Origin of the sequence: Microcoleus sp. FACHB-SPT15, from assembly GCF_014849525.1 — a bacterium.
GTDB classification, from domain to species: Bacteria; Cyanobacteriota; Cyanobacteriia; order Cyanobacteriales; family Coleofasciculaceae; genus Symplocastrum; species Symplocastrum torsivum.
The window spans coordinates 1-84,357 of the sequence record NZ_JACJNU010000004.1 but is presented as its reverse complement, the minus strand read 5'-3'; the positions used below and the strand labels follow the sequence as shown (position 1 = coordinate 84,357).

At 46.9% G+C, this 84,357-nt stretch carries 67 protein-coding genes, 2 rRNA genes and 3 pseudogenes; 38 read left to right on the top strand and 34 right to left on the bottom strand.

Annotated features, from left to right (window positions below):
- The 4 genes from H6F98_RS00885 to H6F98_RS00870 all read right to left on the bottom strand — a co-directional run.
- Nucleotides 1–112, bottom strand: a 16S ribosomal RNA gene (locus tag H6F98_RS00885); the annotation flags it as partial.
- Nucleotides 113–415: 303 nt separating this feature from the next.
- Nucleotides 416–2,092: an alpha/beta hydrolase gene (locus H6F98_RS00880; protein ID WP_192216787.1), complete on the bottom strand. Its 1,677-nt coding sequence runs from the start codon at nt 2,090–2,092 to the stop codon at nt 416–418.
- A 129-nt stretch (nt 2,093–2,221) separates the two neighbouring features.
- On the bottom strand, nt 2,222–2,614 hold the full coding sequence (locus H6F98_RS00875) for a hypothetical protein (RefSeq protein WP_192216786.1): 393 nt from the start codon (nt 2,612–2,614) through the stop codon (nt 2,222–2,224).
- Nucleotides 2,611–3,252 (bottom strand): AAA family ATPase, encoded by a 642-nt coding sequence (locus H6F98_RS00870; protein ID WP_192216785.1) that lies wholly within the window; start codon nt 3,250–3,252, stop codon nt 2,611–2,613. The genes H6F98_RS00875 and H6F98_RS00870 overlap by 4 nt, the downstream gene beginning before the upstream one ends.
- 876 nt (nt 3,253–4,128) lie before the next feature.
- Between H6F98_RS00870 and H6F98_RS00865 the strand changes: the two genes are divergently transcribed.
- Together H6F98_RS00865 and H6F98_RS00860 are read left to right on the top strand one after the other, a co-directional pair.
- Entirely contained in the window at nt 4,129–4,290 is a 162-nt protein-coding gene (locus H6F98_RS00865) for a hypothetical protein (RefSeq protein WP_192216784.1), read from the top strand.
- 270 nt (nt 4,291–4,560) lie between these two features.
- Nucleotides 4,561–4,830 (top strand): GlsB/YeaQ/YmgE family stress response membrane protein, encoded by a 270-nt coding sequence (locus H6F98_RS00860; RefSeq protein ID WP_192216783.1) that lies wholly within the window; start codon nt 4,561–4,563, stop codon nt 4,828–4,830.
- Nucleotides 4,831–5,020: 190 nt separating this feature from the next.
- Here the strand turns inward: H6F98_RS00860 and H6F98_RS00855 are convergent, their stop codons facing one another.
- Together H6F98_RS00855 and H6F98_RS34325 are read right to left on the bottom strand one after the other, a co-directional pair.
- Nucleotides 5,021–5,449 (bottom strand): Uma2 family endonuclease, encoded by a 429-nt coding sequence (locus H6F98_RS00855; protein ID WP_313929776.1) that lies wholly within the window; start codon nt 5,447–5,449, stop codon nt 5,021–5,023.
- Nucleotides 5,450–5,722: a Uma2 family endonuclease gene (locus tag H6F98_RS34325; RefSeq protein ID WP_313929775.1), complete on the bottom strand. Its 273-nt coding sequence runs from the start codon at nt 5,720–5,722 to the stop codon at nt 5,450–5,452.
- Nucleotides 5,723–6,032: 310 nt separating this feature from the next.
- Here H6F98_RS34325 and H6F98_RS00850 point away from each other — a divergent pair, with 310 nt between their 5' ends.
- A complete protein-coding gene (locus H6F98_RS00850; RefSeq protein ID WP_192216782.1) occupies nt 6,033–6,527 on the top strand; it encodes an NINE protein in 495 nt (164 codons plus the stop codon).
- 166 nt (nt 6,528–6,693) lie between these two features.
- Here H6F98_RS00850 and H6F98_RS00845 read toward each other — a convergent pair whose 3' ends face one another.
- The gene (locus tag H6F98_RS00845; protein WP_192216781.1) at nt 6,694–6,861 is read right to left on the bottom strand and encodes a ribbon-helix-helix domain-containing protein; all 168 of its coding nucleotides are present in this window, start codon (nt 6,859–6,861) and stop codon (nt 6,694–6,696) included.
- Nucleotides 6,862–7,179: 318 nt separating this feature from the next.
- On the opposite strand from H6F98_RS00845, the gene H6F98_RS00840 reads away from it, so the two are divergent.
- The 12 genes from H6F98_RS00840 to H6F98_RS00790 all read left to right on the top strand — a co-directional run bounded on the left by H6F98_RS00840 (nt 7,180) and on the right by H6F98_RS00790 (nt 20,487).
- On the top strand, nt 7,180–7,497 hold the full coding sequence (locus H6F98_RS00840; RefSeq protein ID WP_192216780.1) for a hypothetical protein: 318 nt from the start codon (nt 7,180–7,182) through the stop codon (nt 7,495–7,497).
- Between the two features lie 85 nt (nt 7,498–7,582).
- Nucleotides 7,583–7,783, top strand: a complete 201-nt coding sequence (locus tag H6F98_RS00835) for a hypothetical protein (protein WP_192216779.1) — start codon at nt 7,583–7,585, stop codon at nt 7,781–7,783.
- Nucleotides 7,784–8,186: 403 nt separating this feature from the next.
- A complete protein-coding gene (locus H6F98_RS00830) occupies nt 8,187–8,429 on the top strand; it encodes a hypothetical protein (RefSeq protein WP_192216778.1) in 243 nt (80 codons plus the stop codon).
- A 352-nt stretch (nt 8,430–8,781) separates the two neighbouring features.
- Nucleotides 8,782–9,189, top strand: coding sequence for a hypothetical protein (locus tag H6F98_RS00825; RefSeq protein ID WP_192216777.1), 408 nt, complete (start codon nt 8,782–8,784; stop codon nt 9,187–9,189).
- A 1-nt stretch (nt 9,190) separates the two neighbouring features.
- On the top strand, nt 9,191–13,741 hold the full coding sequence (locus H6F98_RS00820; RefSeq protein WP_192216776.1) for a DUF3987 domain-containing protein: 4,551 nt from the start codon (nt 9,191–9,193) through the stop codon (nt 13,739–13,741).
- A 350-nt stretch (nt 13,742–14,091) separates the two neighbouring features.
- Nucleotides 14,092–14,220, top strand: coding sequence for a hypothetical protein (locus tag H6F98_RS33870; RefSeq protein ID WP_277927476.1), 129 nt, complete (start codon nt 14,092–14,094; stop codon nt 14,218–14,220).
- Between the two features lie 107 nt (nt 14,221–14,327).
- Nucleotides 14,328–15,101, top strand: a complete 774-nt coding sequence (gene rfbF / locus H6F98_RS00815; protein WP_192216775.1) for a glucose-1-phosphate cytidylyltransferase — start codon at nt 14,328–14,330, stop codon at nt 15,099–15,101.
- A 61-nt stretch (nt 15,102–15,162) separates the two neighbouring features.
- A complete protein-coding gene (gene lhgO, locus H6F98_RS00810) occupies nt 15,163–16,377 on the top strand; it encodes an L-2-hydroxyglutarate oxidase (protein WP_192216774.1) in 1,215 nt (404 codons plus the stop codon).
- Nucleotides 16,378–16,389: 12 nt separating this feature from the next.
- The gene (locus tag H6F98_RS00805) at nt 16,390–17,415 is read left to right on the top strand and encodes an NAD(P)-dependent oxidoreductase (protein WP_192216773.1); all 1,026 of its coding nucleotides are present in this window, start codon (nt 16,390–16,392) and stop codon (nt 17,413–17,415) included.
- A complete protein-coding gene (rfbC, locus tag H6F98_RS00800; RefSeq protein WP_192216772.1) occupies nt 17,415–17,966 on the top strand; it encodes a dTDP-4-dehydrorhamnose 3,5-epimerase in 552 nt (183 codons plus the stop codon). The genes H6F98_RS00805 and rfbC (H6F98_RS00800) overlap by 1 nt, the downstream gene beginning before the upstream one ends.
- Entirely contained in the window at nt 17,963–19,276 is a 1,314-nt protein-coding gene (locus H6F98_RS00795; protein WP_192216771.1) for an NAD(P)H-dependent oxidoreductase, read from the top strand. Before rfbC (H6F98_RS00800) ends, H6F98_RS00795 begins: the two co-directional genes overlap by 4 nt.
- Nucleotides 19,277–19,785: 509 nt before the next feature.
- Nucleotides 19,786–20,487 carry a WecB/TagA/CpsF family glycosyltransferase gene (locus H6F98_RS00790; RefSeq protein WP_396810094.1) on the top strand — a complete coding sequence of 234 codons (702 nt, stop codon included), beginning with the start codon at nt 19,786–19,788 and terminating at the stop codon, nt 20,485–20,487.
- Nucleotides 20,488–20,897: 410 nt separating this feature from the next.
- On the opposite strand, the gene H6F98_RS00785 is transcribed toward H6F98_RS00790, so the two are convergent.
- A complete protein-coding gene (locus H6F98_RS00785) occupies nt 20,898–23,273 on the bottom strand; it encodes a tyrosine-protein kinase domain-containing protein (RefSeq protein WP_192216769.1) in 2,376 nt (791 codons plus the stop codon).
- A 1,048-nt stretch (nt 23,274–24,321) separates the two neighbouring features.
- On the opposite strand from H6F98_RS00785, the gene H6F98_RS00780 reads away from it, so the two are divergent.
- From H6F98_RS00780 to H6F98_RS00760, 5 genes are all read left to right on the top strand, one after another.
- Nucleotides 24,322–25,602, top strand: coding sequence for a glycosyltransferase (locus H6F98_RS00780; RefSeq protein ID WP_192216768.1), 1,281 nt, complete (start codon nt 24,322–24,324; stop codon nt 25,600–25,602).
- A 57-nt stretch (nt 25,603–25,659) separates the two neighbouring features.
- Complete coding sequence (locus H6F98_RS00775) at nt 25,660–27,006, top strand: oligosaccharide flippase family protein (protein ID WP_192216767.1); 1,347 nt, start codon at nt 25,660–25,662, stop codon at nt 27,004–27,006.
- A gap of 87 nt (nt 27,007–27,093) precedes the next feature.
- Entirely contained in the window at nt 27,094–28,011 is a 918-nt protein-coding gene (locus tag H6F98_RS00770) for a glycosyltransferase family 2 protein (protein ID WP_192216766.1), read from the top strand.
- A gap of 95 nt (nt 28,012–28,106) precedes the next feature.
- A complete protein-coding gene (locus tag H6F98_RS00765; RefSeq protein ID WP_192216765.1) occupies nt 28,107–29,249 on the top strand; it encodes a glycosyltransferase family 4 protein in 1,143 nt (380 codons plus the stop codon).
- Between the two features lie 78 nt (nt 29,250–29,327).
- Nucleotides 29,328–30,719 (top strand): O-antigen ligase family protein, encoded by a 1,392-nt coding sequence (locus tag H6F98_RS00760; protein WP_192216764.1) that lies wholly within the window; start codon nt 29,328–29,330, stop codon nt 30,717–30,719.
- A 365-nt stretch (nt 30,720–31,084) separates the two neighbouring features.
- Here H6F98_RS00760 and H6F98_RS00755 read toward each other — a convergent pair whose 3' ends face one another.
- Nucleotides 31,085–32,785, bottom strand: a complete 1,701-nt coding sequence (locus H6F98_RS00755) for a GMC oxidoreductase (RefSeq protein WP_192216763.1) — start codon at nt 32,783–32,785, stop codon at nt 31,085–31,087.
- Nucleotides 32,786–33,557: 772 nt separating this feature from the next.
- On the opposite strand from H6F98_RS00755, the gene H6F98_RS00750 reads away from it, so the two are divergent.
- Together H6F98_RS00750 and H6F98_RS00745 are read left to right on the top strand one after the other, a co-directional pair.
- Nucleotides 33,558–34,565, top strand: a complete 1,008-nt coding sequence (locus H6F98_RS00750; RefSeq protein ID WP_192216762.1) for a glycosyltransferase family 2 protein — start codon at nt 33,558–33,560, stop codon at nt 34,563–34,565.
- 47 nt (nt 34,566–34,612) lie between these two features.
- Nucleotides 34,613–35,194 carry a serine O-acetyltransferase gene (locus H6F98_RS00745; RefSeq protein WP_192216761.1) on the top strand — a complete coding sequence of 194 codons (582 nt, stop codon included), beginning with the start codon at nt 34,613–34,615 and terminating at the stop codon, nt 35,192–35,194.
- A gap of 30 nt (nt 35,195–35,224) precedes the next feature.
- On the opposite strand, the pseudogene H6F98_RS00740 reads toward H6F98_RS00745, so the two are convergent.
- A pseudogene (locus H6F98_RS00740) lies at nt 35,225–35,462 on the bottom strand (zinc ribbon domain-containing protein); the annotation flags it as partial.
- Nucleotides 35,463–35,496: 34 nt separating this feature from the next.
- Nucleotides 35,497–36,426, bottom strand: coding sequence for a glycosyltransferase (locus tag H6F98_RS00735; RefSeq protein WP_192216760.1), 930 nt, complete (start codon nt 36,424–36,426; stop codon nt 35,497–35,499).
- Between the two features lie 410 nt (nt 36,427–36,836).
- On the opposite strand from H6F98_RS00735, the gene H6F98_RS00730 reads away from it, so the two are divergent.
- The 8 genes and pseudogenes from H6F98_RS00730 to H6F98_RS00695 form a co-directional block, all read left to right on the top strand.
- Nucleotides 36,837–37,157 carry a hypothetical protein gene (locus H6F98_RS00730; protein ID WP_206759628.1) on the top strand — a complete coding sequence of 107 codons (321 nt, stop codon included), beginning with the start codon at nt 36,837–36,839 and terminating at the stop codon, nt 37,155–37,157.
- The gene (gene rfbC / locus H6F98_RS00725) at nt 37,154–37,699 is read left to right on the top strand and encodes a dTDP-4-dehydrorhamnose 3,5-epimerase (RefSeq protein ID WP_192216758.1); all 546 of its coding nucleotides are present in this window, start codon (nt 37,154–37,156) and stop codon (nt 37,697–37,699) included. Before H6F98_RS00730 ends, rfbC (H6F98_RS00725) begins: the two co-directional genes overlap by 4 nt.
- Nucleotides 37,696–38,649 (top strand): dTDP-4-dehydrorhamnose reductase, encoded by a 954-nt coding sequence (gene rfbD, locus H6F98_RS00720; RefSeq protein ID WP_192216757.1) that lies wholly within the window; start codon nt 37,696–37,698, stop codon nt 38,647–38,649. Before rfbC (H6F98_RS00725) ends, rfbD begins: the two co-directional genes overlap by 4 nt.
- Nucleotides 38,646–39,719 carry a glucose-1-phosphate thymidylyltransferase gene (locus tag H6F98_RS00715; protein WP_192216756.1) on the top strand — a complete coding sequence of 358 codons (1,074 nt, stop codon included), beginning with the start codon at nt 38,646–38,648 and terminating at the stop codon, nt 39,717–39,719. The genes rfbD and H6F98_RS00715 overlap by 4 nt, the downstream gene beginning before the upstream one ends.
- A 12-nt stretch (nt 39,720–39,731) precedes the next feature.
- On the top strand, nt 39,732–40,829 hold the full coding sequence (gene rfbB, locus H6F98_RS00710) for a dTDP-glucose 4,6-dehydratase (protein ID WP_192216755.1): 1,098 nt from the start codon (nt 39,732–39,734) through the stop codon (nt 40,827–40,829).
- A 1,148-nt stretch (nt 40,830–41,977) separates the two neighbouring features.
- Nucleotides 41,978–43,036 (top strand): glycosyltransferase, encoded by a 1,059-nt coding sequence (locus tag H6F98_RS00705; protein ID WP_192216754.1) that lies wholly within the window; start codon nt 41,978–41,980, stop codon nt 43,034–43,036.
- 89 nt (nt 43,037–43,125) lie between these two features.
- Nucleotides 43,126–44,136: a glycosyltransferase family 2 protein gene (locus H6F98_RS00700; protein ID WP_192216790.1), complete on the top strand. Its 1,011-nt coding sequence runs from the start codon at nt 43,126–43,128 to the stop codon at nt 44,134–44,136.
- An 18-nt stretch (nt 44,137–44,154) separates the two neighbouring features.
- Nucleotides 44,155–44,283 (top strand): annotated as a pseudogene (locus tag H6F98_RS00695) (2-C-methyl-D-erythritol 2,4-cyclodiphosphate synthase); the annotation flags it as partial.
- 109 nt (nt 44,284–44,392) lie between these two features.
- Here the strand turns inward: H6F98_RS00695 and H6F98_RS33195 are convergent.
- Together H6F98_RS33195 and H6F98_RS00685 are read right to left on the bottom strand one after the other, a co-directional pair.
- Nucleotides 44,393–45,273: pseudogene (locus tag H6F98_RS33195) on the bottom strand (IS5 family transposase).
- Nucleotides 45,204–46,151: a Tn3 family transposase gene (locus tag H6F98_RS00685; RefSeq protein ID WP_199348232.1), complete on the bottom strand. Its 948-nt coding sequence runs from the start codon at nt 46,149–46,151 to the stop codon at nt 45,204–45,206. The pseudogene H6F98_RS33195 and the gene H6F98_RS00685 overlap by 70 nt, the downstream one beginning before the upstream one ends.
- Between H6F98_RS00685 and H6F98_RS00680 the strand changes: the two genes are divergently transcribed.
- A complete protein-coding gene (locus H6F98_RS00680; protein ID WP_192216789.1) occupies nt 46,150–46,722 on the top strand; it encodes a tyrosine-type recombinase/integrase in 573 nt (190 codons plus the stop codon). The genes H6F98_RS00685 and H6F98_RS00680 overlap by 2 nt on opposite strands.
- Nucleotides 46,723–47,001: 279 nt before the next feature.
- On the opposite strand, the gene H6F98_RS00675 is transcribed toward H6F98_RS00680, so the two are convergent.
- The 14 genes from H6F98_RS00675 to H6F98_RS00615 all read right to left on the bottom strand — a co-directional run bounded on the left by H6F98_RS00675 (nt 47,002) and on the right by H6F98_RS00615 (nt 68,452).
- Nucleotides 47,002–47,763 (bottom strand): PPC domain-containing protein, encoded by a 762-nt coding sequence (locus tag H6F98_RS00675; RefSeq protein WP_192216752.1) that lies wholly within the window; start codon nt 47,761–47,763, stop codon nt 47,002–47,004.
- Between the two features lie 496 nt (nt 47,764–48,259).
- Nucleotides 48,260–49,465, bottom strand: a complete 1,206-nt coding sequence (locus tag H6F98_RS00670; RefSeq protein ID WP_192216751.1) for a glycosyltransferase — start codon at nt 49,463–49,465, stop codon at nt 48,260–48,262.
- Between the two features lie 65 nt (nt 49,466–49,530).
- Nucleotides 49,531–49,665 (bottom strand): hypothetical protein, encoded by a 135-nt coding sequence (locus H6F98_RS33865; protein ID WP_277927474.1) that lies wholly within the window; start codon nt 49,663–49,665, stop codon nt 49,531–49,533.
- Between the two features lie 102 nt (nt 49,666–49,767).
- On the bottom strand, nt 49,768–50,733 hold the full coding sequence (locus tag H6F98_RS00665) for a tyrosine-type recombinase/integrase (RefSeq protein WP_192216750.1): 966 nt from the start codon (nt 50,731–50,733) through the stop codon (nt 49,768–49,770).
- Nucleotides 50,734–50,780: 47 nt separating this feature from the next.
- On the bottom strand, nt 50,781–51,365 hold the full coding sequence (locus H6F98_RS00660) for a chemotaxis protein CheW (protein WP_192216749.1): 585 nt from the start codon (nt 51,363–51,365) through the stop codon (nt 50,781–50,783).
- A 129-nt stretch (nt 51,366–51,494) separates the two neighbouring features.
- Nucleotides 51,495–54,878 (bottom strand): response regulator, encoded by a 3,384-nt coding sequence (locus tag H6F98_RS00655; RefSeq protein WP_192216748.1) that lies wholly within the window; start codon nt 54,876–54,878, stop codon nt 51,495–51,497.
- A gap of 99 nt (nt 54,879–54,977) precedes the next feature.
- Nucleotides 54,978–58,433 carry a methyl-accepting chemotaxis protein gene (locus H6F98_RS00650; protein WP_192216747.1) on the bottom strand — a complete coding sequence of 1,152 codons (3,456 nt, stop codon included), beginning with the start codon at nt 58,431–58,433 and terminating at the stop codon, nt 54,978–54,980.
- Nucleotides 58,434–58,572: 139 nt separating this feature from the next.
- On the bottom strand, nt 58,573–59,067 hold the full coding sequence (locus H6F98_RS00645; protein WP_192216746.1) for a chemotaxis protein CheW: 495 nt from the start codon (nt 59,065–59,067) through the stop codon (nt 58,573–58,575).
- A 4-nt stretch (nt 59,068–59,071) separates the two neighbouring features.
- Nucleotides 59,072–59,449 (bottom strand): response regulator transcription factor, encoded by a 378-nt coding sequence (locus H6F98_RS00640; RefSeq protein ID WP_192216745.1) that lies wholly within the window; start codon nt 59,447–59,449, stop codon nt 59,072–59,074.
- A 138-nt stretch (nt 59,450–59,587) separates the two neighbouring features.
- Complete coding sequence (locus H6F98_RS00635; protein ID WP_192216744.1) at nt 59,588–60,658, bottom strand: response regulator; 1,071 nt, start codon at nt 60,656–60,658, stop codon at nt 59,588–59,590.
- A 1,143-nt stretch (nt 60,659–61,801) separates the two neighbouring features.
- Nucleotides 61,802–64,435 carry a UDP-forming cellulose synthase catalytic subunit gene (gene bcsA / locus H6F98_RS00630; protein ID WP_192216743.1) on the bottom strand — a complete coding sequence of 878 codons (2,634 nt, stop codon included), beginning with the start codon at nt 64,433–64,435 and terminating at the stop codon, nt 61,802–61,804.
- Between the two features lie 132 nt (nt 64,436–64,567).
- Entirely contained in the window at nt 64,568–67,000 is a 2,433-nt protein-coding gene (locus H6F98_RS00625) for a cellulose biosynthesis cyclic di-GMP-binding regulatory protein BcsB (RefSeq protein WP_192216742.1), read from the bottom strand.
- A gap of 220 nt (nt 67,001–67,220) precedes the next feature.
- A complete protein-coding gene (locus H6F98_RS00620) occupies nt 67,221–67,931 on the bottom strand; it encodes a hypothetical protein (RefSeq protein ID WP_192216741.1) in 711 nt (236 codons plus the stop codon).
- A gap of 218 nt (nt 67,932–68,149) precedes the next feature.
- Nucleotides 68,150–68,452, bottom strand: a complete 303-nt coding sequence (locus tag H6F98_RS00615; protein WP_192216740.1) for a hypothetical protein — start codon at nt 68,450–68,452, stop codon at nt 68,150–68,152.
- A gap of 582 nt (nt 68,453–69,034) precedes the next feature.
- On the opposite strand from H6F98_RS00615, the gene H6F98_RS00610 reads away from it, so the two are divergent.
- A complete protein-coding gene (locus H6F98_RS00610) occupies nt 69,035–69,343 on the top strand; it encodes a hypothetical protein (RefSeq protein ID WP_192216739.1) in 309 nt (102 codons plus the stop codon).
- A 440-nt stretch (nt 69,344–69,783) separates the two neighbouring features.
- Entirely contained in the window at nt 69,784–70,182 is a 399-nt protein-coding gene (locus H6F98_RS33860) for a pentapeptide repeat-containing protein (protein ID WP_192216738.1), read from the top strand.
- 254 nt (nt 70,183–70,436) lie between these two features.
- On the opposite strand, the gene H6F98_RS00600 is transcribed toward H6F98_RS33860, so the two are convergent.
- On the bottom strand, nt 70,437–71,027 hold the full coding sequence (locus H6F98_RS00600; RefSeq protein ID WP_192216737.1) for a hypothetical protein: 591 nt from the start codon (nt 71,025–71,027) through the stop codon (nt 70,437–70,439).
- A gap of 362 nt (nt 71,028–71,389) precedes the next feature.
- On the opposite strand from H6F98_RS00600, the gene H6F98_RS00595 reads away from it, so the two are divergent.
- Complete coding sequence (locus H6F98_RS00595) at nt 71,390–71,701, top strand: hypothetical protein (protein WP_192216736.1); 312 nt, start codon at nt 71,390–71,392, stop codon at nt 71,699–71,701.
- Between the two features lie 231 nt (nt 71,702–71,932).
- On the opposite strand, the gene H6F98_RS00590 is transcribed toward H6F98_RS00595, so the two are convergent.
- The 3 genes from H6F98_RS00590 to H6F98_RS00580 form a co-directional block, all read right to left on the bottom strand.
- Entirely contained in the window at nt 71,933–72,136 is a 204-nt protein-coding gene (locus H6F98_RS00590) for a hypothetical protein (RefSeq protein WP_242058255.1), read from the bottom strand.
- Between the two features lie 411 nt (nt 72,137–72,547).
- A complete protein-coding gene (locus H6F98_RS00585) occupies nt 72,548–74,965 on the bottom strand; it encodes a tetratricopeptide repeat protein (protein WP_192216735.1) in 2,418 nt (805 codons plus the stop codon).
- Nucleotides 74,962–76,881, bottom strand: a complete 1,920-nt coding sequence (locus H6F98_RS00580; RefSeq protein ID WP_192216734.1) for a carbohydrate porin — start codon at nt 76,879–76,881, stop codon at nt 74,962–74,964. The genes H6F98_RS00585 and H6F98_RS00580 overlap by 4 nt, the downstream gene beginning before the upstream one ends.
- A 1,204-nt stretch (nt 76,882–78,085) precedes the next feature.
- On the opposite strand from H6F98_RS00580, the gene H6F98_RS00575 reads away from it, so the two are divergent.
- Both H6F98_RS00575 and H6F98_RS00570 read left to right on the top strand, forming a co-directional pair.
- Nucleotides 78,086–78,322, top strand: coding sequence for a hypothetical protein (locus tag H6F98_RS00575; protein WP_192216733.1), 237 nt, complete (start codon nt 78,086–78,088; stop codon nt 78,320–78,322).
- A 133-nt stretch (nt 78,323–78,455) separates the two neighbouring features.
- On the top strand, nt 78,456–79,259 hold the full coding sequence (locus H6F98_RS00570) for a hypothetical protein (protein ID WP_192216732.1): 804 nt from the start codon (nt 78,456–78,458) through the stop codon (nt 79,257–79,259).
- An 84-nt stretch (nt 79,260–79,343) separates the two neighbouring features.
- On the opposite strand, the gene H6F98_RS00565 is transcribed toward H6F98_RS00570, so the two are convergent.
- Nucleotides 79,344–79,601, bottom strand: coding sequence for a hypothetical protein (locus H6F98_RS00565; RefSeq protein ID WP_192216731.1), 258 nt, complete (start codon nt 79,599–79,601; stop codon nt 79,344–79,346).
- Nucleotides 79,602–79,849: 248 nt separating this feature from the next.
- Nucleotides 79,850–80,563 carry a pentapeptide repeat-containing protein gene (locus tag H6F98_RS00560; RefSeq protein WP_192216730.1) on the bottom strand — a complete coding sequence of 238 codons (714 nt, stop codon included), beginning with the start codon at nt 80,561–80,563 and terminating at the stop codon, nt 79,850–79,852.
- Between the two features lie 574 nt (nt 80,564–81,137).
- On the opposite strand from H6F98_RS00560, the gene H6F98_RS00555 reads away from it, so the two are divergent.
- Together H6F98_RS00555 and H6F98_RS00550 are read left to right on the top strand one after the other, a co-directional pair.
- Nucleotides 81,138–82,076, top strand: coding sequence for a TetR family transcriptional regulator (locus H6F98_RS00555; RefSeq protein ID WP_192216729.1), 939 nt, complete (start codon nt 81,138–81,140; stop codon nt 82,074–82,076).
- A 233-nt stretch (nt 82,077–82,309) separates the two neighbouring features.
- Nucleotides 82,310–84,154, top strand: a complete 1,845-nt coding sequence (locus tag H6F98_RS00550) for a pentapeptide repeat-containing protein (protein ID WP_192216728.1) — start codon at nt 82,310–82,312, stop codon at nt 84,152–84,154.
- A gap of 91 nt (nt 84,155–84,245) precedes the next feature.
- Here the strand turns inward: H6F98_RS00550 and rrf are convergent.
- Nucleotides 84,246–84,357 (bottom strand): 5S ribosomal RNA (gene rrf, locus H6F98_RS00545); the annotation flags it as partial.

Genomic DNA, 84,357 nt, shown 5'->3' with positions numbered 1-84,357 from the left:
CTCACGCGTTACTCACCCGTCCGCCACTAGCTCCCTAAAGAGCCCGTTCGACTTGCATGTGTTAAGCAGACCGCCAGCGTTCATCCTGAGCCAGGATCAAACTCTCCATTTTGCTCTTGAAGAGCTTGGCTCCGAAAATCTTTATTTCCGGAATCCTCTTGATTTTGTTTGTTTTGGGGTGAACCCCAAAACTCAGTTTCTTTTAACGAGGATTGGATATATCTAGTGCTTTCAAACTATTATTTTTTCTAGGTTCGTTGTGTCGAAGGGTTTTCCTTTGGCACTTGACTACTTTAACGAATCTTCGTCCCCCTTGAGTAGTGACAACCGTACTTTATTGGTCGGATTTCTCGACATTGACTTTTAAGAAAAGAAGCCAGCGCTCTGTTGCATAGCAACGAGTGCCTAGAGTGTGTCACAGAGAAGAATTGGGTTCTTGAGCTTGGCGTTGACGAAAATCCTGGAGAATTGCCTCAGCTTCTGGCGGAATCTCAGTAACTAGACGAATCGGAAACGCTTTTGTAGAAGCGAACTGGGCGTACTCCGGGGTGAGAAAGATGGCGTATTGGCTAGCCTCATCTATAAGTTGTGCTGCCATAGCAAGTGCGATCGCTTTCACGTAGTTACGAACATCAACGGCTTGTTCACCAACCACTTCACCACCTGTATAAAGTGTATCCAGTTGTCCTGCTTGGTCGGTCGTCGTGCTGGGGTCTTTGACACTGAGATGCGTACCACCAACAATCCCCACTAGCCATTTGGGTGAGGGCATCTTATCAAAACCAATAATCTGTTCGGTTAAAGCTGGGGTCGTTTTATCAGCGGATGCAGCAACAATTAAGGTAGGGACGGCGACTTGAGATAAGCCTGTTTCGCCAAATATCAGGGACGTGGTGGGAGAAAGAGCGATCGCTGCTTTCACTCGTGAATCTCGTAATTGATAACGGTCTTCGGGAAGCCCCTCAGCAAAACATTGGGCGGTTTCCCCAAGACTAAACGCGAGAATATCCCCAGGACAACGCTGTTTCAACTCCGTGAGTTGCAGTTCGGCACCAGCAACAGATAAAGCTGTAGACGCTCCTAAAGAATACCCAACCACCATCACGAGATCGCTTGCTAGTTTACCCTGGAGTGGAGAACTAGCATTTTGATTAAGCGTCTGAAGTTCATCAAGGACAAAGCTAATATCCTTTGGGCGATTTAAGAACTCCTCCGCTTCCAAGAGGGGAGCCTTTAACCTTAGAGCATTCCGGATGTGAGTCCCATTACTACCTGGATGTTCTAGCGCCGCGACGACATAGCCATGCGAGGCAAGATGTTCTGCCAAGTAGCGCATATCAGTACGAACAGAACCCAAACCATGCGAAAAGACAATGAGTGGTTTGGTAGGAGAAGCTTCTGTTGACCAGTAAACATCAAGGGGAATTTCGCGATCGCGTTCTGCATCATTGAGGTTTAAAGAAAGCACCTGAACTGTCGCACGTCCTGGCTGGCTAGCATCAAACGGGACATCAATCTGGGAACGCCTAGGAGCAAGTTGAGGTGTGATCGCAGCCATAAATGCCTGAGTTTGCCAAAACGCCCCATTAAAGTTTTCAACAACCTCAAAGGCTTCATCTAAATTAAGTTCAAGGCGAGGCTTCGGATACGCTTCGATAAAGCTAATTAAAGACAACCCTTCAGGCGCATTTGCTCCCAAAACTAACGCCGTTTTCATCGCTTGCACCCCAACCCTATCCGCTCTTGGGGTAGCCCTAGCAAGCACCGTGGCAAGCTCATCACCAACCTGAGTATTGAGGAAATTCCGAACATCCACAGCGTTGATGTTGAATTTTGCCTGAAGTGCATTGGTGATTTGACGGCGTTCCTTCGGAGACAAAATCCGCGCTATATCTTCGAGATTTGGTGGAGCAGCTTCAGTTTCCGCCAGGGTTTTCAAATCAGCCACACCAATTGTTTCACTCTCTTGAGAGCGTCGTAGCACTAAGGTTTCAGCCGCTTGTACAGAGGTAGTCACCCCGTTGAGGCTAAACAAGGCGCTAAGCGTCAATACCATAACTCCGGCGGAGCGAATGATTCTTCCGTCAAACATTTATGTTTATCTCGTGTTTATCTGTCGTCTTTTATCTCCTATTCAGCTTTCGGGTTGCTTCTTCAGTCAGTAGAATTACCCTTAAAGAGATATTTTTTGAGAACACTAGTCTAGCTTCTCTTCCTGGCACTACTCCCCTACATTTTTTAGGGCTTCATCCAGCAGAACCCGCACAATTTCAGCCTTTCTCTTTCCTGTCCTCGCTGCCAAAATAGACAGCTTCCGATGCATCGACGTGGATAAATCAACCGTGAAGCGTACTGTCGCTTCTCTAGGTTGCGCTTGAAACCGATTCATCAACGGCGACGGATTGACGTTTTTTTTCGTTGCACCTGATGTCACACTTGTTGGACTTTGTGCGGTAACGCTTTTGCTATCAGTGTCTGAGTCTTGTTCCGGAGACGACTCAGGTGGCGTGGCTTCCGGTGATGGCTCTTGGACTATCTGTGGCGACTTCTCACCGTAGATAAACTGCTCTGCTAAAGCATCATTCAGAGGTTTCCGACTTCTTTTAGGACTCATAACAATGCCAAAATTTCTTTGAACAATCGCTCATATTCTTGCCCTGACTCTTTAGCTGGACGACTGGGTAAATCCCAAACGGTTGCGGACTGACCACTCGTGTCTGCGATCGCTTGCTTTTGATGAATTACGGTTTTGAGCATGGTGACTTCAGGGGTTTGGCTCAAAAGTGCGATCGCTTCATCTTTGAGCTTGGTGCCTTTCACCGCTCGTGAGAGAAACACTGCTGCTGCCGGAGGACCCCCTCGAACTGACTGCGCCTGCTTGATTAATCTCACCGCTTCAGATGCCGAACGCAAGTCAACACCAGTCGGCTGTACGGGAATAATCGCCAAATCAGCACGGAACAAAATTGCCCTAGTCGCTTCTGCAAGAGAAGCAGGTCCATCAACAACCAACTGGCTGCACTGCTTCGCCAACTCTGGGATTTGCTCTAGCAAATCATCGGGTGTCTGTACCACTTTGTAGGGGATTGGCGACTCCATGCCCTCTAGCCACCCTGAGCTAGACTGCTGGGCATCAGCATCAACCAGAAGCACCTTCGTTTTCTTCTTTGTTGCTAGCCAGTAGCTGAAATGTACGGCTGTCGTCGATTTTCCGCAGCCACCCTTTTGATTAATTAGGGCAATGATGGTCATATAAGCATACTTACTGCTTTACTTACTTACTGCATTATGGCAGTACTTCAGTAATGCAGTAAATAAGTACTTAAAGCATCTTCGTAAACTGGACATCCAGGCACACCAATACAACGAGACATCGTTGAGCTTTAGCTTCACCTTTCTTGCTTAAGTACTTAACTACTGCATTACTGAGTTACTGTTTTAAGTATTTAAGTATTTAAGCCCCTTTATAAACCTGTTTTTGCCTGAATTTCTGTAGGAGCGCTGCATCTTGTGCCTTTTAAGATTTCGGTTTTGACGATAGGTTTGATAGCCACACCAGAAGCCACACCACCCAGTCCTCCTGTGGTGCAACACAAAAAAATACCCTCTCACCTGTCAGTGGAAAGGGCATCGTGAATGGTGTGAGGAGCAAGCACAAAGCTTATGTTTGCTACTTAAATAAAGTGTACTGGACGGATGTGACAACTTTATGACAACTAGATAGCAATAATGCGATCGCGCTTTTTCTCCCCCACCACTGCCTTACTCGTTCCGTTCCTTGGACATGATCTAGGAAAGATACAAGAAAACTTCCTCTCCTTCAGCATCCGGCTTGAATAGGGAATCTGACTTAATTACTTAATTACGCCTTTACTGCATTACTGAATAAATTAAAGCTAGGTTGAATTTAATCCTTATGCCTCTCACAATATCGAGAGGAAGGCAAGCCCTAATTGGCTAGTTTTTAGAAGTGTCCCTTATTTAACTTCCTGCCGTCACGAAATAATAAGCAAGGAGGCAAAAAGCTGCTGTGGCTTTTCGCAAAGTGTCAGTCCAAGCCCCATATAGCGCTGGACTCCGGTGAAACTAGATTCAATCAGATCGCAACGTCTACCGGAGAAATTAGCCATGACGACTATACCCGCTCTTATCTTTTTAGCCGCGTATTTCCTCTTGATTGCTGAGGCATTGTTTCCTAAACGAGAGACAAATAAAACATCTCAGCAAGAGTTAGGAGAAGCGATCGCAAAATATCTCTCCGAAAACAACTCAGAGAAGAAAGTCAAATAACAACCTGTTGAACGTGCTTGGCTTTTGAGTAGTGAAAGTCACGTAATGAGAGCGTAAGGGGCACCAGATAGCTTTTCTCCAGCCTCCTCCGCTACTAAGCATTGCAACTCTACCACAAGAAACTTTATAGTTTGTCTCATCCCTAGTAAATAAATCTCTTGGATTATTCCTTACGGGAACAACACTTTATTTCGTGAGGGAGATAGAAGAGGAAGATCAGAACTGATACCTTGTAATTGTCGATGAGAGATGTTTTTACAAAACAGTTTTATGAACATTCTTGCTTGGGTAGTTTTAGGTCTTATTGCTGGTGCGATCGCAAAAGCTCTTTATCCTGGTCGCCAAGGCGGTGGCATTCTTTCAACAATCTTGTTAGGAATTGTCGGGGCATTTCTCGGTGGAACTTTAGCAACAATTCTCACTACGGGGAGTTTCTCACTGGCAGCGACAAGTCTTAGTATTCCAGGAGTTATTCTGGCTGTTTTAGGCGCACTTCTGGCTGTTTTCATCTGGAATATGTTTAACCGCCGCACTGTTTAACTAATATCTTAATAAGAACTTACTAATTTCCGCTCAATAAGTTGTTGTTGAACACCCTCATAAACAAGCCGTTTCAGCTATGAATTACTGAGGGTCTTCTGACAGCAAAAGAATATAAGTCTCATACCGCCTTGGCTCAAACTACGACCCAAGGCGATATGACTCTTTTAATAGGTGTAAGTTTTATCTTTTACTTATCTTGAAATTGAGCCAGTAACCAAGCAACTACCTGAGATTGGTCGGTTTGGCGAGAGCGTTGTAAGGCTTCTTCGAGTAAGGAAATCTTTAATCCAGGTAGCACTTGAGACTCTTGCATCCGTCTACTGCCACCATCGGCAACGGCAAACGCAATCACTTGCTCACCTTGAACATCCACGACCCAATATTCAGCAATCTTTAGTTGCTCGTACATCAAGCGTTTTCGCCCCAAATCATCAGCTAAGGAACTGTCACCAATTTCTATCATTAAGTCTGGGGCTGGCGAACTATTCAAATCCACAACGGACGTTTCATCAGGAGCGAGTTGAGCGTGTTCGCCAATGTAATAAGAGACATCCGGCTGACATTCTCGAACTCCCTCTTTTCTATAGCTACAGTTAGTTAGCCCATTTAAGGGAATTCATTTAAGCCCACAGAACAAGTTGACCGCTAAGATGACAACGGTGTTATCACGAGAATGGCTAGAACCAATACTCACTTCAATTCGTAACTGTCCGTTGTCGTAGTAGCACTTGGCTTTTTCATAGGTTGGATCGGAAGCAATATGTTTAAATTGCTCCCAAGTTGTTGTAACCCATTCATCAAACTCCGTTAGCGAAAGCTTAAGAAAGTCTGACGCATCTCCAACAGTCCAGCCTGCGGCTTCTAGACGTTGACGCTTATCTTGGTTCATACCGAATCCATACTGCTTACACATCTCGGTTTAACCCCTCCCCTAAGAGGAGAGGGGAGCAAAACCTAGAGAGAGTCAAAGTCCGGCTCCCCCTTCCCTCGCAGGGAAGGGGGCTGGGGGGTTAGGTTAACTCTACCCCTCAAGAATATGACCGTATTTACACTGATCTACCAAATTTATAAAAGTTTTTTTTCGGTAATCTTGCTAATGCGTTAAAAATCCACCAATGGGAAAACTAGATTAGTAACGCAAAATTTTCACTGAGCCGAGCAATTAAGTTAACTCAATTATCAAAAAGGAATGGGGTGATATGAGAAACACAGGAATTGCATACCTTCTTTGGTGTACTGGTTTTTTTGGACTCGCTGGAATCCATCGCTTATACTCTGGAAAGTATGTAACTGGAGTGATTTGGCTGTTTACATTGGGGCTTTGTGGAGTTGGTCAATTCATAGACCTATTTCTGATACCAGGAATGGTTGAAAACAAAAACCTAAAATATCAGCTTCTTCACGCTACTCATAATAATGCCTCAGTCAGCCAACAAGTTGTCATTAATGTAGGTGAACAAGTTACTTCAGCTACTAGTCAAGCCAAAGCCATAGCTGAAAAAAAGTCTGATCTTCAGACAATTCTTCAATTAGCTAAAGATAATTATGGCAATGTATCTCTTGTAGATTGCGTTCTAGCTACTGAAAAGCCTGTTGAGCAAGTCAGAAAGACTCTTGAGAGCTTATGTGTTGATGGTTTGTTAGAAATAGATAATCATCAAGAAACAGGTGCAATCATTTACAGGATTATTTAAAAACAGTGCATTCCAAATCTAAGCATTGAATGTAAAACGGTACTTGTGCCATCGGTTTCCAGATAAATGAGTCATTGGTATTTACCAGTGGCTCATTTTTTTCAGCCAACACTTTTATAGCTAAATCAGACAAATCACGAGACAAGCCGCTACCCCACAACTATGCCTACTTCTTCTCAGGCTCTGACTTAGGCTCTGGATCAGGCAGCGACCTGATAAACTCTCGCAGGATTTCTGTCTTGCCTCTGTGAGTCTTTTTACAAAATGCTTCTAGCCGCTCATACTCCGACAGAGGCAGCTTGAATGTAACTCTCTTTATCTCGTCGCTTGTCATATTAGTGCATATAGGATACAGTCTATTTGTTGAATCAAATACATCCCAAGTACAGCCAATAGAACAAGTAAGAGAGACGTAAAATTGTCCGCACCTGGGAGAGCAAATCAGCTTTACCCAGGACAGAACCTTTGTCCATATCAAAGAACGCCAAGCCAAGGCATAGCACCAGTTATTGCAGTAATGCCCTAACTCTGACCCCAAATTAACAACTGTCCAGCCGCAAAACAATGCGTCTGGCACAGCTCATCTTAAGCATACGCCCGTGGACGCTTTTTACCCAAGCTCCCCACCAGCACTACACTACCCTCTATAAAAATGACAAATATTTATACTAACTCACCCCCCCAAGAACCCAACCCATGTCAACATAGCCAACAACGGCTTCCATCAACATTTCTACAACCCAAATACTGGTTTAACCAACTAGTAGAACGCACCTACACAGACGATGAGACAGGAAAAACCTACCATAGCATTGGTGTTGTTGTAGGACTCACCCTAAACCTTCCAGGTTGGAACCTTCCAGGCTGGGTTTACTTCATCAAATTCCTCTGGAGTGACAGCACCACTCCTCAACTTCCATTCATCGACGAAGTTGGCGAGTCAGACTTGCAGCCAGTCCTCTTTAATTGACGAACAACCTGTAGAAGCGTCTTGAAGTAAACAGCCCACATCCTTCGAGAACCTCCTGTACCCTCAAAGCACACTAATTGCCACCATGCTCAAAAGCAAAATCCACGTACTCACCAACATCCAAGGACTATTTTTACTAGTGTACGAAGACGCTCAAGGTCACAAATTTGAAGCACTTTCCCCAAACGGCGAAGTCTACCGTCACGGCGAAATCTATTACAACGCCGCAAGTGCAAAAGCAAAAGGCAGGCTGTGGATTCAGCAATTGATGACCGAGGACTTTTGAAACCCCTGCCTTCGCTCCAGCCCGCTAGAGCCTAAAGTCAAATGGCACTACGAGAAGCAAGGTGGGGAAGGTGGGGCAGAAATTACTTCCTCATCTCCCCCATCTCTCTTAACAAGTGCCATTCGGTTAAACTCCCTGGCAGACAACAGGGGCAAGAGTTAATTGAACTCCCGAAAACCCCTTCATTCAATATCACAACTTCCACAAAACTTTTTGTTCTTCTTACCTTTAAATGCAGTAACTACTGCCTTACTTAATGACTTAAGTAAATACTGCATTAAGTACTGAATGCAGTAATTGTAATCTTTGAACTATCGGTTACTCAATCACAAAGCAAACACACTATTATCTGCTATGCTGTTATCACAACGCTCGGCTAGACAACACGCATCTGGGAACTCAAATGATGGCAAATGTCCAGAAGCAACAAATGCTGGAAAGGGACGACTATCTCAGGTTTCGGTTACCTGAAGCACTTAAAGAAAGGTTCAAACTCTATTGCTACCTGAAGGGCATCACCATGTCTGACACCGTCAGGGAAATGATTGAAGACGTTCTCAGTAAGGAGAACTTGGAAGAACTGTTGCAGGAAAAGCTGTTACAGGAAAAACACAGAGACATTCCTAAAGACTTGCCCGATGAGTAACTAGCGCTCCCCGTAGCTAAAAGCTTGGTTGAGCACTCGAAAGAGAGGAACAAGAGCGTCTCGCTTGCTTTGACAATCTACCCAACGCGAGAAGCCTCTTATCATTTTCCCCGTTTATCTTGTATACCTAGTTATCACAAGCTGATATTTCTCTAGCTTTCTTTAACAAAAACTGGTAATCCAAGAAAACTTCATATACTCTCAATCCCTGCCCGCTAAGAAGCCCAATACCTAACCAAGACAACAGGAGACAAAACAATGAAAAGCCAAACCTAGAGACTAACCAATAGTTAAAGGCTGGCGCTGCCCTCAGTTTTTTTTGCCCAAACCGAGCAGCGAACCAGCCCTGTAAATGAAAGCACCCACGCAGCTAAGAACTGAACGTGGACACCTCCAAGATATGAAACTTTCTGTAGTTAATTCTACCTCAAGACAAGGCAGAGTTTCCAGCCTCCCCTTCACTTCATCGGCTGTCTCCCCCTTGTCTACCTCGAAAATTCCACCAACCTTGCACTTCAGATTCCCAAGGCTAGGTGGAATTGAGCAACATTCTCACAACCAGCACAGCGTTGAGACGTACCTGTTGGAACCGGCTACTCTTCAAGCCCTCCCAAGCAGCACGCCGAATCAACAACACAACAGCACAGCCAAACAGTACGACCAACAACAGGCGCTTGCGTTAGCTCATCAGGGATACCTCAGCAGTCCCCTCCAGCAGCCAATTGCTGACGTGTACACAGCTAGTCAGGGGGGCAAGTGAAATGGTACAGACTCCAATCAAGCCAAGTGCGCCACAAGAACGCCAAGAAGTTATTGACTGGCTAATTGCTCACAACTACCCAGTACTACCCATTGCCCCAGCCCAAAATGCCAAAAAGCATCCAAAAATCGTCAAGACTCATCCTGAACAAGGTGTTTGGGCACACTGCCCTCTCACAGAAGAGCTTCAGCCGATACAGCTCTACACTGGCAAAAATCCTTCCTACTTAGATCGTGACGGCTTTCCTCATTTAATCAATCATCGGCAGTATCAAACCCGACTCCCACGAGACGCAGATCTAGAACTTTGGTTTGCCAACCCAGAAAACGGTGTAGGAACGCTAGGCGGCTGGAACGATACAGTCTGGCTCGATTTTGACGTTAAACAGTTTCCCTCTCAAAAAGAGTGCGATGCCGCTGTTACCTCAGTTCTGGAGCGAGTAAGAGCGTCGGGTGATACACCCCAACAACAAACATTGATTGAGCGATCGCATTCAGGCGGTTGGCGAATCGCCCTCAAGCTCGAACAGAAACCCAACTTTACTAACTTCTCCCTAACACCTGGCGGCGCTCATGTTGGCGAAGCCCTCTTTACCGGACGCTTTACGGTACTCGCTCCCACAATTGGCCCTAGTGGCAATCCTTACCAATCCATCAGCCGTGCTCTACCTGTGTATATAGACTCTTTATCCGCAATTGGAATTTACCCCACTAAAAAGGGGGGAAGGAAAGGAAACCAACAATTAAATCTAGGGAATGGACAATCCCCAATCCCCAATCCCCAATCTCCAATCCCCAATCCCCAATCCCCAATCCCTGGCAGTATCCCACTCGAATTGTTGGGTCACGATACCAGTCGCGACATTTTACAGGGCAAGTGTCGAACCGATGACCGCAGTGACGCTCTAGCAACAGCAATCCAAGAATGGTACGGCTGGCAGAACTGGGGAGACAACAACGGTATTCAAATTAGTGGCAACACTATAGCCCTAACCCATCAGGCTGGCTCTCTACTAGGACTAGATAGCGATCGCATTAACCGCATCCTCAAAACCATTGACCCGACATCTTGCCAGCCAGCGGCACTCTACCGTGGTGGCGAGGAGAGTTGTTGGCTGAAAATTCAGCGACTGGATAATGCCACCTTTGGAGCGAAATGTCCCGCTCACATTAAAGATGCCATCCGTAGAAACAAAGGCAATCACATCTCTACAGAACGCACTGACGCGGATGGTTGTGGTTCCGGTGGTGGACGCAATGGCGGAGGGAGTCCGAAGTGCGGTGGCAGCGAGAGCTTTGACGGTAATGAAGACTCTCACGGCTCAGGCGGAGTTACATTACCCCAAAAAACGCCCTCTGAACTCACCGCAATCCGGAGCCAAATTAAAAACATCCTGATTCAAGATTTACCACCATCCGAACTGCAAACTGCCAAAATCCGAATCAGAAGAGCTTTCCCAGGAGTATCAGAACGAGAGGTTTCCCGACTCTTTGAAACCATTGAGCAGGAACTGGAGATTGAGGAATCAAGGGAGCATCGCCGCTCTGAAGTAGACAACCTCCTCAAACTCACCGACCAATCCCTCAACATTTCTGCATTTCTCCCAGCAGACTTAGCTATTCCGCTTGAGGGACTCGCACAAGGACTCAATATTCGCCCTGAAGTTTGTCTCACCTCACTCTTGGTTGCCGTATCCAGTCTCCACAAAACTACTACTGAGCTAGTCATCCACCGAGGTCAAGGCTTCAGCGTTCCACCTACCATCTTTGCCGGGTTAGTCTCCGAATCCGGACAGAAAAAATCTCCAATCCTCAAAGCAATCATCAAAAAACCCTTAGCTGTCCTCCAGCGGGAAAATCGCCTTGCCTTTGAAGAGGCACAAGCGAGGTATGACAAAGAAATTGCCGACTGGGATAAATGTAAATCTGAGGAGCGTTCAAAAAAATTCCCAGAAGGCAAACCGAAAAAACCGCAACAGCGACTTTATTACTTCACCAACTCTACTGGCGAGGGACTTCTGTATCAGTTCCAAGCACATCCAGATAAAGGACTTCTGGCATTGGTTGATGAACTGGTTGGATTATTTGCCTCTCAAAACAAATACAGTGGGGGACGTGGAAGCGATCGCCAAGACATCCTCTCAGCTTTCGACGGCACAGGAGCCACTATTCTTAGAGCGGCTGGAACCAAAGCCGATATCGAGGGCTTAAGTCTCTCAATCTGTGGCACCATCCAGCCAGAAGTCCTCAAGCGGCTAATGCGAGATTGCTCCGATCCAGACGGACAGTGGGCACGGTTTTTGTTTGTTAATCAACCCCTCGCGGCAGCTACCCTGAGCAATGATGACGGCTCTGGATTAGACCTAACCGGACGCCTCTTAAATTACTACCGCGCTATTGATCGACTACCAGCGAGAGAATATCGATTTTCACGAGAAGCATTTAAGCGTTATCAACCTGTCTATAACCAGCTAGAACAACTGCGTGTCTCTCACCCCTTACCGGGCATGAGAGCGGTTTATTCCAAGATGGAAGGTTATATCGGGCGACTAGCGCTTAACCTCCATGTCCTCCATGAACTTGCCAACGGCAAGACTGTCCCCGATGAAGAAATCCCACTGCAACCACTATTAAGTGCGATCACATTAGCTAAGTTCTACATCGGTCAAGTCAAGCTTATCCACGCCAACTGTTCAACCGACTTGGGGGAAATGGCACCACACTTAGCCAAAATCGTGGAACTATCCAAACGCATGGATGCCACGACTGGCAACAGTTGGATTAAAGCAAAAGTCGTCCAGAGTGGATACGATAGCCGTCACCGTCCACGTCCTGACTCGATTCGCTCCTGGTTCAGGGAGTTAGAAGCACTCTCTCTAGGTCGTACCCAAGGGAGCGGAATCCGACTGGAGTATTCCTGGAAATTACCCGATCTTCCCTTTGATGAGCCAGACCCTCCACGGAATAAAAAAGTGGAGAAAAGTGGAGAAAAGTGGATAACCTCTCCACCGACTCAAAGGACGCAGAAACAAGGTTTTCAAGAAAAAGTGGAGAAAGTGGATACCTTTCCACCTTCGGATTCGGGTTCTGATGACGTTATCGGAGGAGAAAGTGGATTAATTTCACGTTCTGAATCTTCCTCGCCCCCACTCGACTCTGGAACAAGCCTATCTCCTACAGAAGATTCAATCTTGTGCGAGGGAACGGCTCACACCTATCAAGCTGAACCAAGAAAGGCAGAGGGCAGAGGGCAGAAGGCAGAAAAGATTTATCCCGGTGCCGATGGCACGAGCATAGGAACGACGGATTGTCTGGCTTCCCTTGAAGAGACTCAGGGATTTGAAGACTCTCAACTGATGTCGAACCTCACAGCAACTTCCTCAGCCTTGGAGACTGACTTCACTCAATCTCCACTTTCTGGTTGTTCTCAATCTCTAATTACTAACCCTCACTCCACTTCTCCACTTTTTTGCTGTGATGACGCTATTGCGTCATCTGAGGTGGTGGATAACCACTCCACTTTTTCTCCACCAATGGATACCCACTCCACTTTTTGTGTTGGTGAGGAGCTAGATGTGAAAACTCCCCAGCCGGAAGCCATAGAACCAGCTACTAGTCGAGAATCATCAGAGACGATACATGCGGGACTTCATTTGAAAGTGTTCCCTCTGAATCAGTCTGCTGTCTTGATAGACTCTCACTTGCAGGAGACTGGGGTAGAAGAGGGAGGAACGGTTGTCATTAATCCCACAGCAATGTCACAAAATCCCGACCTTCGAGAGGCTTATAAACACGCCCTAGTCACCGTGGAGGAAGTTACACCACTATCGGGACTTGAAGAGAGTGAGCTACTCTCGCTTGTGACGGCGGCTGCGATTCAGGGACAGCGTTCATTTCTAGTGAAGTGGTTCTTACAGTCACCCAACACAGTAGTAGCGGCTCAAACCAAGTTGCGGTCAAACAACATACAGAGGGATAAGGAAGACAAGGGAGACTTTGGGGAACAAGGAGGACAAGGGAGCAAAAACCTCCTCTTTGGCTCTAGGGCAAAGTCCTTATTTCCTGCCTCTGTGTGTCAAGTATCAGGACTGAATGCAACTTGGTATGAACGATCTACAACTCATATTGCTGCTGCTCCACAATTTACGCTGACTTCTTACCTCAATAGTTCTACTTGCTCCGAATGGGAGGGGACGGCGTTTTCACCTCCCTGCTTAGAAGTTAAGGGTGTGCTGACCTTTGCTCCAGTGTGTCTCCCTTTTGTATACCCCTTCAACGTTGATGTATTGGCGTTGGCGTTGGTGAAGCCTGAAGAGGAAGGTAAGTGTTGCGACTCCGTTGGCGATGACCCTTTAGCGAAGCAAAAACCCGTTCAGTGTAATGAAGTTCAGAGGACTGTCCTCAAAATAGGCGATCGCGTCTATTGGTCTAAATGTCCTGCACACTGTGAACAATTTGCCCCGTTTGAAATTACTGCCATTGATGGTGATTACGCCAAGCTTGACTTATTCGAGAAGCCGGTGTTGCTGACAGAGCTACACCGCAGCTCGTGAAGAGGAGTTCTTGGTCGGTTGGGATGATAAGGAGATAGAGGCAGGAGTTACGTAGTTAATCGGTGAAAGCCTGATTCTGTCGTAAGGGCTTAGCAACACTAAGCCCTTATAGCGTGTTGAACAAGAAGAATACAGAAGTGGCGACCAAGAAACTTTGTTTTCTTGCTCTAAGTATTTATCCCTATCACTGGTTTAACACTCTCTGCATCTCTCCATTTTCTCAATACCCCATGTTCTTTCGGGTCAGGAGTTAGGGCACCCTACAAATGAACTTTATTCTTTTTCTAGAGTGACAATTAGCACTCATAAGTTGCAATGCCTTTCCTTGGCATTACAAACCCTGGCTTGCTATGATTTTGCTGTTTATTGCCCATCTGCTTGCCGCACAACCGGAATATTTACAGAAATTCTTGAAGTTTTTACATGGAGAGTCCATCATTTACCGTGTCTTTACAGTTAGCTTGTGCATTGACGATTAGGATAATTGTTTAGATAAATAATTATCAACTTTTCTCATCTGAATTTCTGTGTTCACGGTCTACCCAAGGTTACACACTAGTCGCCTTGAAAATTATGAGGTAATTACATGAAAGCAGTGATACTGGCTGGAGGTCTTGGTACTCGCATTAGTGAAGAAACTTCCGTTAGACCCAAGCCTATGGTAGAGGTTGGTGGTAAGCCAATTCTGTGGCATATCATGAAAATCTACTCCGCTCATGGAATAGATGAATTTATCATCTGCTGCGGTTACAAAGGATACGTTATTAAGGAGTATTTTGCTAACTACTTCTTACACATGTCTGATGTCACCTTTGATATGCGATTTAACCAAATGAACGTCCATTCTGGTTATGCGGAACCTTGGAAAGTTACCTTGGTTGATACGGGTGAAAATACGATGACCGGAGGACGACTAAAACGGGTAAAAGAGCATGTTGGCAAAGATACCTTCTGCTTTACGTATGGAGACGGTGTAAGTGCTGTCAATATCAAAGAACTGCTTGACTTTCATAAAGAGCAAAAGACCTTAGCAACATTGACGGCAACCCGACCCGCAGGACGTTTTGGAGCGCTAGCGTTGGGAGAAGATGACAATAAAATTGCCAGCTTCCGGGAGAAACAAGATGGAGACGGTGCTTGGATTAATGGTGGTTATTTTGTTTTAGAACCAGAAGTCATTGACTATATAGCAGATGACGAAACCGTGTGGGAAAAAGAGCCACTAGAAAAGCTTGCTGAAAGTAATCAACTTTCGGCTTACAAACACAGTGGTTTTTGGCAACCTATGGATACTTTACGAGATAAAAATTATCTTGAAGACCTCTGGAAGAGTGGCAAAGCTCCTTGGAAGGTTTGGTAAGCCAAAATTTTAAGCTTCAAGAACGATTCGTACACTAAGAGTGGCAGTAGCAAAAATACCCATGTATGACTTTGCAATCATCGGCGGTGGAATTGTCGGTCTTTCTACCGGCATGGCTTTAGGCAAACGCTATCCCAATGCACGTATTGTCGTGCTAGAGAAGGAAAGCAAGTGGGCTTTTCACCAAACTGGCAATAATAGCGGTGTAATTCACTCTGGCATTTACTACAAACCAGGAAGTTTCAAGGCGAAGTTTTGCCGCGATGGTTGCCAATCGATGGTGGAATTCTGCCGAGAGCATGGTATTGCTCATGAAGTTTGTGGCAAAGTCATTGTTGCTACTGATGAAAGTGAGCTGGCGAGACTAGAAAACCTATACCAACGTGGTTTGGAAAACGGGTTGAATGTCAAGAAAATCACTGCCGAGGAAGTCAAGGAAGTTGAACCGCATGTTGCCTGTGTGGCGGGAATTCGAGTCTACTCAACAGGAATTGCCGATTACAAACAGGTTTCTCGGAAATACGCGGAACTGATTGAGTTACAAGGTGGCGAACTTCATCTCAATACGAAAGTTGAGAAAATCCGCCAAATGCCAAATAGCCAGGTACTGGAGACAAATAAAGGTACATTCGAGGCACGCTGCGTCGTTAACTGTGCAGGACTGCATAGCGATCGCATTGCTAAACTAGGACGAGTTGACCCCAAAGCCAAAATCGTTCCATTCCGGGGAGAATACTACGAACTCACCCCAGAAAAACGCTACTTGGTCAACACCCTAATCTACCCAGTTCCCAATCCAGATTTCCCCTTCCTCGGTGTCCACTTCACCAAGATGATTGATGGCAGTGTTCACGCCGGACCGAATGCTGTCTTGAGCCTCAAACGTGAAGGCTACAAAAAAACCGACTTCGACCTCCGGGATTTCGTAGAAGTCATGACTTACCCTGGCTTCTGGAGACTTGCCGCCAAAAACGCCGACGAAGGCATCAAGGAAATCATTCGCTCCTTCAGTAAAGCCGCTTTTGTCCACAGCTTACAAAAGCTCATTCCTGAAGTGCAAGCGGACGATGTTGTTCCCACCCACGCCGGAGTTCGCGCTCAAGCCTTGATGAACGATGGAAAACTCGTGGACGACTTTTTGATTGTCAAAGGTCAAAACTCCGTCCATGTTTGTAACGCTCCTTCTCCAGCCGCCACTTCTTCTATTGAAATTGGCAAAGCGGTTGTAGAGCAGCTTCCAGCACCGCAGCATCTACAATCAGCCGTTAACGCATAGGATTTTTAACTAATGAAAGTACTGGTAACAGGAACAGAAGGCTACCTTGGCTCATTATTGCCTCCCCTCCTCATCGAACGCGGACATGACGTAATTGGGGTAGATACCGGATTTTATAAAGTGGGTTGGCTGTACAACGGTACTGAAGTTACTGCCAAAACCCTAACTAAAGATATTCGCAACATCACTCATGAAGATTTAGAAGGTGTCGAAGCGATTGTTCACATGGCTGAACTCTCAAACGACCCAACTGGACAACTGTCTCCGACAATTACCTACGATATCAACCATAAAGGTTCGGTTCGCTTAGCCACGATTGCCAAAGAAGCAGGTGTGCGCCGCTTTGTTTATATGTCTTCGTGCAGTGTGTACGGCGTTGCAACCGAAGGCGATGTTACCGAAGAATCCTCAGTAAATCCGCAAACCGCTTATGCCGAGTGCAAAACCTTGGTAGAGCGTGATGTCATGCCGATGGCAGACGATAGCTTCTCGCCCACCTTCATGCGGAATGCCACTGCTTTTGGTGCTTCTCCCCGGATGCGCTTTGATATCGTCTTGAACAACTTGGCAGGACTGGCATGGACAACCAAAGAAATCAAGATGACAAGCGATGGTACACCTTGGCGTCCCTTGGTTCATGCTCTAGATATCTGTAAAGCAATTGTCTGCGCTCTTGAAGCCCCTCGTGATGTGGTTCACGCTCAAGTCTTCAACGTGGGTGACACCTCAAATAACTATCGAGTCAAAGAAATTGCTGAAATCATTGCCGATATCTTTACAGGCTGCCAGTTGAGCTTTGGTGATAGTGGTGCCGATAACCGCAGCTATCGCGTATCCTTCGAGAAAATTAACACAACCCTCCCTGGATTCAAGTGCGATTGGGATGCTAAGCGTGGTGCCCAGCAGCTATTTGATTTGTTCACTCAAATTGACATGACGAAAGAAACCTTTGAATCGAGGGGTTTCACTCGCTTAAAGCAGTTGGAGTATCTGATTCGCACTCAGCAAATTGACAAAGATTTCTTCTGGAGCAAGTAATGCTATTTACCGAAACCAAGCTCAAAGACGCTTTTATTATTGACTTAGAGCATCGCGAAGACCCCAGAGGCTTCTTTGCACGCACGTTCTGTGCCAAAGAATTTGAAGAACACGGTTTAAAGCCCACGGTTGCCCAGTGTAACTTGTCGTTCAACCATAAAAAGGGCACGCTGCGGGGGATGCACTATCAAGTTCCTCCAGCGGCGGAAACTAAGTTGATTCGCTGCACCCAAGGGGCAATTTACGACGTAATTATTGATATGCGTCCTGATTCCCCCACCTATATGCAACACATTGGCGTGGAACTCACGGCAGAAAACCGTCGCGCTCTTTATGTCCCTGAGCTGTTTGCTCACGGTTACCTGGCACTTACGGATGGTGCTGAGGTGGGGTATCAGGTGGGTGAATTCTACACCCCTGGACATGAGCGGGGACTGCGCTATGACGACCCGGCATTTGGAATTGAGTGGCCGATCGAAATTACTGTAATTTCCGATAAAGATGCGGCTTGGCCTTTGTTTGAATCTGTTTCTGTAGGAGCAAAATCATGATTATTGTCGATAATGCGCTGAAAGCACGGGCAGAAGCAGGGAACCCAGTTAAGGTGGCGATGATTGGTGCTGGCTTTATGGGTCGAGGGATTGCTAATCAAATCCTCAACTCGGTGCCAGGGATGAAGCTGGTGGCGATTTCCAACCGAAGTCTAGATGTCGCGAAGCGGGCTTATGCTGAAGCTGGCGCTGAGGATGTCAAGGTTGTTGATACAGTCTCGGAGTTGGAAGACGCGATCGCACAAGGGCAGTATGCCGTAACTGAAGATGCGATGTTGCTGTGTAAAGCCAGTGGTATTGACGCGCTGATTGAAGTGACTGGCGCAATTGAGTTTGGCGCACATGTGGTGATGGAAGCGATCGCTAATCACAAGCACATCATCTTGATGAATGCGGAACTCGATGGCACGGTTGGTCCGATTCTTAAAGTCTATGCCGACCGCGCTGGCGTTATCCTGTCCGCTTGCGATGGCGACCAACCTGGCGTAGAAATGAACCTTTATCGGTTCGTCAAGAGCATCGGTTTGACACCACTACTGTGTGGCAACATCAAAGGCTTACAAGACCCTTACCGCAACCCCACTACCCAAGAAGGGTTTGCCAAACAGTGGGGTCAAAAAGCTCACATGGTGACCAGTTTTGCTGATGGTAGCAAGATTTCCTTCGAGCAAGCGATCGTTGCTAATGCGACTGGGATGAAGGTCGCCAAGCGCGGTATGTTGGGCTATGACTACAGGGGTCATGTCGATGAGATGACAAAAATGTATGATATCGACCAGCTCAAAGAACTGGGCGGTATTGTTGATTACGTCGTGGGTACCAAACCTGGTCCTGGCGTATTTGTCTTTGCGACTCATGACGACCCCAAGCAACGTCATTACCTGAATTTGTATAAGTTAGGGGAAGGTCCGCTTTACAGCTTCTACACTCCTTATCACCTGTGCCACTTTGAGGTACCCCTATCCGTGGCTCGTGCTGTCCTCTTTGGGGATGCTGTCATGGCACCTCTGGGTGGACCGCTTGTCGATGTTGTAACGACGGCAAAAATTGACCTCAAGGCAGGAGAAACTCTGGATGGCATCGGCTACTACATGACTTACGGTCAATGTGAAAACTCTGATGTTGTCCAAGCGCAAAACCTGCTACCTATGGGGTTAGCTGAAGGTTGCCGTCTGAAGCGGGATATTCCGAAAGACCACGTCCTCACCTATGATGACGTAGAGTTACCGGAAGGCAGGCTCTGCGACAAACTGCGGGCTGAACAGAACGCTTATTTCGCCTCCTCAAAAACTCCAGCTACTGTTGGGTAGATTGTGAATCCTGTTAACTTCTTCCGTTTGCAGCCCATGGGTGTGAACGGGAGAAGAACGGAAGCTAAGCTGCAACCCCTTGTTGCAGCGTCTCCTCCTCACCTCAAGCTATCCTGTTAATTCTTGCTTGAGAGAACTACGCGGCTGTGTATCTGGCTTACACCCCAATTTGACACACTTCTGGGGAGGAAATTCCTACGTTTTTAATTAAAGAAACCGTAAAGTTGCCGAGAGAGTAAATTGAAGAGATAGTAAAGCTACCTGCTTTTACTTGCGAGTTAAGTATCTGGCTTCGTATATTCTAGTTAACGGTTTAATAACGTAGATAGTTTCACCAACTTTAGTTAGGACGTTTCACCTATAAAAAGTTGCAAAATTACACCCAAGTAGGACTAAGCCAGATGCGCCAAGTAAAATTATTAAATGTAGCTATCGATAATTTGTCTCGGCTAGAGTTTCTCGAAAAGTGCAAGAGTGGAATTGTCTTTACGCCCAACGTAGATCATCTGATGAAGCTACAGGATGATCCTGATTTTTATCGTGCTTATAACGCAGCAACTTACAAGTTGTGTGATAGCAAAATTTTATTTTTCGTTTCTAAGTTTTTAGGATCGCCAGTTAAAGAAAAAATTTCAGGCTCTGACCTTTTCCCCGCTTTTTATGAGTACCATAAAGATAACGAAGACATCAAAATTTTTCTTTTAGGCGCTCGCGAAGGAGTAGCCAGTGCCGCTCAACAAAAGATTAATTCTAAAATTGGTAGAGATATCATAATCGGTACGCACTCTCCCTCTTTCGGGTTTGAGAAAGATGAACAAGAATGCTTGAAGATGGTTGAAATGATTAACCAGTCTGGAGCTACAGTCCTTGCGGTAGGAGTAGGTGCGCCAAAACAAGAAAACTTCATCTTGAAGTACAAAGATAAGTTGCCAAACATCAAGATTTTCTTAGCTATTGGTGCAACTATCGATTTTGAAGCTGGCAATATCAAGAGAGCGCCCAAGTGGGTCAGTGAAGTTGGGATGGAGTGGCTGTATCGCTTAGTGGCAGAGCCGAAGAGGTTGTGGAAGCGGTATTTAGTACATGGTCCTGGCTTCTTCTGGCTGGTCTTCAAACAAAAACTCAATTTTTATGCAGACCCCTTCAATACGACTTATTCTGCACATACTGGGAGCGTTCCTCGTGAACAGATGATTGAGACGATTGAGTAGTTCTCTACGGGATTCTAACAATAAAAAGGGAAAGGAAGAAATACCTCCTTTCCCTTTTTATTTTTCTATGCTTATCAACCGGGTTAATTACTTCGTTTATAAGCTATAGCAGTAGCCACGAATGTTAGGACATTAACGGGAGAAGAGCGTTCCTTAGAAGTGAGCCTATTTGACTTTCAGCTGACCGCTGAAAGCTGACTGCTGATTGCTATAACTGATGAATATGGTATTCTTGCTTCTTTTTTGCCTTGGTTTATCGTCAATAGTTTCTACGTTGTAGAGCGCTTCCTAGAATGAAGGGTTGAACTTCTATCTGGAAGCATTTACCGCACGCATTGCCACCAATCTTTGTACGGTAGTTGCTTCCGTCCATAGCTACTTTGATGAGAGTCTTACCCTTGGAGTTACGACTATTTTCTGTCCTTAGCTTTGTCAAGTTGGTAATCTGTCCATTTTCCAGCGCCTTGATGAGCGGGTAGTTCTTCCTCAACTAGCTTAAGCCCAGATGTGGATACCGTATTGGATGGACTTTTTGCGCCTTTCCTCACATGATTAGCAACTACTCCCAAAGTTGGTAAGCGGAAAGTATTGAGTTGATTGAGGACTTGCATGACAAGGGAGCGGCTCGTCTTGCCAACACCTACAACCATCAGAATTCCATCTGTATGAGCAGCCAGGAAATTGGCATCCATAAAGCCAACCAAATGAGATGTGTCATAAATAACCAAGTCAAAGGTGGCTTGAAATTCCTCCATCAAATACTGCATTTGAGCTGAGCCAAGGAGTTTGGTGGAGTTGGCTTGGGGTTGACCAGAAGTCAGGACAAACAGATTATCGGCGACTTGCGTTCGCTGGATGAAATCGTTCGGATCTAGCTTTTTAGAAAGGAGGTCGCTGAGTCCTTTTTGGTTGGGTAAGTCTAAGTGGCTGTGTAGCTGAGGCTGACGCAAATTCGCGTCTACCAATAAGACTCGCTGACCCATTGCGGCGGCTGTTTGTGCCAGGTGTAAGGCAATGGTCGTCTTTCCATCCCCACGAGAAGCTGAGCAAACCGCCAAGGAGCGAACAGGTGGATCTGAAGAGAGAAAACGGATGCTGGCGTAAAGTGAGTCGAAGGCTTCCAAAAATGGAGAAGTCGCTAACTCACTGCCTCCAAGTGCTAGTTCTGAGCCGTTCAAGGCGTTGCTCTTCGGTAATTTTCCGGCATTTTTATAGAGTGGAATCACGCCCAATAGAGGCAATGGGATGGATTCCTTAATCTCCTCAGTCGTGTAAAAGATATTGCGAGATTTCTCGATGAGCAAAGCGGCTCCTACACCCAACAGTAGCCCCAACACGGCTCCCATCATCTGAATATTTTTCGCTTTGCTGGGAACCGGGACAGGTTGACCTGTTGGGTCAAGCGGGACTTGAGGCTGGGAAAAGATTTCCCAAGGCAGACTTGTCTGAGCCGCCTCAACTCGCAGCGTTTCGCGCTGAACCAATAGCTGGTCGCGAGTCCGGGTGGCAATTTCTAATTGCTGCTGGATATCGTTATACTGGCGAATCAGTGTCGGTAGCTGCCGTAGTTGTTGCTCAAAAGAAGCTTTAGTCTGAGCTAGTGCTTGAGTGCGTAGGTCTAGCACTTGAATTTGGTTGGTGGCAGTAACCAGTTGGTTAATCAGGTCTAGGCGAACCGAATTTTGGAAAGCCAGCACTTGAGGATTGCTGGTTGACCCGACGCTGCTTTGCCCCAGAATCCGCTGCGTTTCCTGATTTTGTAGGGATACTAAGTTTTGCCGTTTCGCCTGTAGGGCTTCAACTGTGGGGCTATTCGGCAAAAAGCGAGCTGATTCGACGGCAATCTGATTATCGAGTTCCTGAACCTTTGCCTGGAGTCCTGAGTAGTTTGGATCTTCACTCAAAGCCGATGCTGCGATCGCTTCATCGGGTGTTAGCGCTAACTGGTTTTTAATGTTTGTATAGAGTGTCCTCTGCTCTTGTAGCTGACTTTGGGCTTCTCTTAATTGATTGGAAACTTCACGGATTTGCTCAAATAAGTCTGCGCTTTGCACGTTGGGATCAGTCAGCTTGTACTGCTGTTGCAGCCTTTGCCGTTGCGACTGAAGAGTATCGACTCGCTTCTGCAAGGCGGGAAGTTGGTCTTCAATAAACTTAACCCCTTCACCGATGCGAGACTTCCGCTCGTCAAGGCTGTATTTTAAATATTTGTTAGCTGTTACCTCTAAAACAAATTGGACTTGCTTTGGATCTTCCCCTTGGAAGCTCACTTCGAGCATTTTGGTTGGGTCAGTAATTTTAGGGTCTTCGCTTTGATAGCGTTCAACCACTAACCCCTGCTTGAGTTGCTCATATTCAAACTTGGGATACTTCGTGCGAATTTGCTCAAGAATCTCAGTCAGCATCTTCGGACTCTTTAAGATCTCAAGCTGAGTTGCATAGTCTAGTTCAAAATTGTCTTCCCCAGGTACGTCTCCGTTAGCACGGGTGAGTGACGAGGGGTCAACGGCTCTCGCTTCGTTGGTTACAGGTTCGACTAAGAGCCGGAAGTTCCCTTCATAGACAGAGGGGGCGCTTTTAGTTGAATACCAGGCTCCAGCAGTTACCAAACCTGCAATCCCAACAACCAGCAAGGCTTTCCGCTGGACAGTCCTCAAGAGTGGACGCAGATTCAATCCTTTTCTAGGGGGAGCGCTAAACTCTTCTTGGTCTACCGATGGCAATTCCTGCAACTGTCTGCCTCGCTTACTAATTGATAAGATTTGAGAGCCTTGTTCTGTTTCCATTTTGACCTCTGTGTAGTTTGTTGGCTTGCACCCCCCGACAAAACCCTAATTTGTAGAACTTCTTAAGGCTTGAGGCAGAAGGGGAATTTCCCTTGTGGCTTCCTCTCGGTTTGGCTAGAGAGTAAAGATAACGCTAAAGTGCTTCTCACTTTACTGGTTTCCCTTCCTCATCAAACTCCATAAGCTTGACTCGCAAGATCCTATGGCTTTACAAAATTTAATAAGTTTATTTTCTGCCAGCTCTCCTTTGGCAAGGTTTGCTCTTTTACTGACTGACTCTTTGTTGCTTATACCTTACATTTTGCCCTTTCAACTAGCTTGGCAGGGGATTTTTGATAAGAGGGATTAGTCAAACTGAAACTTGTATGAAATCAATACTTGAGGAGAGCTGCAACTCGACTCCCCAGAAGAGGAGTGGCATTGTAGGTGACAAGTTGGATGTAATTGTAACGTCTGTGGCTCAGAATCCTGATCACATCTTGGCATATGCGTGAAACTATAGCTGAGAATACAGCACGCTGCTCTTGAAAAATTTTCTCTTTTCATGGGCGTAAGAGAACCGAGACTAATTAACACGCCTTGTTTTCTCCTGTTGTCATTGATTCCACTAGAAGGCTTACTGTAACGCCAACTGAATTGGGGTGGTAGCCTGATAATGAGAGTGCTTGAAAACATCTTAAGTATTAAAGTTTAAAGGATTGAAAATTGGCGTTCGTGATTTGATAAAGCCTCTCCGGAGAATCCGTGAATAAATTCACAGAAAATTCACAAAACTAATCGGTCTAAGAAAGGCTGAACCAAGCTTACATCCATTAAATAGTAATAAAATAAACTAGGTTTTATCAAAAATCTGAAGGTATTGACTCTCATAAGCAACATGACTCCTGGAACGTCCGTCAGAAGCGCTGTAGTGATACAGGTAGAGATAGCCAAGTTGAACTCTGGAACTTCTGGATAATAGTTAAAGTATAAACGCGGCTTGAGAGTTCCAATTCCCCAAGATTCATCAAAAAATGAACCCAAAAATCCCATTTTTCCTAAGTTTACGATGACAATTGCTTATCTAGTTAACCAATACCCTAAGGTTAGCCATAGTTTCATCCGGCGAGAGATTGCTGCGATTGAGGCTTGCGGTATTCGAGTCGCACGTTTTTCCATCCGCACCTGTGGTTCGGAACTCGTTGACGAAGTAGACAAACTAGAGCAAGAATTGACTCAAGTTGTCTTAGAAATTGGGAAGGTAGGCTTGCTTCTTGCCCTACTCTATGTTGCACTAACCAGACCCGTTCGTTTTTTGAGCGCTTTATGGTTAATGCTTCAAGTTGGCTGGTCTTCGGAGCGTGGCATTTTGCGCCATTTTGCCTACTTGGCTGAAGCCTGTGTTCTGATCCGTTGGTTTTCCAAGTTTGGGATCTCGCATGTTCACGCTCACTTTGGCACGAATTCAACAACCGTTGTTATGTTGTGTCATGAACTAGGTGGACCTGCCTACAGCTTTACTGTTCATGGTCCTGAAGAGTTTGATAAAGCAAAAGCGATCGCTTTAGAAGAAAAAATCAAGCGCTCTGCTTTTGTTGTTGCCGTTAGCTCCTTCGGAAAAAGCCAACTGTATCGGTGGTGCGAGTACGACCAATGGTCAAAAATCCAGGTCGTTCATTGTGGTGTAGATGAGCTGTTTTTGAAACAGGAGTATATCCCTGTACCTGACGAACCTCGACTCGTTTGCATTGGCAGACTCAGTGAACAGAAAGGTCATTTACTTTTAATCGAAGCTGCTGGTCAATTAGCCGCCGAGGGGTTGGTGTTTAAGCTGATTTTAGTGGGCGATGGAGAACTGAGAACCCAGATTGAAGCGATGATTGCACAACTGGGTCTTCAAAACCACATTGAGATTACGGGGTGGGCGAGTAATCCTGAAGTTCAGCAACAACTCCTCGCCTCACGAGCAATGGTGCTACCTAGCTTTGCTGAAGGGTTACCTGTCGTCATCATGGAAGCGCTGGCACTCTCACGTCCCGTGATTAGTACCTATGTCGCCGGAATTCCGGAACTGGTTGAACCTTGCACCTGCGGTTGGCTTGTGCCACCAGGTTCTTTGGAAGCCTTAACGGAAGCGATGCGGGCAGCCTTGCAAGCCCCCGTGGAAAAGCTGGAACAGATGGGACGGGTAGGAGCAGAGCGTGTTGCTCAACAACATAATGCCGCGATTGAGGGCAGCAAGCTAGCCACACTATTTCGGTCTACTATCGAGAAGTCCAAAAACCAGGGGAGCAATGTCGTAAGCCCAAGTGTTCTCTCTACCAGCATCCAAACGCCTAGGAGCAACTGATGTCTAAGCATCGATTGAGACTCTACACATCCTGTTTTCCCACCCACTAAAGGAATCATGTCATCACTTAAAAAGCTTGCTATCCGTGGGACAATCTGGACAATCGCTGGTTACGGTGCAGGTCAAGCGTTACGACTCGGTGGGAACCTGATCTTAACTCGTCTGCTTGAGCCAGAGTTATTTGGCCTGATGGCTTTGGTCTACGTTTTCATCACAGGTTTACACCTGTTTTCAGATCTGGGTATTGGTACGAGCGTTGTCCAGAATAAGCGCGGGGATGACCCAGCATTTCTCAATACAGCTTGGACATTACAAGTAGTTCGTGGCATCTTTCTGTGGCTTTGTTCCCTATTGCTCGCTTGGCCAGTTGCCCAGTTCTACAATGAGCAAAAACTCCTGTGGTTAATCCCAGTCGTTGCTCTAACAGCACTGATTTCCGGATTTGAATCCACTGCCATATACACGCTCAACCGCCACATAGCCGTTGGGCAGCTAGCAATGTTTGAGTTTGGCAGGCAAGTGATCTCCTTAACGGTGACAATTATCTGGGCAAGCTTCGATCAGTCAATCCGGGCTCTCGTCATCGGGACACTTGTTTCGGAAGTCGTCGGACTGGTGTGGAGCTATCGGATGATACCCAACTCGTCGAACCGCTTCGCTTGGGATAAGGAAGCCGCCAAGGAGCTTTTTTCCTTTGGTAAGTGGATATTTCTTTCAACAGCTATGACATTTTTTGCTGAGCAAGCGGATCGGCTCATTTTCGGTAAAATCTTCACACTCGAACTGTTAGGGATTTATGGCGTTGCCCTAACATTTGCTGACTTGCCACGTAGTGTTACAAATGCGATCAGTGGCAAGGTGATTTTTCCCGCTATTTCAAAGCTGACTGACCTTCCTCGTCCAGAAATTCGTGCCAAGCTCCTGCACAACCGCAAGCCCATCCTGCTTGCTGTGACCTTTTGCTTGACAGGGCTGATCTGCTTTGGGGATATCTTAATCAAGGTATTGTATGACAGCCGATACATTGATGCCGCTTGGATGTTGCCAATCCTAGCTCTAGGAATTTGGCCGCGCATGTTGTGCAATACGAATGAGCCGTCCCTTTTTGCAATTGGGAAGCCTCAATATTCAACTGTCGGTCAGGTGACAAGGTTTCTTTGTACTTCGATTGGAATGCTGGTTGGATTTCATTTTTTTAAAGTTCCAGGGGCGATTATCGCGGTTGCACTTAATGACCTTTTCTACTATTCGGTCGTAAACTATGGTCTCTGGCGTGAAGGACTAAGTGGTTTGAGGCAGGACATTTTTGCTACCGCATTGCTTGTGGGGTTATTAGCTCTCGTACTGACAGCTCGATTCTATTTGGGGTTGGGTTTACCTATTGATGGGCTACTTTATCAATAAGAAAATTGATGCATTTGCTTAATTTCTAAATCATCGTGCAGCGAAGTCCGAAATCGCAATTTTAGATGAATGGTGAGGTATTAGATTATGGGTGAGCAACTTAGCAAGCTAGATGAAGTATCACTGGTGGTGCGGAACTTTGGGGATGGCTTGGTCTTTGAAGATGTGCTTCATGATTGGTTTCGCTTTTTGGGGGGTAAACCTGGTGAAGTCGTAGTCGTTGATAGTGGAAGTAACGCTCAGACGCAAGCCACTTACTGGAAGTTGTTTCAAGAAGGTCTGATTGATAAATTACAGATCATTCAGCCAACTCACGAAGAGAATAATCACGAGCGAGGTTATATCCAGATCTATACGGCAGGGTCGATCGCTTCTAAGCCTTACTTGTTATGGTTCAATATTGATACCTTGCCCTACAGAGAGGGCTACGACAATTGGTTGGAAGAGTCTATTGATTATCTTGAGCGTGACGACGTTTTTGCGATCGGTGGTGCGTTTAACCTTCCCTCGAAACATCATGATGCTTGGCCAGGATGGTACTTTAGCCACAAGTGCAGCCTGAATTTTGCTTTGATGAAGCGGAGTACATTCATGGCGGCGATGCATGAATATGCGGGTGACTACATTGCTTCTGGCTTCCTGGGAGAAAATCCAGCCGCCGCAACCGATCAGAGCCGATTTTTGCTGGAAGTGGCACTTGAGCAGTACATGCAGCGTCACAAGGTTTACACCTTATGCAAGGTTGAAGACCCGAACTGGACGATATTTCATACAAATACGCATGAAGAGCGCTTGAAGAAGATTCGTGAAAAATACATGGCTCGCCAAGATATTGAACGCTATATGAATGCTGGCTTTTCTGAGGCGGAGCCAATCCCGGAGCGAGCTGTTTATTATGGACAACCACCAGTAAAGATTGGACTTGTTAAAAAATTGCGGATTTCGTTCGGGGAAACACCAGTCGGTCTTTATTGGCGGCAGCTGAAACAAAAGCTAAGTTATTAGAGCGGTGGTGCGACTGTTGAACTACCAAAAACTGGGCTTCTGAATTTTATACTTTTCTTGTTAATCCCAGTAACGGCTGAGTGAACGTCCTAAACATGAAAATTACATTTGTCCTTCCTTTTGCAGGTCTAGCCGGTGGGATTCGGGTGGCGGCGATTTATGCCGAACGCCTAAAAAAGCGAGGTCATGAAGTCTTCGTTGTCTCTCTCCCTCCCGATCCAATCAGCCCACTCCAGCAGGTCAAGTCTCTCCTGAAGGGTAAGGGTTTGCTCTCTAATAAGGAGGGGTCGCACTTTGATGGTGTAGATGTTCCGCACCGAGTCCTTGATCGCTGTCGCCCTATTACAGATGCTGATGTCCCGGATGCCGACGTGGTCATTGCCACTTGGTGGGAGACAGCAGAGTGGGTAGCGAAGATGTCTGAAGCGAAAGGAGCCAAAGCTTACTTCATTCAGCATCACGAAATCTTTGAGGAGATGCCGAAAGAAAGGGTGGAAGCGACTTGGTCACTGCCTCTGCATAAAATCACGATCTCGAAGTGGTTAGTTGAGCTGTCTCAGGAGCGATACGGCGATCGCAATATTTCCTTTGTCCCGAATAGTGTAGACACAGATCAGTTTTACGCGCCGCCGCGTGGCAAACAACCTATTCCCACTGTTGGTATGTTATACGCGCCAATTGGTTGGAAAGGGTGTGAGGTTAGCCTGAAAGCCTTTTCCTTGGCAGCTCAAAAGATTCCGAATTTACGTCTAGTTGCCTTTGGCTCGTCAGCTCCTACGGCGGATTTACCTTTACCAGAAGGCACTCAATATATCCAACGACCTGCCCAAAACACCATTAAAGACATCTACGCTAGCTGTGATGTTTGGTTATGCGGGAGTTGGAGCGAAGGATTCCATTTACCACCCCTGGAAGCGATGGCTTGTCGCTGTCCGGTCGTTTCAACGCAGGTCGGTGGACCCCTGGACATTGTTAAGGAAGGAGTTAATGGTTATCTTGTGCCGCTTGGGGATTCGACTGCGCTAGCTAACCAGCTAGTTCACGTACTAAGTTTACCTGAAACCGAGTGGCAAACAATGTCGGATGCTGCCTACGCTACAGCGACTCAGTACACCTGGGATGATGCTGTCGAACTTTTCGAGGCGGCATTACACACTGCTATAGACCGCCAGCGACGTGGTGACTTCTCTAGGGTAAGCGCACCAAAGGATGTTAGCCCACAGCAAACGCCGATTTGACTCAACCTTGAGCAATGATCAGCCGCTCGGCGGTTATTGTAGGGAAAGCTCTGTTCATCTTCGTACCTAGCCAAGCTCATGTCTAGCCCTCAAGCGCTCCTTGTCACGCTCTGCTGGATTCCAGTAGTTCTGTATTTTTTCATGCGGTTTCCGCCGCAACGGGCGGTTATTGTGAGTTTCATAGTGGCATGGCTATACCTCCCCGTCGTAAACATTGCTTTGCCAGGAATCCCAGACCTCTCCAAGATGTCGGCAACTTGCTACGGCGTTTTGCTTGCTACTCTTCTGTTTGATGCTGGACGCATCACTTCATTTAAACCGGGCTGGCTTGACCTGCCAATGCTGATCTGGTGCTTCTGCCCGTTTGCTTCATCAATGGCTAATGGTCTGGGTGCGTATGATGGGTTTTCTGCAGCTCTTGATCAAACAGTGACTTGGGGAGTTCCCTATTTTCTGGGGCGGATATATCTTAATAACCTAGCAGGGGTGCGCCAGCTGGCCGTTGGCGTTTTTGTCGGCGGACTAAGCTATGTGCCTTTTTGCCTGATTGAAAGTCGTCTAAGCCCCCAGATGCACCAATGGGTTTACGGCTACCATGCAAGCGTAGACTTTACCCAGGCGTATCGCTTAGGGGGATATCGACCGACCGTGTTTATGAATCACGGGTTAGCGGTGGGTGCGTGGATGATGGCGGCAACATTGGCTGGGATCTGGCTTTGGAAAACTGGCACTATCAAGCAACTCTGGGACATTCCTATGAATTGGCTGGTGATTACATTACTGATCACCTTTGTGTTGTGCCGCTCTACGGGTGCCTATGCCTTACTGGTGATTGGACTCGTCCTTATATTTCTCTCCAATTGGCTTCGCACCGCTCTCCCCGTATTACTTGTGCTTCTGTCTATGTGTATCTATCTATACATTAATTCCATGACCGAAACCTATTTTACCGATCAGCTTGTCACTGTTATGTCCAAGGTGTTTCCTGAAGAACGTGTTGCGTCTGCGGAGTTTAGATTTAATAATGAAGAAATACTGGCAGATAAGGCACGGCAGAGCCTAGTGTTTGGCTGGGGGGGATACGGACGAAACCGTGTATATGAAAGGAACTGGGCAGGTGAGCTGGTAGATATAACGGTCACGGACAGCTTGTGGATTATCGCGTTTGGTGTCAATGGTATAGTCGGCTTGAGCAGTCTAACAGCCTCAATGTTACTGCCTGTTGCCAGCTTATTTGTGTTGCGTTATCCAGCGAGTACTTGGTCTCACCGCAAGATAGCACCTGTTGCTGTACTAGCCTTAGTCTTAGCTTTGTACATGTTGGACTGTATTTTGAACGCCATGATTAACCCAATCTTTGCCCTCACCAGCGGCGGAATATCAGGGCTTGTGCTTAGCGATACAGCAACCAACCAGGTAACACGCAAGCGCTCATCGGTTTCAAGACGTTCTCTGGCTCAACAGAGATAAGACTAACCTAAGTAGCTATAAAATTGAAAAATTAATAAATTCAGAGCTATCCGTTTCATGGACTGGATGAAAACTAATAATTCTGAACAGAAAGAATGGTCTAATAGACCTAGACCAGAAAATTCTTCATATGCTCTTAAAGGAGCGCCAATATAAATCATGGTTGCTTTGTCTAATAAAATTAAAGCTGACCCATGGTTTAATCAATCTGAAAGAAATAAATAACGATTCTTATCCCAAAAAGCAAAAACCTCCCCGTTCACCAAGCTGTTGTGCATCACCCTTGTCTGTATACAGGTAAGGGTGATGTTGCAAGTTGAAGGCGTAATCTACTTAGACTGCCATTCTTTCGTAGAGGTATAGAGTTATGAGGCTGATTCCACCTGTTGTTTCGCCGTTTTTGTTTGTGTATTCATGGTGGCTTTGACCCGCTCGGCTATCCGGATTGCCAATGCCACGATTGTCAGAGTAGGATTCCCGTAGCCTCCAGTTGGAAAAACGGCACTGCTAGCAATAAATAAATTAGAGACACCGTGAACCTTGCAGTTTTCATCCACAACACCTTGTTTGGGATCGACATCCATACGTGTTGTTCCCAGGTGATGCGATGTCCCAGCGGTTGAAATCACTGGAAGGTCGCCGTCTTGCTCAATCTCGTACCGACCTAAACCAGCACGGGCAATCTCTTCGGCGAATACAGCTTGTGCCCGTTTGACACCTTGAATATCATCCTCACGCCAGCACGTCTGCATTTTCGCTTTCCGTCTGCCGAGTTTATCCAACCCATCTCCCAGCATCACCCGATTGTCGGGATGGGGAGTTTGTTCAGTTTGATGGAGAACCTCGAATACGTTATAAATCCGCTCTTTATTGGGCAGATTTGACCAACCTCCTTGGCTCAGGTTAGGCCAAAAAGGTAGGTCTTTTTTCGTCAACTTGTCGTAGAAAGAATCGGCAATCTCGTCAAGACCCGTTACCACCTTATTCAGATGTTCAAGAGTACCCTTAGCTCCCTCCTTATAGCCACGGGATGAGAAGAGTGCCTTGAGAGAAGAAACGGCTTCTGATGACTGATATTTTATCGGTCTTGGCAAAAGCAACATTGAAACATTCAATAATTGCTCACGACGCATTGCTTCATTGGTAAAAGAGAGTCCTCCCATCACGGTTCCCTTACTCAATTGACGCAGATCGTACAAAGCCATTGAGTCAAACATCTTGGGATTGGAAGGAACAAAAAGACCACCATAGACAAGCGGGTGATCCATAAAGAACCGACCAACCAAATCGTTTTGATTACCCAAACCAGCTTTCTGAGTTTTGTTAGATAGCAACAACAAGTGGGCGCTTTCAACGCCACCTGCCGCCAGAATCACAATTTTTGCCTTAACCCAAAATTTATTGCCTTGTAAGCAAGCGACTCGTACACGGGTTACAGTTTGCGCGGTTTCTTCAGTTTCAAGTTCTACAGCATTAGCGTGGAGATAAGTCGTCACATTGCTGGAGTGATTGATTTCGTCACGGTACTCTTTATAGAAAGCTGCACCCGGCCCAAACTGAAACATTCGAGTTGTCACTCGATTCCCAATAAAGGGAAGCTGAGGGCTATTCGCATCTTCCCAATCTTCCGCCTCATAGGTAAAAGGTCCAAGCTTGCAGACCTTTTGCGCCCGTTCATAATAGGGAACGAGATGATCTTTCTCAAAAGGCCAGCCGCTGTAGGGGAACCCATCCCGTTTTTCAAAATCTACGTCGTCCAGTGGTACGTGCCTTAAACCCAATTGACCCTTGCTGATGTTGATGCCCCAGTAGCTGGAATTGCCTCCAAACCGACGATTGCGCCTGTCGGGGAACACTTGAACGAAATCTCCTTCCGTTTCAACTTCTGCCAGCGACTCCGTATCGGGGTCAGGTAAGTCAAGTCCGCCACTTTCGAGCAAGCAGACTCGGAAGTCTTGTCCGGCTAGTTCCCGTGCGAGAGAAAGTCCAGCAGGACCCGTCCCAATAATACAAACTTCTGTCTCAATTGTTTCGTCGGCGGACAAGGTGCGTGCATCGATTAGCATAAAAAGTTACCTTATTAATGATTATTTAGGTCTCTTTAAGTTAGATACGTACTTTCACTGAGGACAATAGTTCTAGAACTTGCCTAGGTTACAGGTTTCAAGTACTTCTCCTCTAAAAAGATATTTCCCAATTATCGTCACTGTTGGAACTTGATAGGCGAAATTTTAATAACTTCATCAACTCTTTTATCCGTTGACTAGAGTTTTCTGAGGAATCTTTAATTTCAGTGAACGGTGCGAGCTAATCAATTAGCGAAATGCCGGAAAAGGCATGAAATTGTTCTCTATGTATGGCTTCCTGGTGAATGCAAGTTTTGTTATAAAACTAGACAGAAATACCCAGTCAAGCAGGGAATTGTGAGGAGGTTGTGAAGTGTAGGTAGGGGAAACTGAAGAATTGGGCAATAAATTCACTCTCGTTGAGCCGAACCTTTTCCCTCAAAGGAGTAGAGATATTCCTTGAAAGCTGTCTGTCTATTCAGGTCAGTTGCGATCGCATAAACCAATGATGGACACTTTGTCGAGAGTGCCAGTAAATTTATAAAAGCAGTCGTCTAAAAATTAAGCGACGAGCCTTTTAAACCAACGCGATTTGAAGAAAGCGCGATCGCTCTTCTTCTTCAAAGCGGCAGCACTCGCTGAAATGAGACGCTAGCCAAAGAGAGCTTTACTCGTACAGGTCTGCTCTATAGCATCAAGACATAACAACATTTAAGTAATAGTCAATTTTATGCAAGCTGAGTCGGAAAGCACTAAACAGGGTATTACCCCTATGCCTAACGAGATTTCGCCCAATAACCCAACTCCTCTGCTTGTCGTAATCGTTAACTACCGAACACCTAGTCTGACAATTGATTGCCTGCACTCTTTAGTCAGTGAAGTCCAGTCCTTACCAGGTACCCGCGTTGTTGTTACCGACAACGATTCGGGCGATGGGTCAGTTGAAAAAATTGGAGCCGCTATTGAAAGCGAGGGCTGGAGTGACTGGGTGTCGCTGATGCCACTTGAGCGCAATGGTGGATTTGCCTACGGCAACAACGCGGCAATTCGTCCTGCCCTACAGTCATCATCACCCCCTCCCTATATTTTGTTGCTCAACCCTGACACGGTTGTTCGCCCCAATGCCCTCAAAGCGCTGGTGGATTTCATGAATGAACATCCCGATGTCGGAATTGCTGGTAGCCGCTTGGAAGAACCCGATGGTACACCACAGTGTTCTGCCTTTCGCTTTCATACCGTGTTCAGCGAACTGGATTTTGGCTTGAGTCTAGGTTTAGTAAGCAAGTTACTCTCCAGATGGGTCGTTGCGCCTCCTGTTTCTGACGAAATCCATCAAACCGACTGGGTCGCTGGGGCAAGCATGATTATTCGCCGTGAGGTATTTGAAGCGGCGGGCTTAATGGATGAGGAATATTTCATGTATTACGAAGAAGTAGACTTTTGCCTACAGGCGAACCGGTCTGGCTGGAGTTGCTGGTATGTCCCTCAAAGTCGGGTTGTACACTTAGTTGGGCAAAGTTCAGGAGTGACCGACACCAAACGCCCACCAAAGCGTCTACCACAGTACTTGTTTGATTCAAGGCGACGCTACTTTCTCAAGAACTATGGTTTCTTGTACGCCGCGCTAGCTGATGCCTTCAGAGCGTCGGGTTTTGCCCTATGGCGGATGCGTCGGGTGGTTCAGCGCAAGCCGGATAATGACCCCCCGCAATTCCTGACTGACTTACTTCGTAATAGTGTGTTCCTCAAGGGAGGCGTAACAAGCCCTGCCAAGTATTAAGCCACAGTTGGATTCAAAAAAATACGCTGTTCAGCAAAAGACAGATTATGGTCACACAGCCAGACCTGATATCAAGTGTCAACGAACCCGAAACCCCCGCCTTGGGGCTTTGGCAACAAATTAAAGAAGACTGGATTGCTCATGGACGTGATTGGACTAGACCAGGATTTCGGGCAGTAGCGATTCAGCGCTTTGGTGTCTGGAGGATGAAGATCGAACCGAAGATACTGCGAGCGCCTTTTAGCATTCTCTACCGTGCCTTATTTCGCAAAGTCCGGAATAGCTATGGGATCGAACTGCCTTATACAGTTCAGCTTGGTCGCCGCGTAATTATTGAACATCAAAGTTGCATTGTTATTCATGGGGATTGTGTGATCGGCGACGATAGTATCATCCGTCAAGGGGTAACACTGGGAAACCGTTACCTAGATCGTCCCTTCGATGCGCCCAAATTGGGAGCGCGTGTCAACGTCGGTGCTGGGGCGAAAATCTTTGGCAATGTCACGATTGGAGATGATGCCAATATTGGTGCCAATGCTGTCGTTTTGTGTGATGTACCCGCCGGCGCAACAGCCGTTGGCTTGCCAGCGAAAGTCATCTCTCCTAAATCTGGGGACAAGACTAGCTGAACAATGCACTCTTTGTTGACACTCTCCGGGCTAAAGCCACGGAGATTCTTCGTTCATAGACTCGGCTTGCTCTGACAGGATTGCTCCAACCAGAGTAGAGGTCGAATCTCCCGAAGCGTTCGGGTCTGTGACCCAAGTTCCCACATGACCTGTGGTACTCAAGGCTAATTTCAGGATGTTGATTGGCATTCCAGTCTCTGTTTAAAACGAATCCACACTGACAAGCATGGGTTCTCATTGAGAGGGACTTTTTAACTACCGCACTACACTAGAAGGACGGGGCTTGAATCCCATTTTTTGGGTCAAAGTCCTGGGTGTGTCAATCCCGACGAGAAACGTTTAGTCAGCTTTGACAACAACTCAAGAGCATAGTTCACCAAGCCTTGGGGATAGTGCCGTAGCAGTAAAAACATCACCCGTGCCGCAGCAAGGAATCGCCCTGCTTTGATATGAGCGCCCATCCCATAGGGGAGATAAGGTCCAAAGAGATTCGGCCAGTGTTTTTTTCCAGTTCTGTAGGCGGCTTCGTAGTCCCTATTTCCCTTAATAAATTCCCACTGAGCATCAATCACCTTTAAGGTGGTTTCTACAATTCTGGGAATATTGGACGATAAGTTGTTATCGTGTCGGCGATATTCAACAATCACCTGATTGTGGCAATAAATTGGAAAGGCTCTAGCCACTCGTAGGTAGAATTCATAGTCCTCCGCTGGGTCAAAAGAGCGATCAAACTCACCGACTGATTCAAAAACAGCACGTCGAAACATCACAGTGGCAGGTGGAGAAAGAGACCTCCCAGACAGGATTAACTGATAATTAGCCGTTTCAATCCGCTCTTCGGGTGCCTCACTCAGGAGTGAACCGTCGGCTTTAATGCTTCTAGAAAACCCAAAAACAAAGCCACAATCCGGATGCTCATTCAGGCTGTTCACTCCGACTTCAATTGCTTTGGGCAAAAGGCGGTCATCGTGGTCGAGAAAAACCAGGTAATCCCCCTGACTTTTACTTAGCCCAGTATTGCGTGCGATAGACGCGCCTTGATTCTCCTGACGGATGTACCGGACACCTTGGTAACGAGCCGCTACCTCCCCTGTATTATCAGTTGAACCATCGTCCACCACAATAATTTCAAACGGTGGATAGGTCTGCGCTAAGACACTCTTGATCGCTTCTGGCAAAAACTGTGCTCCGTTATAGCAAGGAATTATGACTGAAACGATTTTTGTATTCATGAGTTGCTTGAACCCTGGTTTCGAGAGCTAGCTTAGCTTACAGAAAGCTAACCTGAAAGCCCACTGCTCAGTTTGATAAAACCTACTGCTTCTTAATACCTAAAATTTAACGTTCCCAGGTAATTAGGAGTTGGGGAGCTTGTGTTGTTCTCGATGTTGAACGACTGCTATAAGAATCAAGGGAAAGCCGATAAATCCTGACCTCGCTAACTACCGTTTGACCCTATCGGGTACAAGCGTAGGATGCGCGACGGAATTTTGCTCAAATTGCTGATAAAGTTTCTGTGAAAGCGCTGGCGTTCTATGTAACTTTTCTGTTATCAATGTGACGTACAATTGGAGCCGCCAAAAGGGTAGAGCTTTCAAACAGAGCATTGGAGCAGACACCTAAAACCAAGTTGCCTTCAGTCATGGGACTAGATACCCTCCAGGAGAAACCACGCTTCGCGCTATCTGTACAGCGTTTGGTTATCGCTTTTGGAGTCACGGCGAAGGTGCTACTCTCAACGAGACGACAAATTTCTCGTAGTGCCTATGACCACTGGAGTCGGAAAGCTCGTGATGGTAGTGGGAAATTGTCAGGGCATTATTGTGCAAAGCCAATGTGCTGTGCATCCTCATCAAGTTTTTTATCTAAATTCCAGCGCTGTTCCGGACGAGAATTTGACAACAATCTTTATAAAATGCTCAAGAGCGGTTATGTGCTGTCTGTCACGAGGAGACTAGGATGAACATCGTACCCACGGATATTCCTGAGGTTCTAATTATCGAACCCAGAGTCTTTGAAGATGATCGCGGTTTTTTCTTTGAAAGTTTCAACGAGAAAGCCTTTGCCGAGAAGACCGGAGTCACTAGCCATTTCGTCCAAGATAACCATTCCCGTTCTTCTCAAAATGTCCTGCGCGGCTTGCACTATCAGATTCAGCAGCCTCAGGGAAAATTGGTGCGTGTCGTTGTCGGGACGGTATTTGATGTCGCTGTGGACTTAAGAAAAAGCTCTCCGACGTTTGGTCAATGGGTTAGCTGCTTACTCAGCGCGGAAAATAAGCGATTGTTCTGGGTACCTCCAGGGTTTGCTCACGGCTTTTTAGTCCTCTCGGAGGCGGCCGAATTCTTGTACAAAACGACGGATTACTATGCGCCCCAGCATGAGCGGTGTGTGCTTTGGAATGACCCGGATTTAGCGATCGCGTGGCCCAGTGAGGCAGAACCCGTGTTATCGAAGAAAGACTCTTCGGGACAGCCATTCAAAACGGCTGAGGTGTTCTCATGAGTCGTATCTTACTAGTAGGCGCGACGGGACAACTTGGTCAAGAACTGCAACGTACCCTTCCTCCTTTGGGTGAAGTTATTGGGGTGGGGCGTAAGACGATGGATTTAGCCGATGCCAGCAGCATTCGCGAGGTTATCCGGGAAGCGAAGCCCAACTTAATTGTCAATGCGGCGGCTTATACGGCGGTTGACAAAGCCGAAACCGAGAAGGAACAGGCAAATTTAATTAATGCGATCGCTCCAACAATCATGGCCGAGGAAGCTCAAGCGCTTGGGGCTGACCTAATTCACGTTTCTACGGATTACGTGTTTGATGGTCAAAAAAATACCCCTTACACTGAGCAAGATGCGACTAATCCCGTCAGTGCCTACGGTCAATCAAAGCTCAAAGGGGAAGAGGGAATTCAGCAGCAAAGCGATCGCTATATTATCCTTAGAACCGCTTGGGTCTATGGCTCTTATGGTCAAAGTAACTTCGTCAAAACGATGCTGAGGCTTTTTGCCGAGCGTGACGAGATTCGTGTTGTTGCAGATCAGGTGGGGACTCCCACTTGGGCGGGTGATATTGCACGGGCAATTACAACTCTAGGGCAACACTTGAGCCAAGAACCCGGTAAAGACACAAACGCAACTCAGGAGGCAACCGCGCCGATTAACCACGACTCCACGCTTACAGGTATCTATCACTTTACCAATAGTGGCGTTGCGAGCTGGTACGACTTTGCCGTTGCCATTTTTGAGGAGGCAAAACAACTTGGCTTCCCGTTAAAGGTGCAGCGGATTGTACCAATCACCACGTCGGACTATCCAACGCCAGCTAAACGTCCAGCTTATTCTGTCCTCTCTGGCACGAAGCTCAAAGCCCTTGTGGGAGACTATCCCCCCCATTGGCGACAAGCACTCAGGCTCATGCTTGACGAATTTTACTCCTATACTCACCAAAGCAAATGAAAGCAATCATTCTCTCCGGCGGTAAAGGGACACGTTTACGCCCTCTGACTTATACAGGGGCAAAACAACTGGTTCCTGTTGCAAATAAACCCATTTTGTGGTACGGAATCGAATCCATTGTAGCGGCGGGGATTACGGAGATTGGGATTATCATCAGCCCAGAAACCGGGGACGAGGTAAAAGCGAAGACGGGCCAGGGCGATCGCTTTGGAGCGAATATTACTTATATTCGTCAAGACCAGCCTGCGGGACTGGCTCACGCGGTTAAAATTGCTCAGCCTTTCTTGGGGGACTCTCCTTTTGTGATGTATCTAGGGGATAACCTGATTCAAAGCGACTTGAGCCTATTTTTGGATCACTTTAAAGCCCAGAAACTGGATGCTTTAACAATCCTCAAGTCCGTTGCCAATCCTAGTGCTTTTGGTGTTGCCAAAGTCGATGAGGATGGGCGAGTGTTGCAACTGGTGGAAAAGCCTAAGGTTCCTCCCTCGAATCTTGCCCTGGTTGGCATTTACTTTTTCGACCGCATTATCCACGACGCGATCGCTCAGATTCAACCCTCTGCCAGGGGAGAACTCGAAATTACTGATGCGATTCAATTTTTGATTGACGCTTCCAAAAAAGTAGAAGCGCGTCAACTCGAAGGTTGGTGGCTGGATACTGGGAAAAAAGATGATCTGCTCGAAGCCAATCGCATCATTCTCGACACCTGTCTAACTTCTTCTGTTGAAGGCGATGTTGACGAAAAGAGTCAGGTGATTGGGCGAGTGCAGATTGGTCGTGGTTCTAAAATCGTTAATTGCACGATTCGTGGTCCCGTGACGATTGGCAGCAATTGCCACCTAGAAAACTGCTTTATTGGTCCTTACAGTAGTATTGCTGACTCCGCAACGCTGATTGATGCGGACTTGGAGCATAGTGTGCTTTTACAGGGGGCCCAAGTCGTGGGCATTCACCAGCGGATTGTGGATAGTGTGATTGGACAACGCGCCCATCTTAAGGTTGCCCCACAACGCCCTAAGGCTTTGCGTTTCCTCATTGGTGACGACTGTCAAATTGAGCTTGCCTAATTGATTAAAACGATGACCTATTCTGAACAAGAACAGTCTTTATCTAGAGAACCTCGCCTAATTTTGATTACGGGCGGGGCAGGATTTATTGGCTCGAACTTTGTCCATCACTGGTGTCAGCACTACCCAGAAGATCGAGTGGTTGTGCTTGATGCTCTAACTTATGCTGGAAACCGCTCGACTCTGGCTGATTTAGAAGGAACTGCGAATTTTCGGTTTGTCCAGGGAGACATTTGCGATCGCCCTTTAGTCGAATCCCTACTCCGCGAAGAATCTATCAACACCGTCGCTCACTTTGCTGCTGAATCCCACGTTGACCGCTCAATCTTAGGGCCAGATGCGTTTATTCGCACGAATGTCGTCGGCACGTTTACCTTGTTAGAAAGCTTTCGGCATCACTGGGAAAGTCGAGGACGAAAAGAAACTGACCGCTTCCTCCATGTTTCAACGGATGAAGTCTATGGCAGCCTTGGTCCGGATGACCATCCATTTACAGAAACCACGCCTTACGCTCCCAATAGCCCCTACTCCGCGTCGAAAGCGGGCAGCGACCATCTCGCTCGCGCCTACTATCATACCTATGGTGTCCCGACCATAATCACCAATTGCTCGAATAACTATGGTCCCTACCATTTCCCGGAGAAGTTGATTCCTTTAATGTGTATCAACATCCTGCTCGGCAAATCGCTGCCTGTCTACGGGGATGGACAGAATATTCGGGATTGGCTGTATGTCGGAGACCATTGCAGTGCGCTAGATGTCGTCATCCACCGAGGTCAACCGGGCGAAACTTATAACGTTGGTGGGAATAACGAAGTCAAGAATATTGACCTCGTTAATATGTTGTGCGAACTGATGAATGAGTTAGCGCCTCACCTCCCAGTCCGTCCAGCACAAAAGCTGATTACCTATGTCAAAGACCGTCCTGGTCACGACCGTCGCTATGCGATCGACGCGACCAAGATTAAAACTGAACTGGGTTGGACTCCTGCTGAGACGGTAGAAGGCGGACTCCGGCGCACGATTGAGTGGTACCTGACGCACCAAGATTGGTGGCAGCCTTTGCTCTCCGAGGAGTATCAAGCCTACTATCGGCAAGTGTATGCCTAGAGCCTAAGAGCCTCCCGTAAGACTAGACGAGACGATATCCCTCTTCTGTCACTCTCCGAAAACTTTTGCCATTGCTGAATTCTAGAACTAACCTATGGTAGGCGATCGCAAACTTTTTCTTCATAGAAATTGCTTAGAGTAGGGCAATTGCCAAAATTAGATGGGCAAACGCTGTATTCCCTAATGTACCTCCTTTGTAGAAAATATTAATAATAGGAAAAACCGGAGAGTGACAGAAGAGGGATATAACGTTTCTCAGTTAAATGAGGTACAGTTCAAGGCTGCTTTCACAAGCGCTACTTGTCAGGAAAACAAAAAAGCTGATGGCTGATAGCTGAGGGCTAACTGCTATAGAACAAGAGAGCTTTTCTTCGTAAACGTTTCCTCTGTTCAATAATCCAAAATGTTCTTATAACGGATTGTCTTACGACTAGTAATGGGACTCGCACTTAAATAACCTACCAATCGCTAAAGAATAATATCCATAGATAAAACCCATTTAGGTGGGATATTATTTTGATGCGAGTCCCTAATCTAATATCGGTTTTGGCTAATGGCTAATCGTTAAGGAATGCAGACAATTAAGCAGGTAGTATAAACCTACAGCACTGTGGTAATAAGGTTTTCTTCCCATAGGCTGTAAGCGGCTAAAATTGCACAATCAATACAGAATGCGATCGGGTAATGATACCGAGTGGCATTCAAAGATACTAGACCTGTACGTTGGGGAGATGGGGCGAAAGAGAAAGTACTACACTTGCCGCAACTTGGTATGAGGTTCTCTTGCTGTAATGGTGTTCTCTATAGCAAGTGAGTCTAAAGCCAAAACCCAGAGACTTGTACTTCAATTTAATGCCAGCCTAGCTCAATCGAAATAGGGGCTAGGAACTAGGAAAAAGAGAGATTTTCATAGGTGCTGTTGTAGTCCGTTCATGATGACTACTTAGCAGTTAGTCATTAGTATATGTGACATTCCCCAGATCAAATGCTATAACGTGGTTTCAACCTTCATAGCGTAATACTCCCAGCCTCTTGTATCGGCTGGACTGCTATCTGCAACCTTTCACTATAACGCTTGCGTGAGTACGAAAGTCATTGCCCTGAACTCTGTGGGCTGAATTTCTATATTTCCCCATCTCCTGATAATTATGAATCTCTTTGTCTTGTCGGAACTTCAGTTTGTCAAAAATCATGTCGGGTGGTTAGCTAGTTACGATCTTGAGCAGGTTATAGCCAACACCTGCAACGCTACGTTTATCTACCCAGAATCTAATGATAAAATCCGATTTTTAAAGCGTTACAGGCATCGAATATTTAACTCGTGGTTTAAGACAAAAGATTTACCAACGTTAGGTGAAGGACCTAATATTCTTTTAGTAGTCGGAATAAATTACTATTCCTTACAGATGATGGCTTCCCTAGGTTCTCTCGTCAAAAAGTTTGACCTGCGCTTGGCGTATTTATTTGATATCTATGAACCGCGTTATCTTGACAGAAAACTTGTTCCAGAGTTTGATTACTTATTCTTTCCTGTCGCTGAGATTGCTGACCAAGTTAGAGAAGTTTTTTCTGTAAATGCGGGCTTTTTACCTCATGCCGTGAATGCGCTAGACTATGGTTCAAACCATCCCCATCGCTGTATCGATGTTATCAGCTATGGAAGAGGAAATCCGGACTTACATATCTCCTTACAAAAACATTTTAATCAAACAGAGAGTGAGCGAATTTATTTTCATTCCACTTTCTCACGTCCCCAAGTAAATAGTTACAAAGAACATAAAACATTATTGGCAAAATTATTAGGTAAATCCAAAATAAGCTTGTGCTTTGAAGCCAGCAAAGAGGAACGTTTTAAAGGGTATTCTCCTCTTCTAACTCGTTGGCTTGAGGGATTTGCTGCTGGTTGTACGATTGTCGGAAGAAAACCCTTTGGGAAGAATGTGGCTGATTTAATCAACTGGGAAAACAGCACAATCGAAATACCAGACAATCCAGTAGAATGGATTCCCTTTTTTGAAGCGTTGTTAGATGATAACGAGATGCTTCTAGCAAATTCTCAAAGGAATTATCGCGAATGTCTTTTGAGACATGATTGGCGCTATCGGATAAGGGATATGTTTCAGACGGTGGATTTACCGATTCCCGCTCATCTTGAGGATGAAATTGTACAATTGAAGCGGAAAGCTGAAGGAGGATTAACTAGCTAAACACGAAAAACTGCTAAAGTTTCCCAGGTAGAAAAACGTTGCCACACAAGCCACCTAAAATATCTCGTACATATTAGCTATCTATGTCTTTGAAACAAGTTGGATTGGTTGCTATTGGACGAAATGAAGGCAAACGCCTACACCAGTGTTTGCTTTCAGTGCTTGGAAAGGTAGCACATGTTGTCTATGTCGATTCTGGCTCGACTGATGGCAGTATTGAGTTAGCGCGATCGCTTGGCGTGGATGTGGTAGAACTAGACCTATCGACACCGTTTACTGCCGCTCGTGGTCGAAATGCTGGATTCCACCGTCTGCTGCAAGCCAATCCCCAGATTGAATTTGTTCAATTTGTTGATGGCGACTGCGAGGTGGTAGAGGGATGGCTAGAGCGTGCGTTACATGAACTCGAATCCCAGTTCAACGTAGCTGTAGTGTGTGGTCGGCGGCGCGAACGATTTCCTGAACAGTCTATTTACAACCGCTTGTGTGACATTGAGTGGGATACCCCCGTTGGTGAGGCGACGGCGTGTGGTGGGGACTCTATGATGCGCGTTGAAGCCTTCCAGCAAGTCGGGGGATTTAATCCCACGCTGATTGCTGGAGAGGAACCCGAACTGTGTGTGCGGCTGCGCCAAAAAGGTTGGAAGATTTTTCGCCTTGATGCGGAGATGACCTTGCATGACGCGCAAATGACACGGTTTGGTCAGTGGTGGAAACGTTCTCTCCGCGCTGGTCATGCCTACGCGGAGGGAGCCTGGTTACATGGACGTGAACCGGAACGCCATTGGGTTAAGGAAAGCCGCAGTATTTGGTTGTGGGGGTTGTTTATCCCGTTCTTGGCAATAGCGCTTGCCTTGCCAACAAGAGGTTTGAGTCTTTTGCTGTTGCTTGGCTTCCCACTGCTGAGCTATCGCATCTATCGTTACATGCAGCCGCGAGGTTTTGAGTCAAAGGACACCGCACTTTACGCCCTATCTTGTATGCTGGGCAAATTTCCCCAAGTACAGGGACAACTCAAGTTTCACCTCAACCGCTTGCTGAAGCGACGTAACGTCTTGGTTGAGTACAAGAGTGCTACGCCAGTAGACAGCGCTAGTTAGGAGAATCTGCCAAAACGCCTAAGCACAACTTTAGAGTTAAAACCAGACCAAATCGGCATCAAAGTAACCACAAATGAAAAGTTAGGACTAGTGGGGCGAGAAGAGGGAATCGCTGCCTATGCTGTCACCTTACTAATGAGCAACTAAACTCGCTCATGTTCCCGCCCCAGTGCTGCAAAATAGTTCAATAGACCTCTTGCAAAAGTCGTCGCTGGGGTACTATGGGGTCTGAACAAAAGCGATCGCTAGCCATCAATCATAATTTCTCCTTATCCCTACGTTCGCTGAGTCGAAGTTCGTAATTGTACAGCCCAGCTATCAGATTAAACCTTAAACCAAATCTTTTTCGGCGATTTCTATAACGGTCAGCTAAAATTCTAAATATTTTCAGTCTTCGGTTAATATGTTCTCCAATTACTCGGTTTCTAGCTAACTCCCTATTTCTCTTTTTATCTGAGGAACTTAACTCTCCTTTTCTTGGCTTCTTTTTGGGGACTTGACTGTTGGCATGAATTTTTTGAATTCCCTGATATCCTTTGTCTGCCAAACATTCAATAGTTTGGCTTAAGGGAATTTTGCTCTGCTTAAACAAGCGGAAATCATGCATTTTTCCCTTGCCATGCGCTGTACAAATAATTTCTCCAGTGACTTGATTCACTATAACTTGAGACTTAAGGGTATGATTTTTCTTCTTGCCACTATAGAATTGATTTTGTTTTTTTTAGGACGTTCAATAGGGCTTTCTGTCACATCAATGACAACGCTATTGATTAAAGAGTCTGATTGATAAAGACATTTCTTTCCTGGTAGAGTAAAAATTCTTGCCTCACTTAAAACTTTTTCAATTTTTTGAATAATCCGACAAGCAGTAGATTCTGTTACTCCCCAAGATTGACCTATATGAAAATAGGTTCGATATTCTCTCCAGTACTCTAAGGTCATCAAAACTTGGTCTTCCAGACAGATTTTCCCAGGTCGTCCAGCTTTCTTTTTTTGTTGACTATGTTGGTGAACTATTTCCACCATCTGGCTTAGTTTTAGCAACGGAAAAATTTTGGTCGTTAAGGCTAAAAACCCGGCTGGCGTAGCTCTCGGAGTTGTTGCTTCTTGCCCACATTGTCTCGATTGAAGTGATATCGTCCGTAAACATTAATGTGAGCATGGCGAGTAGGCCAGATGTGTTTGAGCTCTTCATCCCCTGGAAACTGCTCCTCCTTCTTCAGTTGCTGAACAACCTTTTCGATATAAACCGTGTTCCAGACAATCACTGCATTCGTTACCAGATTCAGACAACCAACCTGATTATGGAGTTGCTCGTCCTGCTGTTCTCGAATTTCTCCTTGGTTGGCATAACACAGGTGAGAGCGAAGACTATGAAGCGCTTCACCTTTATTGATCTGTCGATTCAGCCTCCGGCGATGGGTTTTCTCGGCGTACCAGCGCAGAATGTGAATCGTTTTAATCAACCTGCCATACTCTTGGAGTGCCCGTGTTAACGGATGTTGTCGCGGGAAGGCTTGCAATTTCTGGACAATAAGCGAAGCTGTGACCCACCCCATTTTGAGTGACCCTGCCAGTCGTAACATTTCATCCCAGTGCTTGAGAATGCGTTCAGTATTAATGACACCTGGCAAATGGCTCTTGAGATTTGGGTACTTCTCCAGATTGACTGAACTGGTGCGATAGAGCTGCTGATCCGCTAAATCGCGAATGCGAGGAGAAAACTGTAAACCGAGCAAATCGAACAGAGCAAAGATTAACTCGGTATAGCCGGCAGTGTCAGTGGTATGCTCCAGAATCGGCAGTTCCGTTTCATTGTTGAGGATTTCGTCAAGGACGTAAGTTGCGTCTCTAACAGTCGTTGGAACAGCTTTAGAACCGTATTGGGAGAATTGATCACTGGTCCAGCTATAGAAGGTAATTCCTTTTCCATAACCGAAGTAGCGCGGCAATGCCCGTCCCTGACGAACAGACCCTTTCACTGGAAATCGTTGCCCATCTGACGAAGACAGCATTCCTCCTCGCCATGTCCCCAATAGTCAAAAGCGACCTCGCGAGTACCTCACTCCGAAGGAAGTGGAAGAACTGATGAAGGTTGCCAGAACTTATGGTCGATATGGACATCGGGATGCCACGATGATTCTCCTGGCTTATCGGCACGGTTTACGGGTATCTGAACTGTGTTCATTACGATGGAATCAAGTTGATCTTGATACGGGATTGCTGCACGTCAGACGGTTGAAGCATGGTATTCCCAGTGTCCATCCCTTACACGCTCCAGAACTACGAGCTTTGCGGAAGTTGCAACGAGAGTCTGTTGCGTCCCCCTATCTATTCGTTACGGAACGGGGCAGCCCAATGACCACTGCTGGATTTCGTAAGTTGCTCAGCCGTATCGGCAGTCATTCATCTCTTACGTTCCCAGTCCATCCCCATATGCTGCGGCATGGTTGTGGGTACAAGCTGGTCAATGACGGGCACGACACGCGATCTATTCAGCATTATCTGGGGCACAAGAACATTCAGCATACGGTGCGCTACACAGAATTATCTCCAGGCTGTTTCAGCGACTTCTGGCAGGACTGAATTCCTTAACGACCAAAATTTTTCCGTTGCTAAAACTAAGCCCATCTGCTTAAAAGTTTCTAGCCGGACGCCACAAAAGCGCTTAAATTCTGCTGGCTTGAGATGTTTAGCTCGTTCGTATTTCATCAGTTTCCCTTATGAATCTGTCGTGGTGAGCGCAGAAAACGGGTGAGCGATCGCCTAATTTCAGACCTCATATTACCCCAGCGACGACTTTTGCAAGAGGTCTAATGACCTTGATGCCTTCTAGTTGTCGTTACTCCGAGTTTGAGCAGCTCCTTAAATCCAAGAAGAAGCCGCTACCTGCAACTCATAGGACGTATCACCACTATATTGATAGACCTGGACGTAAAATGTATTGCCACCATGCAGGCTAAAAGAAATATTTTCATCTGTGATACCACCACTGTTTGAAGCAAAGAGCGATTGCGATTCACCAGCATCAACAATGTCATTGTTGTTGGAGTCCTGAATTAAGCGGATGTCCGCATCATTGCTCAAACCAGTGAGGGTAATATCAACGTTGCTGTAAGAATCCAGAGTGAATTGATAGACATCAGCCGTATCCGTATCACCTACCCAGCCGTAGTACGTCAGCGCGTCCCCATGAAATAAGGTACCGCCATCAACCTCAGTAGGCAGAAGATTTGGGGGTTGTGTCTGTGTATCCAACGGAGCGTCTGTGGTGGCAGATATGTCAAGTTCGTAGTCTAAACTACCAGAACTGTAACGATGAACTTGGGCAAAATAAGTCCCTGCCTCCCCTAAGTAGTTAATTGAGTCATCGCTGTTGCTGCCGGAAGTAGAACTTTGAACCTGTTGGTCAATACCAGTATCAAACACGCCATTCCCGTTAGTGTCTTGATACAGATAAAGATCGGCATCATCACCAGCGGTAATGTTATGGAGGTTCAGATTGATGCTACTGGTTCCATCAATGTTGAAGGTGTAGACATCATCAGTGTAAAAATCATCTAGATAAGTGCTGTTGCTGTAGGGAATGTCTGTTAAATCGCCAACAGAGTAGTTATAAGTAGTCATATTTTTTGTTTCTTCAGGTGTAGAACCTGGTTTCGTTGCCTTCTACCTATAAATCAGGTCAAAAAGATAGTTTTATGCAAAATTCTAAGTATTAATTTATGTAAATAAATACATAATTACTAATTGTTTTGACAGAGTAACAATCAGATTCTGGCTCAATCTAGAGTGAGTAGGCTTGCATCTGTTGACCGCTGGCAACTGCCGGATGTGGGCGATCACATTCCTCATCTCCCTTGAGTGCTGATGTTTGATAGCTGATCTGTATGGGCTAGCGCGGAAGCGCTAGCTCCAAGCTACCCTCTTCCACATGGGCATCACCAACAATCCGCGCTGCTCTCTATCCCGGCAAAAGAGTTGAGTGTGATCGCTAGAGAGCTAACCTGTCCTAAAAGGCGATCAGAAAAGAGCAATTGTACCCTGACTTTTGCTTTGTGATTGTACAACCGGACTTGATAGAACTCCCCCTTTTTTGGCTAGCTGTTCTACGCAAGGCTCGTTAAGATTCTGGAGCCTCGACGGGGTCGCGTTCGGTTCTAATCCACTTGGTCTGAGGGCGTACTAGAAACGCGAAATAGAGGGGAACTTTCCAAAGAATATAGGCGGGTACACCCAAAAGCGCCATGAGCGGTAAGTCGGCTCTACCAAACTTAAGCCAAGCCCCAACAATCGCCGTGAACAGGAGAAGTCCCTCGATTGCGAGAACAATCGCGGGAAGCCATGAAGCTCCCAATACTCCGGCTAACGCAGCAATTGCCATGAACGCTACCCACATGAGGACTAGCAGTGAAATTGGCGGGATGCTTAAGTCTAAGGCGATCGCAAACAAATCAAAACGTCTTTGATGAATTGACTCTTTGAGTAGTTGAGGGACTTGTGTCAGCAGTGTCTGCAAATGACCATGCTCCCATCGCACTCGTTGCCCTTCTGCTGCTTGCTTCTGTTGCGGAAGACGCCCAATCACCTTCGCCTCTGAACAAAATACGGGTGCATGTCCAGCCAGCGCCAGATCGATCGCTAATTGCATATCTTCGACAATATTTCCACTCGCAAGCGGGGCCGACGCAATCACTCGCCAAGGGAAAGCCATTGCCGTACCGTATAACAAGCAGGGCAGCCCCAGTCGCTCTAATCCACTGGGACGGACTAAGTTCTTGACCATGAACGCCAGCGCTGAAACCGCATCCTTTGGTCCTGGGTTAGCGGGTTGTTCCATCAGGTAGGTTGTCTGGACAGGTCGCCCAAACGCCTTCGCGAGTCGGGCAACCTGATCGATTACGCCTTCATGAACAATACAGTCGGCATCCGCCATCACAACGACATCGGGTGGGTCGGCTTCGATGAAGCGCAAACCATAGTCTAAGGCGTACCCTTTTCCCTTTTGTTCATGATTAATTCGTTCGATTACGGTTGCGCCAGAGGTACGAGCGATCGCTGCTGTTTCATCACTGCAATTATCGGCAATAACAATAAGCCGATCTTGGCTTGTCAGCTGTGGTAGTAAGGTCTCCAGGGTTGCCCCAATCCCTGAGGCTTCATTGTGAGCTGGAACTAAAACAGCAACCCTAGGTCGGGGTTCCCCTGCCGCCTTAGTCTCGCGTCGCCCTGGCAAGAAGGCGGCACAGCTTTCAATAAAAAAAACCGAGATGGGAATGAGTAGGAGAAGCGCGATTATAAACAGGACAATATCAATAAATAGGCTCACGGGTTGCTCGTGCGAGAGAATAAATGAAAGGTGCTTGGTAGCCAGTCAATCTTGCAGATTGCCTTTCACCACGTTAGCCCTTGATTTTGGCAAACTGCAAGATTAAAGAAGTAAGCGATCGCTAAAAGAGACTCAACTTTTTCTCTTACAGAAGCGGTGGCGTGGAAGCCATCCCTTCTGGGTACATTCAGAAACGCCACGCCACAATTAGTAGTTAATAGTTAGTGGTTAGTGTTTTTTGGAAGCAAGGGCTTTAGCTCAGAAAAACGAGATGAACTCCTGACTCCTCCCCTACTTCTTTGTCAAAGCATTTCTGCTAGCAAGTCTGTTATTTCCAACTGCCACTTTTGCCGATTGTCGTCGTAAATCATTAACGTATCTAACTGGGAATGACGACTCAGTTTTTGCACCTTGCGTACATTCCCATTCGTCGCATCTAGTGCGGCGGTAATGCTAGAGTGTCTAATTCTGTGGGGACTCATGGGTTTAGTTATCCCCGCCTTTAGGCAAGTCTGTTTGACTATCCACGCGATCGCTGAACCCGTCAAACGATGCCCAAAGTTAACAGAGTCTAAGGCAATAAATAGTGGGGCTTCTTCTGAGGCTTCCCCACGATTCTCTAGCCATTCTAGTAAAGCGGCTGTCGTCGGTCGGCTCAAGTCTATAATTTCTGCTTGCGTTCCTTTCCCCTTACCATAGATTTTAAGTGTTCTGGCTTCCGGGTCAAAATTCTTGATATTGGCATTCGATACTTCACCTCGACGTAAGGCGTTATCCCACAAAAGCCGCAAGAGGGCAAAATCCCTTTTCCCCTTCAAGGTTTCTCTGTCTAGAACCGCTAGAACTTGACGGTATGCCTCGCGGCTAATTCCTGTCGTGTCTCTGTAGGGCTTAACCTTCTCGTTACGGATTGAGAGTGTCCAACCACACTGTCCGGCTTCATAAGCATAGTTAACCAGTGCCCGGATAGCGGCTAATCGTCTGTTTACAGTCGCCTCAGACAAACCCCGCTCAATCATTTTGGCTTTATAGTCCAAGACAACGCTTTTCGCTTCAAGTCTTTCCAGTCTTAGGAAAGCGGCAACCATTTCGGGAGTCGGTTCACAGCCCGTTGTCGTCCGAAAGAAATCTTTTAGATCTTTGGCATAGGCTTTTTGAGTATGAGGGCTGCGCTTATCTGCCAGCAGTCTCTCTACGAGTGATGACGTCGATGAAGGTGGGAAATCGAGTCGAGTAGCGGAGTCGGGCACTGGTGCGATCGCACTCATAAACGTTTGGGATAATCAATCTTTCCGCAAACAACTTACCACGAACTCTACCCCCTCTCTTGGGCGAATGTGGTTCCCGGTAAAGCCTGTTGAGGCTCAACAAGCTTTTCTGGGTTGAGCAAAAATAGAGGCGGTTCATCATTATTTTGAAGAATCAGCGCACTGACACATCGAATATTCCCCTCTGCCATATAGGTTGACGTTAAGGGAGTAAATGCCGACTCCGGTACACGTTGCAACGAAGGTGGTGAATCAATCGGTAACCCTACCAGTTTCCCTTGAGGGCTTTGGACAATCAGCAGGAAGCCTGCGCTCGTCATGTCCGGCTGTTCTTCTTGCCCTTTATGAGGAAGCGCTTGGTCCGTTGCGGGCAAATACGAGCTTGGTGCGCTCCGAAAAATTCGATGATAACCGTCAATAACGAGTAATTCTTGATCTTGATACAGTGTCAGTCCCACAGAGAAAGCGCCCTCTCGACCTCCATAAATATTACCCATAGGAATAACTTTATGTACGCAACGAATTGGCAGGGCAAACCCTTCATTATGAAGGCGAAAAACAATTAGTTGTTGGGTAGCTTCGGCTTTGCGATTGCTAGCTCGTCGGGAGGTAAGTGGAGAAAAAACAGCCATAATTTTACCGAAACATCACGGGTTTAAAGCCCCGTCAGCCAATGACTAATGACCAATGACCAAGAAAAAGCATTCAGCCTTCGTAGCCAGAGGAGTGCAATACGAAGCGAAGCCCTCTCTCGGTCGCCATTATGTCGGGCGTGGGGAATAGCTCACTCTGGACGTAATGAGTTGCTTCATCGTTCGTAATAACTCCCGCTCATTGTAAGGCTTAGAAAAATAGGCGGCAGCCCCCAAAGTCATTGCTAGTTGGCGATGCTTTTCCCCACTGCGACTCGTTAGCATCGCAATTGGTAATTGCTCGTATGCTGGGTCGGATTTGATTCGAGCCAAAAAGCCATAACCATCGAGACGAGGCATCTCAATGTCACAAATAACGGCTGAAACCTGCAATCCACCGAGCAGTTTTTCAACCGCATCTTGACCATCTTTAGCCTGTTCCACCAAATACCCGGCTTTTTCTAAAGCCAAGGCTAAAAATCGGCGGACATTAATCGAGTCATCAACAACGAGAATGCTGTCTTTTTGCGAGTGCGGCAGAGGAGTTGCGGGTGGGTTATCTGCTCCATCTCGTGACTCCTTGAGCGCCAAAGGATTTGGCGACGACGACACACGAGCTGACTCGTCAATCACGAGCGTACTCGTGGACGCAGCCTCTTGAGCAACCCAGCGCAGCAGCGCATTGGCATCAACAAGTGGAACAACTTTACCATCGCCAAGAATTGTACAACTGGCGAAGCCAGGAGGCATTGTCAGTGTGCCTTCAACTTTGCGGATAGCCACCTCCCGTTCACCCCAACAGCGTTCGCAGACGAGCGCGTGCAAGCAGTCTCCTTGACTCACCATTAGCACCGTTGGCACACTAATCGTGGGCACGCCTTCTGGTGTTGCAACACCTTTGCGTGGGCAGTAAAATGTTAGCCACGAGCTAAGCCTTGTCAAAGGAACCATCTCCCCTTCCCAGTTGAGAACTTCGTTCCCAGGAGTGGTCAACACCTGGTCGGGATTTAGTAAGAGCATCTCCTCGATCGCATCCGTGGGAAAGGCAAGCAGCATTCCATTACTTTCCACAAGCAAGACTCTCGCCACTGAAAGCGTGTATGGCACCGTGAGCGTAAAGGTTGTTCCTCGCCCAGGCTGAGTATCCACACGGATGTCACCACGGATAGATTTAAGGTTGTTGCGAACCACATCCATCCCCACGCCTCGACCCGAAAGGGCAGTGACTTGGTCGGCGGTGCTAAAACCGGGTTCAAAAATCAGTGAGAGCAATTCATCCTCACTTGCAGCAGCGAGTAACCCCGCATCCAAGCCCATCGCTTCCGCTCTCGCCCGGATTTTGTTGAGATTGATACCATTCCCATCATCACTGACCGTAATAATCGTTTGGTTACCCCGGTGCGCCGCTTTAATTTCAATTACCCCTTGAGCGGGTTTTCCTTGAGATGAGCGAGTGGCAGGGTCTTCAATCCCGTGGTCGAAGGCATTACGCACCAGATGCATCAAGGGGTCACTAAGCGCCTCCAAGATGCTGCGATCAATCAGAGTCCCCTTCCCTAAAACTTTGAGTTCGGCTTGTTTTCCGTACTCCAACGAAAGATCTCGCAAGGCTCTGGAAAATCGCCCCACTAACTCAGACAAGGGGCGCATCCGTAGCCGTGTGAGGTTGGTTTGTAGCTGCTTGGCGGTTTGGTTTAATTCCCGCGCCGTTTGATCGGTTTCCTCAAGACTCAGTCCAATATCACTCGTGACTTCTTGAACCTGGACGATGGTTTCCATCACTTCCATCGACAGCAGATGTAGATCGTTGTACCGATCCATTTCTAAGGCATCAAAGCCGCTGTTAAGATGCAGCGCACTCTCGCCAAGTCCAGGACGACCAGCCGTGCTGTCACCAGCATCGAAGGCATCAAAGTAACTGCTATAACGAACCTTGGGTGGTGACCCCCCTCCGCTCAACGGGGCGCTTGTCGTCACCAGCGACGGCTGACGGACAGTGGGGATAGCGCTATGAGTCGTAACGGTATCGTAAGCCGTTCGGATGCGACTATTCGACTGCTCCAGGTTGCTAACGCGACGGCTAAGGTTTTCCATCAAATTCCGTAACCGTGCCAGGTGCAAGCTGAGTCCGTTACGTTCGATGGTGAGTTCCCCAAATAGATCGTTGAGTCGATCGAGTTGCCGGACGGGAATACGAACCGTGTTTTCCTGAGTTTCTTTGGGTTGCGCTCTCTTACCAGAGTTGGGTTGACTCGATTGCCAGTTGAAGTCGTCTAAGGAGACTTCACGCTTATCCGCTTGGACTTCTCGTGAAAGAGAGGCACTCGTTTGGGCAGCCGTTGCTTGTTCGTCAAACACCTCATCCGTCGAACTCTCTTCTGTTGACAGCTTTAGAGGAGCGATTGGGGTAACGCTATCGGTTGCTTTATAGTGCTGGACTTGGGCGGCGGGGCTAAAGATGTCGAAGTCAACGGCAAATACGTCGTCGAACGCCGGTTCTTCTACCACCTCGGTAGGGGTGGAGAAATCGATTTGGACATCGGGAGAAACCTGAGCAGTTGCCTCTTGCCAAACCACTGGTTCGTCAAACAACTCCTCTTCGATGAGTGAGGGGTGCTGGACTTGGGCGGCGGGGCTAAAGATGTCGAAGTCAACGGCAAATACGTCGTCGAACGCCGGTTCTTCCACCATCTCTGTTTCCATGGGGAGGGTGGAGTGAGGGTGAGCCAAGGAAGGCGCTTCTAACTTGATGTCAAGCGCCGTCGGCAAGCTACCCACTTGACCGACTAGTACCAACGCTTGCGATCGCCTCCAAGCGGAGAGCGAAACTTGAGCGATTTCTCTGATCTGATCTGGGGCCGCCTCCAGATGAGAGAGAATCGATTCACACAGTTGTGTAAACGCCTCTAGCTGGAGCATTTCGCCCAATCCCCCCAGCTCTTGCGCCATAATTGAGAGTTCTTCCTCTAAGCAAGGCGCTTGCGGGTCGGCGATAACCGACTCTAGGCGATTTAAACATCCCTCAACTTCCGTTTCAAACAGCAACGCCGCGACATTGGTGCCGTCATCTGACCCCAACATCGTGCTGGCATCGTCGGCAACGGGGTCACCGAGGCGTTCATGCAGCTTGTCAAAAACTGGGTTCCCAACTGTAGCCAGCCACTGTTCATCAACATCCGCCCCTTGGCGGTTCAGAGTCAGCACCTGGCGCAAGCGATCCATTCCTGAAAGCAGCAAGCTTTCGAGTTCTGCATCAATAGAAATAGAGTTTCTCTGTTGCTTGAGGACTTTGAAGGAATCTTCCATACGGTGAGCCAGTTGACTCAACGTCACAAACCCCATCATCCCTGCCCCCCCTTTGACCGAATGCGCCGCTCGCAAGACAGCATCCATTTGGTGCCCATCAATGTGGCTCGATTCCAAGCCGAGGAGTACTGATTCTATTGTGTCTAGGTACTCCTGTGCTTCTTCAAGAAACTGGAGCTGAATTTCACGTTCCTTGTCTTGTGACATATTCGTTACTTGTTGTTTGTCGTTTGTTGTTCCTTTTCTGTTGGAGAGTTGTCTGTTGTTTGCGTCTTGAACAAATAACAAATAACCAACAACAAATAACTAATCGCCAACTTTGAACGTACCCACAGAGGCTTGTAATTGAGCCGCAATCCCGACCGTCTCTTGCAGAGAGCCAGAAACTTGTCGGGTAGAATGGCTCGTGCGTTCAGAGACGAGCGCAATCTCCTTCATCAACTCCGTTACGGCTTGAGAGGTTTCGACCTGAGACACCGTCGCACTCGAAATTGACTGCACCAAAACGTCGATTTGGCGGGACACATCCAAAATCTGACTCAGACTCTGCTTGGCATCCTCCACCAGATGGGTTCCTTCCACCACCTGTGTTGTACCAAGTTCCATCGCCTCGACCACTTCTGATGTTTCTTGTTGGATGTTTTCCACAATCTTTTCAATTTCTTTGGTCGCTGCCGCCGAACGCGCTGCTAGTTCGCCAACTTCTTCCGCAACCACCGCAAACCCTTGACCTTCTTCACCAGCACGCGCCGCCTCAATCCCGGCGTTAATCGCCAACAAGTTTGTTTGCAGCGCGATTTGGTTAATCAAGGACACCACCTTGGAAATCTGCTGGGATGATTCACCCAGACGCTTGACCTTTTTCGCGGTCTCAGCTACCGTTTCCCTCAACTTGAGAATATTTTGCACGGAGCGGTCCATTGCCTGCCCACCTACTTCAGCGGTAGAGGAGGCTGTGCGAGCCACGACCGCCGCTTGCCGAGCGTTCTCAGCTACCTCTTGAATCGAACGGGTCATTTGCTCAACCGAGTCCAGGGTACGGGTCGTATCCTCGGCTTGCTTGAGCGCTTCGGAGGAAAGTTGGCGAATTGCTCCTTCGTTTTCTCCTAGTGAAGTGTTAACCTGAGTCGCCGCTGTTTTCACTTGGGTAACAATTCCACGCAGACTTTCAATAACGGCGTTGAAGAAGTCTGCCACCGTGCCAATTTCCCCGACCGTTACATCCGCCCGCACCGTCAGGTCACCACGGGCTGCTCCTTCCACGTCACTCAGCAGTTCCAAAAGCTGGAGTTGGAGGGCTTCTTTTTCATGACGTTGCTCTTCTGAAATCAGTTCAGCGACAATCCGGGCTTGTTCTCGCTGCTCAAGCGCCGCCGCTTGGTCGAGCGCAAAGCCAAGTTGAATCGCTACCTGCTTGAAGAAGTTAATGTCCGCTTCCTGCCAGGGTCGCGTGCTGGAACACTGGTGGGTCACCAATAGACCTAGTAACCTCCCCTCGGCAAGAATTGGGGCAACCAAATTCGCCTTGACTTTGAAGGGTTCTAGTTGACCTAGGTAACACTTGGTTAAGCCAGCGTCGTAAATGTTCTCTGTTGCTTTGACCCGACCGCGCTTGTACTTTTCAACATATTGCTCGGCAAAACAGGGGTCAGCAATGTTTGCTCCCAACGCTTTGGGCCAACCGTTCGCTACTGATTCGGCGACGATAGTTCCTTGCCAGTCTTCGTCAAAGAGGTAGACAACCGCACGGTCAGTTTTCAGGGTTTCCCGGATGCCTGTAATCGCGGTATGGTAAATTTCTTCGACGTTGAGGGATTCCCGAACGCGAGAGATAATTTCATTGAGTTGTTGGGCGCGTTTGGCTTCGGCTTCTTTCTGCGCGGCGAAACTCACACCCGTTAAAGACACTCCGACTTGAGTCGCTAACTGAGTTAGGTAATTAATTTCTGACTCCTGCCACTCGTGAGTGCGAGAACACTGATGCGCCACCATTAAGCCCAAGAGGTTGTCGGCAGCGATGATGGGCACAACTAAGTTGGCTTTGACTTGTAGTCGGTTCAACAACTGCAAGTGCGCTGGGGAATAATTGGTTGCCCGGACATCGCTGGTAGGAACAATTCGCCCTTGTTTGTACTCTTCGAGGAGTTTTCCTGGAATACAAGGGTCGCTGATACGGTCTGCCAGTGCCCGTGGCCAACCGGGGTCAACCGCTTCGGCAACGATGCTGCCGCTCAAGTCGGGTTCAAAGCCATAAATTACTACTCGATCCACGTTCAGGTGCTTTTGGGCATCTTGAACGGCTTGGTCGAAGAGAAATTGGCTGTCGCCTCTGGTGGCGGCGTTGACCGTGTCAGCATAGGTCTGGATTTTCTCGCTTTGGGCGGCTTGTTGCTGTAGGAGGTCTTTGACCCGGACGACAAGGTTATTAAAGCTTTGAGCCAGTGTCTGGGTTTCGGCAGAACCATTTGGTTGGGCGCTTACATCCAAATTTCCGGCAGCAACCTGCTCTGCCGCACCAGCCAACTGATTTAAAGGCTCTGATAACCGACGGGCTAAAAGCCAAAGAATTGCTGTCGTCACACCTGCAAGTCCGAGGAAAATCAGTCCTGAGATGAGCGCCGCCTCCCTCCCAGTTGCACCAATTTCAGCCGTGTCAATTGAACTCACCACCACCCAGTTTGTATTCGGAACCGTCGCGAGGGCGTAACGGGCCCTCTCGTGGACAAATGAGGTAGAGGATGTGCCCCCATCCGAAGTCTGGGTGGTGATGGAGTTTTTAATTAAATCGGCTGCTTTCTGGGCGACAACTTCACCACCCAGCACGGCTTGGGTGGTAGAGGTTCCCTGAGACGTGAGGGTCTTGATAACAATCGCCTTGCTATCATCTCCAAAGGCTAGGATTTGTAGTTGTTCGGATTCGCTCCTTTCTGTCTCTTCCAAGGCATCCAACACAAAATCAAAGCGGGTAGCAGGCAGTATGCCTTTAACAACACCGAGGAATTCGCCTGAGGCGGGGTCTGTGATTGGCTGGGATATATCCACACCAACGGTGTTCGAGGATTTATCAATTTGAGGCTCAACGACTTGCTTATCTCCCTTTTTGCCCCGTTGCCACCAGGCTTCATCGTTCTGAACAAAGTCAGAGGTGGGGTTGCTGTAAGCAACGTTGAACCCATGTTTGTCGGTAAAAAATATTTCGGCAAATTTTCCCGTTTCTGCTGTTCTTTTCAAATAATCATTGAGTGCCTGATTGAGCTTTATGAGCTTGTTGGTCGAAAACGCCTGTTCGATTTGGTCAATCGGTCGTTGTGGGAGTCCACTGGCTTGGGCGGCTTGGCCACTAGCGCGCGCAGCATCGATGACTAAAGGATTGGTTGCCACAGTCGCCGGAATTGTTGCCGACTCCTCTAACACGTTACGAGAAACATCCCTCGCTAGCTGCGCTTTACTTTGCAATAACTCTTCGGCGTGCTGTTGGCTGCGTTGGGCAGCAATGTTATAGCTCACTAATCCGGCAAGTCCCAAGGGGATTAGGACTACAGGAAGAATTGTCGTCAACAACTGAGTGCGTAGGGAGGGGTTTGGCTTCGGGGGTGGAGTATGAGAATCGGGAAGAACAATGACTGGCCTCTTTGTGGCTTCATTGCTCATGGATTTCGTCGAGGCTGTGTGCGTGTAGCTGTTTCGGACTACGCCATTTTGATAGATATTATCTGGAATTTTGTTATTGCCACTGCTGGCTGTATCGAATTGCTTAACCATAAAATAAGCACCATTACGGGATAATAAATTGACATTTGATCTGAAACGGTGGTGATGACTCCTGTTATCCGAAAGCGTTGAGTTAAAGGGCGATCGCGTGGAGCAGCGGGGCGCCGCCAAGGGCGATGCAGCCCATCCGCTATTGCTGCGCGTAACGCAGAATCGCCTCGGCATCAAGAACTAATAAAATTTCTGTCTCTTGTAAAATACATCCGCGTAAATAGGGCACTAGCGCGGATGACACATGACCGAGTGGAGAGTGGATTGAATCAGGCATGAGGCGTACAATACCTTCAACGGACTGTACAATGACGCCTAAAGACATAGACTCATTACTAATAATCACTACGTTGTAATGCTGAACATTGGTTTCGACTCCTGGTAAGTTCAGCATCCTTGCCAAGTCAACTAACCACAGCACACGCGATCGCCGATTGATCAATCCCATGACAAAGGGAGCCATGTTCGGCATTGGGGTTAGACGATCTACGGGTAGGACGACAACTTCAGTTGCCCGACTCATTGATAAAACAGCAGGTGTTTGTTGACCAAACTGAAACTTGAGATAGGAGTCTCCTAGATTTTTTTTATTGGGAATTGGATTGGTGCGGAGGGCGAGAGCAGAGGTATCCATTAGTTCAAACGGCGACGGCTTGAATCGCACGTAGAATTTGTTCGCGGGTAAAGGGTTTTGTGAGGTAGGCATCTGCCCCTTGTTTCATCCCCCAGAGGCGGTCAATCTCCTGGTTTTTAGAAGAACAGATAACAATGGGGACATTTTCAGTCGCGGGATGAGTCTTGAGACGGCGACACAACTCAAAACCACTCATTCCTGGCATAACGACATCGGTAATGATGACATCTGGCTTTTGGGTCAAAACCTTATCAAGTGCTTCTTGTGCACCAACGGCACTGATAACGGTATAACCACTTTCTCTCAGGTAATGACTCATTAATTCCATTTCGGAGAGAGTATCTTCTACGATTAAAATTGTCCGCATTAACGTTTTACTCATGACTAACTGGCCTCACGATTAATTAACAGATATTGCTAGCTTCTGTCTTGAATAAGGCATCTTTTAGAAAGCTCTTGCTCCGAATTTTCTGAGTGTTCTCTTGACCAAGCGCAAGGAAAGCACAATTAATTCAACCTCCTACGATAAGTGTTTAAACACCATCTTTAGTAATTCAGATTGGTTAAACGGCTTCGTTAAGTAGCCTGAGGCTCTGACTAGTTTGGCTTTGGCTCGGTCGAGAAACCCTGTGTTTCCCGTCACCATAATGATCGGGGTATTCTTGAAAAGTGAATGCTTTCGTAAAAGAGAACATAGCTCATAGCCATCCAAGTTTGGCATCTCAACATCAAGCAAAATTAAGTCAGGCTTAATCCGGACAACTTGCATTAATGCCCTCACTGGGTCATTAATCATGACCACAGAGAAACTTTTGTCATCTAAGAACGAGTTAATCGCATTTAAAACCGTTGGGCTATCATCAATACAAGCAATCGTGTACGTGCTTTTTGAAAGGGGTTTGCCTTGATTGATCGCCGTCCCCTTAGCGTTATTACTTGGAGGAGGAGTACTCGTTTTTTGAGCCGATTTTTGAATTAATTCAAGTTTGGACTGAGTGCCAGCTTGACCGGAAGCATCAGTACGAGTGGCGGGTGTTCCACTCGTGGGGGCATTCGATTGTTGGCGGCGCAACTGCTCATGACAGCGTTCAACAATTGTTCGCAGGTCAAGACGACAAAACTTAGGTAGTTCTTCAATTTTGTCCTGGTTAATTAATTGGTAACTTCCTTCTTTTACCGACAGAAGTGATACAATTACCTCTTCCGCCAAGTCTTCGACTAAAGAGGCGGCTTGAACCGGGTTGAGATACTGTTGATTGACAAGCCAGCTAATAGCTTGGTAATCAGGAGTTTGACTTGACTGACTCTCTAAATCGGATTCAAAAATCAGGCGAACTTGAACCCGAACCGCACTGACAAGAGTCGGGATTTGACGACTGAGGCGACGCAGGTGACGGTCAAGCCGCTCGAATGGGTCAACGGAATCTGAAGCATAAACTAGTTTTCCCTGTTCTAAATAGATTGACCAAGAAACAGAGCCACTAGATACTTGTAAACACCCATTTGCCTGACGACTAGATAGTTGTGCTAACAAGGAGAGCGGGTTTAGCCTTTGGGAAGATCTGTAGCTAGCCATAGAAACGGTGTTCATTTGTATCTACCTTGGTCTCATCCAATCGTTGAAACTAGAAGGGTTAAATCTTGTTGTACAAGTTACACTCACACAATTCAGGTATCGTCTGCAGTGTCAAGACTCTTGACTTCTCTGTCTTGAAGAGCAGAACCCAAAAACGAATGAGTTGCAGCAATGACCAACGATTCAAATAGTTGAATCTTGTTCCATTAGTAATCCCCTCAAGAGCGGAGTTTTATGGAAGAGGAAAACTCTTTTGAGGGAGTAGCCGCATCCCGGAATTTATTCGTCTTAAATGGATTTTGCCGGAGGAAGTAAGCCGAAGCGTCTTACGCTCTGGGCAGCTTTTGTCTTGTGCGAGTGAGAGAGCGCTCTAGAAACGTCTTTTAGGACAAAAGGCGCTTTTCAAATAAGCTGGCAGTCATAAAAGGCTGGTATCTGAAGAGTCACCCCTGGATAGCTCTTTTGTCTCGCTCTCTTTGAGAGCTTATGGCGAAACGCAAGAGCAGTAATGCATCCTCTGGTAACAAAATTTTTTAGTTTTTGGGTAGATGAACAAGTCATTTAACTTGTTATTCAACAGTTTAACAGGCTTTTCAGGGAAAACAGGTAAAGCGCCCATAAAGGGCGATAAAAATAGATGAAGAGAGTGTAATGTTCTCTCTTAAAATTTCACGCGATAATAATTATTTTATTGTTGATATAAGTTAGAGCAAAAAAGAAGTGGCTAAGCCCCTATCATTATAATTTATTTATTAAAATATGATAAGTATTTCCTGAGCTAAAAGCAAATTAATTTACTCTATCTTTTTTTTAGATGGCTCAGAAAGCAGTATTATTATTATCTGATTAAATATAAATTTAATTCAACGGAGAACTTCCTTGAATATTGTAATACAAGTATTACCAATCCGAGATAACTTGTAAAGAGGGAATCGATTGACCTGACCGAGTTTTCCAGAAGTACAGGAGAGTTTCTCTTTAAATAATTTTGAACAGAGAGTTATACCAATTTAGGAAAACCTTGCGAGGGAGCGGTTGGTTCTCGTTAAAGGGTAAAGGGGAAGGGAGAAAGGACATTCCCTTTAACCTTTTCCCCTTCCCCTTTTCAACTAGCTTTCTTCAACAACAAGGTGAAATAGTACCGCAGCACAAATGAGATTACTCAAGGGTCTTTAAAAGCCGTTGAATTTTGGAGTGCTGCTGCCGTTTTAATGACTCCGGGAAACTTAACTCCATGCGAAATCGCATGGAGGCTGTCGTAGCAAGCGTGGACGATCGCTTTTCTGATTGAACAGGAGCCAACTCTTCAATCGATTCCACCTTAGCTAACAAACTAGCAGGCTGTGGGTCATCTGCCTCCTGTGAGAGTAGTAAACCAATCAGCGGCTGAGTTTGCAGCATCGTCTCCAGGTTGAAAATATTGTTACCCTCTAATTCAACACTTATATCCTGCGTTCCGAGTTCTGTGACTCTCGCCGTATAGGAGTGACCTTCCCAACCTTCCCAATAAAGCTGAGCAAAGGCATTCACTTGTTTGCGTACCTTCTCACCCGTAGCCGGACGGAATTCGCGGAAGACCCGTTTAATACTGGTCACAATAAACTTGAGCGATTCGATGGGGTTATCCACCTCTGTTCGTGTCTGGGAATACCACTCTTTCACGTCAGAGAAGAGTACCAATGTCAAGTCATCTAACTGACTGCGACTGGGTTCGACAAAATCAACAAATAGCCTTGCTTGCAGTTTACTCGTTGCGATCGCGCGAATCACCTTCCCATTCATCAGCGCCCGCGCACCGTAGTCTCCCACCAGTTCCACTTTCACTTCATCGGGGATATTGGGCCATTCATCCAAAAGAATTTGCGTACCGCTTTCACTCACATCAATCGTTTGACCCGTCCACGTTTGACCACCACTATGAATCCGTACCGTCAACTTCCGAGGCAGACGGTGTGCGCGACGGAGTTGGGGTTGCTCGAATGCCACCAGACACGCCGCCAACAGCAGGAACAAGTTGAAGATACACCAGAACGCATTGATTAAAACCGCTTGGGTATCCTCTGGGCTAATAACTAGCCAAAACGGGACAGCAAACAAAGAAGCCGCTGCGATCGCACTAACAATGACAAGATACCGCACCGAGTCAAAGTCAAAACTGCGCTTCGTAACAGAAAGCCCTTTATCCGTCACATTAAAGCTGCCGAGTTTCGGGTTAACCAGCGCCATCAGCGTCACAATCCCCGCCTGGAACGACATCGCAAACTCAAAAATCTCATTCCAGAACGAGAAACGGACATTCTTGTAGGGTATGTGGTTCGTCTGCATCGACAGAATAATGTGAGGCAAAGCATAGAACAACGTTTCTAAACCCAACCCTCGAACCGAGTTGATACCAAACAAGAGAAATAGAGGTGGTGCGATCGCATACATCAACCGGGGATACCCGTAGAAAAAATGCGATGTCGCACTGAAGTAACAGAGTCGCTGCGGAATCGTCAGATTCAACTTCGGGTTAATCAACGGGTTTTCAAGTCGCAGAATCTGCGCCATCCCTCGTGCCCAACGGACTTGTTGACCCACATAGGCAGAAAACTTCTCCGGTGCTAATCCCGCAACCATAATCTTGTCGTAGTAGACCGACTCATAACCCAGAGAATGCAGCCGGAACGCCGTGTGACAGTCTTCTGTAACCGTTTCTGTGGCAATCCCTCCAACTTGCAGCGCATACTCTTTGCGAATCACCGCCGCTGAACCACAAAAAAAAGCCGCATTCCAGAAATCATTGCCTTTTTGCAGCACCTTATAAAACAGTTCATTACCCACAGGAATTTTGCCACCCGTGAGGAGATTTCGTTCAAACGGGTCTGGGTTATAGAACCAGTGAGGCGTCTGCACAAACGCCACTTTTTGGTTAAAAAAGAAGCCAACCGTATCCATCAGAAAATTTTTGGTCGGCATGTGGTCACAGTCAAGAATCAGCACCAAATCACCATTGGTGCGCGTAAAAGCCGTGTTGATATTTCCGGCTTTCGCGTGGTCGTTATTGTCCCGTGTCAGCATTGTCGCGCCAAGTTCTTCGCACATTTGGCGTAACTCTTCCCGACGCGCTTTATACTTTTCCGCTCGACCATCATCAAGGACATATACTCGTTTTTTCTCGGCGGGATAGTCAATGGCTAAAGCCGCTAATGTCGTTTTGCGGACAATTTCAACATCTTCGTTATAGGTCGGAATATAGATATCGACGTTAAACCACTGGTCTTGAGGATAGAGGGAAAGATCAACTGGTTTACGGTCTTTAATTTTTATTGTTTGAAAGTAGGCAAGAACTAAGGTGCAAATCGCATAAAGTTCTGCCGCCAACAACAAGAAACAGAACGTCCCATTGAGCCAGTCATCGAAGTTCAGTGTGTAATTGAGGCGGTAATACAGATAACGGGCTGTAGAAACCAGACTCAATAAAATCAAAAACAAGTGAAGATACTCACTGATTTTTTTACTGGGCTTTTGCTCCTCCATTTGTAAGGCGAAACGCCCCACCGCAATCAACAGTGCGGCGACTACCCCTTGCTGCCAAATCGCTGGACGCGCCGTGATTAGAGGTGTTAACAGCATCAACAGCGACACAATCAGCAGCAGTAGCTGAGTATGCGAGAGCCACTGAAGAACCTTGTCAAACGCATCCGGAATGCGATCGACAAGCCAAATCGTTAACTGTTCACGGTGCGCGGCTGAAATCTCAAAGCGCCTACGACTTGGTTTCTCTCTGACTTTTGAGGATGTACTCGTCATTTGACAAAGGGATTAAGGAATGGAGAGTAAGAAATAGAGAGTAGCGATCGCAAATAGGCGAGGGGATTTCGCGAAAGGGGTCTTACTGAATTACCCTGAAAAACCCGTTCCCAGTCGCCCAATTAGCGATCGCTACTTCACCTGACCAGCCACGCGCTTGAGATATAGCTGGACAACACCGTAGAGGATGAGCGTTGCTGCCACAATTGCAGGTCCCAAGAGGAACCAAGTCCCGGAAACGACGCGGAGAATTCGGCGTGGCGCAGGGGTTTTATCGATTTGACGCTTCGGTTCACGCTGCAAAAACTCTAACGTATAGGCATTGGGGTCATAGGCTTCCGGATTGGCGGTGTTGGCACTAATGAGAACGGTGTCTTCCTTGAGTTGGAAGAATAAGGGGTCTTGCTGGAACAAATCTTGCACTTGGTCTAAGCCTTTATCCGTCTGACCCGTCAGCGCTAGCAGCACACGCTCTTTATTCCAAGGCGAAATCATTTGCTTGATTACACCGTCATTATCGGGTGAGGTTTGAACCGCACTTTGGTTGCGCTGACGTGTAGAGCCATCCTTCAGGTTAAAACCCCCGGAAGTGAACACTTCTGGAAAGGGAAATTTCTTTTGTGTGCCAATCCCCACAAGATGCTGGGTTTCTTTCAGTTTGACTGGCAACGCATCGGCGGTGTAAACGCCGAACTGAACAGACTGAGCCTTAGTGAGCCGTCCGAGTCTTTCCCCAAACTCCAGTAAAGCCCTCAACTCACTCACCGAGGGCGATTTTGGAACAACAATTGCTGTCGTCGATAAATCCTGGGGCGCGGCAAAGGGAAAACCTGTCTGTAACAGCTTCAGGTTTGGCAAATCAACGGTATTGGTTCGCTTGAGGTCAAAACTTGTATCCGAGTGCAAAGTCCCCCAGAGTTGTTGGTCGGTCACCCGGCTACAGGAACGACGCTCCCGCGCATCGAGGCGGAAATCGACCTGAATTTTTGAGGTGGGTTTGATTAAGTTTTCCGGGAGGGCAATCTTTAGGGACTCTCGCGTACCGCCATTAATCGAAGAGAGGCGCTTACCAACCAGCGCCACGCCATCCAGCTTCACTTCTACTAGGGAGGTTTTGGGGTTAATTTGGGGACCATAGCTGTAAACCAGATTCATGGTGTTCCCCGACACAAAGCGATCGTCTGGTAAGGCTTTGAAGTCGATTTCAATGGGTGGTGAATCTGCCCCTCGAACGGTTACATCCTCAAAGAGTTTGCCACTAGGGGCATTGAGGTCAGCGAGTTTAAAGGATTCAGCGCGGGGTAAATACCCAGACCAGTCGCGAGGATTGGGGGACGGCACAGGGGAGAGCTTATCCACAAGGATGAGTTGACCTGTCGCAATTTGCTCGTCTTTGGGCTGCACTAGAAACTGTACAGCTTTGGCGACAGCCGCAGGACTATTGCCTGTTGCGACCAGCACAGGGGCTTTATTGTCTGAGGTGGTTGTCAACATCAACACCCCAACATCTGGCGCTAACACCTTCTGCTTGCTATCCAGGAATTTGTTGTCTTTCTGGGTGAGCGGGAGTTCCAGTGATTTCAGGGCGGGTTGCTGTTCTGGGGTGCCGACAATCACCAACCGCTCACTCAACGCTACATCATCAATGGATTTGATGAGGCGGGTATCGAGGCGACGAAAGTCGGCTAAGCGTCCTAAGGTGGCTTGGAAGCGAGTCGTTGAGGTTAGCCAAGCTTCATCAACTTTGGTGGGTAGCAGGTGAGCGACTTGATTGGGGTATAGGCTGAGTTCGTCAAAGATGGGATAGGGAAAACGACTGAAGTCGAGTGAGATGGGTTGAGGCGTGTAGTCAAAGGTGATTTTGGAATCGGGGAGTATCTCTGTCCACAGCGACGGGTCGTAGGGGTCTTGGGTACAGGTGGGGGAGTTGTTTTGGAGTGCGCCTAAGGTGAGTTCGTTATAGTTCTGAAGTTGCGCGAGTGGCACGTCGTAGACGGCAGTACCGATTTCCCCTTCTTTGCGGTTGAGGGGAATAGTGCCAACACTCGCACCGTTAATCAGTACGGTGAGGTTTGAGCGTGTGGCGTAAAGCGCTGGCGAATGCCGATAGCGGATTTGGGTTTTGACGGTTTTTAGCTTCCAGTCACGGGGACGGGTAAACCCTAGACGGGCTTCGTCATAGATTCCTTTTAGGCTAAAGCGGGTGCCAACCACGGGAGCGCGGTTGAATTCTAGAACGTAGGGGTCGCCTGTGGGCAGGGCAGCCACTTCAGGTGCTTTGTTAGCGGGGTTGGGCAGACCCGAATCATTGCGACCGCGTTCTTTGCGCTCTTCTGTATTGCTTTCGCGGAGTGTCTCTGTTGCAGGGGAGGCGGACGTGTCACTCTGGGCAAATACGCGAGTAGCTGTCAATCCGAACGGGACAGCGCAGCCGAGTAATAACAGTAAGACTAGAGAGTATCGTAGGAAGCGAGGTCGGCGGGGTAAAGGGCGACCATCACGTCGGCGTGACCCTCGATTTAAAACGGGTAGATGGGCAAATGCCTTATGAATAAAGGGTTTCATCAGGAGGAGTTATGAAGTCGGGTTACGGATGCAGCCCCTGATGCCCATCCCAGTTGAGGGAATTGGCAGTGTTAAAGAAATCCCAATAGTTCTGTCAAAAGTCTGGCACAAGGCATTGACGATGTCATGGATGCCTCTTACTTGATACAACGGCGAGATGACTTAATCCGGAGAGAGCTTACTCGTTGAAAGTCCTCTGACTCCTCTTGATCCATGGTAGTTATATTGCGCTAATCATGTTATTGCAGTGGCGAATCGCGTCAAATAAGCCTTGAGTAGACCACTGGAGGCGGTGTTGGTGCCGTTCTTCTTCTTTTGCTGCCCAGTTGTCTTCTAGACAGACTTTGAACCAGCCTTCGGGTTTACGGACTCCGTCGCGGTTGAATAGGAAGTAGAGAATGGCTTTGAGTACTTCTTGTAAGGAAAAACTACGCAGAAATTTGGCATCTTTGGGTTCGTAGTAAATTCCGGCTTTTTTGCAAGCGTCTAATTTTTGGGTAAAGTCGTCGGTTTCGCTATCTTCTAAAACTGTTGTTGTTGTTATAGCCTCGTCAACGGGTGATTCTGGGTTTGAGGGGTCTAAATCAGGAATTTGCGGTGCTAAAGCCGATTTTTTTTTCGTAGGGCGAGAAATGGGGAAGAGCAGTAAGTTGATGGATTTGAGTGTCCAGCGCCAGACGTAGGCGGTGTAGCTTTTGGGGTGGATGAGTACGCCTGCATCTCTTAGTTGTTTGGCGGCACTTTTTACGGTTTTGGGGTCATGGGGAAATCCGCGTGTTTTTTTGACCCATTTGTTGAAGTCGCGAAGGTCGATGATTTCGCTGCTTCCTTCGGGGATTTCGTCGAGTAGCCATTGCCAAAGTTCTCTGGCGGTGGGGGTGAGTCGGTTCTGTACGCTGAATGTTGTGTGTTTTTTCGTCCAGATGGTCATGGTTTCTCCTTGATGGGTTGAAGAGACCTAACCCCCCAGCCCCCTTCCCTGCGAGGGAAGGGGGAGCAAGAAAGATTCCTCCTGTTGTGTGCTTTGGGAGGAAAGGGGAATCTTGCTCCCCTCTCCGTTTCGGGGAGGGGCTGGGGGAGGGGTCTTGTTTTGATTTGCCCTCAAATGACTATGCCCCTACGGGCGGCAGGGGCAAGTGTAGGGGTGTATTAGGCGGCTGTTGTCAGGTCGCGGATGTTTGATTCTTCGACGTAGAGGGTTTGCTCTTCTCGATACCAAGGGTCGTCTGGGTCAACTTTGATGATGTAACTCCAGCCTGCTTTGATGCCTTGCCATCGCACTTGGTAACTGTCGGGTTTGGTGTATTCTAGTCCGACTATTTCACCGGTCTGGATGCGTGTGGTGTTGCAGATGACGGTGGTTGTCTGGACTTGGGTAGCTAGGTGAAATTTTGGTAAGCTCCAATCGGCTGGAATGCTTACGCACTGGCGGTTTTGGCGATTTTCTGACACTATAAAATGGCTCCTTTCATGGGGTAAACATGGGAGGGGAAGTCGTCCTGGGCGGGTGTCGCAAGCACCTAGCCGGGGCGCGTTTTTTTATTTAGTTACGGAAGATAATAACCCGATTTGGGGAAAAGTGCGATCGGGTTGGGTTTGCGTTAAGACGTGTTGTTTAACTCGGAGATACCACTAAATACCCGGAGATCCCCCTAAATCCCCTTATGCACGTTGTGCAAATCTTGCAAAATTAAGCTACAACTCTTGACCACTTGGAAAATGTAGTGTTTTACTAGTCAGGCAGCATAAGGACAACAGACTTTTACTATGGTTCGAGAGCTTTAGCGAGAATGCCAAAGTACTTTGCTGTATATGTCTTGCAGCTAACTACCTCATGAACTACAAGCTTATTATTCTTACCTAGGAAGAAGCTCTGTTGAAGTGCGTGGTATCCCACAAAAAACTGTAGTGGAAATACTGAGAATGGAAGTCAGAACCTACTTGGTCAGCCTGTACAACTCCCAAGTAGGATCGGCTCCCAATATGTCCTTAGAACATATGTCCTTAGAACTTTAGAACCAAGGAGATTTCCTCATGGCTATTAAACCAAATTCCAAGAGAAAACCAAGCTGTCATCATAATTTAGCAGACAAGCCAGATTCTGACTCACTTGATTTGGGCAAATCAGACGCAGGAAAGAAGACCCCTCCACCGCCTAGAAAAATCTCAAAGATGATCCTCATAAGCCTTGTTTTGGGAGGAGTTGCAACGACAGCAATATTCCGTGGGTTCGATGGTCTCATCGAAATCAAGCTGGGGCTTGAGGGCGGTCAGGTATTGATTGATGGGCGTAAGCCGCCCCTATCTTCACCTATCACGGACAACTCATCTAATAAAAATTAGAGCAGATATCAATCGGATAACGGGCATCTGGTGGGTTACGGCTACGCCTAACCCACCCTACTTACATCGCCACTAATTCACCTTTACCCTTAACAGTTGAGATTGAGTACAATCTGACCTAACCCCCAACCCCCTTCCCTACAAGGGAAGGGGGCTAATTTCAAAGCCTCTCTCAAGAGTAGGAGAGAGGTTTTGAGAGAGGTTAAAACTGTACCGCGCACAACTGAGAACCGCTATATCAACCCAAGAAGCGATATTGACCTCAAGCCGCTTTCACCCGCTTTCCAATGAACGATGTGATGAAAGGCGATCGCATCTTCAATCTCTTTGTAATCACTTCTATTTATCAATTACAAAAAAAATAACGTTTGTTCTGATTAAACCAGCTCCCTATAGTGAGGTTAAGCCTTCATAAACCAACCAGATAAGGAGTGTGTCGCATGAAACGGTTTTTTGTACTAGTCGTCGCGGTCGTTTCGGTTTTCTTCGGATTAGCAACAGCTCCGGCTTACGCTTTTAATCAAGCTTCTTTGAACGAGTTGCTATCAACCAACAACTGCAAAGATTGCGACCTATCTGATGCCGACCTAACAGGAGCAAACCTGGTGGGAGCTGACCTAGAGAGAGCTAACTTGACAAGAGCCAACCTGACAGGAGCTGACCTAACAGGAGCTGACTTGGAGAAAGCCAATCTAGGGATAGCTAACCTCTCACAAGCCAATTTGACAGGAGCTGACCTGGAGAAAGCTGACCTGAAGGGAGCTGACCTGACCGGAACTAACCTGACAGGAGCTGACCTGGAAAAAGTTACCATGCCAGACGGCTCGAAACACGCTTGAGTATAAGCCATTCAAAATGCTCATATTCAAAATGGGAAAGCCGAGAAGTAGAAAGCATTTGGGCTGTTCCCTATATGCAATTTGAATCGACAACTAGCTCACGTCCAAACTTCTAAGATTGACGCGATAAAGAAGTAGCACTAGAGCAGTAGGGTGGGCAATGCCCACCCTATTATTATTGGTACTTCCCAATGAACAAGAGAATCAATGAGCCATGTGATGAAACGCGATCGCATCTTCAATTAAAGGTTTCACTAGGCTAGAACCGCCGACAAAATCCCCAAAATCTTCGGTGCATCCTTAATCGTGTACTCGTCCAAATCAATAGACAAAGACTTGCCAGAGAGCTTAAGGAATTTCCAGGCACTGCCAGTGGTTACAGTTCCCAATAACTCAGGAATGATCAATCCTTTGCGCTCATTAAAGATTTGTGCCGCTACCAACGTTGCGACACACTGCCCTAACCCATTATTGATATCTTCCTTCTTGGCTTCAACTATTGTGACAACTGGCGCTTTGACAAATAGCTGCTCTGGATCTCGGCTAACTAGAAAATCCACATAACCCACCAAGCCCTGACTTGGGTCAACATTAAATTCCACTCCAGAAAACAATCCATAACCCGTAAGCTTCTTAAGTTCGACCAAAACTGGAGCAATTATCAGTTCTGACCTAGCTTTTTCCGAGTTTATGGCTAGAGCTAAAGAGATATTGTAATTTAGTGTTTCCTGTAAGTAATCACTGATTGGAGTCGATGGTAAACCAGCAAATATCCCCACTCCTTCTGTGATACTCAAGTTAAATAGCTCTTGGACTTCTGAGAGGGAGAATTGACTATAGGACATCAGGAAAATTTTTACTAGTTATTTTAATAATGATTTAGAAGAAGAATTAGTTGGCTATAGGCTGGGCATTGCCCACCCTACTCATCTTGGCACTTGCCGACGACCAAGAGAACCAATGAGATGCGATCACTAGGTGACTCAAGCCATACCAAAACAAGTCACAGACAAAAGAGCCTGACTACCTGAGTCACTCGCATTCAGGCGCATGGCACAAGGAAAAACCTTATGCCAATAGAATTCTCCGCAAATATTTAAGTAGATTTACGGAGGAAATCTACGCCACTTAGCCTACACATATCGAAGCAAAAGAGGACAAACTAAATAAAGAAGATGTTGTAGCCTAGACTACTAAATTAAAAATTATGCTGTTATCCATCGCTCTCCCACTCCCAACCAAAACTGACTTTCATTCGGTCGCGGCAGAAAATTTTTACCAAAAATTACAAAGCCTTTCAAACACAATAATCTCTCTCCAGTACAAGCCTGATAAGTTTCTAACTTTCAAAGTTCAAGAAGCAAATTTTGGATCTATCGTGCGCGAGGGAAATAAAACTATTGCCATTCAATGTCAAATTCGTGGGACTACCTACACCTTTACCCACGAACATTTAGATCAGATGAGCAAGCGCGAACTTAATGACCTGCTTAACCAATTAGGAATTGACAGCCTCTAGGTTTTCTAAAGTAAATATTTACTTCTATAGCTGTCGCCACAAATGTTAGGACATTAGCAAGAGCTTGCGTTCCTGAGCTAGAGCCGATTTGACCCAAAGCTGATTGCTATATCTAGTTTTTCTCTTCTAAGCTATAAAAATTGTTATTCCGACACTCAATAATCCGAGTTAAAGCAAAGCCACTGAGAACAGCTCTCGGTGGCTTTTGCGTCTCTGACGACAAATGAAATTTTACTTAACAACAGCAAGCCACCCATTGCGTAGGGCTTCGTAAACCTGATTAATTAAATGTTCTTGTTGATAACTCAGAGAACCCTTGAAGCACAGTGATATTAACCAACGCTGCTCTTTAGGGGTAATTTTTCGAGACGTGAGAATTTGCTCAAGAGTCGGCTCGATGGGAGATGGTGAAAGAGAGGCTTGGGCTAGCATCATGCTGTCTTGAAAATCAATACTTTTACTATCGGGGATTACTGGGTTTTGCTAAGTGACTTCGCAACCGTTGGGATGCGATCGCTATCTGTCTATGTCAGTAATGCAAGTCACAAAGGCGCTTTATTAATGAAAAAAATTGTACATCCTCATAAAGCCACAAAATCGGAACGAAGAAGGCGCGATTTCGGTCATTTCTAAAAAAATCCATTCGCTCAACCTCCCTTGAGAAGCGGGTTAAGGTCGTTTTCGGTTCCCCCTAAAACCGAGAGAAGGTCACATCAGTGGTTAATTTCGCTTTTATATTTCCTTTATGAATGCCGCTTAATGTCTCTTAACAAAGGAGATTAGGAGATAGGGGAAGGGGAAAAGGGCAAAGGAAAATAACCCCGACTTTTCCCCTCTCACCTGGCTTTAGTACCGTTCCCAGTAAGGCTGGAAACCTCGCCGTTTCAGGATATCCACTTCCAATCTCTCAATGCGGTTAACCAACTCTGGGTTAGTTGATTGCTCCTGTTGCAGTTGTCTGAACCGTTCAAGCGCGATGAAAGGCTGGTCTTGAGCAACCTCCAGTTCCGCCAAAGCACGGCGTACCACTAAATCATTGGGCTTCAGTTCGAGTACCCGCTGATAAAGCTCATTGGCAGCCGCAAATTGCTTTTGTTGAAAACGCACGCCAGCAAGCGCCGTGAGCGCATCGGTGTTATCCGGCTGCCGTGCCAAAATTGCCTCGTAAGCAAGGGTTGCGAGTTCAAAATCCTCCAGCGCTTGCGCTAATTCTCCCTGAACGAAGTACGCACCCAGGTTGTCGGGATTGCGGTTAATCAACTCTTGCACCTGGGCTTTTGCCAGTTCGGGGTCACGAGTAGCGAGTACTTGAAGCCGTCGCAGTTGTACTGGGATGTTCTCCGGTTCAATAGCAAGCAGTGCTTCATACAGTGCTTCTCGTTCAGCCGACGGAGGCAGAGTTCCTACAAGATTGAGCAACTCTTGGGGTGTATTCGTTGCAGGTTGGGTGGAAAGCCAGCGTTCGAGAACGGCTTCGGCTTCTTCCTGAGAAATGCGTTGAGCTTGGTAAGCAATCGTGGCACGTCCCAAGGTAGCGACTAAATCATCAGGATTACGACGAATTAGTTCATCGTAAAGTGCGATCGCATCATCCGCACGACCCTGCGCCAGTCGAATTCCCGCTAACCCCCGTAGGGCGCTATTGAGCAGGGTATCGCTAGGATTGCCATTAATTAAGGACTCATACCTAGAAGCACTTGCTTCTAAATTCCCCTGGCGACGGTCAATCTCAGCCAGCAATAACTCTGTTGTTAGGTCAGAGGCTCCAATGGACGTAGCACTGTAAGCCGCCAAAGCTTGCTTTGCCGCTTCAAGCTCATTACGTTCTAAGAGGATTTGAGCGACACGGAAATTCAAGAACGGAACGTCCACGCCAGCGTCTAGCAAACTCTGGTAAACAGGGAGCAGTGCTGGGTCAGGTGGGTCGAGGGGTAGTATAGCAAGAGCAAGCGATCGCAATTGAGCCGAATCGCTCGGTAGCGGTTGCACAGCAGCAAGGAAACGTTGCTGAAATTCAGATTGAGAAATCCGACCCAGTTGATTTTCCAACACCAGTTGCTTCACCAACAAGCTCTGGTCATTCGGCTGCACAGCCGTTAGCTGTTGATACAACGAAAGCGCTGCCGCACGTTCCGAAGGCAACTCACTCAGGACATCCGCCACTTCTCTGACTAAAGACTGTGGAGGTTGGGACGTTGAAGCGAGAACCTGACGGTACAGCGCAGCGCCTTCCTGATACAGTTGTGTGTTGCTCTCACGCCGACCAATCGTTGTCAGCGCCCGTGCTAAAGGCAATGCCGCCTCTGGTCTACCTCGTAAAGGTTCTAGGACAGCCAACGCTTGGGAGAGTTGTTGATTCGCTTGATACGCTTGGGCAAGTGAGGAGCGAATCTCAATTTCTGCGGCATCAAGCTTCTTGGACTGCCGAAGCTGATTCTCTAGGATTTGGATTGCCTGAGAGACATTACCCGTCTCTCGAAGTGCTTGGGCGTAAGCCGTCAGCGCGTTGTTGGGAATCGCTTTCCCTGTCCCTTGGTAACGATTAAAGAGAGCCAATCCTTGCTCGTAATCGCCACTATAGGTATAAATTTGGGCAGCACCAAGGATGGTGTCGGGTGAAGGATTCGCTTGCAAGACAATTTGATAATCCGCTAACGACTCTGCATAACGCCCTTGGTAGCCCAACAATAAAGCACGTTGGGCGCGGGATTGGTTGTCGTTTGGATTCTGGTTTAACAACGTCGTTAGTGCTTCAATCCCCCGCGCTTGCCATTCGGGGCGATAGCCACCCAATACACCTACCGCTTGGAGTGCCGGTGTATTATTGGGGTCTTGTTCTAGCACTCGTTGATAAGCTGTCCAAGCTTCAGCGTCTTGACCCGCTTTTTGATAGGCTTGGGCGAGACCTAACTTGGCATCCAAGGAGTTGGGAGAACTACGCAGGGCTTGTTGAAAGGCTCTAATCGCATCATTCACCAATCCTCGTTGGAGTAGTGATTGTGCCTGACGGACTGCGGCTGGCACGCTTTGTGCTTGCGCCGCCGGGACGACTAAATCAATCGGTGCAACGGTCAGTCCGCCAGCTAAGCCGAAAAAGAGGCAAAGTAAACTTAGCGCTCGCCGGAAATTCCTGCTACCCAGTCGAGTTGAGGCGGGAGGTGTTAGCCGTGCGGCTTGAAGAACAAAGCGAGAAACAAGGATGGAATCCTTCCTCTTGTCTCTAGCAAGAAGTCCCTCACCGGCCAAAGGCTTGCATCTATTCATCGAAATAGCCTCCCAAGAAGATCAAAATCAGCTCTTACCCGGAACCCCGCGACAAAATCGGAGAACTCGTCTCGTGCTTGCAGGGTCGCACCTGCCCGGAAATTCGGGGAAAGCCGGACATCATAGAACAACTCCCAGACATCGGGTACTTTGTCGTCATTGTCACGGCGCAGTTCATCGTTGGATAAATTGCGTCCATAACCAAAGCCTAGTCGGTCATCGGGCATAAATAGGTCTAAGAAGTTCAGTCCCACGCTGTAGGTATCTGCTCCCTCGTCCAGTTCCGTATTTTCGTAGTGACCGTAACGCGCAAATAGCCCCATGTTGATTTGCGGGATAAAATATTCCGCATTCAGTCCGAAAGCGTTTTCGCGATCGCCTGATTCAGGACCAAAGACACCATTGCCTCGGTCAATTCCAAAAATTTCCTGGAAGCCATCTCGTCCCGCATCGCGATCTGAGGCGAATGTTCCCCGGATAATGGCATTGCCAACCCGGAAACCGAGTTCACCTGCAAACGCATCAATGGCAAAATCGCTCAGGTTCCGAGACGAAGAAAAAGCAGCAACTTTCGCCTCGACATTATCTGTGATATTCCAGTTCAACAGCGCTGCCGGACGAGGACCAATTCCCGCAGCGGCAAGGGCAGGATTCGTCTGAAATACAGGGTTAAAGAAATGGGTTCCGACATCTTTTGCAAAGCTATTGCGGTCAAAATAAGATGTCAAATCCACTTGCCCGACGGTTAAGCGGAGATTGGGGAGACTCGGAAGCGAACCTGTAAAATACAGCTCATTGATACTTAATGACCCAACTTGCGAATCCGAAAAGTCATCTCCAGCAGTTAAATCAACCGTGCCACCCACCAGCGCATTGGTAGAAAAGGGGTAAATTCCTGTCACCCGCGCCCGTGCTGATGAGCCATCTTGATTCACATAAAGCCCTTGAAGCCGCAGTGTGGGCGCCAACGGGTCAAGTTCTGACGTAGGACTTTCTCGGAGTGTGGGTGACTCTTGTTCGTCATCTACAGTTGTTTGTGCCTGAAGGTTATCTCCTAGTAGCGACGCGCCACCTGTTCCTCTATAAACAGTGGAGTCACTAGCTGTCGGTGAAGGTGTAGTCGCTAACTTAACCGTAGGAGATTCTTCTTCTGTAGCTACTTGTTGTTGAGAATCACCTTCAACCGAGTTCAGCGTTGGTTCGCTACTCGTTTGCAAGGGTGCATCGGCTAACTCAACTGCCGGAGATTCCTCTGTTGCAGCCACTTGTTCTGAGGAATTACCCTCAACTGAGTTCTGCGTTGAATCAGCAGTCATGGGAGAGGCGGTACTCGCTACCTCAACTGTAGAGGAAGCTTCTGTTACAGCCACTTGCGCTTGAAAATCGCCCTCAACTGAGTTCTGCGTTGGTAAAACAACAGGCGGCGAAGGGACATCAGCGGGTTGAACAGGGTTTAGCTTATCTGGTGCCGGAACTGAGAAGTGAAAGTTACCGTTGTCTACCGTTTCAGCCGATACAAAGGATAAGGAGTTTGCGATCGCCCTTGGCGGGCGCGCTAGCGCTATCGGTGTAGTGTTAACAACTACCCTAGCGCTGGGTTGCGGTTGAGCGGGTACGTGGGGAGCAAAATTAAATTCTCCAGCCGCGTCAGCCTTTGGAGTCAATGCCACTGAGGCATCGGAAACATTAAGGTTCAGCCTATCGAATTTGTCAGCATTGTCTGTGACGTTGCTAGATGGCTCTTTAATGTCAGCTTGAGCGGGTTTGGTGTCCAGGATTGCAGCAACGGAAAAGATTGATAGCCCTCCGGCTGAAATGGTTCCCAAGGATAATAGGTAACTTAGCCAAATAGAATGCCGTATGGCATTTGTTATTGGCTTATCAGTATCACTAGCTTTTCGATTTATGTCTCTCATGAGCACCGCAGTTGCCGATAGGCGTAATTGAGCAGCAAAACTGTCGATAGTTTTATTTTTCAAGGCGGTAAAAGAGCCTCCGGATTTTTTTCGCAATTGTTGCTAATTAACCAGGATTTGATAATCCAGTTAAAAAAAAACACAAAATTTTTCTTGCTTAGCTACAAGGGATAACTAAAGAAAAAATTCATAATATTCAGCCTAGAATTAGGCAAAATAACGTTTATTCACCTAGTTATTTATCTAGCTTCAATTTATTCAATGTAGTCTTGTGCAAAGAGATTTACAACAATAGATAAAGTGGCATTAAAAAGCAGAAGTCATTAAGCTAAATAGCTTCAACTGCTCTAAAATTACCTCGTATTGCAATCCCTAAAAATCCGTTAATTTCTGCAAGTATCTTGAAAAGCACACCCCGCAGAAACACCCTCTATCCTACTATGTCACCAAGTTGGCTGTTAACTAATGGCAAATACTCTGCCACTCTTTAAACAGAACTACCTTAGTAATTTATTTGCAATTAAGCTATGAATTTTAGTCAAACTCATAGAATTAATCAAGTAACTTTTACTGAATACTAGACGTTTTTTACTACTAGTTTGTTCCGGTAAAAGAAACTACAGATTCCAGTATTTTTTTTGCTACCTCTTACTTTTTAACTCAATTATTTAAAGAGTTAATGAAAAAACATTGGAGAAGTATAAAGAAACAATAAAGTTTAACGAATTTACAATAATCATGCTGATTCCTGAATAGCTCAGAAGAAGAATAGCAAAAGGGAAACCCTAGAAAGGCAAGGCAGAAGCCGTTTTACACAAGAGGAGAGATAAGTAGAGCGAGTTATATCGAAGACATTTAGACCTCAGGTTGTATTTTTACTCTCTACGTCAGACTAGGAAAACTTCAATCTAGCAATTGAGGAGAGATTTTTTTTGTTGTATTACACATCAAGAGCTAACTGACACAACGCGATCGCGCCAAAAATCAGAACTTCTTTCAATCGAGAAATTACTGATTCTGTCGGTTACGTCCAACAGATGTATTACATCAACTCACCGAAGATTGACCTCATATTTCTACTATCGCATTATAGATACAGGAGCTTCTTTTGAGGCATCCCCTCTTAGACACTCTGCACGTTACTCAAGGGAAAGCATCGTCAACTCGGTTCATCAGGCAAGATAGTCCCCTTTATCAGTAATTAATGTCTGACAAAGTAAGAGTTTCAAGAGTTTTTCAGGTCAGCAACTTACCTTGTGCAGAAGACCTTAGCCAGTTGTCACCATTCCACAAAAGTATCTTGGGAGAAATCTTGGCTTCTATTGACGTTGAAGTATTAAAGTTTGGAGATAGAGAACATAGCATCCCTCAAACCTTCAATAAACTTCTAGCAATCAGCACTCAGCAATCAGCGGTCAGCTTTGGGTCAAATCTGCTCTAATTAAGGAACGCTCTTCTCCCCTTAATGTCCTAACCTTCGTGGTTACTTCTATAACATCTGAATTCTTAGCTATTAGGTAGTTTTTATCTACCCAATTTGTCACTCAAGTTGTCAATCCATTTAACGGTCTTCCATGATTATTTTGTCTTGCCATCTTTTTCTCAAGAAAGTCTTCTCTATACCCGCTTGGTTTCTGGGTCGAGGGTTAGTGAGCTTCGTCCTCCTGTTAATGTTGAGTACGGGATGCTCTCAAGTTGGCTTAAAAGCACCACAATTCCCGGTTCTCTTACCCAACTTCTTAACTGACGCAAATTTTCAAATCCGTGTGACACCATCAAGTCGTTCAGGAGTCTACACCGTAGCAGGAAGCACCAATTTGCCAGACGAGAGTCGCCTTACAGTCGCAGCAATTCGCTATTTGCGCTCCTCAGAGTCGCTCTCTGCCAGCCTCAACCAAAATCCGACCTATTCAATTCTGGCTTATCAAGATGCCGAGGTAAAGGACGGGAAATGGCAGGCAACTCTAAACCTTTGGAAAGTCGCACCCGATGGTCAGTTTAAAGAAGCATGGCAACTGGAGCAAGCAAAACTTGGACTCTCACTCGCTCCAGAGCCTGACGTAACATTCCTTGCTACCCTCGCACCGACGGATTCTTTGTCAGAACTAGAGCCACTACTAGAGAAGAAAGGCATCAAGCTTGTCAGCAACATTGTCCGCAACACATCTGATGGTGAGCGCTATGTCCAAGCTAGCCAAGTTTTACCGATTGCCTTACCAACCGGACAAACCACACTTCCCGCTCCAAAAGAGGAAGTGAATGGGGGCTGGGGTCCTCGCTACCTACTTCTACCAGAACCAGAGAATACCAAAAAACTCGAAAACCCAAAAGAGCGCCGAACGGATGCACCGCTTTCACCTGCTGAGTTTTTGCAGTGAAAAGCGATCGCACATTTGATTAGCACTATCAACCGACAGGGAAAAGGAGAAAATAGTCCTTTTCCCTCCTTAGAGCTGCCTACATTAGTTTGATGGCTGCACAGGGTTGTCTTGACCTTGTATGATTCGTGCGTTTTGTCCCGTTGAAATATTAGATTCATTCTTGGTTGACTGAGCAAGCCCTGCTGCACCCGCAATCGCTGTTCCCGCCAGCCCAATTGCGGCTGACCATTTAGCATCGTTATCTTTAGTGTTAGGTGCAAACAAAACAGCAACACCAATTACTCCACCAATAGTCGCTATGAATAGAGGAGTCACAGCCCGAATTATCTCAGCGTTCATCTTTCTCGTGTAACCGTTAATTCTTACAAAACTCAGCTTTTCTCACGCTTGCTGTAATAACTTATCTCCCGGCTTCTGAAAACTTACGCAAACAGTTGAGGTTGGTGAGAGTGCGTTTCTGGGAGGTTAAGAGCGCGTGATAAATTTAACTACCGCTGAATTTTTACGAATTTCAGGAACCTTTCTAGAAAGTACCCTAATAGGTACCCTATGCTTGTCCCACAGCTTATCCTTCTGAGATAGGTCGCTTAGTACTCCGTTGTGCCATAAGGGCTTGAACCATCCGGCATCACTGCCATACGCAAGTCAGCTCCCTTGAGGTTGGTATCACGCATGATCGCTTTGTAGAGATTGGCGTAACGCAAGTTAGCATTACTGAAGTTGGTACCTGTGAGATTGGCTTCTGTTAGGTGTGCGCCGTATAAACTCGCGTTACTTAGGTTAGCTTTTTCGATCTTTGCTCCTGTCAAGTCAGCATCTCGAAGTTCACTACGGTGGAGAGTTGCTGTACTTAAATCGGCATTAATCAAGGAGGTATTCAGGAGAGTCGCCTCACTGAGGTCAGCACCTTTTAAGTCACTGCCTTGAAAATCAGCACCATCTAAGTCGGTATGAGTCAGGTTTGTCTTATTGAGACGAGCACCGCTCATTTTGGCATCTTTCAATTTAGTACCCTTGAGATTAGCGCCGGAGAGGTCACTGTTTCTAAAGTCAGCGCCGCTCAAGTCAGTACCACTCAAATCAACATCCCGAAGGTCACATCCGGTGCATCTCTTCGTTTTTAGAATCTGTTTTGTGTCTACTCGCTTGGCTTTTAGGGGTTGAATCGCTTTTTGAAACTTTTGCAGTGGCGTAGCGACTAGGGGCTGGGTGATGTTTTCAGCGACTGATAGACGGATAGCAAGCGGCAGTGCGGCAGCAGAAAAGAGCGTTGCGATAATTAGGAAGATTTTTAGGTTCATACGCTTTCAGTCTGCTAGGTTTGAGTTATGACAGTCCCTTCATTTACATAGATCGGGCAATCCCTCACGCATACAGGACTCAGAGCTTAAAGTTTCAGTTAAGTAAGAGGCGATCACATAAGCGCTGCCTCTGAGGTAGATTGCATTCAAACCAATACAGATTCTTTAACCAGGCAGGCTAATTTTTTCCTCGGATTTGCCGAGGGAGTAAAACGATGAAGATTGTCAAAAATTACCGGAGCAATGCGAGTCAAAGAAGTTTTGAGATACATCTGTACTCGTAAATCTGGAGGGATGAGGCACAAGGAACACCTCGTTGAACACGCTGGTCTTTAAAGGCTAGACTCTTTAAAAAGCGATTAATTTAATCAGTCAGTCAAATGCACTTCGCACTTAAAAATACCTACTGAGAAAGGCTTTCAATTCCCAGCAGCAGCAATCATTGAGAGTGAATCCGCATTGAGTGCGGAATATGAGAGACAAGTGCAAGTTTTTGGTTACTACAGGGGGTGCGCTACTCCAGTTGTTCACTTACGCACCAGTTACCACGCTTCATGACTTGGAGCCGTTGAATATGTCTAGTTACTCCCTTAGCAATGTTTTACTACCCGCTGTATTTGTCTCCAGTGCCGTCTTTTCTACGTTGACTGTGCCGTTTGCTTTAATCAAATCCGAACCCGTTCTTGTTGAAATCCCACCCATTTATAGCGGTGAAATTCAACCCATTTTTGATGGCGAACATAAAGATGTGGCGATTCCCTATGTGGGATTTGCGATTGTCGTCAGTGTTGGCGCAGGGATAGCTTGCGTTGAAGTTCATCGGAGATGGCACGCCGCCCGTGCTTCAGAAGAGGAAGATGAGTCACGGCAAAGTGTCCAGCAAACCGCTTTAGGACAGGACATGAGCCAAGAAGCACTCGACCGACCAGAATACCGACCAGAAGTTTCAGCGATCGAATTTTCCTTGAAAGATGAAGACTTCAATCGTCAATCTCTAACAACTCCTAATGCCATAACCGAAGCCGTTGACATCGCTATTGAAGAGTCTGAACACGCTTTTGATGCAGCTCATCTCGGTCTTCCGCCACTGGTTTTTCCAGAAATAAGCCAAGCAGTTGCCTCTGACACTCCAGAAATTGCGATCGCCACGCTCTCCGATAAACTGAATTTGTCCCAAACACCTCAGGAAGCTCAGTCACTTCAGCAGGACGAAGAGCAAGTCGGCTCTTTTTCCTGCGTCCAAGCGGAAGACTTAGCCTTGAGTAAAGTCTTGGAATCACGAACTCTGTACCAAACCTGTCGAATTAAAGTACCCCATTTAGAACGACGTTTATTTGCCATTCTCGTTGAGGGTCAATACTACAGCTTTTCCCGTGCTGAGGAAACAAAAGAACATGTTTTAGAAATCATGGCGAGGTTAGGAGACAAACTTGAAAAAACCGTGATTACACAAAACGAAAAAGGTTATGTAATCTGGGATTTAGAGCCTGAAGTGTCTTCAACAATTAGCTAATGCACACAGAGCGCTAACTTCCACAACTTGAGGGGGAAGTTGCTGGTTGTTAAGCGACTGTGCATCTAATTTGCATAATCTGGGCGAGCTTTTCGGTTCATCCCACAAGAATTATATTGATCATCAACTTGCAAGTTAAAGTAGATAATTTTGGAGGAGAGCAACCAATCGCTCTTTAGGCGCCAAAGCAATATAAGCCAAAGAACCATCAAAAATCTTCAAATGTCAATGATATGGATGCTGACGAACTTCGGGAGCGATATACAGTAGGGGAAAGAGATTTTAGTGGCACCGACTTGAGTAAAGCCAACCTTAGTGAGATAGACCTCAAGAGAGTCAGCTTCTGGCGAGCCAACCTGAGTAGGGCAATTCTGACAGGAACCAACCTCAGTGGAGCTGATTTATTTGGAGCCAACCTCAGTGAGGCTAACTTAAGTCGTGCCATTTTGTGCGGTGCGAACCTGAGTGAAGCTAACTTGAAGAGTACCGTTCTGCAAGGAGCAAACCTACAAGCCACACTCTACAACCAAGCCACTCAGTTCCCCGCAAAGTTTGACCCAACCAAGGCAGGGGCTTATTTAATTGCACCTCAAAGTTTACTCATTGGGGCAAACCTCAGTGGCGTAGACCTGAGTTGCGCCAATCTAAGTGGTGCAGATTTGAGTCATGCAGACTTGTGGAAAACAAACTTGAAGGGTGCCAACTTGCGCTCTTGCAATCTCAAGCAAGCGACCTTGAGTGAAGCGGATTTGAGCCAAGCGGATTTGAGCCAAGCGGATTTAAGACAATCGAATCTAGTTGGAGCCAATCTTCGCTCAGCAATTCTTGTAGAGATAGACCTTCAAGAGGCACTCTACGACGAAACAACTCAATTTCCCGAAGATTTTGACCTACCTTCAGCAGGCGCATACTTCATTGCTCCTGCTGTGTCACTTCGAGGGGCGAACCTCAGTGGAGCCAACCTCAGTGGAGCCGATTTAGAGGAAGCCGATTTAGAGGAAGCCAACCTGAGTCAGGGAAATTTGTTTGGAATCGCTCTTGAAAGAGCTAATCTGAGGAAAGCGAATTTGAGTAGAGCTGACCTCTGGGAAGCTGACTTAAATGGAGCTGACTTGAGAGGAGCGTCACTCAGGAGTGCTGACCTCTGGCGTGCAGAACTCAGTGGAGCTGATTTGAGTGGAGCCGATTTAAGTCAAGCAAACCTATTTGAAGCAAATCTCTCTACCACTAACCTGCACGAGGTTAACCTTCAAGGAGCGATTTACAACAAAACCACTCACTTTCCTGAAGGGTTTAATCCGACTGAGCTGGGGGCATACTTAATTGCTCCAGAGGTGTCATTAGTTGGGATAAATCTAAACAGAGCCGACCTCCGGGGAGCAGATTTAAGTGGAGCAGATTTGAGCAAGACAAATTTGTTTGGGGTCAATCTTCAGACAGCAACACTTGAGGACACAAACCTTCAGGGAGCGATTTACAACGAAGCAACTCAATTTCCTCAAGGGTTTGACCCAACGGCACAGGGAGCACACTTAATTGCTCCTGGCGTGTCACTTCAAGGAGTCAATTTGAGTGAAGCGGATTTGAGTGGAGCTGACTTGTGTAAGGTCAATCTATTTGGCATCGACTTACAAAACGCGACCCTTGAGGGGGCAATCCTTCAGGGAGCGATTTACAATGAAGCGACTCAATTTCCTCAAGGGTTTGACGCCGCTCAACAGGGGGCATATTTCATGGCTCCTGGTGTATCGCTGGTTGGAGTAAATCTGAGTGGAGTTAACCTGAGTGGCGTTGACTTGAATAAGGTAAACCTGAGCCAAACTGACTTAAGTCAAGCTGACCTCTGGGGGTCAAACCTGAGTGAGGCGAACCTGGAAAGCGCGAATTTTGAAGGAGCTAATTTATGGGGGGCAAACTTAACAGGAGCGAACTTAAGTGACGCCCATCTCAGTGGTGCTAATTTTCAGGGAGCCGACCTAACGGAGGCAACTCTAAAAGGCATAGACCTGAGTGAGGTAGATTTAGCAGATGCCATCTTGAGTGGGGCAATCATGCCCGACGGCACCATTCACAATTGATAAGCTGATGGGCATTTAAGGCGATTTCTACTAAAGAGGTTATAGCAAAGCGCCCAGCTTTGCAAAGCTGGGCGCTTTCTTCTGAGAATTGACCTGGCACCGAGCTATTTTCCCGTGGGGCAACCCCCAAAGTATCTTCGCCGCAGCAACGTTTCACAACCGAGTTCGGGATGGAGTCGGAGTGGAGCCATCGCGCCAATAGC

Bases quoted from the DNA above. Each gene is read 5' to 3' on its own strand.
- H6F98_RS00775 (WP_192216767.1), top strand. From the start codon at position 25,660: ATGTCATCACTTAAAAAGCTTGCTATCCGTGGGACAATCTGGACAATC.
- H6F98_RS00865 (WP_192216784.1), top strand. From the start codon at position 4,129: ATGACGACTATACCCGCTCTTATCTTTTTAGCCGCGTATTTCCTCTTG.
- rfbB (WP_192216755.1), top strand. From the start codon at position 39,732: ATGACCTATTCTGAACAAGAACAGTCTTTATCTAGAGAACCTCGCCTA.
- H6F98_RS00555 (WP_192216729.1), top strand. From the start codon at position 81,138: ATGTCTAGTTACTCCCTTAGCAATGTTTTACTACCCGCTGTATTTGTC.
- H6F98_RS00790 (WP_396810094.1), top strand. From the start codon at position 19,786: ATGAAGCTACAGGATGATCCTGATTTTTATCGTGCTTATAACGCAGCA.
- H6F98_RS00735 (WP_192216760.1), bottom strand. From the start codon at position 36,426: ATGAATACAAAAATCGTTTCAGTCATAATTCCTTGCTATAACGGAGCA.
- H6F98_RS00760 (WP_192216764.1), top strand. From the start codon at position 29,328: ATGTCTAGCCCTCAAGCGCTCCTTGTCACGCTCTGCTGGATTCCAGTA.
- H6F98_RS00715 (WP_192216756.1), top strand. From the start codon at position 38,646: ATGAAAGCAATCATTCTCTCCGGCGGTAAAGGGACACGTTTACGCCCT.
- H6F98_RS00770 (WP_192216766.1), top strand. From the start codon at position 27,094: ATGGGTGAGCAACTTAGCAAGCTAGATGAAGTATCACTGGTGGTGCGG.
- rfbC (WP_192216772.1), top strand. From the start codon at position 17,415: ATGCTATTTACCGAAACCAAGCTCAAAGACGCTTTTATTATTGACTTA.
- H6F98_RS00835 (WP_192216779.1), top strand. From the start codon at position 7,583: ATGCTCAAAAGCAAAATCCACGTACTCACCAACATCCAAGGACTATTT.
- H6F98_RS33870 (WP_277927476.1), top strand. From the start codon at position 14,092: ATGATTTTGCTGTTTATTGCCCATCTGCTTGCCGCACAACCGGAATAT.
- H6F98_RS00575 (WP_192216733.1), top strand. From the start codon at position 78,086: ATGTCTGACAAAGTAAGAGTTTCAAGAGTTTTTCAGGTCAGCAACTTA.
- H6F98_RS00635 (WP_192216744.1), bottom strand. From the start codon at position 60,658: ATGAACACCGTTTCTATGGCTAGCTACAGATCTTCCCAAAGGCTAAAC.
- H6F98_RS00595 (WP_192216736.1), top strand. From the start codon at position 71,390: ATGCTGTTATCCATCGCTCTCCCACTCCCAACCAAAACTGACTTTCAT.
- H6F98_RS00660 (WP_192216749.1), bottom strand. From the start codon at position 51,365: ATGGCTGTTTTTTCTCCACTTACCTCCCGACGAGCTAGCAATCGCAAA.
- H6F98_RS00745 (WP_192216761.1), top strand. From the start codon at position 34,613: ATGGTCACACAGCCAGACCTGATATCAAGTGTCAACGAACCCGAAACC.
- H6F98_RS00640 (WP_192216745.1), bottom strand. From the start codon at position 59,449: ATGAGTAAAACGTTAATGCGGACAATTTTAATCGTAGAAGATACTCTC.
- H6F98_RS00625 (WP_192216742.1), bottom strand. From the start codon at position 67,000: ATGAAACCCTTTATTCATAAGGCATTTGCCCATCTACCCGTTTTAAAT.
- H6F98_RS00665 (WP_192216750.1), bottom strand. From the start codon at position 50,733: ATGAGTGCGATCGCACCAGTGCCCGACTCCGCTACTCGACTCGATTTC.
- H6F98_RS00780 (WP_192216768.1), top strand. From the start codon at position 24,322: ATGACAATTGCTTATCTAGTTAACCAATACCCTAAGGTTAGCCATAGT.
- H6F98_RS00830 (WP_192216778.1), top strand. From the start codon at position 8,187: ATGATGGCAAATGTCCAGAAGCAACAAATGCTGGAAAGGGACGACTAT.
- H6F98_RS00860 (WP_192216783.1), top strand. From the start codon at position 4,561: ATGAACATTCTTGCTTGGGTAGTTTTAGGTCTTATTGCTGGTGCGATC.
- H6F98_RS00560 (WP_192216730.1), bottom strand. From the start codon at position 80,563: ATGAACCTAAAAATCTTCCTAATTATCGCAACGCTCTTTTCTGCTGCC.
- H6F98_RS00805 (WP_192216773.1), top strand. From the start codon at position 16,390: ATGAAAGTACTGGTAACAGGAACAGAAGGCTACCTTGGCTCATTATTG.
- H6F98_RS00590 (WP_242058255.1), bottom strand. From the start codon at position 72,136: ATGATGCTAGCCCAAGCCTCTCTTTCACCATCTCCCATCGAGCCGACT.
- H6F98_RS00765 (WP_192216765.1), top strand. From the start codon at position 28,107: ATGAAAATTACATTTGTCCTTCCTTTTGCAGGTCTAGCCGGTGGGATT.
- H6F98_RS00610 (WP_192216739.1), top strand. From the start codon at position 69,035: ATGGCTATTAAACCAAATTCCAAGAGAAAACCAAGCTGTCATCATAAT.
- lhgO (WP_192216774.1), top strand. From the start codon at position 15,163: ATGTATGACTTTGCAATCATCGGCGGTGGAATTGTCGGTCTTTCTACC.
- rfbC (WP_192216758.1), top strand. From the start codon at position 37,154: ATGAACATCGTACCCACGGATATTCCTGAGGTTCTAATTATCGAACCC.
- H6F98_RS00585 (WP_192216735.1), bottom strand. From the start codon at position 74,965: ATGAATAGATGCAAGCCTTTGGCCGGTGAGGGACTTCTTGCTAGAGAC.
- H6F98_RS00620 (WP_192216741.1), bottom strand. From the start codon at position 67,931: ATGACCATCTGGACGAAAAAACACACAACATTCAGCGTACAGAACCGA.
- H6F98_RS00840 (WP_192216780.1), top strand. From the start codon at position 7,180: ATGACAAATATTTATACTAACTCACCCCCCCAAGAACCCAACCCATGT.
- H6F98_RS00845 (WP_192216781.1), bottom strand. From the start codon at position 6,861: ATGACAAGCGACGAGATAAAGAGAGTTACATTCAAGCTGCCTCTGTCG.
- H6F98_RS33860 (WP_192216738.1), top strand. From the start codon at position 69,784: ATGAAACGGTTTTTTGTACTAGTCGTCGCGGTCGTTTCGGTTTTCTTC.
- H6F98_RS00685 (WP_199348232.1), bottom strand. From the start codon at position 46,151: ATGCTGTCTTCGTCAGATGGGCAACGATTTCCAGTGAAAGGGTCTGTT.
- H6F98_RS00755 (WP_192216763.1), bottom strand. From the start codon at position 32,785: ATGCTAATCGATGCACGCACCTTGTCCGCCGACGAAACAATTGAGACA.
- H6F98_RS00705 (WP_192216754.1), top strand. From the start codon at position 41,978: ATGAATCTCTTTGTCTTGTCGGAACTTCAGTTTGTCAAAAATCATGTC.
- H6F98_RS00565 (WP_192216731.1), bottom strand. From the start codon at position 79,601: ATGAACGCTGAGATAATTCGGGCTGTGACTCCTCTATTCATAGCGACT.
- H6F98_RS00675 (WP_192216752.1), bottom strand. From the start codon at position 47,763: ATGACTACTTATAACTACTCTGTTGGCGATTTAACAGACATTCCCTAC.
- H6F98_RS00795 (WP_192216771.1), top strand. From the start codon at position 17,963: ATGATTATTGTCGATAATGCGCTGAAAGCACGGGCAGAAGCAGGGAAC.
- H6F98_RS00750 (WP_192216762.1), top strand. From the start codon at position 33,558: ATGCCTAACGAGATTTCGCCCAATAACCCAACTCCTCTGCTTGTCGTA.
- H6F98_RS00870 (WP_192216785.1), bottom strand. From the start codon at position 3,252: ATGACCATCATTGCCCTAATTAATCAAAAGGGTGGCTGCGGAAAATCG.
- rfbF (WP_192216775.1), top strand. From the start codon at position 14,328: ATGAAAGCAGTGATACTGGCTGGAGGTCTTGGTACTCGCATTAGTGAA.
- H6F98_RS00655 (WP_192216748.1), bottom strand. From the start codon at position 54,878: ATGTCACAAGACAAGGAACGTGAAATTCAGCTCCAGTTTCTTGAAGAA.
- H6F98_RS00850 (WP_192216782.1), top strand. From the start codon at position 6,033: ATGAGAAACACAGGAATTGCATACCTTCTTTGGTGTACTGGTTTTTTT.
- H6F98_RS00785 (WP_192216769.1), bottom strand. From the start codon at position 23,273: ATGGAAACAGAACAAGGCTCTCAAATCTTATCAATTAGTAAGCGAGGC.
- H6F98_RS00820 (WP_192216776.1), top strand. From the start codon at position 9,191: ATGGTACAGACTCCAATCAAGCCAAGTGCGCCACAAGAACGCCAAGAA.
- H6F98_RS00825 (WP_192216777.1), top strand. From the start codon at position 8,782: ATGAAAGCACCCACGCAGCTAAGAACTGAACGTGGACACCTCCAAGAT.
- H6F98_RS00875 (WP_192216786.1), bottom strand. From the start codon at position 2,614: ATGAGTCCTAAAAGAAGTCGGAAACCTCTGAATGATGCTTTAGCAGAG.
- H6F98_RS00570 (WP_192216732.1), top strand. From the start codon at position 78,456: ATGATTATTTTGTCTTGCCATCTTTTTCTCAAGAAAGTCTTCTCTATA.
- H6F98_RS00880 (WP_192216787.1), bottom strand. From the start codon at position 2,092: ATGTTTGACGGAAGAATCATTCGCTCCGCCGGAGTTATGGTATTGACG.
- H6F98_RS00600 (WP_192216737.1), bottom strand. From the start codon at position 71,027: ATGTCCTATAGTCAATTCTCCCTCTCAGAAGTCCAAGAGCTATTTAAC.
- H6F98_RS34325 (WP_313929775.1), bottom strand. From the start codon at position 5,722: ATGAACCAAGATAAGCGTCAACGTCTAGAAGCCGCAGGCTGGACTGTT.
- H6F98_RS00730 (WP_206759628.1), top strand. From the start codon at position 36,837: ATGGGACTAGATACCCTCCAGGAGAAACCACGCTTCGCGCTATCTGTA.
- bcsA (WP_192216743.1), bottom strand. From the start codon at position 64,435: ATGACGAGTACATCCTCAAAAGTCAGAGAGAAACCAAGTCGTAGGCGC.
- H6F98_RS00580 (WP_192216734.1), bottom strand. From the start codon at position 76,881: ATGAGAGACATAAATCGAAAAGCTAGTGATACTGATAAGCCAATAACA.
- H6F98_RS00550 (WP_192216728.1), top strand. From the start codon at position 82,310: ATGGATGCTGACGAACTTCGGGAGCGATATACAGTAGGGGAAAGAGAT.
- H6F98_RS00650 (WP_192216747.1), bottom strand. From the start codon at position 58,433: ATGGTTAAGCAATTCGATACAGCCAGCAGTGGCAATAACAAAATTCCA.
- H6F98_RS00645 (WP_192216746.1), bottom strand. From the start codon at position 59,067: ATGGATACCTCTGCTCTCGCCCTCCGCACCAATCCAATTCCCAATAAA.
- rfbD (WP_192216757.1), top strand. From the start codon at position 37,696: ATGAGTCGTATCTTACTAGTAGGCGCGACGGGACAACTTGGTCAAGAA.